This is a genomic window from Bacillus sp. NTK071 (assembly GCF_017303315.1).
Lineage (GTDB): Bacteria > Bacillota > Bacilli > Bacillales > Guptibacillaceae > Guptibacillus.
On the sequence record NZ_JAFKOI010000004.1, the window covers coordinates 57,672 to 173,014 of the forward strand.

A 115,343-nucleotide genomic window follows, 5' to 3' on the forward strand; every position below is an offset into this window, starting at 1 on the left:
CTGAAGTTCTCCTTTTTGGTTGGCCTCTATGAGATGATTCACCAAAGATGCCACCGTAAAGAACTTTACTTTACTGCCAAACCTATGTATGGCATTTAAGCTAATTAAAGTCGCCAAATATGTTTTTCCCGTGCCAACTCCTCCATATAAAATGAGGTTTTCTTTTTCGTGGATGAAGTCGCCATTCAACGCAGCTTCTCGGCTAATCCCTTGTGGGATTTGAATATGCTCCCACAAAAATCGTTGAGTACCCGTCTTAGGTAGTTGAGCCTGGCTAAGTAAAAGGTTGATTTTTCTTTCTTCCCGATTCTCTACTTCCTTTTTGAATAACTCCAGAAGGAATTCTTCATTCGTTTCGGCTTTGACCTCCTGATAATGCTCTCGAATCCAGCTTAACTTCAAACGTTTGGCCAACATTTCTATTTGGTGATTCATTTTATGCGATCTCCAGTCTCCATGAGGGAATCATAGTGAGACAAACCCCTCGTGGCTGCCGGCACAATAGGAACTTTCATCGTTGGCTTAATGGTTTGATAGCTGTTGTTTCCTTGGATGATCGAGTAAAAACAATGCTTAATGTGATCTGCCTTAGGATGACCATGTCCCATGGCCAATTCAAGTGCTTGATTCAATAATTCAAAGTCGTTATTCTTCAACAGTTTCCCGAGTAATTGTAAGGCTTCTTTCTGTTCATGCTCTGTGCAACGGTTTAAGTATTCCGTCCATACTGGTGGAAACTGCTCATACAAGCTTGAATATTTGATTGCTCTTGGACGTCTCGACAATAAATCTAAATAGGGCTGCCAAATCATCGACTTTCTCTTTATCCCATACAATCTGTTGTGCCTCACAATCACCTCGTTATGATCATTTAGAATGACTACAGAATTATAGGTGATATGGACATTTACTTTCTGCCTGGCAAAACGCGGTGATGTAGAATAAAGCTTATTGTCTACCGAGACCATCCCATACTTATCTGCGGTTAGTGTTTCATGCCTTACGCAATCGTAAGATTTAACAGGGGGTATCAACCACTCATCTTTATCTTCTGAGTGAAGCTGTGTTTGTAAAATACCCTTATCATAATGAATACGACTACGGTCTTCTTTGGCTAAAGTCCATAATGTCTCGTTGAAGTGATCAAGATCTAGTATGGTACATTCAGGCAACAGGAAATTATTTCGCACATATTTCACCATGGCTTCCACATGCCCTTTTTCATTTCCTTTCCCTGGATTACAGAACTCATATTTAAAGCCATAATGTAACACGAACCGTTCAAATGTATTGGTGAGCTCGCGCTCCCCCTTAGCTCCTATTTTCTTTACAGCTGGCGAAAGGTTATCAAACCTTATTGTATGTGGCACGCCTCCCATATAATGAAACATACGTTGAAGACCCTCCAGTAAACACTCTGTGTTTTCCGAAGGAAAAACCTGAAAATAAAACGTATTACTGTAGGGGAATGACATTACTAAATATGGAAGATCAATCACCTTCGATTGATAAATGAATGGTGCTTCTCCAAAATCTACTTGGGCAGTCCCTGGTATAGATTCAAGAGGGAGTGCTGCCTCTTCTACATACGCTTTCAATTCTTTCTTTTTCTTCTTAAGGTCTTCGTTGATCCATTTCTCAATAATAGGTTTAACTGGATCCATTACCGGTGATCGGCGCGTTTGCTTCTTTCTGGACTTGAATTCTTCCTGGTTGGCATACTTGCTAACCGTACGTGCATCAATCTTCATGCGTCGCCCTATATCCGCATAGGAATCGCCTTTTTGATTGGCTTCATATCTGATATAATTAATTTCAGTCACTGCTAACATCTCCTAATAGCCTCCTGTCGAACGTTGTTGGTCCAACGAGGAGTTTAAAGTTATTGGGAGTGATTGGCAAGTGGCTTTTTTTATGTTCAGCTCCTACATAAATTAGCTGCCAAACCTTACATTTTTAGAATGCCATAAACAGTTAGAATATCTTCCTTATGCTGTAGACAATGAAGCAGTGACAAACTACAAGCAACTCGCTAATAAAGGGATCTTTCAATGTCCTGATTGCAAAGCTAAATTAATTGTTAAATATGGAGAAGAACGTGGTTTGTATTTCTCACATTTGCATTCCGAAACTTGTAAGGAATCGAAACAATATAATAATGCTTTGACAAGATATCAAAAGCAAAACGAACGAGAAACTAAGAAACATCGGACTATAGTAGATATAATCTATGATGAGCTAAAAGCTCAGTCCAGAATAAATCATCATCTTTTCGTTGAATTTGGTCCTAGAGCCAAGCCAGACTCTAAGGTTATTCCAGATATACTGTTAAAAATAGAACATAAAGTGATTGCAATTTCAATTATTACTAACGTCAATCCAAACAAAGATGAGAGTTTAGCTCGTGAAATTATTAAGAGACACAATTACTTTGAGCAGAACAATATGTATCCTATTTGGTTTATTGAGCGAAAAGAACTCGCTATTGAGAAAGAGAAAACCAGTATTGTCCTTTGGGAAGCAGAGTACAAGATTGCAGCACACACAAGTGAAGACAGGGAATGGAATAGCTTAATTAGAAAACTTCACCCTACGATTAACTTTTTTAAATTATACAACTATCCTATAGAAAATCGATTAAATAAATTGGAGACTGGTAGTCTTTACTATATTTATGAAGAAAAAGAAAAGCTGATAGTAAATATTAAAAGGTTCCTAAAAGATCGTACATATAGACCTTATCGAGCATTTCTACTACACGAGGGATATAGTCTTCCACTCGCTGATGCACTTTCAATAAGCTCTGAAAATAAACTTCTCCTATCTAATCCTAATCAAGAAATATCTAACAGAAAAAAATTCTTAACTAACCATCTAGAGCTTCAAAAACTCGAAGAACAAAGATTAAAAAAAGTTCGTGAAAAAGAAGAAAAGAAAAAGGCATTACAATTAATAAAAAAGGAAAGCAATAATCATCTTGATCTAACTAGCTCTTCTACGATGAAGTCTTCTTCTAGAAACAAATCAATATCCACCAAAAAAAAATCGACTTTGACAGATAAATTACTATATGAACTATTGCGTGTGAGAATAAAATTAAATTTACATGAAAGAAACCTTTTACAAGATTATTTGGAGTCAACTAATATTGAACCTATTGAGATATGGGAATTAGTAGAAATTCACAAATGCAAGTCATATAATCATTTAGAAAAGTTATTAAATAGTAAGTAAATTGTTGAATAGAAATAATAATTTAACTAAGAGGGATTTCATGTGCTACTAATCCTTCTTATTATTGATAGATTCCTATTCTTAATGAATAAAAACGAAGTAGATGAGGTATTCTATTATAAGTTAGTACAATTAGTACGCGGAGGTGATGACCTAATGAAAGAAGTTATGCAAAGTTGGCACAAATGAGCAATGAAGACGCGAAACGTTATTGGAAAGAAGGATTAGGTCAAGAGATGGCCTACTATGACGCAAATATTAAGAAAGACATAGAAATAGAAATAAAGGAAAAACAGCTTAAGAAATTATTACGTACTGGTAAGTTTTCAAAAGCTAAATTAAGAGAAGTTATTGACCTCGAACCAGCAATATTTACTATTTTATATAATCGAAACAAGCTTGATTGATCTACTATACTTGATCTAAATGCTGAGTACTAACTTAACGTATCTCCTTCCCCACTAACCAATCACAAGCCTGCCCAGCAACAAAACTCTCAAACTCATCACTCACATTACCGGCACAATCATTAAATATTTCAGTTATGTCCTTCCAATAAAGCACTCCTAGTCCTTTAAAATTTTGGAGACCACCCTTCCGATATTGAAAATGCTCTACAAATTGTTTCCTACCCTGGACAATCTCTTCGTAGTATTGGTTAACTGTCCTCACCCCTATAGGGGAATACTGCTCATCAAGCACCAGCAGTGAAAAATAAAAGTCCTTTTTCCCGGCATAGTTCGATCCCACGTCAATGTTTCGCAATACCTGATTCCGTTCTTTATTGTGAGTTGTACCAGCTGAGATATCTGATTTATATTTCGCTTCAATAACTAGAATCATCGGGGACGGTTCTAGTGATTCATCATCTAATTAATAAAAGACCAGGCGAGCTAATTACTGATGTATATAGCCGACTGGTCTTTCTTATGCTCATATAGATGGACTGAAAGAATCATGAGAACCGTCCCCACGATTCCCCCTTTTCATATACGAGATTACCATTTTCAATGCTTGCTTCACCAGATGCTAACATCGCGTCTTGTGAAGGAGATCCGACATACTTAGACTTAACTTCAGTTGTAACTGAAGTGGGCATTTCTGTGCCGCGAAAACTGATGACGATTTCGTTTGAATGAAGTTTTTGTAATACATAACCTTGTAGTCCTGTTTCCTCATCGATTATAGTATCAATAGGATACCATGTTACTCTTTCTCCATTAATGTTTATTGGAATACTCTTTAGATCATCTTTGTATGTAAGTCTAGATATTTCGACAGCTTCGTAATCAACTAAATTTTTCATATTAATAAACTCCTTAATGAATTGATAAAGAGGTGATTTTATTGAAGAAAATAAATGGTATTATTTTGCTTTCAATTATACTATTAGGAGGATGTAATGTGAACTCATCCAATCAAACTTATGATAATAACACAATTGAAAAAGCAAGAGAAAGTGTTGAAAGCTATTTTAGAAATAATTATGATAACGTAGAAAAAATAAAGTTTAGTGAAGACACTGATGATCCAATGGGTGGTTTAATGATAAACGGCACTATTAATGACGCTGATTTTTCAGCAAGTGTAAACCCTGAAGATTTCACTGTGAATAGTGTAGGTGAAACAGAAGGATTTCCTGAAGTGAAAAAAGAATGCCAAGAAAAAGTTTGTGATTATTAACAGAAGCTAATAAAATACCTTTTAATTAGAAATGTCCAATTTGCAATTGCAACGGGAATCATCGGGGACGGTTCTAGTGATTCATCATCTAATTAATAAAAGACCAGGCGAGCTAAATACTGATGTATATAGCCGACTGGTCTTTCTTAGCTCATATAGATGGACTGAAAGAATCATGAGAACCGTCCCCACGATTCGTTAAAAAACATGAGACAGAGGAATCTTCCCCTAAACATCTTTCTCACTAAAATAATTCACCTGAGGCCTTGCCCCTCTCTGACCCCCAACCTCTCGTCCTTTTTCTTTCACTGCATCTTTCGCTCGTCGAACGGCATGGCCATACTTACGCTCCCAGCTTTTAGTCGCAGCGGCGAACGCAATAAGAGTTACGACTGCGAGCGCTCCTGTCGCTGGTAAGAAGGAAGGCGAGATCATACCATCCGCATACGCGACGCCTAGTGGTGAGAAGACGAGATATGTTTCGCAGATGCTTGCGATAAGTAGAATACCTGCAGGAACGCTGTACTTCCACGGCGTCATGTTAACCTTAGACGCTTTCGGGAAGATATACGCGTTTTCTTGCGGTTTCCAATACGCAATACCAAACATGATCGCGACTTCAGCTACGAATAGAATGCCGTAGATATGGATGAAGTGGATGTTAAGCGGAAGACCGAATAGTTGCTCCGTTCCCCATACCATCATATAGTAGGCAACAACATGGAAGATGATGGCTGCTTTTGCGGCTAATGCCGGTACCTTTTTCGATAGAATACCGATAAGTACGACGGCAACGATCGGGATGTTAAAGAAGCCTGTGAATTTACGAATCAAATCCCATAGTCCGTTCGGTGCATACATGAGCATCAGTGACACGAAGAATGTGACAAGCGCGATGATCGAACCGAACCATTTACTTGCGGTGATGAGCTGTTCATCTGTCGCATTTTTCTTCATTGCCGGTTTGTAGATATCGAGTGCAAACATCGTCGATGCACTGTTTAGTAGCGAGTTGTACGAACTGAGAACCGCACCAAGTAAGACAGCGAGGAAGAAGCCTGATAAGTAGGATGGTAGCACGTTCATCACTAGAGTAGGATACGCCAGGTCGACGGATTTTAGATCCCCACCATATAGGTGAAACGCGATAACGCCAGGCACCATCATGAAGATCGGAATCAGAAGCTTAAAGAATCCTGAGAAAATAACGCCTTTCTGACCTTCTTTTAAGCTTTGTGCCCCTAGCGTGCGTTGAATAACGTACTGATTCGTTGCCCAGTAGAACATATTTGCGATAATAAGTCCTGTGAAGATGGTACCGAATGGAACGGAATCTTCTGGACCACCGATTGCATTAAGCTTCTCAGGGTTTGTGGTGGTGATTGTTTTGACACCATCAAGAAAAGCACCGTTTCCGAGTGCGATCAGTCCGAGGATCGGAACAAGCGCCCCTACGATAAGTAACCCAACGCCGTTGATTGTATCCGAAACGGCAACCGCTTTTAGGCCACCGAAGATCGCATACACAGCGCCGATAATGCCTATCCCCCAGATCACGACCCAGATCGACTGCGTATATGTAATGTTTAATATATTCGGTACATCAAAGAGCTTAAGGACAGCGAGTGCCCCTGAATAAAGCATAGAAGGAATCGTTACCAGTACGTACCCAACCATAAACAAAACGACGGTATAGCGTCTGACCCCTTCATCAAACCGTTTACTTAGAAATTCAGGAAGTGTGGTAATCGACATGTTTAAGTACTTAGGCAGCAAATAAAGTCCCATCAGAACGACGGCTACTCCTGCTGTTACTTCCCATGCCATGTTAGAAAGGTTCGTTCGAAACGCCTGACCGTTCAACCCGACCAGCTGCTCAGCCGACAGGTTCGTTAACAAAAGTGAGCCAGCAATAAAGCCACCGCTTAGACCCCTTCCTGCTAGAAAATACCCATCCGAACCACTAGTGGTACCTCTTGTCTTTCGATAAGCTATGTATCCAACAAGCACCATGAATGCTATACACGTTAGCAAAGTAAACCAAAGTGATTGCATCTTCTCTCCTCCTCTATCCTACGAAAAAATGTTTCTCGTTTTAATGTAATAGGAGAAATAACCTTTTTTACTTTGAAATAAACATTATTTTCAAATAGAGATAAGAAAGAGGAAGAAGTTAGTACAAAAGACACGTACCTTGGAAGTCATTTGACCTTCAAACCGATTTGGAGGAATACGCCAAAGGAATTGTATCTGTAACGATTAAATTCAATGGCAATACCAAGAAAAAGGGACAGATGAAAAAAGCAAAGACCATTTTAATAATCGAATGATTAATCCAATCTGTCGTCACCCCTCTGAATGCCTATAGGATGATATTGTAATATAAGAAATTGTATGTACGGTTGGCCACAATGAAAAGAGAATGGTAGCATACTGCTTTCTCCACTATGACCAGTAAAAAGATTCAAACAGCCATCAAGAATCATACCCACCTCGAACGGTTTAGTAGTTTCGTCATTGACAGCCCTTGGATCTTTTATAATTCTATTAAAGAAGCCTCAACGTTTAACCGTCATAAAGACCCCTCTCCTAAAACCCACCCAAATACCTCGCATACCTCATATTCTGAAACCGACAGTTATAAAATGCTTTGCGATCTTCCGCCATTAGAGCGATATACGGATCAGGGTTTTGGTGATTGATTTCGATGATAGAGATGTTGCACTGATCGTCGAGGCCAATGTCGACACCGATGTTGCCTAGATGATAGCCTTCCCCTTCAATTGTTTGAATCGCTGCTAAGACAACGCGTTCCATCTCTTCTTCTACACTCTGAACCTCTTTGTCTGTTAACTTCCATACGTTCTTTAACGTTTTCGCTGCTTGTTCAGAATAACCGCCAGCGGTGATGTTGCTTACGATTTGACCTCGTGCTCCGTAGCGTGAGTAGATTCCTAAGTTTTGCCACTGTCCTTTTTGATTCTTTGCGGCCATAACACGAAAGTCGATGACGCTTTGTTCGTGGGTTTTAAGTGGAATCGTTTGTTGGATAAGGAATGCATCCTGTACAAGGTGCTCTTCGAAGAAGCGAGAGCTATCTACTTCGTTCGTGAGAACTTCCTCATGGCTTTTGTGATTCACATCGTATTTGACGACGATATGCGGTCCACCTTTTACAACATTGTAGATTCGTTTTCCTAACCGTCCATTTAATGGTTTGATATAGACGCTTCCATGCTTGTGAAGCATTTCACGGATATTATGAACATCCTTGTAGAGCGCTGTTTCTGGGAGGTAATCCTTAAACTGTGGGAGAAGCATTTGGTACATCTCCCATTTTGAGAAATGGGGATAGTTGAAGACTTTTCCACCTAGCACTAATTCGAAATGCCTCATGTGTTCATGGAAGGCTTTCCATGATGACGTTAAGCTTGGTTCTGCAATGGACATGACAACGCTTGGAAAAGGGAAGGTTTTCCATTGCCATGTCTTTTTCTTTGGATGATACAGAAATCCCTGAATCGTACCTTTCTCTTTATTAATCCCTTCGATTGAAAAGACCGCTATTGCTCCACCAATATAGCGATATCCTTTCACAAAGCTGTTATACGTTGGTAGCATTTCTGCTACTTTACTGTTCGTTAATTCGCTAAGAATTCCAATAAAAGGTCCAATCGTGATCTTATTATCTTGAACGACTAGTTCATAGGTACATGATAATAGGATGCCAAGTTGTTTCATAACGTTGCTTGATAGATAGACTTCATTCTCTTTGACAAGATCAGAATAATACAAAGTTACGTCCAAAGACTTAATTCCAAATTGGATGCGACGGGTCTCTTTTGAACGCCCTGACCGACCAAGCATCGTTGCCTTCGATACAATCAACGTATTATCTTTTTTCAGGTATGGTTTAATAACATACATTCTACTCCCCCGCTCCAATGTGCCATATACAGACCGTATCTGTTTAGCTACTGAGGTAGTATATGCTTTTGGTAGTAAATAGGAATGTGCTGCCTATCGATTGGAAGGAAAAGATGATGGATTAGCCCTTACAGAATTCTAGTAGTCCGAATACGATACATAGAAGTCAATTAAGAGAGTAGGTTAATGATGAAGAACCTTCCATTACATCAGATTATTCCTCTACTAGAAGGAAGAGTTATTTCTGGAAGTACAACGAAAACAATTAAAAACGCTGCGAAATATGGCGAGCATCTCATTACGGATCATTCGCTGGTATTTATCCTTAAAAGAAAAGACTCCTTACCTTTACCATCAGGTGTGAACAATATAACCGTTGTCACCTCAAATCCAAAGGCACTCAAGAATGTGAGAAAAGATGTTACCGTACTTTATGTGGCTAACGTGAAAAAGGCGTATTATCGATTTGTCTCCTATTATCGAAGCTTATTTCAGATTCCAGTCATCGGCGTCACTGGTACTTGTGGAAAAACAACTACAAAAGAAATGATTACATGGATTCTAAAGGAAAGACACAGCGTTGTGAGTACTAAATTAAGTCATAATGGCTTAGCAAGGAACCTTGATTATTTACTCGAGATTGATGACACAACCGACAGAGCTGTTTTTGAAATGGGTGTCTCAGGTCCGAACCAATTACTCTATTCAGCTCATTATTTTCGCCCCCAAATCGGAATCATTACCGCAATTGGGACAGATCATATCGAAGGATTTAGAAGTCAGGATGCTTATATTAAAGAAAAAGCATATATGTTGGAAGCCGTCGGAGAGAACGGAACGATTATTATAAATCGAGATGATGAAACGATTCGAAGCCTTGATCTACGTTCGTTCAGCGGTAAGGTGATTTATTATGGCAAGGATTCGACTGCGCATTACGGTGCACATTCCATCACCTTTAACCTTGAAAAACAAGGGATGGATTTCAAGTTCGTTTGTCGAGATGGAGAATACGCTTGTTTTGTACCAGGCTTTGGGACGCACAATGTTTCGAATGCACTAGCTGCCATTATTGCTGCGTCTCTTGCGGGTGTAAGGATACAAGATGCGATCCGTCGTCTTAAGTCATTTCATCATATCAAAAGTCATTTGCAATTCCATGAAGGGAAGAAAGGTAGCTTACTAATTGATGACACTTGGAACACAAACCCCACTTCGATCGAAGCGGCGTTAGAAGTTCTCGTTGAAACAGCACAAGGAAGAAAGACGGTTGCGGTGATAGGCGAAATCGAAGAGCTTGGGTCTTACGCGGAACAAGAGCATCGCAAAGTTGGCTCGCTTGTCGCCAAGAAGAAAGTGGATCTTCTCATCGCTGTTGGAAAGAACGCCCTACCGATTTGTAGTGAAGCGGCCAAGCTAGGGATGAATCCTCAAGCAATTCACTTAATCACCACCCAATCGGAGTTACTCGCGCTATTGAATCAAGTCGCATCGCCTAACACATCCATTCTATTAAAAACATCGATGCGAAGATCGTTTCAGAACACGTTACAAGCATTAGTAGCAAAATCAAAAAAAGACTGATCAGCTTTTGATCAGCCTTTTTTTCTTATGAGTTACTTGCACGATCAGTTAAATACTTGCCGTATTCAATCGGTGTACGAAAGACAGATTCCCACGGTTGATGGATCAATTGTCCATCTATAAACAAGCCGCTCACATAATCTGATATAAAATTACACTCGATAAAGTAGGGCTTTCCCTGTTTGGTTAGACCAATATCGAATCCTAGATCAGCGAGTAGTGGAAAGTGGTGATCGAGGGCTTTCGCTGTTTGAATGGAAAACTGAGAGAGATGATTCACAAGGGTTTGATATGGAATGGTAGGGTGGGAGTGCCTTGCCACTTCTTCAAACGTATACGTTGTGCCACCCTGCGCTCCATTCGTAAGAAAATCTTTTCCTTGAGCCACTTTACACATGATCCCAGATACCTGGAATTCCCCTCTCCCATTCTTTTGCACAGCTACCCTTAAATCAAATGGATTGCCTTTGTAGTCTGCCAGTGGAATCATCTCTTGAATCATATACGTATGTGAACGAAGGCGCTTGATTAATAGAGAAGGTATCACTTGCTTGAAAACCACTTGTTTCACTTCTTGATCGCCATCTGTTTTATAAGAAAGGCACCATCCACTTTTCACACGCTCTAGCTTCATCGCCCCCATACCAAATTCTCCGTAGCTTTTCTTCAGAATAAGTTGCTTATGAGTAGAAGCCAGCTTATTTAAGTTCTCGACAGTAAACAACTCAGTTTGAGGCAAATGATTTTTAATCCCAGGATGCTTAAGAAGGATTTGGTGGACTTTGTATTTCTCCACATCATAGTTCGGCACATTATAAACGATGTGTCCCTTTCTCATTAATGATTTAATATGCGAACGATAAACAGGCAGAACATCGAGAACCCTTGTATAAATCACTTTTGGCGCAGGAACTTCTTTTAGAACAAACGCCTGATGTTCGAACACGTATGCTTGTAAGGTAGACACTCCAGGTTGAACATCAAAGAAACGGAAGTAACACGGAATGAGACCAAGTTCTCTCGCTGCCTTTTCCCAAATCATAACCATCCCTAACGTGCCACCCTGTAATCCAGGCATCGCTTCATAAGTCGTTTTGGGAAGAATAATACCTATATAGTGATCGCTCACAACTATCTGCCCCTTTCCCTTTACTTTATTACGGATAGGGGCAGAGGTGTGCCTGATCGAAGCGTCATACCTTGTCATTCTACCTTATTTTTTCTAAAATCATGCTCCTTTGCGTTTGATGTAGGCCACCAACCCTAACTACTCGTCAAAATGAATCTCCAAAACCTCTCTCGCCTTACCATCTAACGTAAATCTCATTACGTGTGGAGCATCGCCATACGGTTTTTTCATAGTCACTTCCCACATGTTCTCATTCTGCTAATAATCGATATTAGGCGTTTCCTTCAATGCACGATCGTACTCTTCATCCGTTACCATCTCCTTCTTACCATCCTTGATTAGGACGTACCCTCCGTTTTCTTCATAACCAATGTTGTCTCCTGTATGGTCCTTGAACCACTGTTCAATCTCTGGAGAATCCTTAAGCGCTACATCCAGAATGGTTGATTCGGTAACATTATTGTTAAAAACATCGAATAGAAAATGCTCGTATACGCTACACTTCGGACTACAAACATCAACAACAATCGCCTCTACTGGAAGTTCGCTTTTCTCAAGCTTGTGTTTCCCTGCGGTATCAATCCGATAATTCATCCCATTTGAGATCCCGAAGCCTGATCGTCTTCCATCTGAACGTAATGTATATGACTCGACACCTTTGTGCTCAAGCATTGGTTTCTTAATGAGATCAATCTGGGCAAGAAAGAATACTGCTTCCGTGTAAGGTGGTTCAACGCTTTGGTAATACTGCACTCTTTCTTCCTTACGTCTATTCACGATAAGTTTTTCATCATCTTCTGAAAGCCTGATACGGTAATGGATCTCCTCGGAAAAAGCATTCTCCACCACATCCATTTGTAAATCTGTCATCTTTCCTTTATCATTCATTATCATTTTAAAGTGTGTGATCTTCCCACCTTGTTCTATGTCGTTCAACTCGTTATGTACATTCTCCCATTCTTCGACCAAACTTCCACTATAGAAATTCGTATTCTTTAACTCAATTTCTCTTGGCCATTCAAAAATGGTTGATTGAATGAAAGGAATGAGTAGGGATAAAAGATAAATGACCACTCCGAGGTACGCCGCTCGTTTCTTCACCTTCGAATTAATCTTGATGTTTCTGAAAAACAATAAGAAAACCAAGAAACCAAGTGGTAGCTTCCAGTCACCCAATTCAAAGGTGAATCCACCTAGAATAGCGTAGCCGATAAGTTTCAATAGTAAGTATGGTTCTGATTCCTCTGACTTAAGGTATAGCGTGATAATCGTAACTGTTATTAAAGTATAAAAACCTAGTCCTAAAAGATTGTTCATGTTGTCTCCTTGCTAATTGAATTTTTTCATGAATACTCTTTACCGTTACATTAAAATAGAAAAAAGAACTTTCGTTGGAGAAAGTTCTTTTTCAAAATGTTGGTGTACGCTTTACGGCAAAATAAAAAGGATGTCCCTCTGAAACGAGACTCTCCTACTCATTATCGAACCTTAATGCTATCATGAAGCATTTCATAAATCATTTTCACCTTCAGCAACTTCATTTGATTTTCCTCAAACCGCTGCACTAGCGCCTTATTCGCCTGACCATCAAAGTTATGCTCAATCTGATTAACGATTGCTTTGTGTCGCTCACTAAGAGAGCCTACTGCATAGCAATGTTCAAGATGAGAGGTTAAGAGATTAGCCTCAGATTCTAAGTCGTTCTTGATCTGAGATCTTAGATCATCCTTTTGGCGCTGTCTTTCCCAGTAATCGTTCCACCAGTCAAAATCAAAGTCCATTTCGTCACCTGCTTTATATTATGATTCGTACCGTAGCCACTGTGCTAGTAATTGATCAGCTCGCATCAAGTCATCGCTCATTCGCTTCATATTGTAAGCAATATCCGCTGTATCCTGATGCGTATCACCAAGAGATGCCATTAAGCTATCGAACATCTGGATATCAAATAGCATGGGTACACCGTCTAACGGAGATTTTGTAAACTCATGAAAATACCCTTCCACATCAGCTGTATTTAATTTATCGAACCGACCACTGCCGACAGCATTGATGTATTTGCGTTTGATATCTCGCATCGAATTCATATACATATCCAGGAAATCTAAGAGCGCCTGTTTCGTTGCTTCAAGTTGCTCCTCGCTTTGCTTCATTTCTTGCACATACATTTCCATTAAGCTTTCTTGAATTTGGATGTGGAAGTCAGAGACACCGCTGTTTTTAAGAGCGAGTGGAGATAGGGTGAGCTTTCCTTGAATGTTTTCGTCGAAGAGAGATTGTGGAAGGAAATATCCTTCCTCGTCATACATACTACCAGAACGATAGTTTTTAATACCGTGAGTTTCAAGCCAAGGCATACTACTCTCAGCAGGATCACCCATATAATAAACCGATCCCACAGACTTATCGTAAAATGTTCCAACCGCGTCATCAGGGTACGTATAGCTGATCACATTATCTTTGAATTCACCATTAATGGCTCTTTGCTGTTGTTCAGGTTAATAGCGAATAGATGTCCGCCGCTGCAAAAGTAACCGCATTTGAATCATTGGTTACTGCAAAATATTGCGCTAACCCTCCACCTAGAGAATGACCAACAAAATTAATGTTTTTCGCTCCGAATTTTTTTACATAGTGATCGACTTTCTCTTTCGCTTCTGTGAACTGATTTTGATGAACATATGTAATTGTACCCGCTTTTGAATCCAATTCAGCACTACCACTTGTTAGACTCGCATCCTGAGAAGGGGTTCCTAAATAGGCTGTTGTCCCATATTTCTTTTTGGTATAATTAGAATCGCCAAGGACGATTCCTTCTAGGTCTTCTGTGACATCTTTATCCGATTCAACTATGTCAGTATTATTCACTGTATTTTTCTCATATACGAGATTTCCATTTTTGATGCTCGCAGTTCCTGAAGCTAACATTGCGTCTTGAGAAGGTGAGCCGACGTATTTGGTCTTAACTTCGGTTGTTACTGGAGTTGGCATTTCTGTGCCGCGAAAGCTGATGACGAGTTCGTCGGAAATAGGGTTTTGTAGTACATAGCCAAAGAGACCAGTTTCTTCGTTTTGAATTTTATCTATGACATGCCATGATTCTATTCGATTTGCATTGATGTTAACTTCTACTACTTCTAAATCATTTGAATATGTATCTTCAGAAATACGCATAGCCGCTTTATCAATTATAGTAGTACCCATAACTAACCCCCTTAAATTCCTAGACTGAGGTGAATTTCATTGAGAATACTCGTAATAATATCCATCGGAATTATTATACTATTAGGAGGATGTAATGTGAACGGTAATAATGACACCACTTACGATAAAGCTACCACAGAAGAAGCTATTACAACTGCTAAAAGTTACATGATAAACAACTTCTCAGTTGAAAATGTTGCCCTAGGAGAACCATACCAAACAGAAATGGGCGGAATGGCAATTGATGGTACCGTTAATAATGATGAGAAGTTTACGATTAATATCAATGAAGATTTTACAGTTGATGGGTTAGCAATAAGAAGCAAAAACTTTCCCCCTAGAAAAAAAGGCTGTGAAGAAAAAGTTTGTGAGTATTAATGTGAAAACCCATCGGAATTTACAATGTTCATAACATACTAAAGGTCATGCATTCTGATAGTTAGTGTTCACAATCATGGGGGACGGTTCTGCTGATTCATATTCTATTTAATAAAAGACCAGGCGAGCTAAATACTGATGTATATAGCCGACTGGTCTTTCTTATGCTCATAATGGTGGATTGAAAGAATCATGAGAACCGTCTCTATGATTCTCATAATAATTCTCTCCCTTTTTAAAATCGAAAGTAAGGAGGTAATACTATCTACAAATTCCTATTTTTACCCATAATATTGATTATACTATTAGGAGGATGCAGTGTGAACTCACAAAGTGAAAACTTTGATGATGAAAAAAAGGAAAAAGCTAAAGAAGCAGTTAAGAGTTTCGTAGTTAGCAATTATAAGGATATTGACACTGTTGAAATAACCAAACTTCACCAAAGTGAAATGGGCGGACTAAATATTGAGGGTACTGTTAATCACGGGAGAGCTCAATTTAAAGCTGGAGTTAGAAATGATTTTTCTATCGGTAATTTAAGTGTAGGAGATGAATTTCCTGATATAAAAGAAGAGTGTAAAGAACGATTATGTGCATATTAATATGTATTGATCAAAAAAATGAGTGTCAAAAGAAAGTTTGCTAGAAACGTGTTGAGAAAGGAAAGAATTCTATTGAGAAGATGGTTAATCTCTTTGGCTTTATTACTTATCCTACTTGTTGGGTGTGGCGTAAACTCACCAGGTGAGAACGATGATGAAACGATCTCGAAAGCAAAAGATACGGCTGAAAGCTACCTGATTCATAATTACTCTGATATTCATCAGATCGAGTTTGATGAAGACTCAAGCAACCCCATGGGTGGTGTGATGGTTTCTGGGATCGTAAACGGAAATGAGAAGGCAAACTTTTCGATTGACATAGAAGTGGAAAACAATTTCTATGTAGGAAGCATTGGAAAAGGCGAAGAATTTCCTGAACGAAAAAAAGAGTGCATTGAAAAAACATGTGACTATTAAATTACGAATCATCGGAATCATCGGGGACGGTTCGAGACCAGTGAAAGAGTAGTCACTTTCTTAAAATGAGCTTTTTAAGGGGTACTAAAATGCCTCGCCGTATATTAAACGAGCCTTAAAAGCTATTCTAGAGACTCGTTTTTCTCCATTGTTTTTCATTGTAAAAAAAGTTGGACTTTACACCAGTCTCGGACGGTTCTGGTGATTCATTTTCTATTTAATAAAAGAAAAGACCAGGCGAGCTAAATACTGATGTATATAGCCGACTGGTCTTTTTCATACTCATTTGGATGGGTTGAAAGAATATTGAAAGAATCATGAGAACCGTCTCTATGATTCTCCTAAAATTATCAGTGAAAAGAGCCTAAAAAGTAATTGATGAAAATAAAGACGATTGAAATGAATCCAAGTGAGGTCAATGTCACCAATACGATCTTTCTTTTTTCCTTATAGGATAGATGAACAATAACGAAATAGATTGGAGTGACGACTAGAATAAAAAGAATTCCTCCAACTATATCTTTTGTTACATAAACCACTGGGTCTTCATTAATGATGGCATAAATAATAAAGTGCAAAAGCCATGATCCTAGCATTGTATAACCTAATATATGCATGATTTTTTTAGAGTCGATACGCTTGCATCCTTTTTAATTCAAATTATGTAAAAAAACTATATTAACTATCCTATTAGTGAAATACTCTTTGTGGTCTCCTCTCAAACATTAACATAATTAACCAGCTTGAACTCGCTGAATTCATAGGAGAATTGGCATAAATCTATCGCTCGACCCCTATCTTATACGCACTATTTTCACGCAATCAACCATCTCTCTATTTCCAAACTCACACAAAACAAGCTTAATCCTCACTCAATTCGGGTAACAATAGCAATAGTAATTAATTGAGGAGGTTACATTATGGATGCTCATGAACGAGTTCAAGAATGGATTCACTCAACATTTGATACCAAAGACGTTACAGTTCAACATGATGATTCGTTACCTTATGGGCAGCGTGTGTTGTCGGAACGTGATGATGATTATGCGATCGTCTTCTTTGATGAATCGTCCGATCAGGTTTTATGTTCTTTCAAAGAGTTAAATCATCTTTTTTTCCGCGTAGACCCTATCGTTGAATTTGCGGAAAGGCACTGCCAATGAAGTGTTCCAAGAGAGACAGAACAATCATATAGCTATCCTTTTCTGATCTACTACTCTATTTATCAAAGACTGATTGATAGTAATTCAATTAAGATGGAAAAGGATAGCTTACTTGTTTCTTTCCATCATGAAGGCGAATCGGCCTTTTACCGTTTGTGTATACATACTACTATCCCTTACCGTTAACAAACCACATATGTATCACTTCTCCAGATTGGGACCGTAATTGCTCAGGTCGCAATCTTACACGCACTTTCCTCCGAATCAATTAAAGTAAATCCATCATGTTGTGTGCTCCAAAACTCACTTCCGTATTCTTCCATCCAATAACTAACTTCAGTGGTAAATAAGCCATCTCTTCTTTTGATGATCTGCGCTTTATATTTCTTGCTTGGTGAGAATATTTCATTGATTACTTCTGCCATTGTTTCATCAACCTCTCCTTTATTAAGCCGCATTCCAATGCAACATAGATCCTTTTTTATGTAACTTACCGTTTCAGAACAACGCCTTATCTTCCTTCTAATGACATCCAGCTTTTCCAGTTCTATACTAACCTTAAGAAAGCCACACAGTAAAGGAGGAAGATAAGTGAAAGTCTCACTCGACGTCGACTTTTACCTGTACTTCAAAAATGAATCGAAAAAAATGAACGAAGACCTACAGCATATTAAATAAGACGCTACTATATGAACAAAGGGGTCTGGCACGTGCCAGACCCCTTTGTTGATTTGCACTATACAAATTGAATGATCATCACTTATCTTTGTTTACATTCTTTCTAAGTAAATAAAGCCACATAGCACAATAGAAAATGATCGCTAATAGTAGAAAAACTGGTACGGATAAAACATCTCGAATAACCATAAAGTATCTAACCCCTTTATTATTTTAGACTGTCTAATGGGAAGGGAAAAAAGATGTAAAACAAGATAGCTATTAGAATAGAGATGATGATTGCTCTTACTGGATTTCTATAATGAATATAAATCACAATAAACAAGAGAAGATTTAACGGAATGTTAAGCCAACCGTTCCATCCATTATCATATACGTACAAACCCTTATAGGCGAAAAGGGTAATTAGAGCTGTATAAAATCCTGCCCATATCCCTATGTAACTCAACTGCTTTATTCTAGTTTCTGGGAAACGCTGCAAATAGATGATAAGACCTACTGGGCAGATAAAAAAAGTAAATGCCATATTAATAATAGAATGGTTCAACCATTCTGCCGTAACCCCTCTAAATGCCCATAAGGTATGGTTATAGTAGAGGAAATTATATGTAAGATTCCCACCTATGAAAAAGAGAATAGTGGAATACTGTTTCTTCCATTGTGACCAGTCTATAAATTTATAAGCAAAAAAGATCCAAACAACGATCACGAATAATAAATACATAGTTGCTCCACCTCAATTGGATTAAGTACTAGCATTATAGACGCCTCTTGAATTTTCTATACTCTATGAAAGTCTATTTGCTCGTCGTTTACCCGTGTTATGAGCTCTTCTGAAAGAAGTAAGAGGAATAATAGATATCTGACATGAGAGATCGGTACAATATCTATGTTTAATTGATTCATTTCTCATTTCGAATCTACCCTTAAACCATATGGAGGAAAGATATGTTTACAATTAAGCCGTTAGAATGGGGTGTGTATTAGCAGAAGAAATGAATGAAGACTTTTACCTTCGTGAACCACGTTACATTCAGTTGGAAGTTACTTTGTAATTTAAGAAAGAGGATCAGGTACGTTCCTGGCCCTCTTTTTCGATATGCTAATTTAATAATACCCCTTCCATTGATACAAACAATATTAATAGGAAAGCACCTACTAATAACAACCCCTTCGTTTTTCGTTCTTTTTGAAATTCTTCTATTCCCATGACCAGCATCAGTATACTTAAGAAAAACATCATAAGAGGCAAAAGATCACCATGTTTTGTAATTAGTACATAAACACTTATTGAAAAAGTTATAATCGATAAAACCATGCGTAATACCTTCAATGAAACCCTTCCTTTCTTCAAACATTTAAATACCAATTCTTTCAAAGCTCTCGCGCCCATAGGGTTGCTCGCCTGGCCTTATGTTACTTAATGAGTTGCAGGACTGAATCACGAGAACCGCTCCCAACGACTCAAAAAAAGTGCCTGTCCCTAACATGCTACTAATGTAGCATGTTTATGGCCAGGCACTGATTGAGTTTATTCACAAAATGTATCTTTTACTGTTTTTAATTGATGATAGTAGTGAGATTAAATTTCCATCTCCCAACGCTCTTGTTGCGTTTTCTTCAACTGCTCTTCTGTTTCCTTCGGATGAACCGTACGGAATTTATGATGATCCGCAGGAATAATTTCAATCATTTTGTTAATCATATCCTCTGGATCAAACAAATCATTTAACCCTGCATCCTGCTTCTCCATTTCTTCTTTTGGTGTAAAGTTCTTCTCTTCATCGAACCATTTCCACTTTTCTTCTGCACTTCGTTTATTGAAGCCAGTATCATATGCACCAGGGTTAATGGTCGCCACTTGCACACCAAATTCCTTCAGCTCTCCTTGCATTGTCTGCGCAATGCCTTCAAGCGCATGTTTCGTCGCCGTGTACGGTCCAACGAACGGCGTTGCTGAAATACCTGCCATCGAGCTCATAAAGACAATCTTCCCACTACGTTTCTCCACAAATTTCTGCGCAGCGATCTGGGCTGTTTCAAGTGTTGCAAACACATTCACTTCGAATAAAGCGCGAATGCGGTCCATCGGCACTTCACTAAGTGGTCCACCTTCATTAAGAGCAGCATTTGCTACAAAAATATCAAAATCATATTTTCTAATCTGCTCTCGGTCTCGCTCATTCGTAATATCGAGCTTGAAAACTTCTATGTCCAAGTCCTGCTCACGAGCTTCTCTCAGCAAATCAGTTTTTTGTGACGTTAATTCGGTCGTCGCAATAATCTTATGTCCTTTTTTCGCAAGACCAAGAGAAGCACCTCTCGCAAGTCCGCTTCCTGCACCTGTAATAAAAATCGTTTTACCCATTTGAATTTCCTCCAATCGATTCAATAGCTATGTAAGTTTCTTCCCAAGAGAATCGAATCTAAAACACAGAATGGAATTTATAGATTCTTACAAAAAATAATCAGAGGATAGAACCTGTTAGCTACAATTCAACTCATGATAACGTGTGTTTATAGTCGCTGCTTTTATTCGATGCTTTTTCATTTCGTTGACCATTTTTTCCGTATTCCGCTCTATTTTAATCGATCAACTCAAGATCTTAGGGGGGTGAACCTCCCATTACAGAGGTTTACCACTATTTATTGGCCAAGTTAGAGATATATTGGCCAAATCACGTTTTTATTGGCTAAATTCGGATTATATTGGACAAATTCTCATTTTATTAGCTAACAAGAATAATTCTTATATCCGTAAAAGCCTCTTAAAAAGAAAAGAGAACTTTCGCTTGAGAAAGTTCTCTCTTTTTGCTTTTATTTTACAATCAATACTGGACAATTGGCTCGTTTCGCAACCTTGTGACTGACACTACCCAGCACAAACTCCTGCAATCCATTCAGTCCACGGCTTCCGATGATGACGATGTCAAACTGGTTATCATTTGCATACTTCACAATAACTGGTCCTGGTTCTCCACGTAACACTTTTAGTTCATAAGTAACACCTGCATCTTTTGCAATTCGCTCAACTTCACTCACCTGGTCTTTACGCGAATCATTTACATCGACTGCATGCCAATGAGTGAGAACATCACTTTTCGCTCGATCGACATCTACAACATACACAACCTCGAGCTTAGAACCTTCTGAACATTTCGCGATATTAACAGCATTTTCTGCTGCTCGCTTCGAATGTTGTGAGCCATCGGTAGCTAGTAAGATCTTTTGATACATAGTGGTTGCCCCCCTATCAATGTGATCCAAGCTTATTCGCTAACTTCCCTACTAATTCGGTACTATCCTCGTTTAACCCTGTTACGTTCACTTTTTTCCATTTGATTTAAACTTAGAAACGATTTTGTCCACCGCTGCAACGGCAGAATCGTCCCATATATGTGATAATACGGTGCCTGTCACCACCCGGTTTAGCTCGAACTATGTCGAAAGGAATTCGTCTTAGAATAGACAAAGAAGGACTTCACATAGTGAAGTCCTTCCTTTCGATCAGCAATGCCTGGCAACGTTTGCTGGATGAATCAGAAACGTCTTTCCCTTAAATCTCAAACCAACCGTTTGTAATCGTCTGTCTATACCAATAATAACTGTCCTTAGGTGTCCGCTCGAACGTGCGGTAGTTAACATGAATAATCCCGAAGCGCTTTTCGTATCCAAATGCCCACTCGAAATTATCGAGTAGCGACCATACGATGTAGCCTTTAATTGGTACACCCGATTGGATGGCACGGTGTAATGCTGTTAGATGCTGCTTCAAGTAGTCAACGCGTTCCTTGTCATGAACTCTTCCGTCTTCTACTTCATGGTTGTAGCAAGCACCGTTCTCTGTAATATAGATTGGCACATCGCCATATGTTTGGTGAAGATCCGTCAGCACATTGTAGAAGCCGTCGGAATAGATAGGCCAGCCGATATCTGTCTTACGATAATCAAGTGGAATCTCTTCTACTTCAAAAAGCCCTTCGCCTTTCTTGTAACGCCCAAGGCTTCCTGTGTAATAATTGATTCCCATGAAATCAATCGGCTGTGAAATCAGTTCAAAATCGCCATCTTCTAGTTTCAGCTTCGCGTTATGATCTTCGAAAATCGAGATTAATTTCTCAGGATATGATCCTTTGAAGACAGGATCCATGAACCATTCTTTCTGCCACATCATCCCTCGCTTACATGCGTCGATATCTTCTTGCTTATTACTGAACGGCTCTAACCAACCTGTATTAGGGGCGTAACCGATTTCACCCTCAGGTAGAAGCTCTCTGAACGATTGCACCGCTCTTCCGTGAGCAACCATAAGATGATGCGCAACGTCAACACCAGCTTGTAAGTCTGTTTTGCCTGGCGCATGAACGCCTAAGTAGTTTGATAGAAAGGAAGCACACCACGGTTCATTAATGGTAATCCATTTCGAAACTTTGTCACCGAATTCCTTAAACATCGCAACTGAATATTCGTTAAACGCATCAATCGTTTCACGGTTCTCCCAGCCGCCTTTATCTTGAAGAACCTGAGGAAGATCCCAGTGGTAAAGGGTGATCATCGGTTCAATGCCATTCTCGATCAGCTCATCAATTAGATTCTGGTAGTACGCTACACCCTTTGGATTAAGCTCGCCTCTTCCTTCAGGCATAACACGAGGCCATGAAATAGAGAAACGATAAAGGTCAACACCAAGCTTCTTTAGATGCTGAACATCTTCTTTATAGAGGTGATAGCTATTGCAAGCCTCATCGCCATGGTCGCCGTTATTCACATTACCTGGAGCATGAGAGAACGTATCCCAAATGGATGGCGATCTGCCATCTTCGTTCGCAGCTCCTTCAATTTGATAAGAAGCAGTTGCCGCTCCCCATTTAAGTGTTTCTGGAAATTGAATAGTTGTCATGTTTGTAACCTCCTGTAGTAGAAAGCAGGAGCCCTCTTACCTTTCTATACTAGATGAGCGAATGACGAGTTCAGGGTCTACCTTCACTGGGTGGATCTCAACGTTTCCTCGTATTAAATCATCCAGCATATAGGCAGCGAGCTTTCCTAGCTTTTGCTTATCCTGTTTCACAGTCGTAAGAGGTGGATCACTGTAGCGACAAGATTCGATATCATCACAACCGATTAGCTGAATATCTTCTGGAACCTTCACACCATGTTCCTTCATCGCTTTCAACGCACCGAGCGCCATCATATCAGAAGCGGCGAACACAGCTTCCGGCCATTCATCTCCCTGAAGAATTTTCTTCATTGCATGGTAACCGCTTTCTTCAAAGAAATCACCATAGTGAACCCACTCTTCATTCAAAGGAAGACCGAACTGCTTCATCGCTTCGATGAACCCTTCGTTTCGGATGCTAGAAACAAGCGAATCTTGTTTTCCACCAATGTACGCGACCTTTTTTACTTTATTTAAGTAGAAATTCTCAACGACCTTCATGCCAATCTTGGCATTGTCTGTCATAATATAACTAGAATTTGGTCCTTCTAGTTTTAAATCAATTCCAATACACGGAATATGACTTTCTGCAATTTCGCAAACAGCTTCTTCAATTTCATCACCGGCAATGATCAAGCAACCATCCACATGGAAATGCTTGGATCGTTCCAAATATTTGCTTTCCCCTTGATAGAACTTCTCGTTTGAGAAGAGTAGGAGATCGTAACCGAGCGCTCCTACTGCTTTTTTAAACGAGTTCACCACTTCATTAAAGAAGGGGTGCTTGAAATCGACGTTGATTTTACCTGCATAAATCAGTCCGATTAAGTTCGATTTCTTAGTAGCCAGTGATTTAGCTGAAAAAGTTGGCTGGTATTTCGTATCTTCAATGATTTTATATACTTTCTGACGAGTGGCCTCGCTGATCCCACCGTAATTATTCATGATTTTTGATACAGTAGCTGGAGATACGCCTGCCATTCTAGCGATATCTCTAATCGTTAAATTCATAGCTTTCATCTCCTTAGCAATATCGCTAACGTTTATCTTTTATTGTATCAAAATACAGTGGGAGCCACGCGATTATTTAACTGAACCTTCCGTAATACTTGAAATAAACCACTTGTTGAAAATAAGGAAAATAACAATCAATGGAACCGTTGCCCAGAATACGCCTGATAGAAGCATACCGAAATCGACTCGGAACGCATTGTTGAGAGAAGCCAGTGCAACCTGTAGCGTGTATGAAGAAGGATCACGCAGAACAGTGAACTGCCATAGGAATTCTCCCCACACTAGTGTGAAGACGATAATACCTAGCGTTGCAAAAGCAGGCTTAATAATTGGAAGGACAATACTCCAATAGATTCTGAAGTTCGAACAGCCATCAAGCTTCGCTGCTTCAATTAACTCATCTGGAACAGATTCACTGATATATTGACGCATCAAGAAGATCCCAAGCGGATTGAGTAGGAATAAGATTCCCGCTCCCATTAACGTATCAAGCCAGCCCAGTTGGGAAACGAGATAGTACTGTGGAATCAATCCCAGTTGAGGCGGAATAACCATTGTTAATAGAATCAAGATGAATAGAAAGTTTTTACCAGGGAATGTGAATTTGGCAAATGCAAATCCAGCTAGCGAACTGATAACGAGAACAGCCGCGGTTACAACTGTACAAAGTAGAATCGTGTTCCACATCGCCTGGAAGAACGGAATCGTATCGAGCACTTTCTGGAAGTTCTCTACGAGCTTTCCACCCGGTAACAATGTCGGCGGAATCGAGTTATAAGCAGCACTCGGCTGTGTAGCCATCACAAACATCCAGTAAAATGGAAAAAGAGAAAAGAGGGAAGTGAAAATTAAGATTAGATAGATCGGCAACGTGCCAGCTTTGGATTGATTCTTACGTTTTTGTTTCATGCCTTACGCTCCTCTCTTTTTCTTACTGCCAAGTCCTGATGTTAACCAAGTATTAATTGCAGCAGCACCAATAATGATAATAAGTAGCAATACTGCTGTAGCAGATGCTGTTCCGAATGAACCAAGATTAAATGCATCACGGTACAGATACATAACAACCGTCATCGCTTCATCACGGCTAAATGCAGATGAACCTAAGAATACTGTTGGTTCCGCAAATAGTTGAAGTGCTCCGACTGTTGACATGAACACTGTTAGTAGGATGAATGGTTTTAACAAAGGAATTGTAATGTAGATGAACTGCTCCACTTTGCTAGCTCCATCAATCGTAGCTGCTTCATATAAGTCTTTCGAAATACTTTGTAAACCAGCAAGATAGATAATCGTGTTATAGCCTACCCAGCGCCAGAATACCATGAGAGCAATGGCAATTTTCGCTCCCCATTCAGACGTTTTCCAGCTCACCGGATCTACTCCGAACAAGCCAATCACGTAGTTCGCCAGTGCTGTTTCATTACTACTAAAGAAAACACCGAATACAAGGGCAACTGCAACCATAGACGTAATGTACGGCATGAAGATTGTTACCCTGAAGAAATTTGTGAACCGGATAACGGCCAGGTTAAGGAAATATGCAAGAACAATACCTACAATTAACTGTGGGGCCGTCCCCATTAAGCCGATGATGACCGTGTTGTATAAGGACTTCCAGAATAATGGATCCTGTAGAACGACAGCAAAGTTGCTAAGACCAATAAACTCCATTTCGCCAAGACCGTTCCACTCTTGAAAAGCAAGAACGATACTGAACGCGGCTGGGTATAAGCCAATGATCCCAAACACAATAAAGAATGGTGCAACATATAGATAGCCTGAAATCATATCTTTCGTCTTTTCAGACATTTTACTAGCTTTGGTTGTTGAACGAGCTTTCGATTGCTTCTGCACATCCTCCAAAGAATTAACCTCCCCAAAAGTTAAAGGCCGGAAGAGTTATCCCCCGCCAGCCTTTAATCAGCTTCATGATTATCGTTTGACTAACCCTTCAATACGCTTAACAGCTTCTTTCCATTCTTTCTCAGGATCTCCGCCTTCTTGTACGTTTCGTAGTGCTGTTAACACTTCATTATTAACCGTTACGTACTTCGGTCCTTTATAGACAGCAGGAATTTCTTTCGCAGCTTCTGCGAATGTAGCAGCTGTATTTTGACCGCCGAAGTACTCATCCGAATTATTGACGAATTCATCCATTTCATATACGGATGGAGCAGATGGGAAAAGACCACTTTCTTCAAATGACTTCAACTGATTCTCAGGAGAAACAAGCCATTTCGCAAACTCATAGGCTTCTTCGCTATGCTCTGTTTCTGCTGGAATCGCGACGTAAGATCCACCCCAGTTACCAGCGAACTCACTAGGTAGTGTCGCTACGCGCCAGTTTCCTTTCCCTTCTGGAGCATTCTCCGTCATATATCCTTTTAACCATGCTGGAGCCATTTCGACAGCGAAATCACCTTTGTTAAGAGCTGATGCCCATTCAGGCGTCCACATTTCATAATTTCCTACATACCCTTGCTCATAGAGTGATACCGCATAGTCGTAAGCTTTTTTAACTTCATTACCTTCTTCACCAATGATCAATTCATTGTCTTTATTGAAGTAACTTTCCTGCAATGCATCCATGTTCGCACGGTATGCCATTTCCATGCTATCGACCATAGGCTTGCCTGTCTCATCAAGTACTTTCTTCGCAGCCTCTTCTAATTGTTTCGGTGATGAAACGGTTTCATTTACCTTCTCAGGTTCTGTCGGTAAATTCGCTTCTTCAAAAACGTCAACGTTGTAATACATGGCTTTCGGACCGATATCCGTTGGAAGACCGAATAAGAATTCGCCGTCTGTGCTTTCAGCCATATTCCATTTCCAGTCAAGGTAATCACCTTGAACTTCTTCTGCTCCAAGGTCATATAAGTTCAAAAAGCGTTCTTGTGCTTCACGGTAACGATCAAGCTGATCAACTTCGATCATTGCTAGATCTGGAGCTCCAGTACCTGCAGAAATGGATGTGAATAAACTGTTGTGGTGATCTCCTAACTCAGAAGTCTTCACGTTAATTTCTACATCTGGATTTTTTTTCTCGTACTCTTCGGCTAGTGACTCATAGTTCGTAGCTCCAAACGTCCAAAAATTCAATGTTACCTTGCCATCGTCTGATGACTCATCTCCGCCTCCGCCACAAGCGGCAAGCAACAACGCTGAACTAAGTGACAGTGCAGCAAGTAAATTCTTTTTGATCTTCATCTAAAATCCCCTCCAATAATGTAATAGACACCATATACTAACCCGCCTATTTGAGTAAAGAAACCGGTTTCGTAAATCAGCAAAAAAATAGCCGAATTGGTTCGTTAGATATGATTTAATCACAAGATGTATCCGATTTCAATAGGGAATATGTAAATTTTCTTAAATTTCAACAAATGTTTAGTAAACCGGTTTCGTTGATGAAACCTTCTTTCCGAATGAGGGATGAACGATATTTAAATAGGAGAAACCTTATAAGATAAGCTTACTCCCCAATAGTTAACAACGTATTAAACGGTTGTTCTCTCCCCTTATAGTCGTTACCACGATGTGAAAAATAGTTTCAGAAAAATAACGCAACAGTTTGAGGTTTTTTCTTGTTTCGTTAGTTTTCTCTTTCGCGCTCCTAACTCTTTCCAATAATCCATATAAGAAGCTTCGAGTTCTCTTCTTATGTCGATAAGTTGTCCAAAGTGTTCTTGTTGATTCATGTGATCGCACCCTCCCTTTTAGTTCGTAGTATTGATGATTGAAAGAGGATCTATGCGATTAGTATCTGATATTGTCCAGAGTTGAGGTTCAACTCGTCCATTTCCAAAATGGCCCTTATCCATATTTCTTTTCTTCTTAAGGGTGATAGAACATAGAGTCACAGCGAGTGCCTGTCACTACCCGCTTTTGCTCGAATCATGTCGAACTCCCTTTATCTACTTACCTTAGCTAATCCTAAGGCAAAATGCTCCCAGAGTATTTTTTCGACAGCTTCTCCTTTTGTTTGGTCACATTCAACGATGAGTATAACTTAGGATTGTTTCCCTTTTAATCTAAGCTTTTTCTTATTGGTCTTTAAGATCATAAACAATCGAATTATAAACCCGATAATAAATCCACCAACAGCACCGATTAACCCCCAATAGATCGGTCCCCAGTTTAGTTTAAAACCAATGCTAGCAGTAATTACTGCAAATACTGTTGCTAATGACATAGCGATATCAATGAGAGAGATTCCGTCTGACCGATGCATTGTATCGAAGATCTTCCTAGTTTCTTCTCGATTATCAAGTGGCACTGCGTATATTTGTTCGCTGTGAATGCCGATTTTCTCTAAATTTGAAATGGCGATTTCTAAGAAGACATGATTCTCAAAAGTTGAAAAGATCTGCATACTCATATCATCTTTTTTCCTTTCAGTATGCGAAATGTTCTTGCTTGATAATGGTTCTTAAGAAAACGTCTTTGTTCTTTTTCATAGAGCTTATTGTTCTCTACTGTATTCATATAGGCGTCGAAGATAGCGAAACCATACAAAGAAGGAAACATGAGGAACCATTCAGGTTCAAGAACGTTAGTCGCTTTTTGAATATCTCCTAAGAAAAGCAGGGATACGCCTTCTAACATGTGAGAGTAATAAAAGAAAACCACACTCCAAATGATAACAACAAAGGCAGAAACGATCCTATGAATGTATAATTGCCCCAACCCCGGCATAAACAACGACCATAAAGCAGCTAATAAAGGATTTCTTTTATCCAAATAATTGATTTCTAAAGCACCTATACTGAACGAGTTAATTGCATGATCCTCTCGTTCGCATAGAATATATACGTTATTCAAATCAACCGTTGTACGGTAACTATCCCATATGGCGAAAATATAGACTGGTATATAAATTAAGAAGCCAACGAGTATCTAATACTTCTTTGGCCATTGAAATGTTTCCCTGAAAAGAATAAATCATTGCTTGATTGACATGCGCTCTTAAATTTATGACAACTTCCCATCCAAGAAGAAGGAATCCTCTAAGGTACTTAGATAACAGCAAATGACCGAATCCAGGGAAGGCTGCCGACCACCATGCGATTACGTATGGATTTCTCAAATGAATTTGGGTCGTTCCAAGAATACTAACATAAGCCTTATACCTTCTTGCAGTGTTATCGTTCTTATAGTTATCCAATAAAAGTCCATCCTCATGCATTCAATGATACTTCTATTTTTTCCATCCATATGCACATTTATTAAAAATCTTTGAAATGATACATTAGTGCCTGTCACCACCCGCTTTAGCTCGAATGTTGTCGAACGACAGTGCCCCCGATTCTCTCAAAAAAAGAAGCATTTCAATTCGTAATGAATTAAAATGCCACTCACTCTAAGTAAGCTTTCTATCAGAAATATTTTTCCATTCGAATGTCAGACCACATTCGGTCTTGCCAGTATGTAAAGTTTTCTACCCTCGCAATTTCCTTGTACCCTAATTTCTGATAGAGCGCCTGCGCCGTTGTATTAAATTCAAAAACGCCCAGTTCAATGCGATGAAAGCCCTCTTGCTTGATTTGCTTTTCTAAGAATTCAATCGCTAGGCGCCCTATTCCTTTACCCCTGGCCGCTGGTTCTCCAATTGTAATTCCAATCCAGGCGGTTCCAGGCTCTTCCTTGAAGAGATGTGGCGGATCAATCATGTAATTCATTTCTCCGATCAACTCATGATCCATATAAATTTGGAATAGCTCCTGATATTTAAGACGTTCCTGAATTCCGTCTAGCGTAATCGTCTCATCTCGTTCTAATTCCTCTTTATTTTTGTTAGGGCGAATCAATGGAATCAACGCTGTATCGTTTTCCCATCGATTCAACACGTCTACAAAAAGAGAAGTTGGTTCGGTTAACTTGATGAACTCAATATTCACGACGTCCTCCTTTCAAAATAAGCCTTTTACTTTCCACGATAGTTGGTTATTGATCTAAATTAACAACCACCGCCACCATCGCCGCCTCCCCCAGAGAAACCTCCAGAGCTATCGCAACCACTAGCACTCTCACTACTTCCTATGTGGTAGGTTGAATGATCCGAGCCTCCTGAAGAACGACGTTTAGATGGTCCTGAAAAGCTAGTTACGATAAAGATGAACACTAGAATAACGATAAACAATCCTATCATCTTCATTCCCCCTTTCTTACTTTTACGTTTAATCAGCTCCTAAAGTTTCATAAAAATGGGATATTGAGGTACAATTCTCGTTTTATTCAATAAGATTTCATTCTCTTCCATCATACAGTTGAACGATACCTTTGCCCTATTCCTTCGAAAATGGACAAGTACCTATTCTTATCCTATTCATTATCATAGGATAATAGAGATGCTATATAGAAAAGAGGAGAACACATGACAAGTCCTGTATCAGGATATATTACTGATAATCGAAACTTAGTAGAGGGTAAGGGCACGCCAAATTTTTTCTATGACATTGAAGACAACCCTATATTTGAAAAAGATCCTGAAAACCTCATCTATCTCTTATCATCCCAACAAATGCCTGCCATGATCGGTGGATCTCTTGGAGATTTGAGGATGTCGAAAGGATCCGTTCGCGAACCTCATTGGCATCCAAATGCTTGGGAATTAGTCTACCTCGCGACGGGCTCTGCGACAGTAGGGATTCTAAATCCGAACAACAATAAATTACTGAAATACAAACTCAGAAAAGCGGGAGAAACCGTCTTTATTCCGATGGGCTATTGGCATTGGATTACAGCAGATTCCGATGATACCCAATTGCTCCTATTCTTCAATAACGATCGATTTCAAACACAAAATGGTTCACCCATGCTTACTCAAACCCCTCTAGAGGTATACGAACGAGCTTATAACATTGATCCAAAAGTAATGAGAAAAGCTTTAGAACCCATTGAAGGAGAGGGCTCAGTCGTGATCGGCCCACCACCTTCTCTTTCAAGGAAAAGAAGAAAGAGACGTTAAAGGGATCTAAACCGACGTCATTTTTGAATAACAAGGCCTTAGGTAAAGAGGTGAATGAACGATACCTGTTCTACCTAAGGTTATTTCTTGTCAAAATTAAACTACATAACAAGTTAATCCTTGCGACGATTAACCAATAAATGTTCAACTTGATCTTCCTTCTCTGAAACTGTCGCTCTAAATTAGAAAAGGAAAACAATAAGTGATTTAACTTTTCATAGCGATTGTTTGCTTCATAAGTGTGACCTGACACCATCTTCTATTATTATTCTCTGTTCACTCACATACCCCATATGGTATAATAACCTAAGTCACCTTAAAACAAAAAAATAAAGTAAATCATACGTACAAAACAGATTTTAGTTAGGATGAGGTGTTACATTTATGGATATAGCCTTTTTATTAACAGTGTTTATCATTGGGTTGGCTGGGTCTTTTATGTCTGGGTTAGTGGGCATAGGTGGCGCAATTATCAACTATCCTATGTTGTTATATATTCCACCATTACTCGGTTTTGATGGATTTAGTGCCCATACTGCAGCTGGAGTTGTGGCTGCGCAGGTGTTAGTAGCATCTTTTGGAGGAGTATACGGGTACCGCAAAGGAAATTACCTTTATAAACCCCTTATTTTATATATGGGGATCGCTGTTTTGATGGGTAGTTTAATCGGTAGTTTTGGTTCACAGTTTTTCTCAGAACAAGTCATTAACTTTGTTTACGGTGTACTGGCTTTAATAGCCGTAGTGATGATGTTCTTACCATCTAACAACAGAAATGCGGAGGAAGAGGAGATCACTTTTAACAAATGGATCGCATCGATTTCTGCATTTATTGTTGGACTTGGTGCTGGTATTGTTGGTGCAGGGGGAGCGTTTCTACTAGTTCCAATTATGCTCGTTGTTCTCCGTATACCAACAAGGGTAACGATAGCTTCTTCTTTAGCCATCACGTTTATCTCCTCAATTGGAGCTGTGACAGGTAAATTATTCTCTGGAGATATCCCGTTCCTTCCAGCAGTTGTGATAGCAGTCGCAAGCATTATTACATCACAGCTGGGAGCAAAAGCTGGGAAGACTATGAACACAAAAATATTGCAAATGATATTAGCCTTATTGATCGGATTAACAGCCATTAAAGTTTGGATAGATATTTTATTCTAACGGCTGATATCATTAAAGAAGGCTTCGAGTATGCTTAGAAATAGAGGTCCAAACCACAGCTGGTTTGGACCTCTTTTATGCTTCTTTTCCCAACCAACATACCCTGATCTGTTTGTTATCTCCTAATAACTCCTCTATAATGATGGACAGACTAATATCGAACGCATCAGAAAGGAGACCAGGATGTATTATCATACGAAAAGGACGACCTGGAGAACATATCTCTTTCTAGTACTAAGCCTTCTAACAACACTTGCAATGTTTCTGATAGACCCAATCTCCAGCAATGCTGGCGAATCTGTTGGCATCTTCATAATGATCTTTATAATCGGTGGATGTGTGCTTTCAACCCTATTAGCTTTCGTCGTATTTAGAACGAGTGAAGAAAAAAAGGGATTAGCAACCATCGCCCTCCTCCTCACGTTATTTAATGTATCGATCGTTATATACTTTCTATGGGTTGGAATACGATTGGCGTAGGACGGTGCCTGTCACCACCCGCTTTTGCTCGAATCATGTCGAATAAAGAAAAGGGGGTCAGGCAACTTGCCAGACCCCCTTTCTACACTCTATCTCACTTTATTCTTACTTTCCTTAAGAAGTTTGGACTCACCTGTGCGTTCCCATTCCTCCACTGTTTCATAAGCTTCTTCTGGAGAGTAGCCTTTCCCTACAAGAACTCCCATTAGAATAAATTCCTGAAGAATGTGTGTAGCATTTATTCCTTTTTTAACATCCTCTAATCCTTCATTCACCAAATATTCTGTGTACCTGACCCACTCATCCGGAGTCTTGCCAAACGCAACTGTATTTCCATTGCCCGGACTGCCATGCCCTTCTTCCTCAGATGCATCCGCTTTGGTTCTATGAACTGTACCAAATGGATGGTTTGGCGGTCCATAAATGGAGTAAAGCTTGAGCGGAACATTTCCTGTATTGATAACATTATGCCAAGTACCAGCAGGTATCAATATCGCAAAATCATCATAAACATTTGCTTCAAAGCTTAAATCATTCTTGTTCTCTCCCATTCGAACAAGCCCCTGGCCCTGTTCAACACGCAAAAATTGATCCACGTTAGGATGCATTTCTAATCCAATATCATCGCCAACATTAATGCTCATTAAAGTAACTTGTAAATGATCCCCAGTCCATATCGCTGTGCGGTACGTATCGTTTTGTATGGTTGCTTCATTAATGTCAAAGACAAAGGGTTTACGTCCGTAATCTTTAATCGGAACCCTTCCAATACCATTAGGGGGGCCATAAGGATGGTATCGGCTTGCCTTCTCTATCTCTTGAGGAGGCCAGTAGGCAGCATCTCCTCCAGTGTGATAAAGCGAGTTATTATCATGGAAAGGACGTTGATATGGATTTTCATACCTATTAGGTCCATAGGACATCTCTCTCAATCCCTTCAAAGTTTCTAAAGGTATGTTATTCACTCAACTACGGGAATGTACCTAGATGAAGGTGACTTATTTATCTTAATAAACCAGAATCTTCTCCAGATAAGGATAAAATCCCCATTTGTATGAACGATACCTTCATATGTACATGACAGTTACTCTGCAAAAGGATCTGAAAAAAGTTAGCTAAGAATCACAAGTGAGGCAGCTTAAAGGGTATGGATATTCTGATACATAGTTATCTAAAACTTTTAGTATAACGTTATTCCAAGAACTTGTTGATTGGGAAACCATTAGGTGTAATCCCATTTTAAACCTTAATAATCCCTATCTATTTCCCAATATTATAAACTTCTGGTTCGTGTTACCATAATATTAGTAATAGTCGAACTTTTCAGACATACACATTCGGGCCCGGGACCTGAGCATCACGAGTACATAGTTTGATTGTTATCCTGTATAAAATCATGATTGGAGGAAAAGAAATGAAAGCTACATTAAGAAAATTAAGTATTATTTTCAGCATGGTTCTTGTTCTATCCTTATTGGTTGGTTTCTCTTCACCTTCTGCATCTGCTAAACCTGTGGACAAAGGACCAAAGAACTTCCTCGTTGGTTTTAAAACAAATATTAATCAAGCTCAAATTAACAACGTACAGAAACTAGGTGGACAAGTTAAGCATCAGTTTAAATTTATGGATACGATGCTTATTTCATTGCCTGAACCAGCGGCTAAAGCTCTTAAGAAGAACCCTAATGTGTCATATGTAGAAGAAGATCAAGTGGCACATGCAATTGGACAAACAACACCATGGGGTATCCCTCATATTAAAGCAGATCAAGTTCATGCGACTGGAAACACTGGCTCCGGTGCTAAAGTTGCTGTCCTAGATACAGGAATCGACGCTAGCCACGAGGACCTTAACGTGAGCGGCGGTGCAAGCTTCGTTTCTGGTGAACCTGATCCTTTCACAGATGGCCATAGCCATGGTACCCACGTCTCAGGTACTGTTGCTGGACTAAATAATAGTGTTGGTGTTCTAGGTGTTGCGCAATCTGCTAGTCTTTATGCTGTAAAAGTACTAGATAGCTCTGGGAGCGGAACTTATAGCGGTATCATTCAAGGTATTGAGTGGGCAGTAGACAACAATATGGATATCATTAACATGAGTTTGGGCGGTAGCTCTGGTTCAACTGCACTGAAAGATGCGGTTGACAATGCCTACAATTCAGGAGTGTTAGTCGTTGCCGCAGCTGGAAACGAAGGAACATTCTTTGGATTCAACACAATCGGCTACCCTGCAAAATATGCTTCTGCAATGGCAGTCGGTGCAGTAGATTCCAACAATAAACGCGCATCATTCTCAAGTGTAGGTTCTGAGCTTGAAGTAATGGCACCAGGTGTTGACATCTTGAGCTCTGTTCCTGGTAATAGCTATGCTAGCTACAACGGAACATCTATGGCTTCTCCTCACGTAGCTGGAGCAGCAGCGCTTATCTTGGCAGGCAACCCTTCATTATCAAATGAACAGGTGCGTCAAAAGCTTAATGATACAGCCATACCACTTGGAGATGCTTTCTATTACGGTAACGGTTTAGTCGATGTGTACGCAGCGACAAGATAATAGAATAGTAGAAAAGCATGGTTCGGTATCTAATATCGATCCATGCTTTTTTGCTTATCACGACTACATTCAATATTCAAATCAGTACCTTTTCCGCAATTCGAACTGATTATTTTCATTAAAACTCTTTTCAACTATAGCTCCGCTTTCATAGAATAGAATGAGGTATTTACATATTCGATATACCGTTAATGAAAATGCTAAATAGTAAACTGATTGTTGTTAAGCCAACAACTGGGATAGAAAAACCTTTGTTGTTTCTAAATTCATATATAGCTATAAACAAACCTGCTACACTTAACACTATCCATACAGGCATAAATATGGCATCTGCCATATTCGTTGGAAATAAAGCATAACCACCTAATAAGAAAAATACCCAATGCAAAATTAAGAGCGCAACAATTACATAAGAAATTTTTCGAGGTGGTTTCCCTTTCTCATTTTTTCTAAAAGCTGAAATTGGAGTGACGATCAACGTAAAAACTGCAATTGTTCCTAAAACCACTAAAAACACTATTGAAAACCCAATAATAACCACCCCCCTCATCCTGCCATTTCCTTTAATACCAATTATTCCAAAAATATATTTATAACTCAATCCTTACTAATGAAAATTGCCTTTGGGTTTATTTATTGTTTCTTATCAAACCTATTAACCACTACCCCCGATAGACCAGATAGCAGAACTACTAGTAAACCTGTTGTGTCACTCAGGTTTCCCGAAAACCTCAGAATACTTAAAGTTAGTAATGAAAGTGGTAGAACAATCAGAAAGAAAACCTTTGACTTCAAACTCATATAGTACCTCCTCGCTCTTTGCTAAAAGCTCTTTTCGTAAATATTGTTGTTATAAGAGGAGTGGTGATTTCCGCTCCATGATGCTCGCTTTCCTCAGGGCGGGCGCTGAGCATCCTCGGATATCCGCATAAGTACAAGAATATTAGTCTCCCAATGCATTTAATAGTTATATAATTACAATTTTAATGCAACGACTTCGCTTATTAATTACCAAAAATAGAGTTTTTATTGGTATTGGGGGGACATAACCGTGGGTAATTACTACTATAAGAAAAAAAAGAGTAAAGTAAAATGTGATAAATGCTATCTTTTTGATTGCACAATATGTGAAAAAGTTCAGCATAAATGTTATGACAATGGCAAACGATGTGTCAAATGTTGTAATGAAGAGAAAAAACAAATCATTACTGAAGAAGTATGTGGAAATATATCTACCGATTGCACGCAAGGTCAAACAACTCTATGGCAAACACCTTTATGTTCAGCATTTGGAACGGTAAGTGTTTTTTCAAGTGGAGAATGTGAAACGATGGATGTATTTATTAACGATGAACTTTCATTCTCTGTTAAAAAAGGGCAAACTCAATCAATAACTGTACCTAAATTGAAGAAAGTAGCAGTCATGTGCCAAAAAAACAATTATTCCTGCACAGGAAAATTTTGTATAAACTTACATTATGAAAAACCTGTTAAAAATTGCTGTAAGTATGACTATTAAAGCCATAAGACAAAAGTTTTGAAATAGACTATGAATTATTTTTCTAATAATCTATCAAAACCCTATACAAGAGTTGAATCATTCGCATTATATAGAGAGAAGGGGAGTAAACAATAAAGGAGAAGTCAATTATGTGTGAATCAAAAGGTAATAATGCATGTTGTCCAGACGGACAAATATTTCAGGAAAACTTCTGCGGGAATCTTGGACCGGGCTTCGATGCGACGGTATGGGAGGCACCACCAGGATTGAACGATTACATCCAAGGAACATTTGAAGTGTTTAATGCAGGTACTGAAGATATTCTGGCAACGGTTACGTCACCTAATGGGAATGTTGGTCCGTTTGCAATTCCACCCAACACTTCTGTTTCACGATCAGCAGTCAATCCAACTTCATTTATCATAACCGTTCCTGATAACAACAAACTTGGAAGCAAGTACTGTATTACTTTATACAAAAGAATTTTCTAGTTCAACCTAGGAGATTAATTGATCTCGATTATTATGAATGAGAACTGCTTCTTACCTACTTCTCTTTCACTTTAAGAAAACTCCTAACTCAACTATTGAGTTAGGAGTTTCACTATCTTTTCATTCATTCATTCATTTCTACCACCTAGCCGTCAACATCTTCCTTCTCGTATAGAATTCAACTCCATCCGATCCATTCGCATGTAAATCGCCATAGAACGAATTCTTCCACCCTGAGAACGGGAAGAATGCCATTGGTGCTGGCACCCCAATATTCACGCCAAGCATGCCAACTTCAATGTTCTCTCTAAAGTAACGGACGTTACTGCCACTTTGTGTAAACAGGCATGCGCCGTTTCCAAAGTCTGATTCATTTGTTAGCTCGATCGCTTCTTCTAGACTCTTCACTCGCACAATGGATAGTACCGGAGCAAAGATCTCGTCTTTCCAGATTTGCATTGAGGAATTCACATGATCAAAAATCGTGGGTCCTATGAAATAGCCTTCGTCGTTGTAGGCTTCGTCATTACGTCCATCACGGACGAGCGTTGCGCCTTCTTCCTGTCCTTTACGAATATAGCTCTCCGTTCTTTCTTTGTGCTCTTTACGAATAACAGGTCCTAAGAACACATCTTCATCAAGACCATTTCCGATTTTGATTTCATCTGCTTTTTCGTTAAGCTTTTGAAGTAGTGGTTCAACGACATCGTCTACTGCTACTACAACAGAACAAGCCATGCAACGTTCGCCTGCAGATCCGTAGGAAGCTGCGATGATTTCTTTAACAGCTGCGTCAAGATCAGCATCCGCCATTACGATCGAATGGTTTTTCGCTCCGGCTAGTGCCTGAACCCGTTTGCCATTTGCTGCGCCAGTTTTATAAACATATTCCGCTACTGGTTGTGAGCCGACAAACGAGATTGCAGGAACGTCTTTATGTTCCAATAAACCGTTTACGACATCATGTGCACCGTGAACAATATTGAGTACGCCGTCCGGTAGTCCAGCTTCTTTAAATAGCTCTGCTAAGCGGTTTGCGAGTAAAGGCGTGCGCTCAGAAGGCTTAAGAACGAACGTGTTACCCATTGCAATCGCAAGTGGGAACATCCAACAAGGCACCATCATTGGGAAGTTAAATGGCGTGATGCCACCGATAACGCCGACAGGATAGCGATACATGCCTGACTCTAGATTCGTTGCGATATCCGGAAGCTGTTTACCCATCATTAACGAAGGTGCACCTGCTGCGAACTCAACGCATTCGATTCCGCGCTGCACTTCTCCCTGCGCTTCTTTAAAACTTTTACCGTTCTCCTGCGTTAGCAGTTTCGCAAGCTCATCCCAATTGTCGACGAGAAGCTGCTGGTATTTAAAAAGAATACGAGCGCGTTTTGGAACGGGTGTTTTACTCCATGTTTTGAAGGTAGACTTCGCTACTTTCACCGCTTCATCGAGATCTTCTCTCGTTGAAATAGGAACCTGTGCAAGCTCCTCCCCTGTTGCGGGGTTCGGTACAGATTGAAACTGATCCGTTTTGGCGTCTACCCATTTGCCATTAATGTAGTTTTGTAGAACGTTCGTTGCTGTGGTTGTCATGTTAACATTCCCCTTCCTGTTGCGCATATGATCGAACTTTTTCTTCACTCGTAAACTTGTAGTCATAACAAATCTGATACAGTTCTTCTAATTCGGCTTGTGTTGGTAATCGCGGATTATGTGCTGGGCTCCCGCTGTCTAGTGCATCGGCTGCCATTTTACTAATGGCATTAATGTAAGCATTCTCATCAATACCCCAAGTTTTCAAGTTCGGAATCTCTAGTGAAGCGCAAAGATCCTTAACGGAAGCTACTGCCACATCTGCTGCTTCTTCATTTGATAGGGAAGCACCTTTTTCAGCCTGAAACAGTCGTCCTACATCAGCGAGGCGCTCCGTACAAGATTCCTTGCTGTATTCAAGAACAGCCGGAAGCAGCATTGCGTTTGAAAAACCATGGGGCACATGAAAGATCGCACCAATCGGACGTGACATGCCGTGCACAAGACAAACGGAAGCATTTGTAAATGACATACCCGCCTGAAGCGCTCCCAAACTCATCGCTTCTCTTGCATCAAGATTCTCCCCATCCATGTAAACGCTCTTAATATTGTCGATAATAAGCTTCATGGCAGACATCGCCATTGTATCTGTCATTGGATGAGCCCGTTTTGACAGATACGCTTCAACCGCGTGACTGAGGGCATCAATTCCTGTTGCAGCGGTCACTTGCTTCGGAGATGAGATTGATAGTAACGGATCAACAATCGCAACAGCTGGCATGAAGGCAGGCTGCTTGATCATCATTTTCACATCAGTCGTTGTATTCGTTATGACCGTTACATCCGTTGCTTCTGATCCGGTTCCTGCTGTTGTTGGAACAGCGAGATGAGGAATTGGAGCCTTCTCAGCAATCGTTCTATTTGCCCGGTAGTCACCTATGTATCCTCCGTTCGTCGCAAGAATCGCTATGGCTTTCGCTGTATCGATACAGCTGCCACCACCTAGTGAAATCACAATCTCACAATTCGTGTTTTGAAAAAGCACAAGCCCCTCGGACACATAATCATCTGTTGGCTCAGACTCAACACCGGTGTAAATCTCACTTTCGACACCCGCTTGCTCCAGATATTCCTGACACTCATTCACATAACCGAGACTCGTCATCACCTGATCACTAACAATAAGAGCTTTCTTACCGCGAAGAGCTGCTTCTTCCCCAATTTGTTTAAACGACTCTCTTCCATAAAGGATCGTTTGAGGGGTACAAAAAACCGCAAAATGGTCCAATTGATCACTCCTTTTTTTAATGCCGTGCATGGGTAAGCAGTGTAAAAAGTAAGTGTGCGAGTCTTGGAGTCTATAAAATTGAAGGCAAAGCTACACCATTATCTTCCTTCTTGATTAGGGTACCTCTTTCCTACCAGGATGGATGATATGTAGTAAAACTTTTCCCACATTCATTCACTTGTCGTTAACCTTGTTAGCATCGAGGTGAAGGAGATAAAGGAAAATCCCTACAATGAAAAACAATACACTCAGTGTAATGAGTACGTATCCCCCACTCGTAAACAGTTCGTTAATGGCATTTGGTCCCCATCTATTACGTCCAATTCCAATAATGGCCGCTGTGATATATTGAGCAGATAGTAAGATTGAAGAGATAAGCAAGCTAACCGATCCTATAATAACTTTCGAATAATCCATAGCTACCTCCTTTCTTCTTTCATCATAGCCTATTGTAGTTCATTTGGAAATTTATGTTAATAGGATGTGTGTGGCTGTTTGATTTTTTGCGAAATTGTTTTTGAACCTTTCTCTTCGCTTACCCTTTTCGATTCTATAAATTTTATCCCCCATAACACCTAGATTCTCTATTCGATTTTAGATAAACTCAAAACTGTGCGAACGCTTTACATAACTAGGAATTAGGAAAGGTTGGGTTTATGAGAAAAAGATTAATCTTAGTTTGGTTTTGCTTCTTATTGTGCTTAACCGCATTCGAACCTGCTCATGCCGTTCATGAGCATGAAATCTTCAATAGAGATTCGAAATCAATTAATAAAGACACCAATACAGCTCTTCCATCAAAAGCAGAGTCTAATAGCATGCCTTGGAATTTAAGTGAAACCCCATCCAAATTTGTCTCCACACTCTTACACCCATTGGAAAATGGAAAGTATAGAGTAACTGTTACCAATGAATGGAAACGCATGCCGGAAGTGAGAGAGCAAGACCTACTCATGTTCTACATCCAGAGCACGGGCGACAATTATGAACTAGATCATGAAACACTAGAAGGGCAGCAATACGTTCTCGTAGAGAACATAAATACCGGTGAAATGAAGACATTCGCATATGAGTATACAAATACACCTACTGCAGATTCTGAACATTTTTCAGCTTCTACATTTGGAGTCGTCATGTACCAGAACCTGAAGAACGATTGGGGCGAGTATAAAGTTCGGAGTATTTTTCAACGTCTTAGCGGAATTATTGAAGAAAAGCCGAGTATAAACACAAACTCGTTAGAAGTGGTTGGTGGGTTTAACCATCAGATTTATGAGAAAGACTGGAATTTTCATAAAGCCATTGAAAATGCCTATGAGCCATCAGCAGAACATTCACAGCTATATGATGGTTTTCTTCGAACAGAAACACAGCTCATCATGCGTTAACATGTACATATTGAATAGATGCAACTCTTATTAATAGAAAGCCACTTCTTAATCCTTCCCGGATCAAGAGGTGGCTTTGCAAAATATCTCTAAGGATAAATAATAGTGTAAGTGTTTTTGACGACGCCACTAGAATACTGTTTCATATCCTCTAACTTCAATTTAAGAGAGGGATGTATGCTGCCGAATAAAGAAATTCCTTCACCAACCATAATAGGATTAATCTTGAGTACTAATTGATCAATAAGTTGATGGTTAATCAATGACCCAGCCAATTCTCCGCCTCCACACAGCCAAATTTTAAGGTCATCTTGCTTCTTGAGATCCTTAATAAACCCAATCGCATCATATTTAATCAATTCGACCTCGTCATTTGACTGAAACTCCATGGAACTTGAAAAGATATAATGTTTTAAGCCTTTATAACCAGGTTCACCAGGTCGAGCACCGAATTGAAAGCCAAACTCATAGGTTTTTCCCCCCATCAACACTGCATCGTATTGCTGAATATCAGATAAAAAGTCAGGAACATGATCCCCTTCAAATAGAAAGAGAGATTTATCAATTTCCCCATCGATCATACCTTGATCCGCAATAAAATGATCTAGTGAAACGGCAACATGGTACACTAATTCAGCCATTAACTCATCCCTCCAATGAATTATTGTTAACGCTACCAATTATAGGAATTCATTTACTTTATCGTACCGACTCCCAATGACTCCTCAACAAATTGAATTACTTGCTTATGAACACGTCCCCAATTAAAATCATCATTTCTAACAACTAATTTCGAAATCAGGAGTCGATCTATGATGTTTAACTCTAGTTCAGTTCGAACTCTTAAAAACGCAACAAGGCCGTTAAACCCTGTCAACTCATGCCTCCGCCCATATCCCTGCTGAGTAAAATACTGAGTTACGCCCTCTCTCCACTCTGATGAGCGCTCATCGAATGCTCTCTCTAAAATAGAGCTAATATCACCAGGATGATAATAGAGAAGTGATGGATTCAATGGCTTAATAATTTGTCCCAACTTTAATACATAATCTGTGATTAAATCTTGCGAAGCATCATATCGCCCAAGCATAGCTGAAAGAGGGTTTTGCAGGAAACAGCATTCAAGAATTGTTACCGTCTCTTCTTGCTGTTGAGTCTCCACAAACTCACTCCACCTATTCAATTGGACTTCACAATGACGCTCTAAAGGTAGTATTCCATCATAAATATCGTACTGCATCACATCAGACAATAAAGCTTCTGGGAATTCCTTTACCTGAATACACTTTCCATATTCCATAAAATTGTAATTCCCTTTGCTTTGCGTCATTGACTGAATCAACCCGATCGAATCTGAATGGTTCTCAACTAACTCGTTATACTCATTATGACTAAAGCATGCTATTTTATCGTAATCTGCCGGGTTGTCTAAATCTCCTTCAAGGAATAAGCGTGTGTCGATTCCCGCTTCTGTTAAATGGTCATAAATCAATTTAGCTGTAGTGCTCTTGCCAGAACCCCACATACCCTCAACAATGATCAACTTTGTTTTTGTCATGCTAACCACTCTTCCCCATGTTCCCGAATAAACCTTATTTCCTTTCGATAATGTTCATAATGCCCTTCGTCGATCATTTTCTGAAAAGCACGATCGCCTTCTTTTGCTTTTCTTCTCATGTATTTACATAACCCTTCTAATCGAAGCAATACCATCTCTAAATAATCTTCTTCCATTCCCTCAATATCGTACGATTCAAAGAACAAGTTCACTCTTTGTTTGATACGATGGGCATCACGTGATGAATCATAATGAACTGCCTCACCAGTTTCAGTATGATAATGCCTACTTAGTGGCACACACGTGTAAAGCGTATATACGATGTCCCAAAGTCTCGGCCCAGGACCAGCAACATCAAAATCAATAATACCGACCGGTTTTTGATCATTAAAAATGATGTTGTATACCGCAAAATCATTATGGCACAGCACCTCATATGGTTTGGGGGTATTATCCATTGGTTGAAAGTTTTCAATTGGAAAATCGCTCACGGAATCATGATAAAGACGCAGCATTTTCGCAATGTCTTTTAAGGCATCATTAGACCACATGTATTCTTTTAAAGGATAATTGCCAGCTTCTCCTTCAATGTACGATAAGACCTCTCTACCTTTTTCATCTATACCTAAAAACTTAGGTGCATGATCGTACCCTTTATACTCCAAATGCTTTAATAGCTTGTGGATTTCGGCACTCTCTGGCTTTCGTTCTCGCCGAACGGTATCTCCTGAACGACAGACATTTGAGACATTCCCGCCCGTAAGCATTTCTTCGTTTTCGTAGTTTGACATCTAAAAAGCCCCCTTCATTAGTCAAAAAGCAGTTTTGGGGATACTAAGATGTGTCTTTTAGAGATGTAATATTTCCTTAAAACACAAAAAAAGCAGATACAAAGGTATCCACTTGTGTTCTTAAGAATTAACACACCAAGCGCCCCTTGTTAATGATTGATAAATAGATATACTTCACCCGTTATCAGTACAGGTTCGTATTCTATTTCTTTAGTTAATCATTACAAGGTAGTCCACATGTTGAGTTAAATTCTCCTTCCATTTACATCTCTACTAAAAAGTTTACAGTAAATTTTTTCAATAATCAATCAGAATAATTATAAAGGCCAGTTATTATTCGCTAAAGAAAGCTAATTAAAAGGAGAATTAATAGATCAATATTGAGTAAACTACTCATGTGGAATGGGTTTAAAACTTAACGACAAAGACTACTAGGAGAGTATACATATGTTACCAGTAAAAGAATCGGATTTACATGCACTTAGCTTTGACAAGTCAGGGATGTTCAATGAGCTCAATGTTGAAATGGAGGTCTTATTCATTGATTTTGCGGTAGACGGCGAACTAACTTGTGAACAAAGAGATATTATAAGTAGCTTTTCATTTAATACGGTTGTTGGAAGCAAGGACTATTCTTCGTATATCAACAAAATGCATCTAGAGCTAAATCAATTAAATTCTGGTACGAAGATGGTTAACATTACGAATGAGGAAGAACTAGAAAAGGCATTAGTAAGTTGTGTTGAATTTAATCATATGAATAGTGATGAAAGAAGAGAAATGTTGGAGTTATTTATTAAAAGTGTAGATGTGTTTATAGAGGAACTGAAAGAACATGAACAAAAGTTAAAAGATAAAAGAAACTAAAAAATGGTTCGGCTAACTCAATCTTTAATTTCCAAAAAAAGGAACAAATCTTTTTACAGATAAGTTCCCTTTTCCTCCACAATGAGCGTTATTCACTCTTCTCCATAACTGCAAAGTAGTTCTCTTCATTATCTGCAAAGTTAAAGACTCTACCGGAAGGCATATTTACAATTTCTCCGACTTTGATATTTTGATTTGATAGATGTTTATATAATTCATCGAGATCTTCTGTGAAAAACATTAAAGAAGGTGTACCAAGATTTAATCCAGGCGACATTTTTGCAACAACTTCCTTATTATGAATAATGATACTCGTTTCCGAATCCTTTGTTGGGGAGATCTCAATCCATTTCATACCTTGACCATTATTTTCTTCAGAAATTACACTAAACCCTACATTTTTCGTCCAAAAATCTACTGCCTCATCTTGATTGTTTACATACAACATTATTTGACCGACTTTATTAATCAATTATTTCCCTCCTACATGTTTTGATTTTCTTAATGTTACTTCTACAATTGCGATCAGTAATCCTTTTTAATCTAGTTAAACACCACTTCTCAATATGTCATTTAAGTTGCAAATCCTTTACGTTTCATCAAAGCTCGCTTCACTTTACAGGTATAGGGGTATTCATTTTAATTAAGAATAGGATTCAGGGGGGGTAAACCACCTGAGATCAGTTAATAGAGACGAAGCGTTTATTTAGAAAAACAACATGAGAGGCGATAGAAGAATGACACGTATACTAATGGGACTACTAGCGATCTTAATCATTAGTTTAATAAGTTTTGGCGGAGCTCATAAGTGGGCTTCATCTAATAAGGATAGTTCAAACATAAGTAAGTGGGTTGGTACATGGACGGCAAGCATGCAGGCGCCTGCTAAAGAGGGAAATTCTCACGAAGGATTTGAGGATCAAACCATTCGCTTAATTATCCGTCCACATATCGACGGGGATGAAATGCGCATTCGTTTATCAAATGAATTTGGCTCATTGCCATTATCGTTGAAAGAAGTACGAGTAGCTGTTTCAAAAGAAGATGCGAGCGTTGATGGTAAGACGGATCAGGTGATTACGTTCGATGGTAAGGAGTCAGTCACGATCCCTGCAGGAGAAAAACAGTATAGTGATTCCATTAAATTTACTGTGGATGCTGATCAAAACTTGACTGTTAGCTTATACGTTGATAAAGAAACAGGTCCAACAACATGGCATCAGCGTTCAACACAAACGGTTTATATGTCCAAAAAAGGAAATCATGCAGCAGATGCTGAGGGTTCGTCATACACCTCAAAAGAGGAGGCGTGGTTCTGGCTCGACAGAATGGAGGTCGTTCCTGATGATTCCGTTGATGGAGCCGTTGTAGTGATAGGAAGTTCGATTGCGAATGGGAATAATTCGACGATGAGTGCCAATCATCGATGGCCAGATTATCTTGCCAATCGCATGCATGAAAAGGATTCTAAAGTGAAACTGTCTGTTTTGAATGCTGGTGTTTCTGCCAATCATTTAATCAATAGTGAAACAGGAAAAGGTGAGAATGCGCTCGCAAGATTGAAGCGCGATGCGTTAAGTCAGAAAGGTGTAAAAGCTGTCATCCTCCATGAAGGCATTAACGATATTAGGCACTATCCTGAATACGATTCAGAACAGATCATTGATCGAATGAAGCAAATTATTAAAGCAACCCATAAAGAAGGCCTTACAATCTACGGAGGCACATTAACACCATTCAAGGAGTCAGGCATGTATACGGAAGAAGGCGAGAAAACACGTCAGGAAGTTAATGAATGGATTAGAACGAGCGGAGCCTTCGATGCTGTTATCGATTTTGACAAAGCGCTTAGAGATCCAGATGACCCTGAGAAATTTCTTTCAAAATATGATTCAGGTGACCACTTACATCCGAATGATGATGGGTACAAAAAGATGGCTGAGACGGTGGATTTATCTGTTTTTGAATAAAATTCTAATAAAATGCTGAAGATTCTTACTGGATCGTCAGCATTTTATTATTTATGTATTTAACATCGTGACTACGCTATATAAATAAATTGCTGACATAACACATTGCTAGAATCGTAACCATCAAAAACGTAACTCTTACTTTCATAAGAAACCTCTTTTTCAATTCAACCTACTTGAAGGATTCTACAATAGAACAGGAGAATCTACTAACTTAGATGAAGTCATAGATAAAACCCAATGTGGTTAGTAGAAATACGACACTCAAACCAAACTTTATGTACCCACTATACTTTGGTTTGTCACTTTTCTTTTCCATAAACTCTACATACGTTATGAGCAACATCAGTCCAACCCAGGTCAAGATGAATCCTGTCATATCGTTAGCCATTTGAAACCTTATTGATACTAATGCTAATAGAAAATAACCTAAATACCCACAAACATAATGGATGTAGTGCTTCATATGTTTTACCAATCCTCCTAGAACAAAAGCTTAAAGTCCATTAAACAACTTTAGTTAGATGACACCTCGGTTAACAACTACACTTCTAAACCTTACCATATTTTTACTAGTTATCCTGACGATAGTATTTAAAAATCCCCTCTATAACTTAACAAACTCCTAAGAATACGTCGGTGTTTTCATTTTTTAATTAAGTAGTTCATCTCAATGTGAAATTATTCTGCAAGCAGTCTATCCAAAAAAAGAAGCAAATTCCATGTTGGAAAATGCCCATTCTCTGATTTGCACATGAGTAATTGTGCTAATCATCATCTCCGCTGCCACCATTTTCATCCTGTCCATCTACTTCGTCACCCCAGCGCTCTTCCGGCTCTTCCTCACGATTTCGCCGTTCCTTTTCTTCTTCATCAAATTCTCCTGTTTCATATCGCTCATCGTATCCGTCATCGTCATAAAAATCATCATCCAACTTAGATGACTTCACGCTTGTTGAAGCATGGGTTGCAGTAGCTCCACCCGAAACGGCTTTTAACTTAGATCGACGTGATAGACTCCTGAACACAAAAAATCCACCAATCATGAAGATGAATGCAAATTCAACTGGAGTAAACAACAGTAACGCTAGCAGGATAATACCATACAGAATCCAATAAATTGTCCCCAGCCCCCTCGAAGAACAGTAGTTTGATGCAATAGCTGATGCAACAAGTGCTTGGCATACCTGGACCCATACACATTAAGAAGGACATGTTTTACAAATTTATCTTATTCCTCTGAACGTGAATCCATGCCTACTGGTGTTCGGTTTTGTATTAGATGCTGTTGATATACTATCTATAAAAGCTTCTTGATGTTGATGATTTCTATCTTTACTATCCATTAATCTTAACAATATCACCTATCATTTGGATGTCTTCACCTTCTACAATGATTCCATCCCCATCATTTCCAGCATAAACAGTTGTTCCAGTCGTTTTTGCGTAATGATAGACATCCCTCTTGAAAACATCACCCCACCGATTATAATGAGGCAGAAATTCAAAGTCCACTAAATTTAGTGTGTCTACTTCATCATCAGATTCTCCTGTAAACAACTCAAATAGTTTAGAAGACTTTCCTAGTTGAACTGCTCCACCACTAACGCCTACAATTATTCCTCCATGATTAAAATAATCACATAGCACTTTTTCCATATTACGATGCTTAATCGCCTTCTTAAATTGAATTGGATTCCCTGCAGAAAGATGAATCATATCACATTCAAGCAATTCCAATATTTTCGAAGGATTGAATTCACTATATAGGTCAAAAAACATCATGTTTTGTATCCCGTATTCACGATAATAGTTTGCTTTGATGTTGTAATACGCCTTTTCTTTGTCCTCCGTGGAAGGAACGTAACCTATCTTAATCCTATTCGTTTCATTATTCGCAAAGAGTATATGATCCATTCTTTTATTACCAGGAGACTCAACTATTTGGTCACTATAAAAGAATAACTTCCCCATCCCGAGCACCTCACTTGTTTCAACTCGTTTTTTTAGAATATCTTCAAAGTAAATATTACCACGATTTTCCTAATAATATTGACAATTTAGGAAATGAAAAAAGCAGTTCAATTAAGGGTACACTTTGAATTCTTGTACTCCAAAATTGAACTACTTCATTTTAAAGAAAACTATTCAGCAATCACACCACACGCAATGCGATCCCCCGCATCACCAGACGGTTGTGAGCTGTTATCATCTTCGCCAGCATGGATGACAAGGGCTGTTCCAGATTCTTTTAGCAACGAGTTGTCTTTCCCTTTTTCAAGCGTTACTTTCTCATTCATGATTTCCTTTTGAACCGTTCCGTCTGCGCTCACTTCAAGGTTCTCCATGTCACCTGCATGTGGACCATCCTCTGACATCGTTCCGTGACTCGCATCGGAAGGGTTAAAGTGTCCCCCTGCTGACTTGAAGTCAGGCGCTTCACATGATCCGGTTTCGTGAATATGAAACCCGTGCGTTCCTTCTGGTAGATTAGTAACGTCAAGTTGAATCATTGTGCCACTATCCTGTTGCATCAGTTCAGCCGTTCCAACCTCTTCTCCATCCTGGTTCATCATATTAACTGTAATTGTTTCAGACGTTTCCTCACCTTGTTGCTTTTCCTCACCGTTATTCGTTGTACCGTTATTCTCTGATCCTGATGAGCCTTCCTCATTTGAAGTAGTGCCGCAAGCCGTAAGTACAAGAAAAACCGATAAAAATGCAAAAAGAATCGTCCATCGTTTCATATTCGTAACCCCTTCCTACATGTATTCATATACAAGTTAACACAGGAGTTCATTGTTTAAACTTAAATAATGGATATTCTATCCATCTACCTATGATCCCCTTTTCGAATCGAGGCTTTAGTCGTATGGAAATAGAGGACAATTTGAAACGATCTAGTGAAAAAGAAGGAACGAATGATTATAAAAGATTCATCCAATAATTCATGACTTCTCTTCCCGGTATATCAAATCGTTCCTTTCCATTCAGAAAAAACTCATCTCCACAATCATCAGCTGTGATTTGAATCATCTCGTAACTCACTTCTTGTCCATTTTCATTGGTGAAATTTCCTGTCCGTTCAGGATGAATACACTTTTGTTTGATTGGCGTTCGTTCTCCTTGGTCATTCATATAGGAATAAGAATTGTTAACAAGACCTTACACCCTCTCCTTCGTGGAGGTTAGGGTAATTCCGTAATCATACAACTCCATTCCTTCAAGCGCTGGGAATTGTTTCTTCACGACTGGAATAATCGTTTGATCATCCTTCTTTGTTAATGACGGTTTACCAGGAAGATTATAAAACGTAATAATTGTACCTTCATAGCCTTCAGGGATTAAGTATGTATTATTCATTTCTACTTCGTTCCTGCTCTCCACTTGCATGAGTTGCCATGCACCAACAGCAACTAAGATAACTAAGGAGCATTGAATGAGGAACAGTTTAAGATGCCATTCATGGTTCTTACGATGTAGCCATTCATCAACTATAAAAAAGAGGATGGCTGCACAGAGTGCGAAAAATCCAAGCCAACCAATCACTAGACTTGTGAGCGCACCAAACGCGATATGAATAAAGCCAGCCGTGAGAAACCTCACCCTCATTACCTTCTGAGATACATAATCGGATAGAATGGACACGAGAAGTCCGTAAGTGAAATTGCCTAACCCTCCATACACGATCACAGTTGGGATCGCTACAACTGTATCCGTTACATCTTCGCTACTGATACCAGCCCATATACCGTATAGCGTACCAAGTAGTAGTGTCGATAATAAGGCAGCTAGCAATTTCTTTCTAGTAGATATCTTCATAGATCTCCCTCATTTTAAGAAACCATATGTTTGTGATTGTTTTCACATATAGTTTATCACAATGAACACTTCATCGTAAGCATCTCCATTAAGGTGCTTCCTGTGATTTATGCTAACCGTTTGTGCTAAACTAACTTAAATTGAATGCAACATATAAATAGAAAGCCATTAATACCTATAAAGGTTTTTCTAATTAAACTGTTAAACGAAATAAAGGTGCTGTTTTTATGACAAAAGTAATATTAATTCTAGTCGCATTTGGAACGGGATTCCTATTTGATCTAATAAACATCCCTGCTGGCTGGTTGTTAGGGGCTATGCTTGTCGGTGTTTTCTATCGCCTAGTAATTAATGATATCGCGTACCCTAACCTCTTATTCGACCTTTCTCTTGCCGTAATTGGCGTAAGCATAGGCATTAGTATTAAAATTTCGATGTTTAAAGAGGTCGTGAACTATTTGCTTCCACTTGCTGTATCCATGATCATCCTTTTAGTCGCGAGCTGGATCCTCGGTAAAATTCTTTATCGCTATTCGAATCTAGATGGCAAAACGGCTTTATTCTGCTGTCTACCTGCAGGCGCTTCTGTCATGATGGCGTTAAGTAAGGAGTATAAAGCGAATCTCGGAATTGTCGCAGCCTTTCAAACAGTGCGCATCATGATGCTCGTCGCAACCATTCCAATCGTTGCTGGGCTAATGTCCTCCTTTCTTTCCACAAAGGAAGTAGAATCAAGCTCGTTAGGAAAAGCGGCAGACAATGCTTTGCCTATGTGGCTCGCGGTGATCAGTTATTTGTTCCTAATTGTTCTCACACTCATTGTAGCTAAGAAGTGGCGCATTCCAATTGCTCCATTTCTCTATGCAATCTTGCTTTCGTTTCTCTTTCATGTATTCGTCCAGCCTCTTCCTCCCATGCCGAATCTTGGAGTTGGATTAGGAATGGCGATGCTTGGTGTGATTATCGGAGTGCGTTTTGATCGCAAGTCATTAGCTGATATTAAGCAAATTGGATGGACAAGCGTTGCTATTCTGCTTGCGTTTTTCTTCTTAACGTTTGTTGTAACATTTGTGTTCTACCTGATGACACCCCTAGATTTCACCACAAGTCTACTTGCCATTGTACCTGCAGGAGCACCGCAGATGGCCTCTGTTGCCGCCTCGCTTCAGCTTGACGCAAGTGTTGTTGCTGCGATGCAAGTGATTCGCTTGCTCGTTCTTATTCTAATTATCCCAGCTCTTGTTCCTTTTCTCGTATCGAAGGATGACAATGAAGCAACTGAAAATCAATCATAAGAAAAAGCATGCGCTCACTGGTAAGATAACTGTGAGGTGCATGCTTTTTTTCCAATCCTAACAAGGTTCCTTCAGTTGCTCGCATAATGAACCGTGCTCAAAGTAGTCATGAATAACATCAAGTTCAGAATACGGTACGCGTTCATCTCCAATAATCTGATAGCCACCAAATCCAATTCCAGTTAAAAGTACAACGTCTCCAGGCTCAGCTAGATCGAAGGCGTGGTGAATGGCTTCTTCTCGATGCAATTTGGAATGTATATGAGGAGAGGATGGCTTTTTGAATCCCTTGAGAACATCATTTACAACTTCCTGCCGATTCGTAAATCCAGGCTGATCCACACTAACGACGATTTCATCCGCCATCCCATCAGCAACCTCCGCCATTAACGGTCGTTTATCCGGGTTCCTCAGCCCAACACCTGTAATCATCACAATCAATCTCCGGTGCGGAACGTCACGAACAGCATCAAGAACATGGGATAAAGCATCAGGTGTATGAGCATAGTCCATTACAATTTGAAATGGCGCTTCATGATCCACAATCTCAAATCGTCCCTCTGGGCTTTTAATTGTCCAAACAACGGCTAAGATGTCGGAAAGCGCATAGCCCATTTGATAACATGTTGCGATCGCAGCAAGAAGGTTGGAAACATTATATTCACCAACGATTGGGGCATTAACGCGGAACTCCTGTTCAAACGCATTGAGAGTAAAAGATGTACCGTTGATTGACGTTTGAATGTGGTCGGCTCTGAGATCAGCACTGTTCGATAATCCATACGTTACTACTGAACCAGTGCATCTTTCAATGATGTCACCTGACATGATTGGATCATCTAAATTAACCACTGCGCATCTCGATTGATCAAATAGTTTCAACTTCGCTTCTTTATACGCTTCCATTGTGCCATGGAATTCTAAATGTTCTGGAGTAAGGTTCGTGTGGACAGCAACATCAAAGTTAATACTTGCTAATCGTTTCTGTTCAATTGCAATGGACGTTGATTCAATAACAGCTGCCTTCATTTGGCTTTCTCGAAAGTATTCAAGAACGCGGTGAATATCCGGGGCTTCGGGTGTCGTAGGTACCGTTTGCTTGAAGGTCGTTTTCTTCTTGTCATCCCAAATGCCAGCCGTTCCAATACAGCCTGTTCGTAACGAAAGACTATTCAAGAGCGAATACGTAAAGGACGACACGGTCGTTTTGCCATTTGTGCCTGTTACACCAATCGTATACAAATCATCGGCGGGCGAACCGTACACAATAGAAGCTAACTCGGCTAATGCCAGTCTGCTATCATCCACACGAATAAAACTAACGGAGGGATAGGCCTTAGCGTAGGTCTCAAGTTCATTGCGTTTCGTACCAACGATTGTACATGCACCTTTCTCTATTGCAGTCTCTATATAAAGGTGTCCATCCTGTTTCTCACCAATGATTGCGACAAAAGCTGCATTCTTTTCTGCATCACGCGAATCGTAAACGACCGAGGAAATCACCTGTTGGGAAGGGCCGAAGAAAGTTCCACTTACAAGATTCTCAAGAAGATATGTTTGACTGTTCATTTAACCATCCTTTTTAACTAAATAACGCTTTATCAAAATAAAGCACTTTCTCTTCTCTCTAAATTCCCATGGGGTCAAAGGGATAAACATTTAGAGAGCATTGGATAGGTTATGGACTGTTTTTTTTTGAATAAGACTTAGAGAGGTTCACTAAACATGCCTCATTCGCTAGATACTCCTACGAAAACCTTGGGCCCTTACGTTTCAAATACATCAAGTAATTCTACCGTATACTCATTTCGATCAGAAGCAAAAAGATCACGCTTTTGAAAGGAATCAAGTATCTCTCCTTTTTTCATAACCATAATAGCATCACTCATAAAACTTACTGCAGAAAGATCATGAGAAATAAATAAATAGGATAACCCATGATACTCTTGTAGATCTTTTAAAAGATTTAATAGTGACGCTTGTACAGAAACATCCAAGCTAGCAGTTGGTTCATCCAAGAGAAGCAAAGATGGGTTTGTATTGATTGCCCGGGCTATATTAACTCGTTGGTTCATCCCCCCGCTTAATTCATGTGGATAAGTATCGAGAACTTTTATAGGAAGTTTAACCATTTCTAGTAATTCCAAAGCGCGCTGCCTTCTTCTTCTCGACTTCTGGAACGATCGACCTATACCATGAATTACATCATACGGCTCCATGAGAGAGTCTATTATTTTCAATCTAGGATTCAGCGCTGCTGCTGGATGTTGAAAGACAGCCTGCATCTTTTGACGTGCGTTTTGTAATGATTTCCCTCTCAGATGATGAAGAGGATCCGAGTTGAATAGCACCTCCCCACTGTCAACGCGATCCACTTGCAGTAAACAACGGACTAGCGTACTTTTACCACTGCCACTCTCCCCAACTAGGCCCAGACACTCTCCTTTTCTAATAGAGAATGAAACGTTTTTTAAAGCATGCTGATTAGATACATACCTTTTGGATAATTGATTTGCAATAAGAATTTCGTGTTCCTCATTCCTCATGATGATCCTCCATACCTACACACAAACGAGCACGAGTATCGAGAAGCTTCGGAATTGCTTTTAAAAGCATTTTTGTATAAGGATGTTGAGGATCTTCAAGCACCTCGTTTTTCTTACCTGTTTCTACTATACGTCCTTTTTCCATTACGCCAATCTTTGTGGCATATTTCTTCACAAGTCTTAAATCATGAGTAATGAAGAGAACCGCACAATTTGCTTCAGATGTTAGCTTGAGTATGAGCTGCAATATGTGATGTGCCGTTATACTATCTAAAGCAGTTGTTGGTTCATCCGCGATTAATAAGGAGGGATTGAGCATCATCGCAGAAGCGATTGCTGCTCTCTGAAGTTGCCCTCCACTTAATTGACATGGATAGCTACTATAAATCATTTCTTCTAGTTTCACACTTTGCAAAGCATCGAGTGCTTTGCGCTTCCTTTCAGTTCGTAACAACTGTGTATGCGTCCGAAGAACTTCATCCATTTGCTTTCCTATTCTAAGAAACGGCGTAAAAGCACCAGTATAGTCCTGAAAGATATAGGCAATGTCGTTCCCAAGGAGAAGAGATTTCTCGCGTTTCTTCATATAAAGAAGATCATGTTTTTTGAAATAGATTTCTCCATAATCAACTTGCAGATTACCTGGCAGCAAACCACCGATCGCTGAAGCCGTTATACTTTTGCCACTTCCGCTCTCGCCTACGAGTGCATACCAATCCCCTCGGAATAATTGCAACGATACATTTTGTACAATTCGTTCATCTTCTGTTTTGATTGTAAGGTTGTTCATTCGGAGCATTAGGAACCTCCTATTTTTACATCGTAAGAATCTCTCAACCGATCCCCTAGAAGATTGGAAATCAATACAACGAATACGATTGCTAATCCTGGAACGACCATAAGATGTGGGGCGGTATGGAAGTAAGCTCTTCCATCGTTCAGCATCGCCCCCCATTCAGGTGATGGAGGCTGAGCTCCTAGTCCTATGTAAGAGAGAGAGGCAATCATTAGAATTACTTTTCCAATATCAAGTGTACCAAGCACCATCACGTGACCGATAACATATGGCAACAAGTGCTTCGTCATGATTCTAAATTTGGATACCCCATTCAACTCCGCAACGATTATGTACGTTTTTTCTTTCTCATTTATTACTGTACTGCGGACTAGTCTTGCATAACTTGTCCACTTTACTGTTGCAATTGCAATAATCAAATTCATTAGTCCAGGACCAAGAAGCCCGCTTAATACAATCGCTACAATAAAATCCGGGAAGGCCATAAAAGCATCTGTCATCCGCATAAAAAAACGATCAATGATTCCGCCTGCAAATCCAGATAAAAGACCAATTGGAATGCCAATGAGAAGCACGATTAACATGATAAGAAAACTCACACCAACCGTCGTTTGCGCACCTTCTAGTAATCTTGATAATAAGTCTCGGCCAAGATGATCAGTGCCCAAAAGATGGGAACCGTTCATAGGCAGCAACCGATTCACTGGATCCACTTGAATGGAATCATATGGAGCTAAAAATGGTGCTAGCAATAGAAGAGTGACAAAAAGACAGATTGAAACAACCGTTTCCCTTCTCCTTCTTCTGTCATCCTTTTTCCCTAATGCCTTCATCTACGCCTCACCTCTTTCAAGCGAATTTCTGGATTAATCAAATGATAGGAAGCATCTACACCTAGATTAATGAGCATAATGAGAATCCCCATTAAAAAGATATATCCTTGAATTATCGGGTAATCGCGATTTAAAATGGCATCTACTACAAGCTTGCCCACACCTGGATAAGCAAAAAGCACTTCAATAATAACCGTCCCGCCAAGAAGGCTGCCCAGACTAACGCCAAAAATCGTAATAACCGGCAGCAAACTATGCCTAAATGCATGGTGAATAAACACACGCTTAGACGGTAGCCCCCTTGCTTTTGCTGAGCGTATAAAATCCTGTCCGAAGCTATCAAGTAAACTCGAACGAAGGATCCTCACATAGACGGCGGCCATTGCAAGCCCTAGTGTTAATGAAGGAAGGAGCATATGTTTCCAGGTCCCCATTCCCATTGAAGGCAGTATTCCAAATTCAACTGCGAATAGTTGAATAAAAAGTAATCCAAGCCAAAAGCTTGGAACGGAAGCACCAATTAGCGCAAACACGCGACTAAACTGATCAATCCATTTGTTACGATAGATTGCAGCAAAACTCCCAAGAGGAACTGCAATTACTAACATGAAGAACAGTGACAGAAAGGTTAGATTGAGAGTCGCTGGTAATCTTGAAAGTAGTTCTTCCATAACAGGTTGTTGTGTTGTATAGGAATGACCGAAATCCAGTTGAAAGAACCTCCCCATCCATGTAAGATATTGCAGATAGATCGGCTTATGAAATCCCAGTTCTTCCCGCATCTGTTCGATTTGCTCTTCAGTAACAGCTAGTTCATCCGCTTTCAACATTTGCATGACTGGATCGCCTGGAGCGAGCTTAATAAATGTGAAACTGAGAAATGAAAGAATGAGCAAGAACAGAACAAGTTCAAGTAATCGTCTCACTACCATCATCATTCTGCTTGTACATCTAACTCTTTCGTTAAAACATAGAATTCACTTTTACTCGTGACCCAATTTTTCACATCGTCTTTATATGCAGTTACAAGACTTGGATGCACGATAAAGGAATGAAGCGTCCTTTCGTTAATGATGTCACTCGATGTTTTTGCGAGTTCTTCTCTTTTTTCTTTGTCGACGGTAAGATTTAATTGCTCTATTACTCCGGTTAACTCCTTATCATCGATCCTTCCTGCCTCATGCAACCACCCGCCTGGTCTGTATGCTGAATTCAAGAAATAGCTTGCGTCTCCCCTTGGAACAGTTAATAAACTATAAGTTGCAAGATCCCAGTCATCTTTTTGAGCCATCTCTTCATCTATATTTTCAACCTGCTGAATCTTAATACCTATCCCAAGTTGTTTTGCATTTGATTGAAGAATTTGAGCCATTAAAGGTAACTCAGGACGATAGGAATAGGTTAATAGGTTAAATGAAAGCGCGTGGCCATCTTTCTTGGCCTTCCCATCTTTCATTTCTACACCAGCAGCCTTTAGATAGCTTTTCGCTTTCTCTAGATCGTATTCTTTCTTTTCATTTGATGCAAAGGGCAATTCTGAGGAAAATGGACCGCCTGCGGTCGTTGCATATCCATTAAGTGTACTGCTAACGACTAACTCTCGATCAATCATACTATCAAATGCTTTTCTTAAATTCTGATCCTTAAATGGACTGTCAAAATTATAAAGTACCATTTGTGACCGAATTCCTGGAACAACATCAATCTTGAGGGAGTAGTCCTTTTCTAGCTGTTCAATACTTTCAATGGCAGGCCGATACACAATATCTGCATCACCCGATTGTAGCGCAAGTGTACGAGCATTCGCATCTTCATTAAATGTGAAGACGGCACGATCAAGCTTTGGTTTACCACCCCAATAACGGTTATTTCGTTCTAACTCTACTTTACTTCCGGGGGCAAACGTCACTACTTTAAACGCCCCTGTCCCAACAGGATTTTGAGCAATCTTCTCTTCTTCCGTGTCGATAATCGCTGTGTTCGGATGGACAAGTTCAGACGGAAGCTCTGGCAATGCTTCTTCTAAATGCAATGTAACGGTCTGCCCTTTTGCATCGATTGACTTCAGCTTCAATGTTGATTTCATCGCTTCACTCACTTCAATGTTTCGCTCTAACGATTTTTTCACAGCTAATGCGTCTAGCTTTTTCCCATTTTGAAACATAACATCTTCTCGTATGTTAAATGTCCAAGTTTTGCCGTTATCCCGGCTTCCCCACTTTTCTGCTAGCCATGGTTCGAGTTCAAGATTTTCATTTATCTTAACAAGGGTCTCAGCTACACCTGCTCTAACTGGCGTATAGTTTAAATGGGGATCAAGTGTCTCACTCGGGAAATTAGATAGAAACGTTAGCTCCTTTATACTGTCTTCTGTGCTTGATTCTGAAGTTTTGGTTTCTGATGATGAACAGGCTGTAAAAAGGCTGACTAACAATCCTATCAAGACGAATAAAATAATTTTTCTCGGTACCATTTAGAATTTCTCCTTTTTAAATGAAATTTCAATTCATGAAAGCTATCTTTTTATGACAGGGATCAAGTTTCTCCCTTTGCTTCTCGCTTCACCTCTAGTTTGCGATAAGTAAATACATGCTGTGATAATCAGAAAACCACCAGATATGGTGAAAAGATCTGGTACTTCTGTCCAGAATAGAAATCCCCATAGCGCATTAAACACAATCCCAATGTAGCGAGCGATCTCAACCACGACTACACTTTCATGTGAGAACGCTTGTGTGAGGAAAAGTTGTCCAAGTAAGGAAACCACTCCAATAACGATCAGCAGCAACAAATCTGTGAAAGAAGGCAGCACAAAGTCTTTCCACATTAAAGGTATGGCGACTAACGTGGCAGTCGCTAAAAAGTAGAAAACAATCTCAAAGGAATGGTGTTTTCTGCTAAGAAAACGAATACTCACTGCAGCACCTCCTGCAAAAAGTGCACTTAATACACCTACTAGCGCATAGAGAGAATAAGATGTGTACGTACCTGGTTTCGTTAGAAGGACCATCCCTAGAATAACTAGCGGCAAAATGGCCAACGTTTTTCTTGGAATTCTTTCTTTTAAGAAAAGGAACGAAAACAGTACGGCAAAGAATGGAGATAAGTGAGCAAGTATACTCGCATCAGCAAGCGTAATTCTCGAGATCGTATAGAAATAAGCTAATAAATATAAAGCACCAAACACACCACGCAACATCAGCATTGGTATGCCACTTGTTGAAAAACGAACACGACTTTTCATCATGAATAAATAGATTAGAACTGTTCCGATTACACTTCTAAAAAATACGATTTCAGCTGGAGGAACTGTATCGCTAACTGCTTTTACGAAAGCGTTCATAATACTGAAAGTTACTGAAGATAAAATGGCAAGGAACACACCTCTTTTCATGCAAATGTATTCCTTTCTCCCATGGTATGTAGCTCAAGGTCTCTGACTACTCCTCCTTTAAGTACTTGCCAGTTCTTCACTTTTCGCTCAAACAATTTGATTAACATAAGTGTCTGCGGCATGCTAATACCACTTTCTTTCCCGACTTGATAAATCATTAGTAAATTCTTGTAATCTTCTAATGGAATTCTTGGTATAATCCAGTCTCCATTTACCATTTGAGTAACCTGCTTATATGGAACCTTTGAGAAATCAAAATAAGCTCCGCTCTCATCAGGTTCAGAGAATGGGTCAATGAGTATGGAAGAGTAGCGAATATAGAGAAGGTACTCCTGCTTCACTGTGTCCAATACTGGAAAATCATCAATGTCAGAGCGTGAAAGCGATACTTCGTGTACTGGATAATTATCATCATTAAGAAATTGCAATAAGTTAATAGGTTCTCCACCTAACTCCTTAACAAGTGCTGATATTTCCTTCCACAGCTTAACCATGATTCGAACCGTTTCCTGTGTAATTGGTCCTTCTGGATAGAGCTTGTACAACGATTTCACTGAAGGTTCCTCAGCCAGAATCTCATTCATAGAAAATTCATTAATGAAAAAGGGAGGATGCACGTAGGTAGTTATGTTTCGGCATTCAGCATTGATTGAGTTCTCCATTACAACAGTACGAATGCCAGCATCCTCTAGTAGCCCTTTAACAGAATCGATCTCGCCTCCGTTGTTACTTGTAGCTAGATAGACCCTCTTCTTGACTGCTTTCGTGTAGGCGAAGAGTACATCATCAACCAATTTAAACTTTGTTGCCGCATAATAAGTAGACAGACTGATGACTTCAATCTCTCTATTCACTTCATCTACCAAATTTTTAACTTCCCGATTCGATCCAAAGCCTGCTGACAACAGTATGATCGTTGTTACCTTCTTAAGATTATCAAGTTTCAGTTGATGTATAACTTCCTTGTAGCTATAACTAGGTACGGACAGAATAATGGTGTCAAACTGATTATTAACATCTGAATAACCATTATAAAAATGGGAAATCTGCACTTGTCCCGAAAGAAAAGGCCGGTTCTCGGCTATTGATTTGATGACCCTTCCTTTCTGTTCAAGGTGGTTTTGAACACTCCTCGAATAAGAATCATTACGATTTAAAATCGATACTTTACTTCTCCAGCCATTCGCAACTAGAACTGCTGTTTGAATTGCTGCAGGTCCTGCACCGATGATTAGTGTATGTTCTTTGTTCACATTTTCACCGCCTTTATGCTAATACTCTGCTCTGTTTTTCTAGAACAATCGTTTCATAAATAGTCTCATTACCTTCTAGCTTCATCTGTGTTTGTTGCCAGTTACCAGTTATGTTCTCCACCAATGGATAATTAAATAGCGATTTCAAACCGTTTCCGAACCGAACGATCACCTTCGTTTTTTTTGTCACTTTCTCCTTTAATTCCTCTATAACCTCAAGCTTGTTCTTAACAAGAGAAGCAATAAAAACATGTGTGATATTCTCAAATTCGCTAAAGTCCTGTATTTCACTTTGCAAAAAGCTAACCTTGGCTTCTAGACCGAATGTGTGTGCAAGCTTTCTAGATAGAATCACTGCCTCCCCATCAAAATCCAGACAAATGACGTTTGCTCCCGTTTCTTGTGCAATCGTGAATGCAGTAGTTGGAAACGCTCCAGAACCTATAAAAAGCACAGACGAATGTTTATGTATACCGAAATAGTTATATTCATACCTAGCGGATTGAGCTAATGATGCAAGATAAGATCCCACTGTCAGAACATTTTGATCCGCTTTTTTAGACTGGTATTTCTCCATATCACAAAGAGCGCTCACCGACGTTTCACGTAACCGCTCCGACAGATCCTGAATTTCTTGTATACTCCCCCACTCATTCCATTTCAAGTCATTCTCTTCACTCTTAATAAACACACATAAATCATCCAATTTCCGTTTCAATAGTTCATAACATTCATCACATTCCTTTGAATAACGTGCAAGCTCAGCAATTTCAAACTCAATTACTTTCAGTGAGCAGAGCAATTCGTATTTCGTTTTCACCGTTTATCACCTCTTTGCATTTGTTTTTAAATCGAAATGGTTACGATTTAATAAATTTTAGTATAGGTAAGCACTTAATAAATGTAAATCGTTTTCAAGTAGATTGTTCTAAAATATGCTAATAGTCACAGCTAGGATTTTGTCTTAAAATCACTCTTAGAAATTCACTAAAATTCTTGAGTGAACGCTCTCTGTATCTGCTTTTTCATTTGTTAAACGACAAATAGATATAAGTAATTCTATATGTAGACCACTACTTAATACCCACTCAAATTAAAGTCCTTTACCGAATCTATCATCACCCTACTGACTCAGGTACAATGTCACAGACATCTAAACAACTAGACTCCATCTTTTGACACTTTCTTCTTAAATTTCCTCACCTTACCATTAAGTTGTAAATAAAAAAAAGGAGGGAAACAAATGAAGAATGTAAAAGCTAGTCTTTGCCTTGTTTTTTTGATTGGATCGATTCTGAGCTTCATCCCTGCAAAAAGTGCCTCTGCAGCTCCCCTTTTTCAAATGCCCTTTCCCTGTAATCAAACTTGGACAGGTCAAACAAGGACAAATCATAGTCCAGCAAACTCGGTGGATTTAAATCGCACAAATGATTTTGGAGACACTGTCGTTGCCTCTGCTGCAGGAACTGCCGTCACTGTTAGAAATCTAGGTAATACAAGCTATGGAAAGTATGTTGTCATCGATCATGGTGGTGGTTGGAAAACGTATTATGCTCATTTAAGCGCTTTTAGTGTCAATCAGGGTGAAAGTGTTAAGAAAGGTGAGAAAATAGGTGAAGTTGGAAGTACGGGTAATTCTACTGGCTCACATCTTCATTATGAACAGCGTTACAATGGGAATGATGTTCAGATTAAGTGGAATGGTTCAACGATCCATTATTGGGGTTCTAAGAGCTATTCGAGTAACAATTGTTCCTCTAAAAGCGGTGCTCCAGGTACGGTCAATACAAATGGTGCTGATTTAAATGTGCGTTCTGGCCCTGGAACAGGATACAGTGTCGCTGGTCAAGTTGCTGATGGTGAAAGTGTAACGATCTCCTGTCAAACACATGGTCAAACGATTACTGGTACATATGGTACAACGGACATTTGGGATAAAATTGGTCCTGGCCAGTATGTTTCTGATGCCTATATTTATACCGGTTCCGATGGACTGGTAGCGCCACTCTGTTCGAATTAAAATTTTCTTCAAAAAAAACGGATTCACTCTTTTCCAGAGTGAATCCGTTTTTATTTATAATCATAATTTATTTGAAATCGCGGATATAATCTCGTTTTTCGCGGATATATATGAAAAATCGCGGATATAATTTGATTTTCGCGGATATATTCAAAAAATCGCGGATAAACGCTATGTTCATGTTCCCACACCGTTTAATGATTGAAAACTTGTGGAAACTAATGCTTAGAAGTTATGTGTAGACTAGCTTTCATAACCTATCATCATAGAAAGGAACTGCTCATGTCACTTTTATCAAGAGAATTCTATCAGAAACCTACGTTAGATCTAGCAAAAGCTTTGCTTGGATGTGAATTAGTTAAAGAAACGGAAGATGGCCTAGCCTCCGGGTATATTGTTGAAACGGAAGCCTATTTAGGAGCTGAAGACCGAGCAGCTCATAGCTTTAACAATAAACGAACGAAGCGCACGGAAATCATGTTTGGTCCTGCTGGAAATGCTTATACGTATGTCATGCATACGCATTGTTTATTTAATGTCGTGAGTGGTGAGATCGGAAATCCGGAAGCGGTTTTGATCCGTGCTGTTGAACCTGTTCGTGGTTTGGATTTGATGGAAAAGCGAAGAGCTGGTCGAAAGCAGAAGGAATGGACCAATGGCCCTGGTAAATTATCGAAAGCTCTTGGGATTGATCCGAATGATTACGGTCATGCCTTAATGCGAGCTCCGCTAACAATTCAGAGCGGCTATAGCCCTGAACAAATCTCTGCAGGGAAGAGAATCGGCATTGATAATTCCGGTGAAGCTCGCGACTATCCATATCGATTCTGGATCACGGGGAATAAGTATGTGTCGAGGTAGTTCTAGTATATTATAAGAGCTATTTGCACCATAGAAAGAGAGGGACAGACTCGCGTCTGTCCCTCTCTTATTCTTATTTCTTCAACAACCCATTTTCCACAAGCCAATCATGAGCAACAATCGATACTGGGTTTCCCTCAATATCTACTTTATAATTCAACTTACGCATAATGTCACTATTAAGTTTCTCAGCAAGTGGCGCTGTTATTTCTTTAACTTCAGGGTACTTCTCATAAACATCCTCATTAATCGTGACTGCAGCACGGTAAGGAGGGAAAAAGTTCTTATCATCTTCTAACGTAACCAAATCATATTCCACAATAGTTGGATCGGTTTCAAACGCAACGGATATGTCAACTTGTCCATTATCTAGCGCTCTTTGCGTTAATCCAATATCCATTTGTTTGATTTGACCTGTTTGAAAGTCAAATCCGTATGTTTTCTCTACCCCAGGTATCCCATCAGGACGATTGGCAAATTCAGCGTCAGACGCAATTGTTAGCTCTCCAGGGTTTTCATTAATGTAAGTAGCTAAATCACTGATCGATTGAATCCCTAATTCTTTCGCTTGTTCCTTTTTCATTGCAAGAGCATAGGTGTTATTCACATTGGACATATTCATCCAATGGATATCATTCTTTCCATCAATTTCTTTCACCTTCTCGAACGCTTTTACAGGATCAGCAATGGTGTCTTGGCCCATGTATGTAATGAGAGCTGTTCCAGTGTATTCCCACATCACATCAACCTGCTTGTTCTCAAGCGCTTTACGGACAACGGTACTGCTAAGATTATTCATTTGTTTCACATCAAAGCCCTCTTCTTCTAAAAGAAAGGAGGTCATTTCAGAAAGCAAGTATTGTTCCGTATAATTCTTGCCTCCAACAGATATCTGCTTCCCCCCAATTCCCACAGTTGAGCAAGATGTTAACATGGAGAGTATCGCAACAATCATGAATCCACTAAGTAATTTTCTTCTCACGTAAACACCTCCTGACGTTCCATTACAATTCTTGTGGCGGCTTTGACCCTTCAGGCACAATAAGACGCTCAAGTAGTCGAAGCAAATAATCTACCAAAATGGCTAACAGCGTGACAGGGATCGCCCCTGATATTAAATATCCATTATCAAACAATTGGATCCCAGTAAAGATCCACACACCTAAACCACCTCCACCAACAACATAAGCAAGAGCAGCGGTTCCTATATTCAAGACGATTGCAGTGCGTACCCCTGCAAGAATCGAATAGGCAGCGTTAGGTAATTCAATTCTGAAGAGAATTTGAATCGGCTTCATTCCCATTCCTCTAGCAGCATCGATTAGGTTCTCATCTATGGAATCAATTCCTGCTACTGTGTTTCGATACATTGGCAGGAGTGAATAGATAAAGAGTGCAAAAACAGCTGTTTTAAATCCGATACCGAGAATACTGATCATCAAAGCAAGTACAGCAAGACTTGGAATGGTTTGTCCAAGGTTGACGGTATTCGATACGACCCACTCTGCTCTTCGAAAGCTTTTACGTGTTACTAGAATCCCACCTGGAATCGCAATAAGTAATGCTAATAAGGATGAAACAAGCACGAGCTGTAAATGCTGCTTAACCAACAGCAGAAATGTGGTTGATTCACTAAAAATATAATCGAAATAATGATTACTAATCGCCCAGAAAAAGAACAAAGCGACCAGTCCATAAACCGAATAACGAACAATAAGACTAACAACCTTCTTCTTATTCATGACATCATCCCTTCTGTACCAGGGCAGGTTTTGCCTTGATTTCAAAATGGAGGTACTTTTGGACAAGATCAATAGTAATGGCGCCTAGCTTCTTACCGTCATCGTCACTTACGATCACCTGATCAGCTTCCTGATTTAAAAGCATAGATAACGTATTACGAAGATCATGATGAACATTAATGGTCTTCGTGTCCGAAATCCCTTCATCAAAATCTACAAGGCCAATGATTTCTCGCAGGTTCTGAATCGTATGTAAACTTAAGCTTTTAATGGCACGATCTTTCCCAAAGAACTCTCGAACAAATTCATTCTTAGGACGCACAAGCATTTCGGAAGGAGTATCATATTGCATCAGTTCTCCTCCACGTAAGAGAACAATTTTATCAGCCATTTTAATCGCTTCGTCAATGTCGTGACTTACAAACAGAATTGTTTTCTTTACTTCTTTTTGAATTTGAAGAAATTCATCTTGAATCTTTTCGCGGATAATAGGGTCTAGCGCTCCAAAAGGTTCATCCATTAGCATAACTGGTGGATCTGCCGCTAATGCGCGAATGACACCGATTCGCTGTTGTTGACCACCGGATAATTCATGCGGGTAGCGCTTCCCAAACTTGTCTCCACTTAAACCAATCATTTCCATCAATTTATTAAATCTAGCCTTTTTCTCTTTTTTGCTCCATCCTAATAAATCAGGAACAATCATGACATTCTCTTCAATTGTCATGTTTGGGAATAGTCCATTGCTTTGGATGACATAGCCAATTTTTCGCCGTAGTGCTATTTGATCCAAAGCCATTGAATCTTCACCATCAATCATAATTTTCCCATCAGAAATCGTTTCAAGACGGTTTACCATTCTAAGCAATGTTGTTTTCCCACAGCCAGATGGCCCTAACAACACAACGATTTCGCCTTTTTCAACGGTAAAATCTACACCATTTACGGCAGTAACACCGCCTTCATATGTTTTCGTCGTTTGATCGAATGTAATCATTCCTTCACCTCACTCGTTAATTGGCAATGCTTTTTGGTGTGTACCTTTTTTGAATCCATAGCAAGAAGCCGTCTGCAATCATTGCTAGAATCGCAACAGCAACAGATCCAGTAATAATTAAATAATTATCTCCTCTTGAGATGCCTTGCGTGATTAAGACACCTAGACCACCTGCGCCAATATAGGCAGCGATGACACCAATGCCGATATTAATGACAACAGCTGTTCGAATTCCAGCCATAATCACTGGAAACGCATTTGGAATCTCTACGCGAAAGAGACGTTGGTGGGGCTTCATTCCTAGTCCCATTGCGGCATCTCTCATCTCCGGATTAACGTTACGAATCGCAGTATATGTATTTCGTATGATGGGGAGCTGTGCATACAGAACTAACGCTACGAAAGCCGGCACAAAACCAATTCCAAGGTTGACCATCGAAAATACCGGAATCATGACGCCAAATAAAGCGATACTTGGTATCGTTAACATAACTGACGCAATTTGAAGGACCGTCTCGGCAAGATAATTATTTGTTGTTAAGTAAATACCAAGGGGAACCCCTATTAAGAGAGCAACAAGAATCGCTAACCCTACCAGAATTGCGTGCTCAATCGTCAAATCGAAAATGCGTGACGAATTGATTTCAAGAAATTTCATCCATTTATCCAATTTGACACCTCCTTTTCTAATCATTTCCTAAAGCGCATGAACTTATATGGTAACATAGTCTTCCTTTCTTTTCTGAGAATGCATGACTATGTAGTAATACCCTATAACGAAAGTCCTAATCCATATTTCCAAAACATGGTTCAAAAAGGTTAGAGAGAATAAAGATAGCCGGTAATTGTCGGAGGGTAAACATTAATCGTTTTTTGGAAGAACATTACTGGTCATAATTATTGAAATATCTTAACAAGTAAATAGATACAAAAAGGCTTTCAAAAGCAACCATCTTTTAGAAAGGCTCTTTTCGTAGACTTTGTTGCTATATGAGTGGGTTAATTTCCGCTCCAGGATGCTCGCTTTCCGCGGGGCGGGCGGTGAGCCTCCTCGTCGCATACGCTCCTGCGGGGTCTCACCTGTCCCGCTAGTCCCGCAGGAGTCGAGCATCCTTCCGCTCCAATCACTAAGTGTGATTTTTCAATAATTGTTTCAAAAGCAACAATCTTTTAGAAAAGAGCCTTTAGAAAAGAGCCTACAAAAAAGAGGCTAACCTTTTTGGTCAGCCTCTTTCATTGTTTAATTTGCTCCTTTGATGCTGTTCTTTAATCCCTTCATACATCCGTTGTGTTCACTTTCATGGTAAATAGCAAATAGTAGCACTTCACCGATCGTCGTTAATTCATATGGACCTACCTTGAATGGTTTTGTTATCTCATCTTCTAAACGACCCTGAAACGTTTCTTTCAACCGCTCTAATTGTGCAGACAAGTTAGACTTTAGCTCATCAAGCTTTGGTGGCTCTGCTGTCCAGTCTTTCGGACTTGTTCCTGGTGCGAACAGTTCGCTATACCCTTCTGGTAAGTGAGCTTCTTCGCTTGTTTGAACAAAAAGAAGCTGCTCTAATGTGACATACACATGACCAAGTTGCCAGCGTAACGAGTTAGAAAAACCTCCAGGAATAAGATCAGCATGCTCTTCTGTTATCTTCTCTGCACCCATTAAAAGAAATTTTCGTGTCATTTCGAATTGTTTCAAAACCTTGTCTTCCATTGGTACAAACACCTCTTCCAGTTTTAATCATCAACCTTTAGTAACTTTTCTAACACCAAATTCTATTAAGGAAATTGATGTAACTCAACTGAATTGTATCATAAGTTCTGATATACTCAGGCAGAATTCGCATGTTGGGTTTATTACCTTTCCTAGCTATGTATCCTCTCTTAAGTGGTTTATTCTTATCTTGGCCGGCTAACATTTCCATGTAAAAGAGTAATTCCATCATTCCTCATCTTTCTAAGTGATTAATCAATAGGATAAAAAAAGGAATAGATAAAGTAGCATTGCGCTACATCTATCTACCCCGTTTTATTGTATCCGCTTTAAGACTGTGGAACCGATTGATCTTTCTGTTTATTTCCGTTCGTCTGTAACACTTTCAACCCGCTACCGATATCTGATGCTAGGATGTAATTTCGGTCAACGAAGACCCCCCAGATATCAGACTGCTCAGGTGTATATCGCGCGATTTCCGTTGGGTCAGAAGGATTTGTAATGTCTACTGCTACAACTCCTCCAGCATAGTGAGAAAGGTAAAGTGTATTTCCTCGTACTTTAGGATCATGAACTGTTTTTGCAAATGTTATATTGTTTTCTTCAGGAATATCATACGTTAATTCTGTTTTGAATTCGCTCAAGAGCTTCGGATTGGTTTTATCTTTAATATCAAAAATTCGCGTATACCCATAGGCTTCCTCATATCCTTCTTTAACAGGATTATAGACTTCACGCGTTTCAATTAGAATCGTACCACCTTTTGCAAGTGTTGCAGAGTGTGCCGAGCCCTGCTGATCAGAAGCAAAGTCTGTTCTTCCAAGATACTCAGGATTCTCAGGGTTGGAAATATCGAACATAACGGTTCCAAGATCCCACATGGAAACATAGGCGTACTTTCCAGTTTCATCAACCATTGTACTATGATTGAAAAGTGGGCGTGTCTTCCCATCCGGTGATTTCCAGCCATAACCGTTGAAATCATCTGCTACTTCAGGAAGCGTTCTTGGATCAAACTGCCAGAGCGTTTCGGGGTTCGTTGGATCTGTCACATCGACAATTTGAAAGTCTTTTTCTTCCCCATGACTGTAGTAATCAGCATAAGGGTTGGCAGCTACAACCACCGCTCGATTTCCCTGTGTAGTTAAATATAATTCGTGTGTGCCTCTCGTTTTCTTCGTTACTTCCCAGAAACCAAGTTTCTTAGGATTTTCAGGGTTTGTAACATCATAAAGAAGAAAGCCACCCTTTGAATCTGGATTATTTTTATCTAGCTGCTGCACAGAAACAACTGCTAAATCACCTTTAAATTCTGGCGTGCTGATTGATTTTACGATTACTTTTTCTTGCCAAGTTCCTGGAATATCATCATTGGCAAACACAGCAATCTCTTCAGGGTTTGCAGGATCCTTCATATCGAATACACGAACTCCGCCATTTCCATTGTTCTGGACATGTGTCCCTACGTAGGCGTATCCTTTGTGAGCATATACATCAGCAAACGAATTTTGCTTACCGTCCTCGCGAACGATGTCCATCTCTGGCGCTGCCACTTCTTTTAAGAATTTAAGGTTTTTACTTCCTTCCATAACTGGTGCAGCAACATCCTCATAATTCGCACGCTCGCCTTTCTCAATATTTACATCACCAATTTCATCATGTGCGAGTGCCTGACTAGGGAGAACAATCGAAAAAGCTAGAACACCGGTCAACGCCACATTTACTATGTACCTACTTTTCAATACATCAACCTCCATTGTCGAAATAGTTTAATAATTTAAATACTAGCATGATTATTTTTAATTAAAATGTGTATAATGGAAAATACTTCCTAAGGACTACCTGTATTATCGGAAACAGGACTAAAGATGTGGTGTGTTCTGATTTAAATTTGTGAGAAAACTACTAAAAAGTATAACTCAAATGAACTTCTCCTCTGCCATCTAACTCAATCTGCTTTATATTATCTATTTCAATGATAAGAGGATACGGAACTGAATACTGATTGGAGAAGATCCAGCGTCTGTTTGGAGGTCCTAATAGGATAAATGAACCGCCCTCCGCTTCTCCCAAGAAATTAAGTGAATCATTCTGAAGTGGTTCGTCATCTCTTACAGGAATACCAAACGCCAATAATTTTTCCCCTACTGAATCTATCTTTGTCGTAGTAAGATTAATCTCGCTTATAGTCAGGATTTCCTCAACTGAAAATCCTAGAGTTTCACTACAAGGGGCCGTCAATTTTCTAGAGATCAATTCTACAATGTTACCCGCTAGATCCATAAAATAAAAAGACTGCGCATTTATATGCTTAAAGAAAATCTCATCTTTATTTTCTTCTTTTGTTAATGTCACTTTTTCTTGTGCCCAGGCCATTGCTTCTTTAAATTTATTAGCAGGAATCGTTAAAGCAAAATGGTAGAATGGATTCGTTGAATTATCGACTTGTTTGAATTCCAATACACTTTCTCCAACCATAATCTCAAACCCACTCTTATCATTTTCAACTAATTTAAAGCCAAACGTTTCAACATAGAATTCTCTCAGTTCTGTTATGACATGACTATATAGTGTGACTTTATTAATAAACAAGACAATTCCTCCTTAATCCTCTCATGACTCGAATTCCTTAAACACAAAGAGACTATGTATCGATCATAAAGGAAAACTTCGTGTATCAAATCAGTTAAACTACTGACCTTCTCTACAACTTTTGGAGGAGGTAGTAGTTAAAGAAATGAAGATACACTTTTCCTCCAAAAATCATGATTTACTGGTAAACGATTTAATCAACCACACTTCAATAATATCTTTTAACGGTACATACCAATTCGGTTGTCCATAAAAATAGGCAGAGAAAAAACCGCCATTTTGAAAAAGGCGGCTACTGCTTCTATGAATGTTTTTACTAGGTACCTTATTATCTGTGATAGGTTCCGTGGCCGTGGTGAAATCCGTAACCGGGATAGTACCCTGTGTGACTGTGATGATACCCATAGCCCGGGTAATAACTACCTTGACCGTGATGAAAACCATAGCCTGGATAGTAACTAGTGTGACCATGGTGAAAACCATATCCTGGATAATAGCCACCATGACCGTGATGATAACCATATCCAAACTGTCTTTGCAAACCAATCTCCCCCTCTAATCCATTCACCATAGTGTATGTGGCTGCATTTAGAGGGGTATAGGCGCTTGGACTTATTGGATTCTTGCACCTATAACTAGTTTATAAAGCTTCATTCACTATTTCTTCATAGACCTCATGCCAATCATGGTAGTAGTTCGTTATTTCAAAAGGATGAATGAAAATTCTCTCTTCTGACTCATACTGGCCTTTAAAGTCATGTACCCTCTCAATGTTCATGCTATAAAATACTTGATACCCAATCTTCGGATATGGGCTCGTTTCATTCCATTTAGGATTGTCTTTTTGATTAACGATAATGTGCCCTAAAAGTTCGCAACTTCCTGTGACATATCCCTCTTCCATTGCTTCTCGTTTAAAGCATTCCTCAGGAGTTTCACCGTTTTCAATATGGCCTCCAGGAAAGTCCCATCCCCGATGATTTAAATTCACTAAAAGCAATTTCCCCTCCAAGAAACAAAAACCATGAACGCTAGTAATTGCCCTTCTTGGAGGAAGTTGCTTATCACTGCACCATGTTAACTTCACTTTTTCTTCGCCCCAGTTTACATAGGTTGTCGTCAACTATTTCCCTCCCATCAAATCACAGATGTAATAGTTAATTAATCTGATGCAATAGTATGTAGTGCGTCTTTTCTTATCAATGCTTAACCTCCTTTAGCTTAGAAAATAGTCTCTTACCTCTGCCCAATTGTTTACTCTCACGTACCCGGTTTCGTTACAATTATGAGCAGCAGTGAACAAAATCCCTTGTCCTAAAAAACGTTCAAAATGTCTCGGCGAGTCATCTATTAAGTAGTCCGCTTGAATGATGCTTTTATCGCCGCAGAAAACAAAATTCAAGTCAGATAAAAATGGAAAGTGTTCCTTTAGCCACTGATATTTAGCAGTGAAAGACGTTGGGTGCTCCATTGCGGCAGTAGTTATGAAAACCTCGTAACTCTCGCTAAGTTCACGAATGACTTCCTGGCTTCCTTCCATAACTTCTAAATCACAAAAGAATTCTGGATCATCAACATAATCGAGAATCTCTTTAGTAAAATCAGGGCGTATTTTCCACAATCTCGTTCCATGCAAGTCTTCTTCTTTTACCGCATCTTCAAAATGAGTGTTGTATAACGTGAGATGTTTTGATACAAAATCCGCCATAACTTCATCCATATCGATTGCTATCCTTTTCAACGAGCATCATCCTTTCAACTCTAACCTTACTATTCATTGACCTTACTCTTTTTCTCCACTTCCATCAGCCATTCCTGAAATTCAGCTTCACTTCTCTCGTCTGTTAAAGATACAGCTTTCTCGGCATACTTTTCAGATCGCTCATAATCTTCCATATAAAAAGCATATTCAGAAGCCTCTTTCCATTCAAATGGAGAAGCTCTTACATACTTCCTTTGTTTCAAAAAGAGTGAGATGGCCTCACCCCACTTATGTTCCTTTTCATACATTCTTTGTAACACGCTATATACTGACGGAGCGTCGTAATAATATGGACCTTGCTCATCATCATAGTTCAGTAACTCTTGTTTTACCTTGCTATCTTTTCCTCCACTTGCTATATCTGCTTCCATGTTTTCAATAAATTCCATATTTCGCTCTAGATACTTATGATAGCTTGAAAGCTTTTGACTCGTGACTGCTGTAAAGCTTTTGCTGAAAGAATCCTTTTCCTTTGTTTCCGTTATAAGTTTTGCAATCACTTGGTCCCCATGATTAGCAAGGAGTTTCTCAACCGTAAATTGCGCCATAATATACCGCTCGGTAGTTCCAGCGCTTTGATCTTTCATATCCATTTCAGAAAAAGGGACAACTTCCCACATAGTGATTGCTTCATAAAAAGGGAGGGGAGCAAAACGGTGTGCAAAAGCCTCAGCTACACCTTCATGAAACCAGTCAGGAAGATCAGTTGCTTTCAAATTCTGTTGCTCTATGTATGAATTTAAATAAAAATGAGCGTATTCATGTGCGAATGCATGTACTCTTTCTTCTACTGGTAAACTCCCATTAATCGCTATAATATTAGTGTTTGGAAAAAAGAGTCCGTTTGCATTTCTTAAGATAGGGTCAGGGAATTGCCCTTGTTTAATGATGAATACTTCTGGTTCAGTAGTCGATAATTCACCGAGCCAATCCTTCCCTAATTGATCAAAATCTGCAATTTGGTCTCCTAATGAAACCGCAACATCTTCTTGAGATTCATCAAACTTCAACTCTACTGTACCTATTGTTAAAGAAGAATAGTCAAAATGAAAAACGTGTAGCATCATTTTAGAAGATAACTGTGATATAGGTTTCAATTGCAACAGGCTAGAGACAAGGATAAACACACCAAAGAAAACAATTATTTTTAAAATAATTGTCTGCTTTTCACCTCTCACTTCTCTACTCCTCATTGTCTAAATCATGATCCAGAAAAGATTTCTTATCCACTTTCATACCGTATTTCTCTTCAAGGTATTGACCCACTATCGAACTATTAATCCCTCTTCTTACTGCTGTTTCAATAACAACGTAAAGAATGAAAATCCCGATGACGTATAGAAGAATTGGTAAGACCAAACTATTCATTGGATGACCTCTTTCTTTATTGAATTCCATAATACTCATTCAATTCCAATTATTTCAAAACAGGACCAGTAACTCAATGATTTATTTCATAAAAAATTTCACTACTACACTAACCCTAGTTATATTAATAACCATTCATTAATCAAAAAAAGTTGATGAAAAGGGTTGCAATTAACTGATTATTTTCGTATTCTATAATTAATCAAAATAATTTGATGAATAGGAGGTTTTCAACATGACTTTACCTGTTGTTGACCAACAACTTGAGCAGACATTTAAAACGTATGAAAGAAAGTTTAAAGCACTCTCAGATCATAAACGCTTGCGCATTATGTATGAAATTACTCAAGCTAACGAACTATGTGTTTGTGACCTAACTAATAAATTGAACTTACCTCAATCAAAGCTCTCCTACCATCTAAAGATTTTAATGGATGCAAATTTAATTACAAAGGAAACTCGAGGAACATGGAGTTATTACAAACTAAACACGAAAGAAGTGAATCACATCTTGTCAGAACAGCTATGTTGTATGTTTCGTACAGATAAAAGTTGCTAATTTTTATCTTATAAATCAAAAAAAATTGATATAAGGGGTGTTCTTCATGCAAAGAATTCACATTGGTCTTAATGTAACAGACTTAACATCTTCCATTGATTTTTATTCTAAAGTTTTTAATGGTGCACCTGTTAAAGTTAAAGAAGACTACGCGAAGTTCTTACCTAATAAATTGGCTTTAAACTTCACTTTGAACCTCAGCAATCATGTAATAGGTAATCAAGTTGGACACTTCGGGATCCAGGTTGACTCTCTTGAGGATGTATTAACTCATAAAGACAGACTTGAAGAACTTGGTTTCTTTGCTCGAGAAGAAATGAATACAAATTGTTGCTATGCGCTTCAAGATAAATTTTGGGTTACAGATCCCGATGGAAACGAGTGGGAATTCTTCTATACTAAACAGGATAGTGAGGGCATTAAAGAAAGCGAGACTTGTTGCTCAGCAGAGGAAGGAGTGAATGAAGATGAATCAATCACTATTTGAGGCTATAATATCTGAACATAAGCGCCATATAAATTATGTGAATGAACACGCTTGGAAATATGAAACTAACTATGTTTCTTTCAAAACTCAGATGAACTCTTTAAAAACAGCTATCCTCTCCACAATCACACCTTCTAAGTCACATGCTTGTTGTGCTCCATGTTGTTAAAAAAGCGACCTTACCGGCCGCTTTTTTTGCTTTTTTAGGAACCAAAAACGCTTTAGCTTCCTACTGCTTTATTGCTCTTTTTATAGTTTCTCTTTTCCATTTTCGCATTCTTTACATGGAAAAAGCTCACGAAGCTTTGCATCTCTTAGCCAAATTCCTCCCCAGGCTAAGATGGCTAAGTAAACTGGAAATAGTGTATGTGTAAACAGGGGATTATCTAAACGAATATGCGTTGAGATTGCACCACCAAAATAGCCTGTTAATAAGACAGCCCCTAGAATAGACGATCGAGGAAGAGCATAAAGAACAGCAGATACGAAGCCAAGGATACCTATCACCAATAGATGATGTTCAGAATAACCGAGCGCTATTGTACCTTCTACAACCGAAGTCGGCTTAAAAAATTTTGACATGCTATCAAGAATCATAAACAGAATAACAATACCGCTCATCAGTTTGGCGACCCAAATCCTACCTCTAGACATGGTGTTTTCCATCTGTGTCCCCCTCTTTCAGATTAACGTATCACCTTACTTCCATTGTTATATATACTTTTATAGCAATGTGTTTATGTCTTGCAGAAGATATTTCACTCTTAAAGGAAAAGGGTACTATGGCATAGAAATCCATTTGTATAGATGGAGGAGGTCGGTTTTAATGGAGAAGCGGCATGAAATTCTTTTCAATCAATTAGAAGACTTCAGAGGTTACCTGTTGAAAGTCGCAAATGTGAGTGAGGATGAAGGAGAGACTGTTCCAAAAGGTTTTAAGAATAACATCCGGTGGAACCTCGGTCATGTATATGTGGAACTATATATGTGGATTGAGACGCTAACGAAGGAAAAAGCATCGATACCTGAGCATTTCAATAAATGGTTCGGTTGGGGAAGTTCTCCAGAAGACTTTACAGAAGAAACGCCCTCGCTTGAAGAATTAAAGGTGCTATTAAAAAAACAATATTCTACTATCAAGGAAACTTATGGTGATCGATTAGAAGAGGTGTTTCAACCTACAGAAATCCGGGAGATGACTACAATTGAGCAAGTACTACTCTGGACAACTTTCCATGAGGGAATGCACCTTCAAGCAATCTTGGATATTAGAAAATGTATAACAGCTTGAATGGCACTATTAGTAAACCCTCCCAAAAATAGAAATCACTTGTTTAGCATTTGGGGCAATATTCTAGTAGAATATGAAGAATAATAAAAAGAAAGGGTGATGACTTGCAGAGTAAAATGAATCAATTATTTGTTGATCAGAAGAGTGTTCATGTGTTGTATGCCTATAGTGACATGCAGAAGTACATGGAACAGGTATTGAGTTATATACAAGAAGGCGTGCTTGCTGGAGATTATGTCATTCTAATTGAAAACGAACCGCTTTACCGTATGATTTATAAAGAATTAAATGAACGGTTATCGGAAGAACAAATGAAGTTTGTTCACCGCGTAAATAGCTTTGATTTCTATTTTTCAAGTGGCAGTTATCATCCACCAGCGATTGAGGCTTACTTTAATAAAGTAGTACAGCCATATGTGGAAAAAAAGATCTCTTTTCGATCTTGGGCACATGTTGAATGGGCTAGTATGGAGGAGCCACTTCATCTAATAGAAGATTTCGAGAAAATTGTAGACGGAGCCGTCAATCAATACTCGTTCCCATTAATTTGTGCGTACGATGGAGAAAGAATGCCAGACTATCTGATTAAAATTTTGATGGAAACACACCCATATGTGCTTATGGAAGAAGATTTCATGGTTTCCGAACAATATCAGTCAAGTTGATCACTATTAAAGACATGCTTATGCAAGAATCATAAGCATGTCTTTCTATGTTAAAGCTCTCTTAACTCTAAATTCCTTCATCAACTAGACCGTTTCCTATGAAGTCGGTATTAGTAACCAGATCATATCTTGCAAGGTTTCATTATAAGATCCAATCATTCCCAGAATGTTTGTCGAAAACATAAGCAGCCACAAACCTTGAAAAGCTAACGTTGCTTTAGAAAGCTTTAATATGTATTCCTTTGACATAATGCCCACACTTCACCTCTTATTCGCTCTACGTTCGATAGCAAAATAGAACGCAGCAATCATGAATAGAGTAGTTGAAAGAAAAAGCACAATCCCATTCCACTCTCCATTAAATATGGTCACGTTCACTAGAGTAGTTGTATGCATGACGAATAGTAAGATAAATAAAATTGTATAGGTTTTCAAATAGGTCACCCCCACTTCTCCAAAGTATTTAAGAATAATTTAATTAGCTTTATTACATATACGTATGAAAAAAGATGAAGGTTCCAACTAGATCTTTTTTTCTGTCTAATTCCAATATATTCAATCTTTTAGAAGTTTTTTTTCGGAGAGATTGTTGTTATAAAGCAGTTGATATCCGCATATCAGCTAAGCGTAACCAACGAGCATTACTTTTTTACATAAGGCTATGTTAGCTCATATTGTTGATTTCTCTATTTTTGACTCATTCGAGTGAAACCTTAGTTTCACTCGAATGAGCCAAAAATCAACACTGCTCACTAACTTATCCTTACATAATAATAGGAACTTACCTTAAGCAAGGTAAGTTCCCGATTTCATTTACAACTTTCTATCTCATTTTAGTCAACGGCACTCCGAATACGATACACAGAAATATAATAAACAAAAATGAAAGTGCCCAAGTTAACAAGGGTTTCCGATGATGTAAACCAACCATAGAAAAGGTGACAAAGTTAAACAGAATTGACCACTTTAACGACCATTCATTGTCATAATGAATATAATCAACGATTAGAACGCCCCATTCTAAACCTGTAAAAATGAGGACCCATAACAATAGCCTTATTATTTTTCCCACTACCGTTTTGGGAAAGTTGGACAAATACAATAGAACAACCGCAGGGAACTGTGTGAAAATAATCCACATATCAACAAGAGTATGATTGGGGAAGACACCACTCATATCATCCCATTCCCACGTAGGGTATTCATATGTAATCACATTAAAAAGAACCGCATTTACGATCATGTATAGCATTGTAGGATAATACTTCTCCCAGTTTCTCCAATCCCCATAACGCCAGGCAGTTAGAAGAAATAATATCGTAACAATAATTGAAATCATAAATAATCGCCTCTTACATTAATAGTTCCTACTAGTATGTTCTAAAAACAGGTATTCAGTATTGTTAATAAGAGAATGATTTCAGTTCAGTAAGAAAGCTTGAGCTGTTCCGTAAAAATTTATACACATAGTACATCGTTAAGTAATAAAATATTCTCTTAATGCCTGCTGTAATGTACCTAATGTTCTAATATTTTTATCTAACTTAATGCCAAGCTCCGTTACTTTCATTACAACTAACTTCCTTAATCCTGTTATAACAGTGGTGCAACCCATCAGTGAGGCGCCATCGATGATTTGAATCAATCGGTAAACATCATCACGATTTATATCTGCAACTCCGGATAAGTCCATAATTAATGTTTGGATACGCATTTCGCTTATTACGGTTAATACCTTATCCTCAAGGATTTCGGTTCGTTCAGCATCAATTGCCCCGATTAAAGGAAGGATGCTTACCGAGTGGTTAATTGGAATAATGGGAACGGAAAGATTTTCAACTAGTTCTCTCTGAGCCTTTATGAGTGAATCTTTATATTTCGTATAACTTATAAAAAAGGAATTCAAAAAGTTGTCTACTCGGTTGTTAATTTGTTTTTCCATTTCAAAAAAATCAAAACTCTTATCATTACTTTCCAATTCCGTATATTTCTGAAAAAATACCCATAGTGTTCGACGTATAGCTTGTACCCACTCTAATTTAAAAGAGACAGCAAGAGAATGTGTTGCCCATGCAATTCCTTCTTGTTCTGCAAAAACGTGAAGATCCTGATCATTTTCTTCAATGATATAAACAACGAGTGTATGAGCATTAGTAACAAGATCAATATTGCCTACTCTTAGTATTTCATCAATTTTATCTTTAACGTTAACAGCTTCTTTTAGTAGTGTTTCTGTAAAAATCTTACTGTTTGCTTCGAAGAATTCTAAGAATTGAGAAGAATCTTTATATGTAGTCGTTTTCAATTGCCTCTCCCCCTACATTTATAAACTACTTTTATTATAAAGGAACTATCACTTTTATGCAGTACCACCTATTATTTTTCTGAATTTTTTATATTTCAACAATGACTCCTGAAGCTACGTGCTTCCACCCTAAGGTAAAGTTGCTTTTTGCTTTTCAACGGCGAAAAACAATTGGATGTTAGTTATGATGGAATAATGGGAACAGTAAAGGTGGATGTTATTTTGAAGATTAGAATCGAAAAGGAGTGGATAACATGAATAACAGTCAATTCGACAAAATCAAGAACGGAAAAGGTTTTATTGCAGCGCTAGACCAAAGCGGTGGTAGTACACCTAAAGCTCTAGCAGAGTATGGTGTGCCTGAAGACGCTTATTCGAATGAGGAAGAGATGTTTGATCGTGTACACCAAATGCGTACAAGAATTATTACATCCCCTGCATTTAACCCAGACCAAATTCTTGGCGCTATTCTATTTGAGCAAACAATGGATCGCGAAATTGAAGGGAAATATACGGGAGACTACCTTGCTGATAAAGGAATTGTTCCTTTCTTGAAGGTGGATAAAGGATTAGCTGATCAGGAAAACGGCGTACAGCTTATGAAACCAATCTCAGATCTAGATGAGACGCTTCGTCGTGCCAATGAACGAAAAATCTTTGGTACTAAGATGCGCTCTGTCATTCATGAGCCAAACACAAGCGGAATTAAAGCTGTAGTCGATCAGCAGTTCGAAGTTGGAAAACGCATTGTGAATTCAGATTTGATGCCAATCATCGAACCAGAAGTCAACATTAACAGCAAAAACAAAGAACAATCCGAAGAAATTCTGCGTGATGAAATCATTAAACATCTGAATGAGTTATCAGAAAATGAAAATGTCATGCTGAAGCTGTCAATTCCAACGAAAGCGAATGCTTATAAAGAATTGATTGAGCACCCACGCGTTTTACGCGTAGTTGCACTATCTGGCGGTTACTCTCGCGATGAAGCAAATGAGAAGTTAAAAGAAAATGATGGTCTCATTGCAAGCTTCTCAAGAGCACTAGCTGCAGACTTAAATGCTAAACAGTCCGATGAAGAGTTTAACGAAGCGCTTCAAAATGCTGTAGACAGCATTTATGATGCTTCTGTAAACAAAAAATAAATCAATGTAGGTAAACATGAGAAGGGATCTTATCCACCATTGGATAAGATCCCTTTGTTTATAAATTTCATTATTTTGCTTAGAATGGTCCTACTTATAAAGGGTTGAAATGAACTTATCTCCTTTTGTTAATCAGTAGTTCAAACCCATAAAGTATAAACGAGAAACTAAAATAGGTTAAAAAAACATGGATGCGTTTAAAATGAATTAATTTAAAAACGTTTGCCTTTTCTAATACATAACTGAATACAAACGCAAAGAAACCATCAATGACTAAATTCATTGCCACAAAACGTTTTAAATGACCAAAAGTAAAGTAAAAGACCCATAATGTTCCTATAAAAAATGGTCCCATGATAAAGGTAATATCGTTAAATATCTTTGTCTTCAAACCCCCATCTACCCTCCACCATTTATAAGGAACAGCTAAGGCACTCAACCCGCCAACAAGAATGGATGCCAAAATAGCCACTGGTAAGTACCTTATGAAAGAACGTTTGGGATAGAAAACAATGGAAATCCATGGAAGGATAAGTTGAGTGAATCGAAGAAAAGTAGCCATCAAGTGAACCCCTTTTCTCTTTACTCTTCCATGAACAATGCAATTTTATTTAGAAAAAAGGAAATTCATCCTATTGGTTCCATCTTGAATTAATTGATGTAGCGATATTCCATCAAGCTCTTTAATATAGTAAGTTCCTGTTGTAATTCCTCACCAATATTCGTTTCCTGAACTTTTTTCCTTTCTAGTTCTTTGTCCACCAACCTTTTTACCGATAGTACATCTGCCCCGTTTAATAGGACCTCTTCTTTCGAATTAAATTGCTTATGGGCGACAAGTTGCATACCGTAGGAATTAAACAATAGCGTGTAACCAGCTATACCGGTTGTTGATTGGTATGCTTTAGAAAAGCCTCCATCTATTACGATCATTTTCCCATTTGCTTTAATTGGATTTTCCCCATCAATTTCTTTAACAGGAGTATGCCCATTAATAATATGACCTTGATCTGGATTAAGATCAAAATCTGTTAAGATACTGCGACAAGTCTCTTCCTGTTCACGTAGATGATAGTAAGGATTCTTTTTCTCTTTATGGCTTTCTTTATCTTTAATGAAATATCTTTCAAAGGTTGTCATCTCTCTTTTGCCAAACAATGATGAATATTCACCTGTCCATAAGTACCAAACCATATCTGTTGAAAGATCATCAGTCTCTTCTGGATGTGCAAAAGCATGGCGTAAATAATTCTCAAACACATCAAGTAAATCACGACCTGCATAGGATTTATTTTCAATCGTCATTTTTTCCATTTTTCCTTTTTCGTCTAAAGGAATACACCCATGAATTAATAAGTTACCGTTGTATTTTAAATAAAGGCTGCCTTTTTTCATCAGAAAATTCATATGTCTGGCAAGCTTCTCTGAATGTTGAAGAGAAAATAACAGTTTGTCCATCACTTCCTTTTCTTCGTCTAATAGCTGATCTGGTTGTTCAGGATTAATTGTTGCAAAGCAAGTATTCTCAAGTGAATACGTCTGACCATGAATTGTTATTTCTTGGTTGTCGTAATCAATCTTCTCTAACAGAAGTCTTTCTGACATATTAAAATAAGACCGCCTCTTGATAATAGGACTTTCAAGTTTGAATTGAATCATTGCAATGGCTTGATGTATTTTGGTGCTTTGTAGGGTTTCATGACTGGATTGCTCGTCTGATTGTACCTTTGGTCTAAAGGCCGGGTTGTCATCATAGTATTTCTCCGCAAGATTAAGAAGGGGTCTAAGGTTAATCCCATACACATCTTCAATAATTTCTAGATTGTTGTACCTCGCGCATATACGGATAATATTAGCAAGACAAACCTTTGATCCAGCAAAAGCTCCTATCCATAGAACATCATGATTCCCCCACTGAATATCTACAGAGTGATAATGGATGAGTGTTTCCATAATTTTATCCGGTTCTGGACCTCGATCATAAATATCTCCAACGACATGAAGATGATCAACCACCAATCGTTGAGTTGTATAAGCAAGACCTGTAAGGAGCTTATCAGCTTGACCAAGGGCAATCATCTGCTGAAGGATTTTCTCATAATAAGCTTCTTTATTGTTTAGATCATTGGCCGTTTTATATAATAGCTCTTCGATAACATAGACAAACTGAGTAGGTAAGGCTTTACGTAATTTAGAACGTGTGTATTTAGAAGAGGCGTAAGAAATAAGTTTAAGCATCCGCTCAATGGTCTGGGTATACCATTGATAGAGATCTTTTTCATTGTTGAAACCATTTTTGATTAACTTAATTTTCTCTTCAGGATAATACACTAACGTTGCAAATTCATTCATTTCTTGATCAGTTAATAGATCGGCAAATAGATCCGTAATCTTTTCTTTTACTTTTCCGGAACCATTTCTTAATACATGTTGAAAAGCTTGATACTCTCCATGCAAATCACTTACGAAATGCTCGGTACCCTTTGGTAGATTTAGAATGGCTTTAAGGTTAATGATTTCAGTTACTACTTTATCTTCACTATTATATTTCTGGGCTAGTAAGTCTAAGTATTTGGTATTCAAAACGATGTAACCCCTTTCAGTATTCGATGCTATCTAAGAGAAAAAAGTCGTTTATTCCTTTTCATTACATATGATCGTAACACATTTCTAAAGTAAGAAGTGTCTCAAATACACAGTACAAACATGGTGCTGAGTGTTTTTAATAGCTCTTCATCATATATAAAAGCACTTACCTATTAAAAGGCAAGTGCTCTCGCATCTATTATATATACACATGTTCAGGATGTGGGTGGCTAAGGAAGTCATGGTGAGAAATCGTCCATCCATAAGCTCCTGCATATTCGAATATAAGAACATCACCAGGTCTAAGCTTCGTCATAAATTCCTTGCGTATTAGCACATCATTAGGCGTACACAATTCTCCTGCAACTGTAACTGCTGCATTAACGATTTCTGGCCGCTCAAACGGGTAACCCCAGTCTTCAATCGAATAAATTCGAAACGGCTGACTGATTTTCCATGCGGCTGGAAATCGGAGATGATGCGATCCACCACGGATTATCGCATAATGTTCATTGTGATTCGTTTTCACATCCAATACTTCCGCAACATAAGACCCACATTCTGCGGTCAAGTATCGGCCGATCTCAAGAAATAATGTAAGATTCTCATCTTTGTAGTTGATCTCACATGCTGCCAATCCATTAGCAAGCGTATCCCAGTCAAATGGTTCATCAGGGTTCCAGTAGTTGATCCCTACCCCACCACCAATGTCGATAATGGGCGTATTCAACTCGTACTCATCTCGCCAAGCTAGTGATTTTTCGATGCACATTTCTACAAATCGCACATGTGCTTGTGCATCTAAATTATTGGACATAGCGTGAAAATGAAAACCTTTTACATCAATATGCTCTAGCTCCATTGCTTTTTCAATGAGTTCTGGTAGATCCCGTTCATCTACGCCAAACTGACTGGGTACGCCAGACATTCTGATATTGCTTTCTGAAACATTCTCACTTAAATTAACTCTGAGAAGAACAGGTAGGATCAACTCGTTTTGTTCCGCGACATAATTCATTCGATTTAATTCATGGAAGCTCTCTACGTTTAGAAAGTCTACGTTGTGATCCAATGCTTTTTCCATTTCACTATCTTTTTTACCAGGTCCTCCGAACAACATCGGTTTATCTGAAACGTTGCTTACTTTACCGATTTCACCAATGGAAGCTACTTCAAAGCCATCAACTATCGGATCAAGCGTATTAAGCAGCTCCTTAGCTGGATTTGCTTTAACGGCATAGTAGAACCTACAAAAAGACGGCAAGCTATTTTTTATCGATTCTGCATGTTGCTTAAGTCGTTCAAGATCATAGACATAGGCACAGATTGGCTCTGAGTCCTGGCCACCCTTTCTTTGTTCAATGTATGTTTCGACAGCACTTTTCTTTTCAATTGTTTCCATCACGTTGCCTCCACCTTATGTATTCCATAGTTCCGGACGTCTCCAAACGAGAAGAAGTGTCGTGAAAAAGCAGCCGAAACCCATAACTAAACCCGCTATGAGTGTACCAAAATGACCAGCAATCACTCCAATAAGAAGGGCTCCTAGCGGAATATACGCGCGATCCATTAAGGCAATGCTTAACACTCTTCCACGTAAAGCCTGTGTAACTTGCATCTGAAGTGTGATTCTGCTTGTCGTCCGATACAATTGACTCGTAAAACCTACACTTAGCATTAGCATAAGTGATAATAAATAACTTCCATTAAATAGAATAAATAACCCGAGAAACAATCCGAACCCAAGGGCAGAGAGAATCAAGACTTTTCCTTGATAACGCGGTTGGTTCAAGGAAAGGACTAGCGTTGCGATGATTGCCCCAATGGAAGAAATGGATAGTAACAAACCAAAACCATCAGGTCCCATCCCCATCAACTCTTCAGCAAACAGCGGAAGCATTGTTGTATATGGAAAGCCAAAAATCATTGGTGCGATCGCGAACAATAAAATCGTAACAATTAGGCGGTTTTCCTTCATATAATGAAACGTTTCTTTCAAGTCCTCTTTGTTGGTTGCGTGATGTTTATCAAGTAAACATGCAGGAGAATTTGTTTGAATGAAAGCTAGAGAAAACAGCATGACGAGAGTCCCACATGCAACGAATAGAAAGAGTACCGGCGCACTCACGGTAAGCAAGAGCGAGCCTGCAAGCGCTGGTCCAAGCATACGTGCAAGGTTGATCACCAACGTTTGGAGTGAGATAGCGCTTCCGAGTCGGCTTTCATCAACCAGATCCGATAAGAACGCATTTCGAACCGGAACTTCAATTGTCATAAAGAGCGATCTTCCAACTACGGCTATATAAAGAAAGACAACAGAAACTTGAGCAAACACAAGATAAGAAAGTAAAGCAGTGGTAAGAATTATGCCAATATAACTCACCGCGAGAATGGTCTTGCGGTTATACCGATCGGCTAGCACTCCTGCCTGTATTCCAAATATGAGGATTGGAAGTAATCTGCATGCGTTTAGAATCGCAAGAGCGACTGGAGAACCTGTCCATTGATAGACTAGCCAGTTCAATAGCGTAAGGTCCATCCAATCTGTCGTACGAACGAAGAAACTTCCACCTAGAAAATACCGAAATGAACGAGATGTTAGAGCCGAATGATCACTGAATGCTAACCGTTTTATTCTACTCACTTTCCTCATCCATTTGATGAAGAGGATTCGCGACCTCTGTATAGCAATAGTCTTTTGCATTCGTTAATCGCATTTTGGTGAGTGATTTATGCATAACATTCGGCTTGAATAAGAATTCACGATCGTTTACTACGTTTTCTTCTACCCCTTTTTGAAGGGAAAGGGATTGTAATGTCTGGTCACAAACGTGCTTAACTCGCTTCCAAAACGTCTCCTCCTCAACTCCTGAGTATTGAACAAGCTGACGGACGATTTCACCAAGATGGTTTTGGAAAACCGTATAATACAGCTTATTGTGCATCTCGGATAGTTTGTCGGTTATGGAAACAGATCCACTGGTAAACGTTAGTGCAATTCCTTGCTGATCAAGACGCTCTTTATAAATTCGTGCACCACCCCAGTCTCGGAAAAAGAAGCGAGAAAGTCGTCCCTCTTTAAAAACTGGAATACTATTCTGAAGATGACCCTCAAGAGCGACTCCGTATTTTACCATCAATGTTAAATAGCCTGGAATGACAGTGGTGATGTAGTCTTCAAAGAAGGGGAAAACAGCGCTGTTCTTCGTTAAGTTGTTCGCTTTCGCATAGTGCGTAACAAGTTCTGCAAGAATCGTTTGGTCACTTAATGGAGATTGTGCATACAATGCAGGTCCTGCAACAGCTAATTCATCTTCTTTCAGCTCATCCTCAATCGTTTCACGCAACAACATCGTTAAATTTCTACTTTTTAATTTGTCCGTTGAGTTGAAAGCAACCCCTGCAATTTCGTTTAATGGTATAAAGTTTTTTAACAATGGTTCTTTTTCCATAATCTTTTGAATCATCGATGTAAACAATGTCGAATTCATAGCGGTTTGAGTCGAGATCGACCTTATCGTAGAAGTCATCTGACTGTTAACCGCAAGCTTTAATGATGGTGATGAACTGTTTTTCGGATAAACGGTTCGGAATGAAGAGGTCGCCTCCGCTTCTAGTTTGACACTTTCAATCATCATCATCATTCCTTCATTAAGCTCTCTCGCATAAACACTTGGAATCGAGTGTTCATACTGCCATTCATGAACTGGTATGATTTCGTACAAATCTGGTATTAATCCTTTTTGTGTTAACTCCGTAAGGCACTGCTTCAATTCATCTGGATAGTAGGGCTCAAGCAAGTGCTGTGTTTCTGTGTCTGTTGTTAAGACATGCTTACGATCCACTGCAACGAAACGAACGTTAAACGTTTGATGAAACTCAGGAGCATAACGGAAAATGTCTTCAGGATTTAATCCCATTTTGGTCTTGGCTCCAGGGTGCAAATGGTGTCCATCAAGCACAAGTTGTTCTAAGAATAAACTTTGAGAAAAGGTCGGATCTTCTTTCTTTTTCTTAAGAAGATAGTCCCCTGTTGAATTAGCAGCTAATCGACTTGCTTCTTTCTGAATTTCTTTTTTCCATAACTCTTCATACATATAAGCTAACTCCAGATTAGCCGTCCCATTGTTAAGCTCATTTATAAAATGATCTAGATTCACTTGATCGTCATGGCCGAACAACAGCTTAATTAAGTCCGATGCTAGCTTAATGACAGTCATTCCGTTCTCGTTCATGTATAAAATCTCATCCGTTGTTTCAATTCGTTGAAACGCATACTCATTCTGAATCGGAAAAACAATGAACGAATCAGTAGACTCAACCACTTTATAAGTAAGGTCCTCACGAATCGGATACTCCTGGATATGCTTTATAAATTTTTTCCACTGTTTAGTATCTTTCTCTCGATTCACGATATAAACTGAACCCATTTTCTTCAGATCAAACGCTTCAGCATAAAAGTTATTAATGTTTTCTCTAAGAATTGATGATGCTAATTTATGAAGAATCCCCTTTCGCCCTTTATCTAGGTTCGCCATATAACGATTTGCGTTAGAAGGCTGCTGTTTCATAACGAAACGCATACAGTTCACTTCTTCTTCTAACATGAAATCCTTATCGTTTCTATCATTCATCAGACTCTTAATGTATTGAATCGACATTTCGTTACACCTCGTTCGTTAAACTTAAAGGATTCGCAATATCCACATAAGCATTTTCTGTAAATTGATTCGTGAGTCTCATTTTAACTAACGCCTTCATGCTTGATTGCGGAGACATCATAAGTTCTTTATCCTTTAGATTGCACCTAGGGATCGAACTGTCACGGGTTAAAGAAGTATAAATTTCTTTAATCGTGCTTCGAACCGATTTCCAAAGTTGCGCTTCATTTACTTGTAACTTGCGCGATAATGCTACGATAATTTCACCCATATGATTATGAATGAGCGCATGGAAAAAGACATCAAGGAGCTCCTGACTACTTTCTGTCATTAAATTGGTGCTTCCATCAAGCTCCTCTAGGCCGATAAAATGACTTAATCGTTCATTCATGACCCGAATTCCACCGTTATCTCTCACAATCATGCGTTCAGGTAATCCATCTCGAAACACGCAAACACAATTCTGCAAGTGAACTTCCATGCTGATTCCGTACTTAGTGATTAACGTTAAAACGCCCGGGAAAAGAACACTTGCATATTTTTCAATATAGTCGACAGCTGCAGCCGAAATAGAAGCGAACTTATTATTTCTAGCATAATTTAGAATTAGCTCTTCCATTAAAAGTTGATTTGTCACAGGAGACTCGTTAATAAGGGCAGCCGCAGGCAGTGCGATTTCCTCATTTGTTAGAGACGCTTCTGGATTCTCCCTTATAATCGATGCTAAATTCTTCTGAAGGAAATAACGATCGTCTGCACCAACTGACGGGTCTGGTTCGAAATGAATTCCCGCTTCTTCACTCATAAAACGTAACGAACTTTTGATAAGTGAGTCATTTGCCGTAATCGTTTGGAGAACAGAAGATACCTTAGGTCCATTACGAGTTGAAGCTGCTGAAACAGTTCTGATTGCACTTGTCATTTGGACGTTCATAGCCGTTTTAATATGATGTTTTGTCTGATCTCCGAGCGGTGCCAAAGAACGAAAAGAAACAAGTGCTGCTGTCTCTATTGTGCTCCCTTCAAGAGGGACAATCCAATTATTGTCGAGAGCTTCTTTATAGTATGACTTGATTGTATTTTTAAATTGCCACGGATGAACAGGAATCAGCTCATAATCGTTTAAGTTCAGTTTCTTACTAGACATGACGAATTTAAATTGATTCGAAACTTCAGGGTACTCTTCCAATAGAATTCCGGTTGCTGATCGATTTTCTAAATTCGTCATCTGACAGAATTTCTTATGAACGGCTACAGGAATGACATTCGGCTCGCCTGTCCACTCAGGTGCAAATTGCGTTACATCTCTTGGAGACAACCCTAGTCGAGTTCTAGAGCACGGATGAATCGTATGTCCTTGAATGACCCACTGCTCAAAGAAAATGAGTGGACTAAACGATGCGTTTTGACGTTTCTTCTCAAGCACATAATTCATCGTATTATTCACTTCAAGCTGCTTCGCTTCTCTTTGAACATTCTTTTTTCTTTCTTCAGCTATTGTTAATGCAAGCGCATAGTTATGTGTGCTATTAGTCATTTCTTCAAAGAACTGGTCGATGTGATCGAAGGTCGTGGCGAAACCGTTGTCTGTTAGTAACGACAGGAATTGACTTGGGTTTGTTATCACCTTTTTATGACCTGACACATTCGCATAAAGGATATCACCGTCGATATCAATGTGACTTAAGGTATAAACCTTAGCGATAGGAACTTCAATTTGTTCATCTTCGTCGTTGAGCTTAATGATAGCGATTGAGGTTGAGTCTTTCTTGTTTAACCATTCAACTTTCATTAATTTTTCTCGTAGAATCGCTTGAACGAGTTGATGAAGAATGACTTTCTCAGCTACTCCTAGATTATTTTTATATGGCTTTATAAAATGAGGATAATCTTTTTGTAAGTAAGTAACGACTTCTGAACCGTAGTCGTATGTACTGTTCACTTCTTTGATGTTGTTCTTCAATCAGAACCCTCCTTTACATCCGCACAGTATTGAAAATGATTATCAATTACTTCTCACTCATACTAATTGAAAACGATTATCACTGTCAAACCTTATCGATAAAACGGGACCATCGCTATAGGTAACGTCCATATATTGGATAGTCCGTTCAACCAGGTGGGGAATTTTTCTCATTTCTTTAGTCTACTACATAGCGACAAAATGCACTCATTAAAAAGACTAACGAATATGCCTTCGTTAGTCTTTTAGCGGTTTAGCGGTGCCTGTCACCACCCGATTTAGCGTGAATATTGTCGAATGATAAATTAAGCAAAACGCGGGTGACAGGCACCACCCGGTTTTGCTCGAAGGGTGTCGACTGGGATAGAGTACAAAAAAAGAAGTGTAGTTGAGCCTCTCATTTTCTGGTTATTTAACTAACTTTAGTCGCTCTATTTCTCTTAAAATCTAACCCAACAGTACAGACGCCTACCATTAATTCTGTTGTCCGCTCAGAATGCTTTTCCCGTTTTTTGCACCACCTAAATACGCTCATTCCATTTCTATAATTTACCAAAAAATGAATGGATCACATTCTTCTTAATAGAATGTGATCCATTTTCTTCGTTAAGCAACATATCTAGGTAAATGTCTCTGATGGACAAGAGCCACTTTTGTGGCCTAGCATGGCATTCGCTCAGTCAAAGTTTGTCCATTGACGTAATATATCGTAACACTCCACAAATTGTGGTAAACAAATGTCTCAGACATGAATTAGCCTACATGTGAGGGTTAAGAAAGGAAGGAAAAATACAAGATGATCGAAATGATAACGATTGCTACGTTTATTGCAACTCTGTTTTTCATTTTCATTAGACCATGGGGAATAAACATTGCACTTCCTGCAACCATTGGCGCTGCCTTCATTATAGTAATTGGCGTTGTTTCCAACAGTGACCTACTTACCATTTCGTCAAAGGTTAGTGGAGCAGGTATTACAATTGTCGCAACGGTCGTTATGGCGATTGTGTTAGAAAGCTTTGGGTTCTTTCACTGGTGTGCTTCACAGTTAGTAGATCGCTCCAAAGGTTCAGGAATTCGACTCTTTTTCTATACGAACTTGCTTTGCTTTCTCATGACGCTTTTCTTTAATAACGATGGCAGTATTCTTATCACTACCCCAATTCTCATCTTACTGTTAAATCATCTATCGTTTTCCATGAAAGAAAAGATTCCTTATTTACTAAGTGGTGCGCTTGTCGCCACAGCATCAAGTGCGCCTATTGGGGTTAGTAACATTGTGAACCTCATCTCACTGGATATTATTGATATCTCCTTGTACCGACATACCGCTATGATGCTCGTTCCAGCTTCTATTGGCTTATTCTTCATGGTTCTCTTACTGTATCTCGTATTCAGAAAGCAGTTACCAGCTACTTTTGAAGCAAAAAAGTTTGAAATAAAAGATCAAATTCCTTCCAGGATTTTTGGAGGATATAATGCCGATCTTGATCCGAAGAAAGTAGCTCGCTTCATGAAAAAAGTTCTTCTATTTGTTTTTACTGTTCGGATCGGATTGTACGTTGCATCTTACGTAAACTTTCCAGTATCTATTGTTGCCGTAATTGGTTCACTCGCCCTACTAGGTTGGAGGTGGTACTACTTGCGCGTCAATCCACTCGATATGCTAAAGAAAACACCGTGGTCTATTTTCTTATTCGCATTTAGTATGTATGTTCTAGTCTTCGGGTTATCAAACATTGGATTAACCGACCTAGTTGTTCGATACTTAGAACCTTTCGCTGAGGCTTCTCTTTACCAAGCGAGTGTGATGAATGGACTAGCGGTAACCCTGTTCTCTAACTTATTTAACAACCACCCTGCCTTAATGATTGGTACCATATCTCTAACTGCAATGACGATTGATCATTCAGTAATGGAAAGCATGTACCTAGCTAGTATCGTAGGTAGTGATATAGGCTCTCTAATCCTTCCGATGGGAACATTAGCAACACTAATCTGGATGCACATTCTTAAGAAGAAAGGCATCGTGGTAACATGGTGGCAATATATCAAAGTTACTCTTATCGTCATTCCACCTACCATTATGGTTACTTGGACACTTTTATACTTCTGGTTAGAGTGGTTATTCTTCTAATAATGCATTATTAGAAGAAATTTTTTTAGAGTAATAAGCTCTAATACAAGCACCTATACACTTATGAAATTCAAACATACACTATCATATCTTTTACTAGAAAGTTGGTTTTAATTTAAGAAAGAAAGACAGATGGAAATGTGACTGCGACACTTTGTTATGTGATTGTCATAAGAAACATTCAAATCATTGTGATTGTCATAAGAAACATTCGAATCATTGTGATTGTCATAAATGTTGTTGTCAAGGGCCTCCATGACCTCCAGGACCTAGAGGCGACACTGGCGCTCAAGGACCTAAAGGCGACACCGGACCTCCAGGACCTAAAGGGGATACCGGCGCGACTGCCAATACAATTTATCTAGCAGCAGAAGTTGTTCCTAGTGGACATTTCTTAGGAATCGGTTCATCAGATAATCAATTCGCAAAAAGTAATGTGGTTGTTCCGGCAGATGCAACTATTACAGGATTAGTCGTTAGTATTCGAGATGAGATCTTAACCACACAGAATGTTACAGCTGAAATTTATAGGAGTACAAACTGTGGATTTGCATCTATTGCAACTGGAATTATTGCTACAGTAACTGGACCTAACAACCAAAATTCACCGAATTGCTGTGCAGTGGCTACCGCAAAATTTCCTGTCAAACAATGCGATTTGCTGTCTGTAAGAATCACCCATAGTGGCAACCAGTCATTACAGGACGGCGCTACAGCTGCTATTCTTTTTTCCACATAAACTTTATTGTTGAAGAGCAAATTCATAGAATATGAATTTGTTCTTTTTTATGATTTAACCCCATTTTTCTTCTATCGGATTCCATTTTATATCCAAATATCATTTTCAGCAGTTAAATCCCCCTTGCTATCTCCTGTGTTTACTACACCCTTAGGCTCCACTAATATTAAGTGGCATTCCTTCTCTGCAAATGGTTTATGCTCGACACCTTTTGGTACTACATACATTTCCCCTTTAGAAAGTTGAACTTCTCCATCTCGAAATGCAATGGTCATCTCACCTTCTATCACAATAAATACCTCATCGGTTTCTTGATGATTATGCCATACGAAATCACCTTTCACTTTAACCAGTTTAAATTGATAGTCATTCATTTCACTGACTACTTTTGGAGACCAGTGCTCACTAAATTTAGATAATTTCTCGCTGAAATTAATAGGGTCATACTTCATTTCGTTTTCTCCTCACTCAATCGTTTTACAAATAATCAAAGGAACCTTTCTCTATCTTCACCCTGTTACCAACTTCTTTGTTCACTTTCTTCTTGTCCACTTTCAAACCTTTTGCCGACTGAATCTCGCTAGTTTCAAGTGCTGCTTCAAACCCTTCAATGGTTAACTTGAATGCAAGGATCGCTATTGTAAAACAGACAATTGGCACTAATGGAATCCAATAATAATCTGTGAACAGAAAGCGAAAGTTACTACCGATTAATCCAGACCATTCACTTGAGAAGGATACAAAGACAGCTTTATCAAACATGTCTGTTGTTAGGATTGCACCGCCAAAGAGAATGTTCAATATACCCAAATGCGCTAGTAAGAGCAATACCTGTATTACTTCTCGAACAAATAGTAGAAATAACTGCGGTCGCAAATATGGCATAAGATGAACACGCAAAAGGTGGAACCTGCTTCCTCCTAACACCTTCACACTATCAATGAATTCCTTATTCTGAATAAGGCTTACTTCTTTTGAAACATTAATCAAGACAATCGGTACACCAATCAGAACAAGCACAACCATCTCAAATAGAACTCGTTCAGAAAATGTTGTGGTGAATCCATCTATGAAACCGTCTTTCATCAGTACCCAGCTTAAGCATAAATAAGCAAGAATCGATGCCGGGAAGTAATATAGTCCCTCAAAAATCGGCTTAACCTTTTGTAGTATTCGACGGCAATAGAGTTGCAGGAATATCCCTAATAGACTGGATAATAAGAAGCGCATTAAGGCGATAACTAATGCCAAGCCAATCGTATATTTTGCACCAATTAGGATAACAAAGAACAAATCTTGCGAGACCTGATCCGTTCCAAAAGGGGGATAGTCCAATGGTGAATAAGGTGGTCGAGCGATGATGTCTCCATTGACGTCTGTTTTGATTTCCGCTTTAGGGATGTCATTGTCATAAATGATACTGTATAACAAACTTGAAGTAATCAGTAACAGGATAAAACTACTACCAAGCATAAAGCGTTTATTTTTCAAGAGTAATGTCATCATCTAGTTTGGCACCTCCTCACCTGTGAAATGTGTGATGAGACGCCTTACAACTAATTCTAATATGTAAATGGGGATAAAGATCATGATGATGCTTAGCATCACAATTTGCGCGCTAACATTCGAAATGATAAACCAGGTGATTCCATATAGATTAAAAATCACCTCAAGCATAACGAGATTCGTCAGCATAAATAAAATAATCGACTTTGAATGATTTACGACGCTAACTAGAGAATTTCTAGTAATGTGTTTGAGCAAGATGATCCATCTTGCAATGCCTTTGCCTCTCGCAAGCTCCACATAGGGTCTCGTTAATTCATCTTCAAATATGAAAATCATGATCCGGTAGAGAAAAATAGATGGCAGAATAGAAAATGTCACAAGAGGTAGAAAGAGAGGGCGATCAAACCCGCCTACAACTTCAAACAGAAGAATACCAGTCTGTTTGTAGAGGGTAACAAAAGCCAGCTGGACAATCACAATAATAAAAATATCAGGAACGGCTTCTAGTAGTCCCAAGGTTTTCTTCAGGAGATCTCGTAACATTCTAGGTAGAAAAAAAGTTACCATCGTTAACATGAGCGCTGTGACGAAAGCGAGTATAAAGCCAAGTAGAAGAATCGAAATAGAATAGCCATAATACTCGAAAATAATCGGAAAAACAGAACGTTCTATCCCACTTCCTTCTGGTGTTTCATAGGTAATCGTTGATAGATTTACGATTGCTTTCACGTTCGCTATAAATTGATCAAATAATAAAGGCAAGCTGAAATGGATTCCGCTCTGAAACAAACCTGCAATACTCACAATTAGCACGATACTTAACAAAATGATAAAGAAACGTATAACACCCTTCATGACTGTGCACTCCTCACTTTCCCTTTACTAGTAAAGACGAGAGACAGCAAGAATAGTTTCCAAAAAAACATAAAAAAGCGACTCCTTACTAAAAGGTAGTCGCCTATCATCTATTTTCTACTTGTTAAGGTAAAGAATATAATCGAACCAATCAAGGAAGTGCCAAATAGAATCGTTCCCATCGGTACAGCGGTCGTTTCATTAATCCCGACAAGGGGTGAAACCATCGCACCAAATAGGAGGGGTAGCATTCCTAATACGGCACTCGCACTGCCAGCCCGATGTCCTTGTTTCTCCATTGCGAGTGTAAATGTGCTTGTAATCACCATTCCCATCGCGGTCATGTAGATAAAGATCGGCACAACAAGCGTTGCAAGAGGTCCCTCAATAATTGTCATAATAAGGAGGAAAAGGGTCGCACTAACTGCTGTAATGACAGCAGTTCTGAGCAAGCTACGTTCATGGAAGAAGGCACTCAGTCGTCCAATCATATAACTTCCTGAAATAATAGCGAGACCGTTTATCCCAAATAGGATACTGAAAACCTGTGGAGAAACGTTGTATATGCCCTGGTATACGAACGGCGTTCCTGACACATAAGCGAAGCTTCCGCCATGTACAAATCCAATCGTTAGAGCATAACCAATAAAGGAACGATCTTTAATAAGACTTCCGATCGTACGAATAGATTGGCTAATTGTACCTGGCATCCGTTTCTCAGGTGGTAGTGTTTCCGGTAATTTGAACTTAATAACTGCTACGATAACGAGTCCTAGAAAACCAAGAAAGTAGAAAATGGTATTCCACGTAGCGAAAGGTAATAACAGAATCGCTCCCCCTGTCATTGGAGCAATCATTGGTGCTGTCGCATTGATCACCATGAGCAATGCGAAGAATTTCGTAAGCTCTCTCCCACTGAACACGTCTCGTACAACCGCACGAGAGAGTACAACGCCTGCTGAAGCGGTAAATCCCTGAAGAAAGCGCGCAATAATAAGCGTGATGATGTTCGGCGCAATCGCACATAGAATCGATGACACGGCGAATAAGAAAATAAAAATTAATAATGGTTTTCTTCTACCTTGCCCATCACTATATGGTCCGACGACAAGTTGGCCGATCGCAAGTCCTACTAAACAAGTGGTTAAACTAAGTTGGACAAGCGATGCACTTGCCCCTAAGTCACTTGCAATCCCTGGGAAACTCGGCAAATACATATCTATATTAAGAGGACCTAATATCCCAAGCATACCGAGCAGGAAAGCGAGGCCCAGACGTTCTTTTCCTGTAGGATTTTGTATCATGATTAATAACACCTTTCTTTGTCTAAATAACTCAATCGATTTTAGCAAACAGATGGCAACAAAACAATTGATTTGAATTTGTTCAGAATACTACATAAAAAGAGAGCTGCCGGATAGCAGCTCTCTTTGATGGTTTGGACAATAAAAATAGATTTTGGACATAATATCTGAATTTCAGACAATATAATGAAAATCTGGCCGTTAAATGAAGATTTCAGCTAATATATCACCAATCCAGCTCTATTTAGCACATCTAGCTTACGTTAATTTCTTAAGTGACTCTTTATCGAACGCCAGCAGATCATTTTCTCTGCCGTCGTGTACTTTTTTCACCCATTCTGGGTCCATTAACAAGGAGCGTCCGATGGCGACAAGGTCAAACTCTTCGTTCTCGACTCTCTCGATAAGACCATCAAGACTCGTTGTTTCAGCACCTGCGAAGCTAGTGAATTCTCCATTAAGTCCAACGGATCCAACAGAAATAACAGGCTTGCCTGTTAGTTTCTTAGTCCAACCAGCTAAGTTCAAATCAGATCCTTCAAACTCAGGCTCCCAGAAACGTCGTGTTGAACAGTGGAAAATATCCACTCCTGCTTCAACTAGAGGTTGTAAGAAACGCTCTAACTCTTCAGGCGTTGTAGCAAGTTTTGCTTTAAAGTCATTCATTTTCCATTGAGAGAAACGGAAAATGATTGGGAAATCTGGTCCAACTTCACGTCGGCACGCTTCTATGATTTCAACAGCAAAGCGAGTACGACCAACAAGGTCACCACCATAGCGATCGGTACGCTTATTCGTTTGTTCCCAGAAGAATTGATCGATTAAATAACCATGTGCTCCATGAAGCTCAATTCCATCGAAACCAATTCGTTTTGCATCAGCTGCTGCTTGCGCATAGGCTTCTACCAGTTGTACAACTTCTTCTTCCGTCAATGGTTCAGTTACTTTCTCACCGTCTAAACTGAGTCCCGATGGACCAACAGGCAAAGCGTCTTCATTCGGAAGATCACCTTTGCTACGAGTCATTCCTACATGCCAGAGCTGTGGGACAATTTTCCCACCTACGCTGTGAACTTCCTTCACAACATTCGCCCAGCCATTTAATGCTGCTTCCCCATGAAAGACAGGGATGCTTGCACCTGAAACAGATGCCGGATGGTTAATTCCAGTTCCTTCCGTTACGATCAAGCCTACTTCATTTTCAGCTCTGCGGCGGTAGTAAGCTGCCACATCTTCTCCCGGTATATTATCTGGTGAAAAGCCACGCGTCATGGGCGCCATCACCGTACGATTTGATAGTGTTAAGTTATCACTAGTAAATGATTGAAATAATGGTTTTGTAGATGCCACGAGAAGTCCTCCTATTATTTTGATATAACACGTATTATTTCAGATTCAAGCTAGAAAGAAAAAGTATCTGCTTACACTGAAAAAAACGAGCCTTCTTTCTGTAGCAAATAGGAGGACTCGTTTAATTAAGCCAAAACATTATATTTGTTCAGGATATGCTGAGTACCGATTGATATCCGACGCTGTGATGAGATCTGTATCGGGAGGTTCGTATCCAAGCTGACGGGCTAGCCAAACAATTTGGCCTTTGTGATGAAATTCATGGGTCGACGTATGGGTGTAGAGCCATAGTACTGAGAACTCCTCCTCTTCATCCTGAACGCCACGACTAATTTTCTTTTCCTCTTGTCCCTCAAAGTGATCCAAGAACCGATAAACTAGCTGATCCACTTCGTCAAACAACTTCCGCATTTCATTCACGTCATTCACTTGTTCAGGACGTTCGAAAAAGTCAGGATCTTTCAAGCCAACTTTTCCTAGCCAGTAGTGATAGCATTCTGCGACGTGTTGGTGGAGAGAACGCATCGAATTGCCACCGAACGTATCCATTTCTTTCGTATAATCTTCTTGGTTAACCTTTTCACAGAAATGAAAGAGTAACTTCCTCGTGTGCATGACCCAGTCATACTGTTCTTTTAGTACATTCATTGTTTTTTCCTCCTGTGGGTTAATAAATCCTTTGTTATGTATTCCTTGTCATGTTCTTACTAAACCTTTTCTAGAGTTTTAACTCTTTTATTAACTCCTTTGTTGTAAGAATCGTCGCAAATTCGTCATGTAACGTTGCTAACGTTAATTCGTGTATTTGTTCAGGTGGATGATACGTTCCATTCTGATCAGTTAATCCGTACGTTGCCGTTGCATCTGAAATGAGAAAAGTATTAAACCCTAAATTACCACTCATTCGAGTTGTTGTAGATACGCAGTGAGCGGTAGTCAGCCCAGTTATCACAATATCGGTGATGTTATTATCCTGCAAGTACGCTTCTAGGTTCGTTCCGATAAAACCGCTATTTACTTTCTTAGTAAAAATTGCTTCATCCTGTTCAGGTTTAACGATGTCTTTGATTTTGAATCCCTTATTCTCAGGATGAAAAAGTGAATTAGGATCATCAGACTGGTGTTGGATATAAACAACGGGGTGTTCAGTTTCACGAAAGAGCGCTAGGATCCTGCTAATGTTGTCTTCTGCTTGAATGTTATTTCGTTTGCCCCACTTATTATTTTCAAATGCTTGTTGTACATCAACAATGACTAATGCTTTTGAGCGCATAAACCTTCCTCCTTCATACAAAAAACTGCCACACTAACTAATTCTAAAATCGATTATAAAATCCTGCAGGGCAAACTACTCGTTCCCATCGCTATAAACATTCATAGACTCGTTGAAATTTCCTACTAAAGAACAGGCGTGTTTATGGTATCTTAAGATAGATGTATCTTTCTCAGGAGGGAAAAGATGATTTATTTAAAGAAATGGATAACTGATTTCAGATCACCATCCTATGTGGCGGAGTTCGATGTCGAACAAGTTTCCGCTTTCTTAAAAGAACATGGTGGTCATCATTTATCACATTTAATGTTATTGAAAGACAAAGAAATTTACTGGGCACAGCAACGTAATGTGTTAATTGCTTACAAACAGATCGCATCTAAATTGGTCGTATTGGGAGATCCCATTGGCGATGAATCCTTACTATTTGAAGCGATGAAAGAATTCTGTACATATGCCGAGTGCAAGGGTCTTACACCCATCTTCTATCAGGTTAGTCGGAAGTACATGGCCTATTATCATGAGCTCGGTTATCGATTCTTGAAACTAGGGGAAGAAAGTGTGATGGACCTTGATGCCTTTTCGCTAGCAGGTAAAAAAGGAGCAAAACTGCGTACAAGATGTAACAAGTTTGCTCGTAACTCCTTTTCATTTAGCGTCGTGCATCCGCCATATACGAACGAACTTCTCTCAACCTTATCGAAGGTTTCTGACTCTTGGCTTGGCGATCAGAAGGAAAAGGGGTTTTCCGTCGTTTCGTTTAGTGAAGAATACGTATCAAGTTTTCCTATCGCCTTATTGTCTGATCCTAAAGGTGAGATCGTTGCGTTTGCTACTCTAGCAACGGATTATAAAAGTAGCGTGTGTATCGACTTAATGCGTAAACGCTGTGACAGTCCTCACGGTACGATGGATGTACTTTTCATCCACATCTTTAAATGGCTAAAAGAAAACGACTATCGTTCATGTAGCCTTGGAATGGCTCCATTATCTAATGTAGGAAATCATAAAGATGCATTCATGAGCGAGAAGCTAATGCGTCTCGCTTTCAACCACGCAAACTCTTTCTATAATTTCAAAGGTCTTAGAGAGTTCAAAAGTAAGTTTACAGACAAGTGGGAACCTAAATACTTGGTATATAAAAAGACTTGTTTTGTCACTCTTTTTCAATTAATGATTTTAATTAATCGGTCCCCAGTCTCTCAGCCTAAAACTGTTAATCCTATACGATTCTTGTATAAGAAAACTGGATGAAGAATCAGAATGAATAAAGAGGCTGGGACAAAACTAAAATACATGAAGGAAATCGCGAATTTTGAATGGTAAGAGTAAGACCTTAGCGTAGCCAACATACGTAGACTCCTGCGGGAACAGCACGAGTCCGAAGACCCCGCAGGAAAGCGTTTTTTGCTTTCTGAGGAGACTGAGGCCGTGCCCGCGGAAAGCGAAGTATGTTGGCGAAGCGGTTGTTTACTATCTGTAAATTACGAAAGACCCGATCTGATTCAAATGAATTGTTCGGGTCTTTCTCATAGTTATTTACTTATGTCCCAGCCTCTTTTTCTATCGTACACACAACTCTTCACGTTACTTTCTATCCTCATACCACTCTACTACAAGAGATTCGCCAATCATATAAAGCAGTAATCGTAACAATGCATAGCATGTCAGAAACCCAGCGACGATGCTAATAAGTAACATAGTCGCGAAACCTTTCACACTTCCTACACCAAATAAGAAAAGACCCGCTGCCGTCATTAACGTTGTGAGTTGAGCATCACCTATCGTGACAAATGTTCGATTAGAAGCATTCATTACAGTCTGTAAGAACGACTTTCCTGGTTGGACTTCTTCTTTTAGGCGTTCGAATTTAATGATTGTTGCATCCACCGCTATACCAAGTCCTAATATAAAAGCCGCTAATCCTGTTAAGGTTAGTACCCCTTCAAAGAAAACAAATAGTCCTATAGTAAGATAGAGATAACTGATCATACATAAGATCGAAACGAGTCCGAGTAAACGATATCGCCACACCATGAACGAAAAAACAAGTATGATTGCGACAATTCCAGAAATCAACGTTTGATTTAAGGATTTCTCACCAAGTTTGGCACTTACAGATTGAGAGGATAATTCTTTAAGTGGAGCAGGAAGTTTACCAGTGGTTATAGCTTTTGCTATCATTTCTGATTCTTGCTTTGTAAGTTGGCTACCCAATGCCATGCCAGATCTTGACCACGCTTGATTCATTTTCCCTTCAAAAATAATCTTTGAATTTCCCCTTGAATTCTCTTCTTTATAGGAGTCACCATTCATGTAATCAAGCCATAGCACCAGTCTCTTTCCTTCATATTTATTTGTCACTCTCTCCATATCCACGGATTCAGTAAAATCAATTGATACGATAGGCGGGCTATTCTCAGAAGTCTTTTCTATTTCTACAGAAGAAAAGTCTCTAGAGGAAAATACAAGTTGATCATTCGTATCTCGGAACGTAATATTTCCCCCAATTGAAATAAACTCTCTAGCCTCTTCTTGGTCTTTCACTCCAGGCACCTGCACGCGAATACGATTGTTATCTTCAATTGTAATAACCGGTTCACTTATTCCTAGCAAGTTGATACGATCACTAATTAAGGAAGCCATTTGGGTAAGAAGCTCCTGTTCAGGAATCTCATTGCCTTCATATGGTTCCTTTACTTCATAAAGAATTTCAAATCCCCCTTGTAAATCCAATCCCATCTTTATTTCTTCTACGATGTTTTTTGACGTAGTGAAAAAAAGGAGAAATAGTAAAGAAATCGTAACCGTTGTTGAAACCACCCAGCTTACTTTCATATGTAAAAACACCCTTATTTTATAGATATTTCCATTGTGTCAAAGTGCAAAGTCAATTACTAGACATTTGGTTAGCGTTATTAAAATTAAAATCAACTTTACAATTATTATTGTAAAAAAATGTTCATGTAACACTCTATTTATATTTGCTCGTTATGATGAAACCAGATCAAAGGGAAATACTAATGGAATGGTAACCCTTTTTTCCTAACAGTCGTGATTAAAACTCAACTACAAGAAAATCACTTTGGAAGGAGCGGTTAGTACCGCCATGAAAAACCAAACACTACTCACAAATAGTTGGTTCATCTTATTGAGCAGCATTGGAGGCTATCTTCTCTCATTAACTGGAATGGCAATTGGTTGGATGATTGGAACGCTTATCGTCGCAGGATTTGTATCTTTTTGGAAACCTTCATGGATCGTTGGGCAAACTCAAAGTAGCATTCGTCCATATTGGCGACACATCGGACAGGCTATTCTAGGGATTGAACTAGGGCAACAAATTAGTCTATCTGTGGTTCATCATTTCGAAAGAAACTGGATGTTAATTACACTAATGCTTCTATTGACGATTATTTTTGCACTGCTAGCAGGCTATCTTCTGTGGCGTTATACAAATGCGGATATGTTAACAAGTCTTCTTGGTACAACACCAGGGGGGATCTCTGCTATGCCTAGTATCGCTGAAGAAGTAGGAGCCAACACGATGACAGTCAGTATTGTTCAAATGATTCGCATCTTTCTAGTAGTTGGGACAGTTCCATTAATAGCTAGTTATTCGCAATCTGGAGGTACTGGCGTTATAGAAACCACAGCTGTTCAGGGTGAGATGGCATATATTGCAAACGGGTTTAGCCTCACTTCTTTCCTATGGACTGCTTTACTCGTCATAGGCTCCTTTGGAGGGTATCGTATTGGGAAGTTATTAAAGTTACCTGCACCATGGTTAGTTGGTGGAATGCTTGGTGTTGGTGTTGTACACATGATCGGCTCTTCCTATCTTGGAGAGAACCTCACAGGGTGGTGGCCACACTGGTTAATCATACTTGCACAGATTCTGATTGGAGCAAGCATTGGCTCACGCCTACATAAAGATATGTTTGTTGGCGCAAGACAAATTGTCATCGTTGGCCTCCTCACTTCGATTGGCCTTGTTGCAGTTATGACACTATGTGCCTTTGGTGTTTCTGAAGCAACAGGTATTCCGTTTGTTACCTCTGTGCTAGCATTTGCACCTGGTGGTGTCGCAGAAATGGCAACCGCATCTGTTGCGTTTCATGCAAACCCTGCTTTTGTTGTAGCTGTTCAAACGCTACGGTTAGTTACAATTTTCTTAGTACTCCCTCCTTTTTTCCGTCTATTGAACCGTCAGACAAACCATGTTGTTACAAAGTCCAGTTAAAGTTGATCACCAATTGGATTGACTGATTAGTAGTCTGCTGTCTTTCATTAAGATAGCAGGCTACTTTTATCGTTGGTGAAAATCCAACTTCAAAATCTGATTCGCTCCCCCCTCTTTTCAACTAGAAAGCATTCGCTTCTCTTTCACACTTTTCTTCTTTATCTACAGATTAACCCGAGTAGGTGATACTGTACTTTTTCAGTATCGTAATAAACCTTTCTAACAATTAGTCTGTTCTTGTCCCTTGTGCTCTTAACCCCTGAAGGCACTAGATTCGATAGGAAACATTGGACAGAGAACGACTACCTTTACAGCGCTGACAAGAATACATCAGCACTGTAAAAGCAGCCGTCCACTAATACTGAAGTATACTGAGACCGTCTTAGGTTTCCACCGTATCACCCGATTTGAACGCTTGAATTCCTTCAACAGCACACTTTCTACACATCAAACCAGTCCAATGTGCGTGGTCTTTGCGCTGCTACCCGTACCGTAGTACGCCTGGTTACCATACCGAACCGTTAGGGCCGTTCTCGCCATAGCTTCTCACCACATAAACCGGGAAATGTGTACTCTTGAGAACGCTGAATTTTCTGCATCGGCTTCAGCTCACCTGACAAGTTTAGTTTAAGAACGTGTGGTAGGCATTCCACGTTCTGAACAACGGCACACTTTAAGAAACCTCACAATCGCCTCTTTTAAAAAGAAGATTGGAAGCCGTTGTTCACTATGAAATTAGGGATATGTATAAAAAAAGAGCGAGGTCCACCGTTTGTGCTGAACCTCAGCTACAGTGTTTTGGGATTACATCACTTTCTTATTCAAACGTTGTGCAGTCAGATGATCTGGTAACTGAAGAATCGTTTCATTCAGCGTATCGAGCTTTTCTTCAATGCGGTCCAGCAGGTAAAGCGTTACTACAATCGGAAAACCAACATCGCTGATGAGTGACATCCAGGATTCCATCTTCTTTCCCCCCCTCGTCTGTTTTCGTCATCAAGAAAGAGGAAGGACCAAGCCCCTCCTCATTTTCATTTAGCTGATCACGATATCATTCTCGTTACGTTCTACTAGTCGCGCGCCTTTCTTAGCTGTTACATCGCCACCGCTAGTTGTGAAGCAGTTTTGAGCGATGATCGCGTCCATTGCCGCAGCAATTGCAGCTGGATTAACCGGCTCTACTGGATCGCTTAGTGTGATCGAGAATGGTTTGTTGTCTCGTGTATTGAATTGAAGTTCAAGTGTTTTTGCCATTGTGATTACCCTCCTTTCTTAGTTATTCAGTTGTTGATTAAGCCTGTAGATCAGATGAATCATTACGCTCAACCGCAAATAGGTTGTGCTGCTGTAGTGGCGCTAGCGCAAGTGCTACTGCAAAAAGCGCATCAGGTGTTGCGGAAGGCTTCACGTTGTTGAAGTTCTTGCTTCGGAAAATCGATTTGCCGTTCTCGTCAACTCCAGTTTCAAGTACCATTCGAAGCTGCGTGTTCATGAGAGATGCTGTTGCCATGTTGATCACCTCCTTTCACCCTATATATCGTTTTGAAAATGGAAAAAGGGACATGTTTGTTAAAAAAATTTTATTCAATAAAAAAAGCGCCCCATCTTGGTATAGATGGGACACCTTTTTGTACTTAGAATTCACAGGATGGCATTCCAGGTACGTTGCCACTGCTTGGGGATAACCTTTTCTTACGACATTGTTCTTCAAGCATCACGCTCAACCGCGCTTGTATTTTATTTGTTTCTGGTGTTTGGTAAGCTGGGTCGGCTAAATTTCGTTCTTCTAAAGGATCAGAGGACAAATTATACAATTCGAATTCATCAGGTAGCGGTGTTGTTTTAGTCGTTGTCACGCAGTGCGAATACTGGACATCTGAATTCGGAGGCACTGGAGTATCCTCGTGAAGAACCACATCCTGAACTCCTGGATTACTCCAGAACTGAGGATTATCGTAGTACCTTGAGAACTTCCAAAGCTCATGTTTCTTTTCTTCACCAGTTGGAAGTGTGGTGATTACTGCTTCAATGTGATTTGGTTGGACGACGGATTCGTAAGGTTGCCCAGTGACGGAGACCTGGTTTAACCCTCTAGTTACATCATCATCTGTCATAAAATAAAGCGGCTCATTAGCACGATCAAACCTTCTTTTCCCTTTCAGTAGCGGAGTAAGATCTCGCCCAACTAGAGGGTGGACTTCTGTGTGATCAACGCTTAATGTTTCTTGCGCTTTTTTTGGATTAATTCCGGCGAGCCCTAACATCGTAGGAAGGACATCAACATGACTCGTTAACATCGTTGTGCTCTGTCTTCCTGAGAAAAGCTTTGGGCTGTGGATAATCATCGGAACATGAATCGACTCCTCATATGTGTTGTACCATTTTTGATACAGCTGTCCGTGAGCGCCTAATAGCTCTCCATGATCTGAAAGGAAAATCACAACGGTGTTTTCATAAAAGGTGGATTTTTGCAGTGCTGTAAACACCTTATGCATTTCATCATCTGCTTGCTTTTGTAGCGAATAATACAATTGACGATAGAAAAGGTCATCTTTCAGTGGCTGCAGTGCTTTCGGGTAAGTTGTGCGATAGCTTCTTTGTGCAGTCGGCTTCGTTCGTAGCGACTCTCCAGCAGTAGGAGCTTGCGGAATATTTGGAACAGATGGGTCGACTTTGAAATCATATAAGCCACTTTGGGCTGCAAATACGCCGTATAGCGCAATGTCGTGGGGGTTAATGAACGAACTCATAATCATCCATGGAGATTCGTCAGACTCTTCTTTTTCGAGAGATTGAATTAACTCCACTACTTCAGCCGCATAAATAACGTCTCGACCGCTGATTCCAACTGCAGCAGATGAAGCTGAATTTCGGGGATTTGTGCCATGTGGCTCAGGCCCAACCCATCCGTCGAAACCAAATTCATCTAGTCGACTAGCATTAAGATACTGTTCAACATTTTCCTCATCAGGTACTCCTGTAGACGTATAACTTGCTAACGCGTTGTTCGTTCCAGGAATGAGAATGTCTTCTTCAGATGCGTGCCACTTCCCTTTCCAGTACGTGCGGTATCCAGCCGTGCGTAAGTAATCCCCCATCGTAGGAACTGTATTTCGATCAAGCCAGAAGATGTCAGGATCAAATGGTGTTTTCGCTGCACCACTTGTTTGCGTAACACCATGAAGCGATGGGTACTGTCCTGTGTAAAGCGTTGTTCTACTCGGTGAACAGGCTGTACTACCAGCATAATGTTTCTTAAATTCAAAGCCATTATCTTTTAATAATTCCTGTGTGATTAAATTCTTCCTCCTCCACTCCCTCAATTCTTTATTATCATAAACGGATGGATATCGTTCTTGATCGACCATAAGAATAAGAAAATTTGGCTTTGGATCTTTCGCCATTGTCGGATTACCCCCTTATGTGACAGCCCTGATTCATTGAAGGATGACGCGGTCTTTCGTTCATAAAAGTACCCTACCACACTCTTTAACATCAGGCCGTAAAGCAAGTTCACTCTCTACGCATGCTTTCATTCTCCTACACCATATGCTCCAGCCTAAAGCACGGTTCATGACAAAGAAAAAGCGGGTGGTGACAGGCACCACCCGCTTTATGCTGGAATTTGTCGAATGAGGTTATTCGGTAAGCTCATCCATTCTTTGTTACCTCTACCTTTTAAACATTGGCAGACCCCAACGTCATGCCTCCATCCACGATTACTTCTGTTCCAGTGCAATAAGAGCTTTCATCTGAAACAAGGAATGCGACCGCTCTTGCAATTTCAACAGGTTGGCCGATACGGCCAAGTGGAATGGAACTATAGAATTCAGGAACCCCTTCGCCCTGTGTTGCCATCTTGGTTTCGACTCCACCGGGGTGAATCATGTTAACCCTAATTCCTTTTGGACCTAATTCAATTGCCGCAGCTTTAGACATAGCAACAACTGCCGCTTTAGTTGCAGCATATGCACTTGAATGACCGATCGGGGCAAATGCAGAAATGGATACATTGTTTACAATAGACCCTTTCTGCTGCTTTTCCATTAAAGGAAGAACGGCCTGCATCCCGAGAAAAACGCCAAGCTGATTCACGTTAATTAGCTCTTGATACTCTTCAATTGTTAACTCCGTAAATGCTTTCCGTTTTAAGATTCCAGCATTGTTAATAAGCCCGTCAATTTTCCCGAATTGATCTTCTATCTCTTTCATCACTGCCTCCCAGTGTGACTCCTTTGTCACATCAAGTTCCACAGGATAAGCTTGATCTCCAATCGATTCAGCTACTTCTTTAGCACTTTCATAACGGCGAGCACCTATCACCATTAATGCACCTAATGACGCAAGATACTCAGCAATCGCTTTTCCCTGACCACGGTTACCACCGGTGACTAGAATGACCTGATTTTTTAAATTCGACATACAATCTCTCCCTCATCACTTATCGTAAAATTACTCTATCATAACGCGAAGATAAACCAAATTGATCGAAATAAATTAGGTGATAAATCATTCCTCCAAAACTAAACCAATTCAACGAATTTTTCCATACCTATTTATATCCAAACCAAATGAAACATGGAGCAAAACTAATTGGAAGATGGGTGAATGAAAAGCAGGATGAAATTACAGCGATATGGGAATACGAAAGTTTCGATCACTACGAGAAGATTGGAAAGCAAATAAGAACGAGTAACTTGCATCAAAAAGCTCAAGCACGGAGAAAGGAACTAGGAAAGCTCTATCTTGAGAGCATACAGGATTTTCTAACCTCAACCGCTGAACCCTATTCGTATCATCCCCCCAAACACATTGTTTCAGCTACTTCCGTGATCCTGAATGAAGCAAACGAAATGTTATTAATTAAAGGGCCACGTAGAGGTTGGGAGATTCCCGGCGGTCAAGTGGAAGAAGGTGAATCTTTGATTGAGGCCGCTAAGAGAGAGGCGAAAGAAGAATCAGGAGCAGACATCGAAATCGTGAAGTTCTGTGGCGTATTCCAGGAGTCTCTTCTATCTTTAATAATTTGTTTCTAGCAAAAGCAAATGGCGGGAAGTTAACGATATCGCCTGAGTCCCTATTGATGTAGCGCTTGATATGGTCACTTGGAATAATTTTCGACAGAGAATTGAATTTTGTTTAGACGAAGAGAAACATCCATTTTTTGTTGCGTTTTAAAATGGCAATACCAACAGGGAAGAAGCAGCAATCTGCTTCTTCCCTGTTTCGTTTTCAAGATAGTGGGTATTCTTCAATTACGTTACCTTTTCGACTTTTTTCACTATTTTTCTACATAAAAAGGATGTGGTGGAAAATACTGATAGATAAAGGTTTGATAAGTCTAATAATGTGAGTTATCAGATTAAATCCCTACACTTTACACCATACTAACCGTAGTGATAGAGTAAGTAATTGTGTTTAAAAAGAGATTAAAGGAGTCGTATATGAAAAATAAAGAAACTGGTCGAATTGATTGGCCCGTCTTTGGAATAAGTGGTGGAGTTCTTGTCCTCTTCGTATTTCTTGCACTTTTCGATATTTCATTAGTTGAAAACATCGTAAGCTCAAGCTTTGCCTGGTCAGCGAAATATTTCGGGGCTTTCTGGCAGATCTTAATGCTAGCGACGTTCTTCGTAGGGATTGGCTTAGCCTTCTCGAAATATGGAAAAATCAAACTAGGAGGCATTGACAAGCCCGAGCTAAGCTTATACAAGTGGTTATCCATCATTATGGCGACACTTCTTGCAGGTGGCGGTGTGTTCTGGGCAGCGGCTGAGCCGATGTATCACTTCCTAACAGTTCCCCCTTCTCAAGATGGAAAAGGGATCGAAGCAGGTACACAAAGTGCAGTTGATACAGCACTTGCACAGAGTTTCATGCACTGGGGTTTCCTTGCGTGGGCAATTCTTGGAACGATTAGTGCTGTTGTTATGATGTACGGTCATTACCATAGAGGTATGCCGATGAAACCGCGTACGCTTCTCTATCCAATCTTCGGTGAAAAGCTGCGCCACAGCTGGTTCGGAACGCTCGTTGATGCATTTTCTGTTATTGCTGTTGCAGCTGGTACTATCGGACCGATTGGTTTCCTAGGTTTACAGGCAAGTTATGGTTTGCAGGCGATCTTCGGTATACCAAATCAGTTCAGTACACAGTTCTCAATCATTCTTGCGGTCGTTGTGGTTTCAACGATCTCAGCCGTAACTGGTCTATATAAAGGTATTCAGTACTTAAGTAGCTTTAATGTCCGTCTTGCAATTGGTTTAATGGTCTTTATTGTGATCTTCGGTCCTGGTGGCTTTATTTTAGACCACTTTATCTCAGGCTTTGGTGTTTACATTAATGAATTTGTAACAATGAGTACATTCCGCGCAGATACTGGCTGGCTTTCCTTCTGGACTGTCTTCTTCTGGGGCTGGTTCATTGGGTATGGTCCAATGATGGCCATTCTCGTAAGTCGTATTTCAAGAGGGCGCACGATTCGAGACATTATCATTGCTGTATCGATTTTTGCACCAGTGATTTCAACGTTCTGGTTTACTGTTCTTGGCGGGTCCGGCATCTACTTTGAACTGACAAACGCTGGATCAATTTCAGAAGCACTCAATGCAGCAGGTAACCCAGCAGCGATGTTCGCGATTACCGAACAGTTCCCGCTTGCTAGCATCATCTCACCGTTGTTCTTACTTCTAACGATTCTATTCGTTGTTACAACAAGTGATTCGATGTCCTACACCATTGCAATGGCCGTTACAGGTGAAGGCGATCCCCAAAGATGGCTTCGTGTTTTCTGGGCAATTCTAATGGGTACTGTTGCTGTGATCTTGTTGATTACTGGAGACAGTGGTATTACACAGCTACAGAACTTTATCGTTGTAACAGCTGTTCCGGTATCACTACTGCTCCTACCGATGATATGGCTAGCGCCTAAAGTCGCGAAGGAAATGGCAAAAGATCAGAATATCACGAAATAAGTTATTTCGAAGACGTACCCTTGGGGGTGCGTCTTTTTTTGTGTACGGTGGCTCGCGGGTCGCCGGTTCGCGGGTGCCTGTCACCACCCGGTTTTGGTCGAAAAAAGGCGAAATATCTTGAAGGGCATTTGGGTATCCTAACAATTGATGATTCATATTTAAGGAGGATGCAACGATGCTTGAAGGTAAATGCGCATTAATTACTGGCTCAGGTCAGGGAATTGGGTTAGAAATAGCTACAGAATTTGCAAAGGCTGGCGCGAAGGTGATGCTAAATGACATCAACGAAGATACGTTAAAGGAATCAGTTGAGAGCTTAACGTCACAAGGATTCACAGTTGAAGGTGTTGTCGCTAACGTTGCGAAAGAAGAAGATGTGAAGAATGCAATCGATGAAACGGTTAAGAAGTTTGGACGTATTGATATTCTCGTAAACAATGCCGGAATCCAACACGTTGCACCAATTGAAGAGTTTCCAAGTGAGAAGTATAGTTTAATCCTTGATATTATGCTAAAGGGTCCTTTCTATGCCATTAAGCATGTGTTTCCAATTATGAAAGAACAAGGTTATGGTCGCATCCTTAACATGGCTTCCATTAATGGATTAATTGGATTTGCAGGAAAAGCAGGCTACAACAGTGCAAAACACGGTATTATTGGCCTCACAAAGGTTGCAGCGCTTGAAGGAGCAGATCACGGCATTACAGTAAATGCAATTTGCCCCGGTTATGTAGATACCCCACTCGTTCAGAATCAGCTGGAAGATCTAGCTAAAACACGTAACATCGAGAAAGAGAAAGCATTAGAGCAAGTAATATATCCTCTTGTCCCTCAAAAGCGCTTAATCCAAGTTCAGGAAGTAGCAGATTACTCCATCTTCCTTGTTAGTGAAAAGGCAAAGAGCATTACAGGTCAGGCTGCAGTAATTGACGGTGGTTATACTGCTCAGTAAACAAAAAGACAAATAAAATCCCCGCTGATCTCATATCGAGAGCAGCGGGGATTTCTTTTCGTACATTTAATTAATTCCCATCATAGCTAGGAAAATAATTGCGATCGTAGCAATCATTGGAATGATGAGGCCGACTACAAAAACATCTTTGTAGGAATCCTTATGTGTTAGCCCTGTTACGGTGAAAAGTGTTAGCAACGCACCGTTATGTGGCAGAATTGATGCACCTGAAGCAACGGCCGTTATACGGTGGAATGCTTCAAGACTCATATTATTATTAATCGCAATGTTGTAATACTCTTTCCCAAGTGCTTCAAGCGCAATTCCCATACCACCTGATGCGGATCCTGTTATCATGGCGAGAAGTTGAACGGCGAAGGCTTCTGAGAAATAGGGACTAAGCGGGATTGCAAAGATGAGATCCTTAACCGCTTCAAATCCAGGTGATGCTGTAACGACTGAACCAAATCCTACAGCGGCACTAGTATTAATTGTTGCCATAACTGATCCAGAAGCACCGCCATTAATCGCTTTAATAAACTGCTTATAGTTCTTGAAGTTAAATAACATGATGAGCACGATACCGATTAGAAGCGCTATTAGAATGCTTAGGTTCTCAAAAGCATTAAGCGTTACAACAACCGCGATGAGTGGGATAACGGAAAGAATCCAGTTAGGGAGTTCCTCCTCATTAATGCTTTTCACTTCATTAGATCCCTTTGGTTCGGTAAATGCCTCATCATTTTTCGAGAGCTGATTTTCACGGAATTTAAGATAGAAATATCCTCCAACCGCCATAATTAATCCAGCCACAATTCCAAGAATTGGTGCTGCCATCGTGGACGTTTTAAACGTGTTGATTGGGATAATGTTCTGAATCTGCGGCGTCCCAGGTAGAGCCGTCATTGTAAAAGTAAAAGCCCCGAGTACAAATGTTGAAGGGATAAGCTTACGAGAAACGTTAGCCTGACGGAACATCGCAACTGCAAGAGGGTATACAGCGAACACCACAACGAATAGACTCACGCCCCCGTAAGTCAGAATGGCTGCCGAGAGAAGCATACCAAGAATTGCACGTTTCTCTCCTATTACACTAGAAATTTTGTAAGCAACGGATTGTGCTGCCCCTGTGTCCTCCATTAACTTTCCAAAAATCGCACCGAATAAGAATATCGGGAAATAGGCTTTCGCAAAGTCTACGAATCCTGCCATATACGTATCGGTATATGTAGGTAGAATATCCATACCGCTCAGCAATGCAACAATACCGGATACTAATGGAGCGATCCATATAATTGACCAGCCCATGTACGCAAGTAGCATCAAGAGAGCTAGTCCAATAATAATACTAATCATAGCTGATTTGCCTCCTCAAAAATCTTATGTCTGTTTTACTATGTCCAATCCAGGCAAATCTAAATCGACAAAACTCGATCCGCGGGTGCCTGTCACCGCCCGAAATGTGTTACTACTTGTCGAATTAATCTGAATTTACGAATTTATGTTCATACGTTTCCATAGGTACAAAATTATTCACGAATGAAAGAACCTGGCGTCTAGGACATCCAGGTTCTTTCGTTTATGCGTTAATAATAGTTCTCTCTCAGAGACTCCTCAAACACTTTCCAATGACCATTCATAACAGACGATTGATAATTCATTACGATATAATTCGTAACTTCCTCACCGTCTTTTGTTTGAACAAAATATGTATCAGATCCTCTATAGTCTATATCTATAATCTCTTCACCCTTGAAAGTATCATTCGAGCTTATAAATGCTTTCAGAGCCCACCTTTCGTTCATCTCATATAATAAATTATAAGGCCCAATCATCATAATCAACGCTACAAATAGTAAGCCAGCTCCTACCTTGAATTGTTTCATGGTCTCTTCCTTTCTCAAATTGCCCTCACCAAATATTACCATATAATAATCAATAGATGACACCAAAAAAAGTGAGGCCATTAGCCCCACTTCCTGACTTCTATGAACTTGTGACATTGCTTTCACCAATATGGACAAGCTGCTTTTTTACAAATTGAATGAGAATAAGAATAATAGCAAAAAGCGAAAGAAAGCAAAGGCTTGTGATGAGCGGAGCCACTTTGAACGCGTAAAGAAACATGTCGATCTCATAAATATCTTTAGAAGCTGAAATCGAACGTGGTGTGAAAATAAGATGACTTTTCCAGTCAGGATTGGCTGGTAATAGGCTAGCTTTCCAGGACATTTCCCAATACGAATAGCAATAGACAGTGAATAGAGACAACAGCATACTCAGTTTGAAGAAACCCCTTTTCTTCACTCTATCACCTCATTTTTTGTATCATACATATTCGAGAAAAGAGCTGGAATTCCTTTTTTGCAAACTGTTCTTGCATCAAGTTTAGTAAGTACCTTTATCATGGTGCTTTTGGTTAGCTTACAAAACAGTGTAAAGTCCTCAGGGTATATTTTCTCACTTTCTGTCATGAATCCTTTATAAATCGTTACTGCACCTTCACTCGCACTTAATATGGATGAGATAGTGTGGTAGTGAACAACAGGAAGGGAGAGATTTTTTTGAGAAAGATACTATCTACAGGTGTGATCGTTATTCTTTTTATGAGTTTATTTTTCGTAGCAGATGGGGATGTTTTAGCGAGTAAGAATTCGAAAAGTGTCCAAACCGTTGCACATCGAGGTGCTTCAGGTTATGCGCCAGAAAATACGATGGCTGCATTTGAAAAAGCTGTTAAAATGAAAGCCGATTATTTTGAACTCGATGTTCAACTTACAAAAGACGGAGAGCTTATTGTCATTCATGACACCTCCGTTGACCGCACAACCGATGGTTCAGGAAAAGTAAAAAATATGACGCTTGAAGAGCTAAAGCGTCTAGATGCTGGCAGCTGGTTTGGAGAAGAATTCGCTGGAGAAAAGCTTCCAACGCTTGGTGAAGTGCTTGATGCCTATCGGGGAAAATCAGGTATATTGATCGAACTTAAATCTCCGTCCCTTTACCCTGGAATCGAAGAAAAAGTTGCCGCTGAGCTTGCTAAGCGACATATGGATAAACCGAACAATAACAAAATCATTGTACAATCATTTGATCATGACTCTGTCGAAACGTTCCACTCTATTCTACCTTCAGTCCCTACCGGAGTACTCGTTAGCTATACCATGTCTGATGAAGGCTTATCTGAAGTTTCTGGTTATGCTGATTACGTTAATCCAGGTATGTGGCTCATCACCTCTGATTATGTAGAACGCATACACAAGAATGGAATGGAAGCTCAGACGTGGACAGTAAGAGATAGAGAATCCATAGAATCCCTGCTTGAAACTGGTGTAGACGGCATTATCACCGATTATCCAGATTACGTTAACCGCAGGTGACAGGCACTCCCCGAATCCACTCGAGTACACTCGAAGTGTGTCGATGAGTATATAAGCGTTTGATAGCAAAGCCTTGTGGGAAGCATTATTTTATATAGGAAAGATAATGAAAGGAGTTTTGATCATGAAAAAGAAAAATTCTATTCTATTAGTAACAGGTTTAACAGTAGGGACGTTACTAGCAGGGTGCGGTTCCGATGGTTCTGAAGAAAATAACGTCACTCAGACCGAAGAAAGTACAATGAATGAAAGCTCAGGAGATAACAGCATGTCAGATAATACATCTGGAGAAAATAATTCTAATGACGGTGCTGAAGGCTCAGACTCTAGTGAAGTGAATCTTGATGTCGGAATTGACACTGTTCTTACTGATCTTGATAGTTTGAATACAGCACTCGAGAATTCCTCAGAGGATAGTTCAAAGATTAATGAATTAGGAACTCAGCTTCAGTCTCATTGGGATTTATTTGATCAAAAACTAAAAGAGGAATACCCTAAGGATTATACTGCGATTAACGATACAATAACTCCACTTATTGAAGAGGCAGCAAAAGAAGAGGTGGATATTGAGAAGACAAGAATGTTACTAGATGAAGCGGTAGAGACAGTAACGAAATTCAAGGACGAGGTACCCGTTCAGTAAGCGAGTGCCTGTCACCACCCGATATATGTAATATTTTGTCATGCCACGGATAATATGAGGCGTTCCTTCTAAAGATAAGGAATGAGTTGTTTTACTCATTTTATTTTTAGAAGGAAGGCTTTTTTTATGAGAAATGAACATGTTGTTCAGCAGGCTATTCAGAAGACGCAGGAGCAGAAAGTGAAAGCTGGGTCTAATCATAAGCTTCACTGGTGGCAATTAACGCTTATTGGAATTGGTTCGATTATCGGTGCAGGTTTTTTCCTTGGAACAAGTCTTTCTATTGAACGTGCTGGTCCTTCCGTACTCATTAATTACTTAATTGCAGGGTTTATAGCATTCTTAGTGTTCAGCGCACTCGCAGAGATGTCTGTTCATGATACAGAGGAAGGCTCCTTTCGGAAATACGCACAAACAGCATTCGGTCATTCGATGGGGTTTATTAGTGGTTGGATGTACTGGGTTTCCGGTCTATTAATCATGGCAAGTGAAATCACAGCGCTTGGTCTTTTTACGCAATACTGGTTCCCTGCTGTACCGCTATGGTTATTAATGATTGTCTATACAGCACTAGGTCTTGGAATTAACCTATTAGGAGTGAACAATTTCAGCACAACGGAATCACTTTTCGCTGTAGTAAAACTAGCTACCCTTGTTGGTTTCATAGGATTTGGTACACTGTTTGTTTTCGACATTGTTTCTCCCGCTTCTTCGATTCAAACGGAGGCGGCGAAGTTTACCACTCTTTTTCCAAACGGCTTTATGGGAACATGGTCAGCAATGATATTTGTGCTGTTTTCATTCGGAGGCATTGCAGTTG

At 39.5% G+C, this 115,343-nt stretch carries 120 protein-coding genes and 5 pseudogenes (2 of these 125 cut by a window edge); 36 read left to right on the forward strand and 89 right to left on the reverse strand.

Annotated features, from left to right (window positions below; all coding sequences use genetic code 11):
- Together istB and istA are read right to left on the reverse strand one after the other, a co-directional pair.
- A protein-coding gene (istB, locus tag JI666_RS09255) for an IS21-like element helper ATPase IstB (protein ID WP_206891096.1) crosses the window boundary here: on the reverse strand, positions 1 to 435 show its 5' portion. 279 nt of this gene lie to the left of the window's left edge; only the first 435 of its 714 coding nucleotides appear in the window; the start codon lies at positions 433 to 435; the stop codon falls past the left edge of the window.
- Complete coding sequence (istA, locus tag JI666_RS09260; protein ID WP_206891097.1) at positions 432 to 1,832, reverse strand: IS21 family transposase; 1,401 nt, start codon at positions 1,830 to 1,832, stop codon at positions 432 to 434. Before istA ends, istB begins: the two co-directional genes overlap by 4 nt.
- A gap of 178 nt (positions 1,833 to 2,010) precedes the next feature.
- On the opposite strand from istA, the gene JI666_RS09265 reads away from it, so the two are divergent.
- A complete protein-coding gene (locus JI666_RS09265) occupies positions 2,011 to 3,234 on the forward strand; it encodes a competence protein CoiA family protein (RefSeq protein WP_206891098.1) in 1,224 nt (407 codons plus the stop codon).
- 176 nt (positions 3,235 to 3,410) lie between these two features.
- Positions 3,411 to 3,641, forward strand: a complete 231-nt coding sequence (locus JI666_RS09270; protein WP_206891099.1) for a hypothetical protein — start codon at positions 3,411 to 3,413, stop codon at positions 3,639 to 3,641.
- Positions 3,642 to 3,675: 34 nt separating this feature from the next.
- Here JI666_RS09270 and JI666_RS09275 read toward each other — a convergent pair whose 3' ends face one another.
- Positions 3,676 to 4,077: a hypothetical protein gene (locus JI666_RS09275; protein ID WP_206891100.1), complete on the reverse strand. Its 402-nt coding sequence runs from the start codon at positions 4,075 to 4,077 to the stop codon at positions 3,676 to 3,678.
- A gap of 112 nt (positions 4,078 to 4,189) precedes the next feature.
- On the reverse strand, positions 4,190 to 4,540 hold the full coding sequence (locus JI666_RS09280) for a hypothetical protein (protein ID WP_206891102.1): 351 nt from the start codon (positions 4,538 to 4,540) through the stop codon (positions 4,190 to 4,192).
- A 41-nt stretch (positions 4,541 to 4,581) separates the two neighbouring features.
- On the opposite strand from JI666_RS09280, the gene JI666_RS09285 reads away from it, so the two are divergent.
- Positions 4,582 to 4,917, forward strand: coding sequence for a DUF1433 domain-containing protein (locus JI666_RS09285; RefSeq protein WP_206891104.1), 336 nt, complete (start codon positions 4,582 to 4,584; stop codon positions 4,915 to 4,917).
- 228 nt (positions 4,918 to 5,145) lie between these two features.
- On the opposite strand, the gene JI666_RS09290 is transcribed toward JI666_RS09285, so the two are convergent.
- Both JI666_RS09290 and JI666_RS09295 read right to left on the reverse strand, forming a co-directional pair.
- Positions 5,146 to 6,972 carry a solute:sodium symporter family transporter gene (locus tag JI666_RS09290; protein ID WP_206891105.1) on the reverse strand — a complete coding sequence of 609 codons (1,827 nt, stop codon included), beginning with the start codon at positions 6,970 to 6,972 and terminating at the stop codon, positions 5,146 to 5,148.
- 534 nt (positions 6,973 to 7,506) lie between these two features.
- Positions 7,507 to 8,844 carry a YheC/YheD family endospore coat-associated protein gene (locus tag JI666_RS09295; RefSeq protein WP_206891107.1) on the reverse strand — a complete coding sequence of 446 codons (1,338 nt, stop codon included), beginning with the start codon at positions 8,842 to 8,844 and terminating at the stop codon, positions 7,507 to 7,509.
- 186 nt (positions 8,845 to 9,030) lie between these two features.
- On the opposite strand from JI666_RS09295, the gene JI666_RS09300 reads away from it, so the two are divergent.
- A complete protein-coding gene (locus JI666_RS09300) occupies positions 9,031 to 10,428 on the forward strand; it encodes a Mur ligase family protein (RefSeq protein WP_206891108.1) in 1,398 nt (465 codons plus the stop codon).
- Between the two features lie 25 nt (positions 10,429 to 10,453).
- Here JI666_RS09300 and JI666_RS09305 read toward each other — a convergent pair whose 3' ends face one another.
- The 5 genes from JI666_RS09305 to JI666_RS09325 form a co-directional block, all read right to left on the reverse strand.
- Complete coding sequence (locus JI666_RS09305; RefSeq protein WP_206891109.1) at positions 10,454 to 11,557, reverse strand: YheC/YheD family endospore coat-associated protein; 1,104 nt, start codon at positions 11,555 to 11,557, stop codon at positions 10,454 to 10,456.
- A gap of 258 nt (positions 11,558 to 11,815) precedes the next feature.
- Positions 11,816 to 12,874 carry a hypothetical protein gene (locus JI666_RS09310; protein ID WP_206891110.1) on the reverse strand — a complete coding sequence of 353 codons (1,059 nt, stop codon included), beginning with the start codon at positions 12,872 to 12,874 and terminating at the stop codon, positions 11,816 to 11,818.
- Positions 12,875 to 13,035: 161 nt separating this feature from the next.
- Positions 13,036 to 13,338 carry a hypothetical protein gene (locus tag JI666_RS09315; RefSeq protein ID WP_206891111.1) on the reverse strand — a complete coding sequence of 101 codons (303 nt, stop codon included), beginning with the start codon at positions 13,336 to 13,338 and terminating at the stop codon, positions 13,036 to 13,038.
- A gap of 18 nt (positions 13,339 to 13,356) precedes the next feature.
- Positions 13,357 to 14,010: a hypothetical protein gene (locus tag JI666_RS09320; protein ID WP_206891112.1), complete on the reverse strand. Its 654-nt coding sequence runs from the start codon at positions 14,008 to 14,010 to the stop codon at positions 13,357 to 13,359.
- A 40-nt stretch (positions 14,011 to 14,050) separates the two neighbouring features.
- Positions 14,051 to 14,761 carry a Tle-like phospholipase domain-containing protein gene (locus tag JI666_RS09325; protein ID WP_206891113.1) on the reverse strand — a complete coding sequence of 237 codons (711 nt, stop codon included), beginning with the start codon at positions 14,759 to 14,761 and terminating at the stop codon, positions 14,051 to 14,053.
- Positions 14,762 to 14,857: 96 nt separating this feature from the next.
- On the opposite strand from JI666_RS09325, the gene JI666_RS09330 reads away from it, so the two are divergent.
- From JI666_RS09330 to JI666_RS09340, 3 genes are all read left to right on the forward strand, one after another.
- Entirely contained in the window at positions 14,858 to 15,139 is a 282-nt protein-coding gene (locus JI666_RS09330) for a hypothetical protein (RefSeq protein WP_136946083.1), read from the forward strand.
- 320 nt (positions 15,140 to 15,459) lie between these two features.
- Complete coding sequence (locus tag JI666_RS09335) at positions 15,460 to 15,741, forward strand: DUF1433 domain-containing protein (RefSeq protein WP_169525195.1); 282 nt, start codon at positions 15,460 to 15,462, stop codon at positions 15,739 to 15,741.
- Between the two features lie 72 nt (positions 15,742 to 15,813).
- Positions 15,814 to 16,158: a DUF1433 domain-containing protein gene (locus JI666_RS09340; RefSeq protein WP_206891114.1), complete on the forward strand. Its 345-nt coding sequence runs from the start codon at positions 15,814 to 15,816 to the stop codon at positions 16,156 to 16,158.
- Positions 16,159 to 16,508: 350 nt separating this feature from the next.
- Here the strand turns inward: JI666_RS09340 and JI666_RS09345 are convergent, their stop codons facing one another.
- Positions 16,509 to 16,736, reverse strand: a complete 228-nt coding sequence (locus JI666_RS09345; RefSeq protein ID WP_206891115.1) for a hypothetical protein — start codon at positions 16,734 to 16,736, stop codon at positions 16,509 to 16,511.
- Between the two features lie 342 nt (positions 16,737 to 17,078).
- Here JI666_RS09345 and JI666_RS09350 point away from each other — a divergent pair, with 342 nt between their 5' ends.
- On the forward strand, positions 17,079 to 17,321 hold the full coding sequence (locus JI666_RS09350; RefSeq protein WP_206891117.1) for a hypothetical protein: 243 nt from the start codon (positions 17,079 to 17,081) through the stop codon (positions 17,319 to 17,321).
- Positions 17,322 to 17,551: 230 nt separating this feature from the next.
- On the opposite strand, the gene JI666_RS09355 is transcribed toward JI666_RS09350, so the two are convergent.
- The 15 genes and pseudogenes from JI666_RS09355 to JI666_RS09425 form a co-directional block, all read right to left on the reverse strand.
- On the reverse strand, positions 17,552 to 17,746 hold the full coding sequence (locus JI666_RS09355; protein WP_206891119.1) for a hypothetical protein: 195 nt from the start codon (positions 17,744 to 17,746) through the stop codon (positions 17,552 to 17,554).
- 461 nt (positions 17,747 to 18,207) lie between these two features.
- Complete coding sequence (locus JI666_RS09360) at positions 18,208 to 18,723, reverse strand: CBO0543 family protein (RefSeq protein WP_206891121.1); 516 nt, start codon at positions 18,721 to 18,723, stop codon at positions 18,208 to 18,210.
- A 378-nt stretch (positions 18,724 to 19,101) separates the two neighbouring features.
- A complete protein-coding gene (locus tag JI666_RS09365) occupies positions 19,102 to 19,332 on the reverse strand; it encodes a DUF3953 domain-containing protein (RefSeq protein ID WP_286170698.1) in 231 nt (76 codons plus the stop codon).
- Positions 19,333 to 19,581: 249 nt separating this feature from the next.
- Positions 19,582 to 20,367, reverse strand: coding sequence for an SDR family oxidoreductase (locus tag JI666_RS09370; RefSeq protein WP_206891125.1), 786 nt, complete (start codon positions 20,365 to 20,367; stop codon positions 19,582 to 19,584).
- Positions 20,368 to 20,816: 449 nt separating this feature from the next.
- Entirely contained in the window at positions 20,817 to 21,236 is a 420-nt protein-coding gene (locus JI666_RS09375; protein WP_206891126.1) for a universal stress protein, read from the reverse strand.
- Between the two features lie 319 nt (positions 21,237 to 21,555).
- Positions 21,556 to 22,899, reverse strand: coding sequence for a GH1 family beta-glucosidase (locus tag JI666_RS09380; RefSeq protein ID WP_206891128.1), 1,344 nt, complete (start codon positions 22,897 to 22,899; stop codon positions 21,556 to 21,558).
- A 36-nt stretch (positions 22,900 to 22,935) separates the two neighbouring features.
- Complete coding sequence (locus JI666_RS09385; RefSeq protein ID WP_206891130.1) at positions 22,936 to 23,958, reverse strand: LacI family DNA-binding transcriptional regulator; 1,023 nt, start codon at positions 23,956 to 23,958, stop codon at positions 22,936 to 22,938.
- Positions 23,959 to 24,021: 63 nt separating this feature from the next.
- Positions 24,022 to 24,861, reverse strand: a complete 840-nt coding sequence (locus JI666_RS09390; RefSeq protein WP_206891131.1) for a carbohydrate ABC transporter permease — start codon at positions 24,859 to 24,861, stop codon at positions 24,022 to 24,024.
- 3 nt (positions 24,862 to 24,864) lie between these two features.
- Positions 24,865 to 25,764 (reverse strand): carbohydrate ABC transporter permease, encoded by a 900-nt coding sequence (locus JI666_RS09395; RefSeq protein WP_414635137.1) that lies wholly within the window; start codon positions 25,762 to 25,764, stop codon positions 24,865 to 24,867.
- A gap of 123 nt (positions 25,765 to 25,887) precedes the next feature.
- Positions 25,888 to 27,162 carry an ABC transporter substrate-binding protein gene (locus JI666_RS09400; RefSeq protein ID WP_206891133.1) on the reverse strand — a complete coding sequence of 425 codons (1,275 nt, stop codon included), beginning with the start codon at positions 27,160 to 27,162 and terminating at the stop codon, positions 25,888 to 25,890.
- Between the two features lie 320 nt (positions 27,163 to 27,482).
- Positions 27,483 to 27,653: a hypothetical protein gene (locus tag JI666_RS09405; protein ID WP_206891134.1), complete on the reverse strand. Its 171-nt coding sequence runs from the start codon at positions 27,651 to 27,653 to the stop codon at positions 27,483 to 27,485.
- 212 nt (positions 27,654 to 27,865) lie between these two features.
- Positions 27,866 to 28,327: pseudogene (locus JI666_RS09410) on the reverse strand (hypothetical protein).
- A gap of 2 nt (positions 28,328 to 28,329) precedes the next feature.
- A pseudogene (locus JI666_RS09415) lies at positions 28,330 to 29,119 on the reverse strand (hypothetical protein).
- 211 nt (positions 29,120 to 29,330) lie between these two features.
- Complete coding sequence (locus JI666_RS09420) at positions 29,331 to 29,852, reverse strand: GNAT family N-acetyltransferase (protein ID WP_206891135.1); 522 nt, start codon at positions 29,850 to 29,852, stop codon at positions 29,331 to 29,333.
- 59 nt (positions 29,853 to 29,911) lie between these two features.
- Positions 29,912 to 30,103 (reverse strand): hypothetical protein, encoded by a 192-nt coding sequence (locus JI666_RS09425; protein ID WP_206891137.1) that lies wholly within the window; start codon positions 30,101 to 30,103, stop codon positions 29,912 to 29,914.
- Positions 30,104 to 30,328: 225 nt separating this feature from the next.
- On the opposite strand from JI666_RS09425, the gene JI666_RS09430 reads away from it, so the two are divergent.
- The 3 genes from JI666_RS09430 to JI666_RS09440 all read left to right on the forward strand — a co-directional run bounded on the left by JI666_RS09430 (position 30,329) and on the right by JI666_RS09440 (position 32,563).
- On the forward strand, positions 30,329 to 30,922 hold the full coding sequence (locus tag JI666_RS09430; RefSeq protein ID WP_206891138.1) for a cupin domain-containing protein: 594 nt from the start codon (positions 30,329 to 30,331) through the stop codon (positions 30,920 to 30,922).
- A gap of 384 nt (positions 30,923 to 31,306) precedes the next feature.
- Positions 31,307 to 32,083, forward strand: coding sequence for a sulfite exporter TauE/SafE family protein (locus JI666_RS09435; RefSeq protein WP_206891140.1), 777 nt, complete (start codon positions 31,307 to 31,309; stop codon positions 32,081 to 32,083).
- Between the two features lie 183 nt (positions 32,084 to 32,266).
- On the forward strand, positions 32,267 to 32,563 hold the full coding sequence (locus JI666_RS09440; RefSeq protein ID WP_206891142.1) for a hypothetical protein: 297 nt from the start codon (positions 32,267 to 32,269) through the stop codon (positions 32,561 to 32,563).
- Positions 32,564 to 32,652: 89 nt separating this feature from the next.
- Here JI666_RS09440 and JI666_RS09445 read toward each other — a convergent pair whose 3' ends face one another.
- Entirely contained in the window at positions 32,653 to 33,486 is an 834-nt protein-coding gene (locus JI666_RS09445; protein ID WP_206891144.1) for a cupin domain-containing protein, read from the reverse strand.
- 491 nt (positions 33,487 to 33,977) lie between these two features.
- Here JI666_RS09445 and JI666_RS09450 point away from each other — a divergent pair, with 491 nt between their 5' ends.
- Positions 33,978 to 35,117 (forward strand): S8 family peptidase, encoded by a 1,140-nt coding sequence (locus JI666_RS09450; protein WP_206891146.1) that lies wholly within the window; start codon positions 33,978 to 33,980, stop codon positions 35,115 to 35,117.
- A gap of 169 nt (positions 35,118 to 35,286) precedes the next feature.
- On the opposite strand, the gene JI666_RS09455 is transcribed toward JI666_RS09450, so the two are convergent.
- Together JI666_RS09455 and JI666_RS09460 are read right to left on the reverse strand one after the other, a co-directional pair.
- Positions 35,287 to 35,658 (reverse strand): hypothetical protein, encoded by a 372-nt coding sequence (locus JI666_RS09455; protein ID WP_206891148.1) that lies wholly within the window; start codon positions 35,656 to 35,658, stop codon positions 35,287 to 35,289.
- A gap of 92 nt (positions 35,659 to 35,750) precedes the next feature.
- Positions 35,751 to 35,918 carry a hypothetical protein gene (locus tag JI666_RS09460; protein ID WP_206891150.1) on the reverse strand — a complete coding sequence of 56 codons (168 nt, stop codon included), beginning with the start codon at positions 35,916 to 35,918 and terminating at the stop codon, positions 35,751 to 35,753.
- A gap of 250 nt (positions 35,919 to 36,168) precedes the next feature.
- Between JI666_RS09460 and JI666_RS21905 the strand changes: the two genes are divergently transcribed.
- Both JI666_RS21905 and JI666_RS09470 read left to right on the forward strand, forming a co-directional pair.
- The gene (locus JI666_RS21905; protein WP_206891152.1) at positions 36,169 to 36,636 is read left to right on the forward strand and encodes an S-Ena type endospore appendage; all 468 of its coding nucleotides are present in this window, start codon (positions 36,169 to 36,171) and stop codon (positions 36,634 to 36,636) included.
- Between the two features lie 131 nt (positions 36,637 to 36,767).
- Positions 36,768 to 37,109 (forward strand): S-Ena type endospore appendage, encoded by a 342-nt coding sequence (locus JI666_RS09470; RefSeq protein ID WP_206891154.1) that lies wholly within the window; start codon positions 36,768 to 36,770, stop codon positions 37,107 to 37,109.
- 138 nt (positions 37,110 to 37,247) lie between these two features.
- Here the strand turns inward: JI666_RS09470 and JI666_RS09475 are convergent, their stop codons facing one another.
- The 3 genes from JI666_RS09475 to JI666_RS09485 form a co-directional block, all read right to left on the reverse strand.
- Positions 37,248 to 38,705, reverse strand: coding sequence for a CoA-acylating methylmalonate-semialdehyde dehydrogenase (locus tag JI666_RS09475; protein WP_206891155.1), 1,458 nt, complete (start codon positions 38,703 to 38,705; stop codon positions 37,248 to 37,250).
- A 1-nt stretch (position 38,706) separates the two neighbouring features.
- Positions 38,707 to 39,933: an iron-containing alcohol dehydrogenase gene (locus JI666_RS09480; protein WP_286170703.1), complete on the reverse strand. Its 1,227-nt coding sequence runs from the start codon at positions 39,931 to 39,933 to the stop codon at positions 38,707 to 38,709.
- A gap of 174 nt (positions 39,934 to 40,107) precedes the next feature.
- Entirely contained in the window at positions 40,108 to 40,350 is a 243-nt protein-coding gene (locus tag JI666_RS09485) for a hypothetical protein (RefSeq protein WP_206891159.1), read from the reverse strand.
- Positions 40,351 to 40,589: 239 nt separating this feature from the next.
- Here JI666_RS09485 and JI666_RS09490 point away from each other — a divergent pair, with 239 nt between their 5' ends.
- Positions 40,590 to 41,321, forward strand: a complete 732-nt coding sequence (locus JI666_RS09490; protein ID WP_206891161.1) for a hypothetical protein — start codon at positions 40,590 to 40,592, stop codon at positions 41,319 to 41,321.
- A gap of 89 nt (positions 41,322 to 41,410) precedes the next feature.
- Here the strand turns inward: JI666_RS09490 and JI666_RS09495 are convergent, their stop codons facing one another.
- Genes JI666_RS09495 through JI666_RS09505 form a run of 3 tightly spaced genes read right to left on the reverse strand, consistent with a single transcriptional unit; the run spans position 41,411 to position 43,670 of the window.
- The gene (locus tag JI666_RS09495) at positions 41,411 to 41,962 is read right to left on the reverse strand and encodes a dihydrofolate reductase family protein (RefSeq protein ID WP_206891163.1); all 552 of its coding nucleotides are present in this window, start codon (positions 41,960 to 41,962) and stop codon (positions 41,411 to 41,413) included.
- Positions 41,963 to 42,015: 53 nt separating this feature from the next.
- Complete coding sequence (locus JI666_RS09500; RefSeq protein WP_206891166.1) at positions 42,016 to 42,879, reverse strand: P-loop NTPase family protein; 864 nt, start codon at positions 42,877 to 42,879, stop codon at positions 42,016 to 42,018.
- Positions 42,876 to 43,670 carry a phosphotransferase gene (locus JI666_RS09505; protein ID WP_206891175.1) on the reverse strand — a complete coding sequence of 265 codons (795 nt, stop codon included), beginning with the start codon at positions 43,668 to 43,670 and terminating at the stop codon, positions 42,876 to 42,878. The genes JI666_RS09500 and JI666_RS09505 overlap by 4 nt, the downstream gene beginning before the upstream one ends.
- A gap of 447 nt (positions 43,671 to 44,117) precedes the next feature.
- On the opposite strand from JI666_RS09505, the gene JI666_RS09510 reads away from it, so the two are divergent.
- The gene (locus JI666_RS09510) at positions 44,118 to 44,537 is read left to right on the forward strand and encodes a hypothetical protein (protein WP_206891176.1); all 420 of its coding nucleotides are present in this window, start codon (positions 44,118 to 44,120) and stop codon (positions 44,535 to 44,537) included.
- A gap of 88 nt (positions 44,538 to 44,625) precedes the next feature.
- Here JI666_RS09510 and JI666_RS09515 read toward each other — a convergent pair whose 3' ends face one another.
- The gene (locus tag JI666_RS09515) at positions 44,626 to 45,009 is read right to left on the reverse strand and encodes a VOC family protein (protein WP_206891177.1); all 384 of its coding nucleotides are present in this window, start codon (positions 45,007 to 45,009) and stop codon (positions 44,626 to 44,628) included.
- Between the two features lie 265 nt (positions 45,010 to 45,274).
- On the opposite strand from JI666_RS09515, the gene JI666_RS09520 reads away from it, so the two are divergent.
- A complete protein-coding gene (locus JI666_RS09520) occupies positions 45,275 to 46,507 on the forward strand; it encodes an SGNH/GDSL hydrolase family protein (RefSeq protein ID WP_206891178.1) in 1,233 nt (410 codons plus the stop codon).
- Positions 46,508 to 46,721: 214 nt separating this feature from the next.
- On the opposite strand, the gene JI666_RS09525 is transcribed toward JI666_RS09520, so the two are convergent.
- From JI666_RS09525 to JI666_RS09550, 5 genes and pseudogenes are all read right to left on the reverse strand, one after another.
- Complete coding sequence (locus JI666_RS09525) at positions 46,722 to 46,973, reverse strand: hypothetical protein (RefSeq protein WP_206891179.1); 252 nt, start codon at positions 46,971 to 46,973, stop codon at positions 46,722 to 46,724.
- Between the two features lie 301 nt (positions 46,974 to 47,274).
- Positions 47,275 to 47,535 carry a hypothetical protein gene (locus JI666_RS09530; protein ID WP_206891181.1) on the reverse strand — a complete coding sequence of 87 codons (261 nt, stop codon included), beginning with the start codon at positions 47,533 to 47,535 and terminating at the stop codon, positions 47,275 to 47,277.
- Positions 47,536 to 47,845: 310 nt separating this feature from the next.
- On the reverse strand, positions 47,846 to 48,481 hold the full coding sequence (locus JI666_RS09535) for a Type 1 glutamine amidotransferase-like domain-containing protein (RefSeq protein WP_206891188.1): 636 nt from the start codon (positions 48,479 to 48,481) through the stop codon (positions 47,846 to 47,848).
- Positions 48,482 to 48,651: 170 nt separating this feature from the next.
- The gene (locus JI666_RS09540) at positions 48,652 to 49,254 is read right to left on the reverse strand and encodes a superoxide dismutase family protein (RefSeq protein ID WP_206891190.1); all 603 of its coding nucleotides are present in this window, start codon (positions 49,252 to 49,254) and stop codon (positions 48,652 to 48,654) included.
- A gap of 178 nt (positions 49,255 to 49,432) precedes the next feature.
- Positions 49,433 to 50,329 (reverse strand): annotated as a pseudogene (locus JI666_RS09550) (DUF6843 domain-containing protein).
- Positions 50,330 to 50,556: 227 nt separating this feature from the next.
- Between JI666_RS09550 and JI666_RS09555 the strand changes: the two are divergent.
- Positions 50,557 to 51,624 (forward strand): AbrB family protein, encoded by a 1,068-nt coding sequence (locus JI666_RS09555; protein ID WP_206891193.1) that lies wholly within the window; start codon positions 50,557 to 50,559, stop codon positions 51,622 to 51,624.
- Between the two features lie 57 nt (positions 51,625 to 51,681).
- On the opposite strand, the gene JI666_RS09560 is transcribed toward JI666_RS09555, so the two are convergent.
- The 9 genes from JI666_RS09560 to JI666_RS09600 form a co-directional block, all read right to left on the reverse strand.
- Positions 51,682 to 53,193: a UDP-N-acetylmuramoyl-L-alanyl-D-glutamate--2,6-diaminopimelate ligase gene (locus JI666_RS09560; protein WP_206891194.1), complete on the reverse strand. Its 1,512-nt coding sequence runs from the start codon at positions 53,191 to 53,193 to the stop codon at positions 51,682 to 51,684.
- Between the two features lie 197 nt (positions 53,194 to 53,390).
- Positions 53,391 to 54,170: an ABC transporter ATP-binding protein gene (locus tag JI666_RS09565; RefSeq protein ID WP_206891195.1), complete on the reverse strand. Its 780-nt coding sequence runs from the start codon at positions 54,168 to 54,170 to the stop codon at positions 53,391 to 53,393.
- The gene (locus JI666_RS09570) at positions 54,160 to 54,969 is read right to left on the reverse strand and encodes an ABC transporter ATP-binding protein (protein ID WP_206891198.1); all 810 of its coding nucleotides are present in this window, start codon (positions 54,967 to 54,969) and stop codon (positions 54,160 to 54,162) included. The genes JI666_RS09565 and JI666_RS09570 overlap by 11 nt, the downstream gene beginning before the upstream one ends.
- Positions 54,969 to 55,799, reverse strand: a complete 831-nt coding sequence (gene nikC / locus JI666_RS09575; RefSeq protein WP_206891200.1) for a nickel transporter permease — start codon at positions 55,797 to 55,799, stop codon at positions 54,969 to 54,971. The genes JI666_RS09570 and nikC overlap by 1 nt, the downstream gene beginning before the upstream one ends.
- Positions 55,796 to 56,737 carry a nickel ABC transporter permease gene (nikB, locus tag JI666_RS09580; RefSeq protein ID WP_206891201.1) on the reverse strand — a complete coding sequence of 314 codons (942 nt, stop codon included), beginning with the start codon at positions 56,735 to 56,737 and terminating at the stop codon, positions 55,796 to 55,798. Before nikB ends, nikC begins: the two co-directional genes overlap by 4 nt.
- On the reverse strand, positions 56,734 to 58,272 hold the full coding sequence (gene nikA, locus JI666_RS09585) for a nickel ABC transporter substrate-binding protein (RefSeq protein ID WP_206891203.1): 1,539 nt from the start codon (positions 58,270 to 58,272) through the stop codon (positions 56,734 to 56,736). The genes nikB and nikA overlap by 4 nt, the downstream gene beginning before the upstream one ends.
- Positions 58,273 to 58,314: 42 nt before the next feature.
- Entirely contained in the window at positions 58,315 to 59,193 is an 879-nt protein-coding gene (locus JI666_RS09590; RefSeq protein ID WP_206891205.1) for a DMT family transporter, read from the reverse strand.
- Positions 59,190 to 60,446: an opine metallophore biosynthesis dehydrogenase gene (locus JI666_RS09595; RefSeq protein ID WP_206891209.1), complete on the reverse strand. Its 1,257-nt coding sequence runs from the start codon at positions 60,444 to 60,446 to the stop codon at positions 59,190 to 59,192. The genes JI666_RS09590 and JI666_RS09595 overlap by 4 nt, the downstream gene beginning before the upstream one ends.
- A gap of 13 nt (positions 60,447 to 60,459) precedes the next feature.
- Complete coding sequence (locus JI666_RS09600) at positions 60,460 to 61,266, reverse strand: nicotianamine synthase family protein (RefSeq protein WP_206891210.1); 807 nt, start codon at positions 61,264 to 61,266, stop codon at positions 60,460 to 60,462.
- 423 nt (positions 61,267 to 61,689) lie between these two features.
- Between JI666_RS09600 and JI666_RS09605 the strand changes: the two genes are divergently transcribed.
- Together JI666_RS09605 and JI666_RS09610 are read left to right on the forward strand one after the other, a co-directional pair.
- Complete coding sequence (locus JI666_RS09605; protein ID WP_206891216.1) at positions 61,690 to 62,466, forward strand: M23 family metallopeptidase; 777 nt, start codon at positions 61,690 to 61,692, stop codon at positions 62,464 to 62,466.
- A gap of 282 nt (positions 62,467 to 62,748) precedes the next feature.
- Positions 62,749 to 63,327, forward strand: coding sequence for a DNA-3-methyladenine glycosylase (locus JI666_RS09610; RefSeq protein ID WP_206891218.1), 579 nt, complete (start codon positions 62,749 to 62,751; stop codon positions 63,325 to 63,327).
- Between the two features lie 73 nt (positions 63,328 to 63,400).
- On the opposite strand, the gene JI666_RS09615 is transcribed toward JI666_RS09610, so the two are convergent.
- From JI666_RS09615 to JI666_RS09670, 12 genes are all read right to left on the reverse strand, one after another.
- Positions 63,401 to 64,309 (reverse strand): ABC transporter substrate-binding protein, encoded by a 909-nt coding sequence (locus tag JI666_RS09615; protein WP_349769317.1) that lies wholly within the window; start codon positions 64,307 to 64,309, stop codon positions 63,401 to 63,403.
- Between the two features lie 22 nt (positions 64,310 to 64,331).
- The gene (locus JI666_RS09620) at positions 64,332 to 65,069 is read right to left on the reverse strand and encodes an ABC transporter permease (RefSeq protein ID WP_206891220.1); all 738 of its coding nucleotides are present in this window, start codon (positions 65,067 to 65,069) and stop codon (positions 64,332 to 64,334) included.
- A gap of 4 nt (positions 65,070 to 65,073) precedes the next feature.
- Entirely contained in the window at positions 65,074 to 66,066 is a 993-nt protein-coding gene (locus tag JI666_RS09625; RefSeq protein WP_206891222.1) for an ABC transporter ATP-binding protein, read from the reverse strand.
- 16 nt (positions 66,067 to 66,082) lie between these two features.
- Positions 66,083 to 66,736 carry an ABC transporter permease gene (locus tag JI666_RS09630; RefSeq protein WP_286170705.1) on the reverse strand — a complete coding sequence of 218 codons (654 nt, stop codon included), beginning with the start codon at positions 66,734 to 66,736 and terminating at the stop codon, positions 66,083 to 66,085.
- 570 nt (positions 66,737 to 67,306) lie between these two features.
- A complete protein-coding gene (locus JI666_RS09635; RefSeq protein WP_206891225.1) occupies positions 67,307 to 67,780 on the reverse strand; it encodes a DinB family protein in 474 nt (157 codons plus the stop codon).
- A gap of 329 nt (positions 67,781 to 68,109) precedes the next feature.
- The gene (locus tag JI666_RS09640; protein WP_286170707.1) at positions 68,110 to 69,522 is read right to left on the reverse strand and encodes an LVIVD repeat-containing protein; all 1,413 of its coding nucleotides are present in this window, start codon (positions 69,520 to 69,522) and stop codon (positions 68,110 to 68,112) included.
- Positions 69,523 to 69,685: 163 nt separating this feature from the next.
- Entirely contained in the window at positions 69,686 to 70,372 is a 687-nt protein-coding gene (locus JI666_RS09645) for a toxoflavin lyase-like VOC family protein (RefSeq protein WP_206891230.1), read from the reverse strand.
- 328 nt (positions 70,373 to 70,700) lie between these two features.
- Entirely contained in the window at positions 70,701 to 70,913 is a 213-nt protein-coding gene (locus JI666_RS09650) for a hypothetical protein (RefSeq protein ID WP_286170709.1), read from the reverse strand.
- Positions 70,914 to 71,012: 99 nt separating this feature from the next.
- Complete coding sequence (locus JI666_RS09655; protein ID WP_206891233.1) at positions 71,013 to 71,495, reverse strand: NUDIX hydrolase; 483 nt, start codon at positions 71,493 to 71,495, stop codon at positions 71,013 to 71,015.
- Between the two features lie 93 nt (positions 71,496 to 71,588).
- Entirely contained in the window at positions 71,589 to 72,113 is a 525-nt protein-coding gene (locus JI666_RS09660; protein ID WP_206891235.1) for a 5' nucleotidase, NT5C type, read from the reverse strand.
- A 29-nt stretch (positions 72,114 to 72,142) separates the two neighbouring features.
- Positions 72,143 to 73,312 carry an ImmA/IrrE family metallo-endopeptidase gene (locus JI666_RS09665; RefSeq protein WP_206891236.1) on the reverse strand — a complete coding sequence of 390 codons (1,170 nt, stop codon included), beginning with the start codon at positions 73,310 to 73,312 and terminating at the stop codon, positions 72,143 to 72,145.
- A gap of 4 nt (positions 73,313 to 73,316) precedes the next feature.
- On the reverse strand, positions 73,317 to 73,502 hold the full coding sequence (locus JI666_RS09670; protein ID WP_206891238.1) for a hypothetical protein: 186 nt from the start codon (positions 73,500 to 73,502) through the stop codon (positions 73,317 to 73,319).
- 235 nt (positions 73,503 to 73,737) lie between these two features.
- Here JI666_RS09670 and JI666_RS09675 point away from each other — a divergent pair, with 235 nt between their 5' ends.
- A complete protein-coding gene (locus tag JI666_RS09675) occupies positions 73,738 to 74,061 on the forward strand; it encodes an ArsR/SmtB family transcription factor (protein WP_206891241.1) in 324 nt (107 codons plus the stop codon).
- A 46-nt stretch (positions 74,062 to 74,107) separates the two neighbouring features.
- On the forward strand, positions 74,108 to 74,548 hold the full coding sequence (locus JI666_RS09680; protein ID WP_206891243.1) for an ArsI/CadI family heavy metal resistance metalloenzyme: 441 nt from the start codon (positions 74,108 to 74,110) through the stop codon (positions 74,546 to 74,548).
- A gap of 249 nt (positions 74,549 to 74,797) precedes the next feature.
- On the opposite strand, the gene JI666_RS09685 is transcribed toward JI666_RS09680, so the two are convergent.
- Complete coding sequence (locus tag JI666_RS09685) at positions 74,798 to 75,214, reverse strand: DoxX family protein (RefSeq protein WP_206891245.1); 417 nt, start codon at positions 75,212 to 75,214, stop codon at positions 74,798 to 74,800.
- A gap of 160 nt (positions 75,215 to 75,374) precedes the next feature.
- On the opposite strand from JI666_RS09685, the gene JI666_RS09690 reads away from it, so the two are divergent.
- Together JI666_RS09690 and JI666_RS09695 are read left to right on the forward strand one after the other, a co-directional pair.
- Positions 75,375 to 75,839, forward strand: a complete 465-nt coding sequence (locus JI666_RS09690) for a DinB family protein (protein WP_206891247.1) — start codon at positions 75,375 to 75,377, stop codon at positions 75,837 to 75,839.
- Between the two features lie 104 nt (positions 75,840 to 75,943).
- Positions 75,944 to 76,504: an MEDS domain-containing protein gene (locus JI666_RS09695; protein ID WP_206891250.1), complete on the forward strand. Its 561-nt coding sequence runs from the start codon at positions 75,944 to 75,946 to the stop codon at positions 76,502 to 76,504.
- A gap of 261 nt (positions 76,505 to 76,765) precedes the next feature.
- Here JI666_RS09695 and JI666_RS09700 read toward each other — a convergent pair whose 3' ends face one another.
- From JI666_RS09700 to JI666_RS09710, 3 genes are all read right to left on the reverse strand, one after another.
- Entirely contained in the window at positions 76,766 to 76,939 is a 174-nt protein-coding gene (locus JI666_RS09700; protein ID WP_206891252.1) for a hypothetical protein, read from the reverse strand.
- 388 nt (positions 76,940 to 77,327) lie between these two features.
- Positions 77,328 to 77,843, reverse strand: a complete 516-nt coding sequence (locus tag JI666_RS09705; protein ID WP_206891260.1) for a CBO0543 family protein — start codon at positions 77,841 to 77,843, stop codon at positions 77,328 to 77,330.
- Between the two features lie 138 nt (positions 77,844 to 77,981).
- Entirely contained in the window at positions 77,982 to 78,809 is an 828-nt protein-coding gene (locus JI666_RS09710) for an STAS domain-containing protein (RefSeq protein ID WP_206891264.1), read from the reverse strand.
- A gap of 254 nt (positions 78,810 to 79,063) precedes the next feature.
- Here JI666_RS09710 and JI666_RS09715 point away from each other — a divergent pair, with 254 nt between their 5' ends.
- On the forward strand, positions 79,064 to 79,954 hold the full coding sequence (locus JI666_RS09715) for a fructose bisphosphate aldolase (protein ID WP_206891265.1): 891 nt from the start codon (positions 79,064 to 79,066) through the stop codon (positions 79,952 to 79,954).
- Positions 79,955 to 80,069: 115 nt separating this feature from the next.
- On the opposite strand, the gene JI666_RS09720 is transcribed toward JI666_RS09715, so the two are convergent.
- From JI666_RS09720 to JI666_RS09745, 6 genes are all read right to left on the reverse strand, one after another.
- A complete protein-coding gene (locus JI666_RS09720) occupies positions 80,070 to 80,516 on the reverse strand; it encodes a hypothetical protein (protein WP_206891267.1) in 447 nt (148 codons plus the stop codon).
- 89 nt (positions 80,517 to 80,605) lie between these two features.
- Entirely contained in the window at positions 80,606 to 82,537 is a 1,932-nt protein-coding gene (locus JI666_RS09725) for a fructose-1,6-bisphosphatase (protein ID WP_206891270.1), read from the reverse strand.
- A 202-nt stretch (positions 82,538 to 82,739) separates the two neighbouring features.
- Positions 82,740 to 83,942 carry a type III PLP-dependent enzyme gene (locus JI666_RS09730; protein ID WP_206891272.1) on the reverse strand — a complete coding sequence of 401 codons (1,203 nt, stop codon included), beginning with the start codon at positions 83,940 to 83,942 and terminating at the stop codon, positions 82,740 to 82,742.
- 15 nt (positions 83,943 to 83,957) lie between these two features.
- Positions 83,958 to 85,184, reverse strand: coding sequence for an MFS transporter (locus tag JI666_RS09735; protein ID WP_349769318.1), 1,227 nt, complete (start codon positions 85,182 to 85,184; stop codon positions 83,958 to 83,960).
- The gene (locus tag JI666_RS09740; RefSeq protein ID WP_286170710.1) at positions 85,177 to 87,201 is read right to left on the reverse strand and encodes an IucA/IucC family protein; all 2,025 of its coding nucleotides are present in this window, start codon (positions 87,199 to 87,201) and stop codon (positions 85,177 to 85,179) included. Before JI666_RS09740 ends, JI666_RS09735 begins: the two co-directional genes overlap by 8 nt.
- 4 nt (positions 87,202 to 87,205) lie before the next feature.
- Positions 87,206 to 89,164 carry an IucA/IucC family protein gene (locus tag JI666_RS09745; RefSeq protein WP_206891275.1) on the reverse strand — a complete coding sequence of 653 codons (1,959 nt, stop codon included), beginning with the start codon at positions 89,162 to 89,164 and terminating at the stop codon, positions 87,206 to 87,208.
- A gap of 796 nt (positions 89,165 to 89,960) precedes the next feature.
- Here JI666_RS09745 and JI666_RS09750 point away from each other — a divergent pair.
- Positions 89,961 to 91,301: an arsenic transporter gene (locus JI666_RS09750; RefSeq protein WP_206891277.1), complete on the forward strand. Its 1,341-nt coding sequence runs from the start codon at positions 89,961 to 89,963 to the stop codon at positions 91,299 to 91,301.
- A gap of 436 nt (positions 91,302 to 91,737) precedes the next feature.
- Positions 91,738 to 92,040 (forward strand): hypothetical protein, encoded by a 303-nt coding sequence (locus tag JI666_RS09755; RefSeq protein WP_206891279.1) that lies wholly within the window; start codon positions 91,738 to 91,740, stop codon positions 92,038 to 92,040.
- Between the two features lie 86 nt (positions 92,041 to 92,126).
- Here JI666_RS09755 and JI666_RS09760 read toward each other — a convergent pair whose 3' ends face one another.
- From JI666_RS09760 to JI666_RS09790, 7 genes are all read right to left on the reverse strand, one after another.
- Positions 92,127 to 92,492, reverse strand: a complete 366-nt coding sequence (locus tag JI666_RS09760; RefSeq protein ID WP_206891280.1) for a cupin domain-containing protein — start codon at positions 92,490 to 92,492, stop codon at positions 92,127 to 92,129.
- A 25-nt stretch (positions 92,493 to 92,517) separates the two neighbouring features.
- Complete coding sequence (locus JI666_RS09765; RefSeq protein WP_206891281.1) at positions 92,518 to 93,546, reverse strand: hypothetical protein; 1,029 nt, start codon at positions 93,544 to 93,546, stop codon at positions 92,518 to 92,520.
- Positions 93,547 to 94,404, reverse strand: a complete 858-nt coding sequence (locus JI666_RS09770) for an ABC transporter permease subunit (RefSeq protein WP_206891282.1) — start codon at positions 94,402 to 94,404, stop codon at positions 93,547 to 93,549.
- A gap of 110 nt (positions 94,405 to 94,514) precedes the next feature.
- A complete protein-coding gene (locus tag JI666_RS09775; RefSeq protein ID WP_206891283.1) occupies positions 94,515 to 95,708 on the reverse strand; it encodes a Bcr/CflA family efflux MFS transporter in 1,194 nt (397 codons plus the stop codon).
- A 258-nt stretch (positions 95,709 to 95,966) separates the two neighbouring features.
- Entirely contained in the window at positions 95,967 to 97,058 is a 1,092-nt protein-coding gene (locus tag JI666_RS09780) for an NADH:flavin oxidoreductase (protein WP_349769319.1), read from the reverse strand.
- Positions 97,059 to 97,196: 138 nt separating this feature from the next.
- Entirely contained in the window at positions 97,197 to 97,706 is a 510-nt protein-coding gene (locus JI666_RS09785; RefSeq protein WP_206891285.1) for a DinB family protein, read from the reverse strand.
- A 70-nt stretch (positions 97,707 to 97,776) separates the two neighbouring features.
- Positions 97,777 to 98,331, reverse strand: a complete 555-nt coding sequence (locus tag JI666_RS09790) for a cysteine hydrolase family protein (RefSeq protein WP_206891286.1) — start codon at positions 98,329 to 98,331, stop codon at positions 97,777 to 97,779.
- Positions 98,332 to 98,517: 186 nt separating this feature from the next.
- On the opposite strand from JI666_RS09790, the gene JI666_RS09795 reads away from it, so the two are divergent.
- The gene (locus tag JI666_RS09795) at positions 98,518 to 99,585 is read left to right on the forward strand and encodes a phosphatidylglycerol lysyltransferase domain-containing protein (protein WP_206891287.1); all 1,068 of its coding nucleotides are present in this window, start codon (positions 98,518 to 98,520) and stop codon (positions 99,583 to 99,585) included.
- A gap of 333 nt (positions 99,586 to 99,918) precedes the next feature.
- On the opposite strand, the gene secD is transcribed toward JI666_RS09795, so the two are convergent.
- Complete coding sequence (gene secD / locus JI666_RS09800; protein WP_206891288.1) at positions 99,919 to 101,169, reverse strand: protein translocase subunit SecD; 1,251 nt, start codon at positions 101,167 to 101,169, stop codon at positions 99,919 to 99,921.
- A gap of 271 nt (positions 101,170 to 101,440) precedes the next feature.
- Between secD and JI666_RS09805 the strand changes: the two genes are divergently transcribed.
- A complete protein-coding gene (locus JI666_RS09805) occupies positions 101,441 to 102,574 on the forward strand; it encodes an AbrB family protein (RefSeq protein WP_206891289.1) in 1,134 nt (377 codons plus the stop codon).
- Between the two features lie 804 nt (positions 102,575 to 103,378).
- Here JI666_RS09805 and JI666_RS09810 read toward each other — a convergent pair.
- From JI666_RS09810 to JI666_RS09830, 5 genes are all read right to left on the reverse strand, one after another.
- On the reverse strand, positions 103,379 to 103,540 hold the full coding sequence (locus JI666_RS09810; protein WP_206891290.1) for a YvrJ family protein: 162 nt from the start codon (positions 103,538 to 103,540) through the stop codon (positions 103,379 to 103,381).
- A 69-nt stretch (positions 103,541 to 103,609) separates the two neighbouring features.
- Positions 103,610 to 103,828 carry a DUF2922 domain-containing protein gene (locus JI666_RS09815; RefSeq protein ID WP_206891292.1) on the reverse strand — a complete coding sequence of 73 codons (219 nt, stop codon included), beginning with the start codon at positions 103,826 to 103,828 and terminating at the stop codon, positions 103,610 to 103,612.
- 37 nt (positions 103,829 to 103,865) lie between these two features.
- Positions 103,866 to 104,084: a DUF1659 domain-containing protein gene (locus JI666_RS09820; RefSeq protein WP_206891294.1), complete on the reverse strand. Its 219-nt coding sequence runs from the start codon at positions 104,082 to 104,084 to the stop codon at positions 103,866 to 103,868.
- Positions 104,085 to 104,208: 124 nt separating this feature from the next.
- Complete coding sequence (locus JI666_RS09825; protein WP_206891295.1) at positions 104,209 to 105,978, reverse strand: sulfatase-like hydrolase/transferase; 1,770 nt, start codon at positions 105,976 to 105,978, stop codon at positions 104,209 to 104,211.
- A gap of 274 nt (positions 105,979 to 106,252) precedes the next feature.
- Positions 106,253 to 106,996, reverse strand: coding sequence for an SDR family NAD(P)-dependent oxidoreductase (locus tag JI666_RS09830; RefSeq protein ID WP_206891296.1), 744 nt, complete (start codon positions 106,994 to 106,996; stop codon positions 106,253 to 106,255).
- A gap of 89 nt (positions 106,997 to 107,085) precedes the next feature.
- Between JI666_RS09830 and JI666_RS09835 the strand changes: the two are divergent.
- The 4 genes and pseudogenes from JI666_RS09835 to JI666_RS09850 all read left to right on the forward strand — a co-directional run.
- A pseudogene (locus JI666_RS09835) lies at positions 107,086 to 107,277 on the forward strand (NIPSNAP family protein); the annotation flags it as partial.
- A 150-nt stretch (positions 107,278 to 107,427) separates the two neighbouring features.
- Positions 107,428 to 107,752 (forward strand): annotated as a pseudogene (locus tag JI666_RS09840) (NUDIX hydrolase).
- A 266-nt stretch (positions 107,753 to 108,018) separates the two neighbouring features.
- Entirely contained in the window at positions 108,019 to 109,548 is a 1,530-nt protein-coding gene (locus tag JI666_RS09845; protein ID WP_206891297.1) for a BCCT family transporter, read from the forward strand.
- 175 nt (positions 109,549 to 109,723) lie between these two features.
- Complete coding sequence (locus tag JI666_RS09850) at positions 109,724 to 110,500, forward strand: 3-hydroxybutyrate dehydrogenase (RefSeq protein WP_206891298.1); 777 nt, start codon at positions 109,724 to 109,726, stop codon at positions 110,498 to 110,500.
- Between the two features lie 66 nt (positions 110,501 to 110,566).
- Here JI666_RS09850 and JI666_RS09855 read toward each other — a convergent pair whose 3' ends face one another.
- The 3 genes from JI666_RS09855 to JI666_RS09865 all read right to left on the reverse strand — a co-directional run bounded on the left by JI666_RS09855 (position 110,567) and on the right by JI666_RS09865 (position 112,807).
- Complete coding sequence (locus tag JI666_RS09855) at positions 110,567 to 111,856, reverse strand: GntP family permease (protein WP_206891299.1); 1,290 nt, start codon at positions 111,854 to 111,856, stop codon at positions 110,567 to 110,569.
- 230 nt (positions 111,857 to 112,086) lie between these two features.
- Positions 112,087 to 112,386 (reverse strand): hypothetical protein, encoded by a 300-nt coding sequence (locus JI666_RS09860; RefSeq protein WP_206891300.1) that lies wholly within the window; start codon positions 112,384 to 112,386, stop codon positions 112,087 to 112,089.
- 100 nt (positions 112,387 to 112,486) lie between these two features.
- Positions 112,487 to 112,807 (reverse strand): DUF4306 domain-containing protein, encoded by a 321-nt coding sequence (locus JI666_RS09865; protein WP_206891306.1) that lies wholly within the window; start codon positions 112,805 to 112,807, stop codon positions 112,487 to 112,489.
- Positions 112,808 to 113,064: 257 nt separating this feature from the next.
- On the opposite strand from JI666_RS09865, the gene JI666_RS09870 reads away from it, so the two are divergent.
- The 3 genes from JI666_RS09870 to JI666_RS09880 all read left to right on the forward strand — a co-directional run.
- A complete protein-coding gene (locus tag JI666_RS09870; RefSeq protein WP_286170711.1) occupies positions 113,065 to 113,880 on the forward strand; it encodes a glycerophosphodiester phosphodiesterase in 816 nt (271 codons plus the stop codon).
- A gap of 124 nt (positions 113,881 to 114,004) precedes the next feature.
- Positions 114,005 to 114,523 (forward strand): hypothetical protein, encoded by a 519-nt coding sequence (locus tag JI666_RS09875; protein WP_206891307.1) that lies wholly within the window; start codon positions 114,005 to 114,007, stop codon positions 114,521 to 114,523.
- A gap of 126 nt (positions 114,524 to 114,649) precedes the next feature.
- On the forward strand, positions 114,650 to 115,343 hold the 5' portion of the coding sequence (locus JI666_RS09880; protein WP_206891308.1) for an amino acid permease. The gene runs 701 nt beyond the window's last position; 694 of the gene's 1,395 nt are visible here — the first part of the coding sequence; the start codon lies at positions 114,650 to 114,652; its stop codon lies off the right edge, out of view.

What these genes read in the sequence shown, in the direction of transcription:
- istA (WP_206891097.1), bottom strand. Translation starts at nt 1,832, where the DNA reads ATGTTAGCAGTGACTGAAATTAATTATATCAGATATGAAGCCAATCAA.
- JI666_RS09275 (WP_206891100.1), bottom strand. Translation starts at nt 4,077, where the DNA reads ATGATTCTAGTTATTGAAGCGAAATATAAATCAGATATCTCAGCTGGT.
- JI666_RS09280 (WP_206891102.1), bottom strand. Translation starts at nt 4,540, where the DNA reads ATGAAAAATTTAGTTGATTACGAAGCTGTCGAAATATCTAGACTTACA.
- JI666_RS09290 (WP_206891105.1), bottom strand. Translation starts at nt 6,972, where the DNA reads ATGCAATCACTTTGGTTTACTTTGCTAACGTGTATAGCATTCATGGTG.
- JI666_RS09295 (WP_206891107.1), bottom strand. Translation starts at nt 8,844, where the DNA reads ATGTATGTTATTAAACCATACCTGAAAAAAGATAATACGTTGATTGTA.
- JI666_RS09300 (WP_206891108.1), top strand. Translation starts at nt 9,031, where the DNA reads ATGATGAAGAACCTTCCATTACATCAGATTATTCCTCTACTAGAAGGA.
- JI666_RS09310 (WP_206891110.1), bottom strand. Translation starts at nt 12,874, where the DNA reads ATGAACAATCTTTTAGGACTAGGTTTTTATACTTTAATAACAGTTACG.
- JI666_RS09315 (WP_206891111.1), bottom strand. Translation starts at nt 13,338, where the DNA reads ATGGACTTTGATTTTGACTGGTGGAACGATTACTGGGAAAGACAGCGC.
- JI666_RS09325 (WP_206891113.1), bottom strand. Translation starts at nt 14,761, where the DNA reads ATGGGTACTACTATAATTGATAAAGCGGCTATGCGTATTTCTGAAGAT.
- JI666_RS09350 (WP_206891117.1), top strand. Translation starts at nt 17,079, where the DNA reads ATGGATGCTCATGAACGAGTTCAAGAATGGATTCACTCAACATTTGAT.
- JI666_RS09355 (WP_206891119.1), bottom strand. Translation starts at nt 17,746, where the DNA reads ATGGCAGAAGTAATCAATGAAATATTCTCACCAAGCAAGAAATATAAA.
- JI666_RS09360 (WP_206891121.1), bottom strand. Translation starts at nt 18,723, where the DNA reads ATGTATTTATTATTCGTGATCGTTGTTTGGATCTTTTTTGCTTATAAA.
- JI666_RS09370 (WP_206891125.1), bottom strand. Translation starts at nt 20,367, where the DNA reads ATGGGTAAAACGATTTTTATTACAGGTGCAGGAAGCGGACTTGCGAGA.
- JI666_RS09375 (WP_206891126.1), bottom strand. Translation starts at nt 21,236, where the DNA reads ATGTATCAAAAGATCTTACTAGCTACCGATGGCTCACAACATTCGAAG.
- JI666_RS09380 (WP_206891128.1), bottom strand. Translation starts at nt 22,899, where the DNA reads ATGACAACTATTCAATTTCCAGAAACACTTAAATGGGGAGCGGCAACT.
- JI666_RS09385 (WP_206891130.1), bottom strand. Translation starts at nt 23,958, where the DNA reads ATGAAAGCTATGAATTTAACGATTAGAGATATCGCTAGAATGGCAGGC.
- JI666_RS09390 (WP_206891131.1), bottom strand. Translation starts at nt 24,861, where the DNA reads ATGAAACAAAAACGTAAGAATCAATCCAAAGCTGGCACGTTGCCGATC.
- JI666_RS09395 (WP_414635137.1), bottom strand. Translation starts at nt 25,764, where the DNA reads ATGTCTGAAAAGACGAAAGATATGATTTCAGGCTATCTATATGTTGCA.
- JI666_RS09400 (WP_206891133.1), bottom strand. Translation starts at nt 27,162, where the DNA reads ATGAAGATCAAAAAGAATTTACTTGCTGCACTGTCACTTAGTTCAGCG.
- JI666_RS09405 (WP_206891134.1), bottom strand. Translation starts at nt 27,653, where the DNA reads ATGAATCAACAAGAACACTTTGGACAACTTATCGACATAAGAAGAGAA.
- JI666_RS09425 (WP_206891137.1), bottom strand. Translation starts at nt 30,103, where the DNA reads ATGATAGGATTGTTTATCGTTATTCTAGTGTTCATCTTTATCGTAACT.
- JI666_RS09430 (WP_206891138.1), top strand. Translation starts at nt 30,329, where the DNA reads ATGACAAGTCCTGTATCAGGATATATTACTGATAATCGAAACTTAGTA.
- JI666_RS09435 (WP_206891140.1), top strand. Translation starts at nt 31,307, where the DNA reads ATGGATATAGCCTTTTTATTAACAGTGTTTATCATTGGGTTGGCTGGG.
- JI666_RS09440 (WP_206891142.1), top strand. Translation starts at nt 32,267, where the DNA reads ATGTATTATCATACGAAAAGGACGACCTGGAGAACATATCTCTTTCTA.
- JI666_RS09445 (WP_206891144.1), bottom strand. Translation starts at nt 33,486, where the DNA reads ATGTCCTATGGACCTAATAGGTATGAAAATCCATATCAACGTCCTTTC.
- JI666_RS09450 (WP_206891146.1), top strand. Translation starts at nt 33,978, where the DNA reads ATGAAAGCTACATTAAGAAAATTAAGTATTATTTTCAGCATGGTTCTT.
- JI666_RS09460 (WP_206891150.1), bottom strand. Translation starts at nt 35,918, where the DNA reads ATGAGTTTGAAGTCAAAGGTTTTCTTTCTGATTGTTCTACCACTTTCA.
- JI666_RS09470 (WP_206891154.1), top strand. Translation starts at nt 36,768, where the DNA reads ATGTGTGAATCAAAAGGTAATAATGCATGTTGTCCAGACGGACAAATA.
- JI666_RS09475 (WP_206891155.1), bottom strand. Translation starts at nt 38,705, where the DNA reads ATGACAACCACAGCAACGAACGTTCTACAAAACTACATTAATGGCAAA.
- JI666_RS09485 (WP_206891159.1), bottom strand. Translation starts at nt 40,350, where the DNA reads ATGGATTATTCGAAAGTTATTATAGGATCGGTTAGCTTGCTTATCTCT.
- JI666_RS09490 (WP_206891161.1), top strand. Translation starts at nt 40,590, where the DNA reads ATGAGAAAAAGATTAATCTTAGTTTGGTTTTGCTTCTTATTGTGCTTA.
- JI666_RS09495 (WP_206891163.1), bottom strand. Translation starts at nt 41,962, where the DNA reads ATGGCTGAATTAGTGTACCATGTTGCCGTTTCACTAGATCATTTTATT.
- JI666_RS09500 (WP_206891166.1), bottom strand. Translation starts at nt 42,879, where the DNA reads ATGACAAAAACAAAGTTGATCATTGTTGAGGGTATGTGGGGTTCTGGC.
- JI666_RS09505 (WP_206891175.1), bottom strand. Translation starts at nt 43,670, where the DNA reads ATGTCAAACTACGAAAACGAAGAAATGCTTACGGGCGGGAATGTCTCA.
- JI666_RS09510 (WP_206891176.1), top strand. Translation starts at nt 44,118, where the DNA reads ATGTTACCAGTAAAAGAATCGGATTTACATGCACTTAGCTTTGACAAG.
- JI666_RS09520 (WP_206891178.1), top strand. Translation starts at nt 45,275, where the DNA reads ATGACACGTATACTAATGGGACTACTAGCGATCTTAATCATTAGTTTA.
- JI666_RS09525 (WP_206891179.1), bottom strand. Translation starts at nt 46,973, where the DNA reads ATGAAGCACTACATCCATTATGTTTGTGGGTATTTAGGTTATTTTCTA.
- JI666_RS09535 (WP_206891188.1), bottom strand. Translation starts at nt 48,481, where the DNA reads ATGGGGAAGTTATTCTTTTATAGTGACCAAATAGTTGAGTCTCCTGGT.
- JI666_RS09540 (WP_206891190.1), bottom strand. Translation starts at nt 49,254, where the DNA reads ATGAAACGATGGACGATTCTTTTTGCATTTTTATCGGTTTTTCTTGTA.
- JI666_RS09555 (WP_206891193.1), top strand. Translation starts at nt 50,557, where the DNA reads ATGACAAAAGTAATATTAATTCTAGTCGCATTTGGAACGGGATTCCTA.
- JI666_RS09560 (WP_206891194.1), bottom strand. Translation starts at nt 53,193, where the DNA reads ATGAACAGTCAAACATATCTTCTTGAGAATCTTGTAAGTGGAACTTTC.
- JI666_RS09565 (WP_206891195.1), bottom strand. Translation starts at nt 54,170, where the DNA reads ATGAGGAATGAGGAACACGAAATTCTTATTGCAAATCAATTATCCAAA.
- JI666_RS09570 (WP_206891198.1), bottom strand. Translation starts at nt 54,969, where the DNA reads ATGCTCCGAATGAACAACCTTACAATCAAAACAGAAGATGAACGAATT.
- nikC (WP_206891200.1), bottom strand. Translation starts at nt 55,799, where the DNA reads ATGAAGGCATTAGGGAAAAAGGATGACAGAAGAAGGAGAAGGGAAACG.
- nikB (WP_206891201.1), bottom strand. Translation starts at nt 56,737, where the DNA reads ATGATGATGGTAGTGAGACGATTACTTGAACTTGTTCTGTTCTTGCTC.
- nikA (WP_206891203.1), bottom strand. Translation starts at nt 58,272, where the DNA reads ATGGTACCGAGAAAAATTATTTTATTCGTCTTGATAGGATTGTTAGTC.
- JI666_RS09590 (WP_206891205.1), bottom strand. Translation starts at nt 59,193, where the DNA reads ATGAAAAGAGGTGTGTTCCTTGCCATTTTATCTTCAGTAACTTTCAGT.
- JI666_RS09605 (WP_206891216.1), top strand. Translation starts at nt 61,690, where the DNA reads ATGAAGAATGTAAAAGCTAGTCTTTGCCTTGTTTTTTTGATTGGATCG.
- JI666_RS09610 (WP_206891218.1), top strand. Translation starts at nt 62,749, where the DNA reads ATGTCACTTTTATCAAGAGAATTCTATCAGAAACCTACGTTAGATCTA.
- JI666_RS09620 (WP_206891220.1), bottom strand. Translation starts at nt 65,069, where the DNA reads ATGAATAAGAAGAAGGTTGTTAGTCTTATTGTTCGTTATTCGGTTTAT.
- JI666_RS09625 (WP_206891222.1), bottom strand. Translation starts at nt 66,066, where the DNA reads ATGATTACATTCGATCAAACGACGAAAACATATGAAGGCGGTGTTACT.
- JI666_RS09635 (WP_206891225.1), bottom strand. Translation starts at nt 67,780, where the DNA reads ATGGAAGACAAGGTTTTGAAACAATTCGAAATGACACGAAAATTTCTT.
- JI666_RS09670 (WP_206891238.1), bottom strand. Translation starts at nt 73,502, where the DNA reads ATGAATAGTTTGGTCTTACCAATTCTTCTATACGTCATCGGGATTTTC.
- JI666_RS09675 (WP_206891241.1), top strand. Translation starts at nt 73,738, where the DNA reads ATGACTTTACCTGTTGTTGACCAACAACTTGAGCAGACATTTAAAACG.
- JI666_RS09680 (WP_206891243.1), top strand. Translation starts at nt 74,108, where the DNA reads ATGCAAAGAATTCACATTGGTCTTAATGTAACAGACTTAACATCTTCC.
- JI666_RS09685 (WP_206891245.1), bottom strand. Translation starts at nt 75,214, where the DNA reads ATGGAAAACACCATGTCTAGAGGTAGGATTTGGGTCGCCAAACTGATG.
- JI666_RS09690 (WP_206891247.1), top strand. Translation starts at nt 75,375, where the DNA reads ATGGAGAAGCGGCATGAAATTCTTTTCAATCAATTAGAAGACTTCAGA.
- JI666_RS09705 (WP_206891260.1), bottom strand. Translation starts at nt 77,843, where the DNA reads ATGATTTCAATTATTGTTACGATATTATTTCTTCTAACTGCCTGGCGT.
- JI666_RS09715 (WP_206891265.1), top strand. Translation starts at nt 79,064, where the DNA reads ATGAATAACAGTCAATTCGACAAAATCAAGAACGGAAAAGGTTTTATT.
- JI666_RS09720 (WP_206891267.1), bottom strand. Translation starts at nt 80,516, where the DNA reads ATGGCTACTTTTCTTCGATTCACTCAACTTATCCTTCCATGGATTTCC.
- JI666_RS09730 (WP_206891272.1), bottom strand. Translation starts at nt 83,942, where the DNA reads ATGGAAACAATTGAAAAGAAAAGTGCTGTCGAAACATACATTGAACAA.
- JI666_RS09740 (WP_286170710.1), bottom strand. Translation starts at nt 87,201, where the DNA reads ATGTCGATTCAATACATTAAGAGTCTGATGAATGATAGAAACGATAAG.
- JI666_RS09750 (WP_206891277.1), top strand. Translation starts at nt 89,961, where the DNA reads ATGATCGAAATGATAACGATTGCTACGTTTATTGCAACTCTGTTTTTC.
- JI666_RS09760 (WP_206891280.1), bottom strand. Translation starts at nt 92,492, where the DNA reads ATGAAGTATGACCCTATTAATTTCAGCGAGAAATTATCTAAATTTAGT.
- JI666_RS09765 (WP_206891281.1), bottom strand. Translation starts at nt 93,546, where the DNA reads ATGATGACATTACTCTTGAAAAATAAACGCTTTATGCTTGGTAGTAGT.
- JI666_RS09770 (WP_206891282.1), bottom strand. Translation starts at nt 94,404, where the DNA reads ATGAAGGGTGTTATACGTTTCTTTATCATTTTGTTAAGTATCGTGCTA.
- JI666_RS09775 (WP_206891283.1), bottom strand. Translation starts at nt 95,708, where the DNA reads ATGATACAAAATCCTACAGGAAAAGAACGTCTGGGCCTCGCTTTCCTG.
- JI666_RS09785 (WP_206891285.1), bottom strand. Translation starts at nt 97,706, where the DNA reads ATGAATGTACTAAAAGAACAGTATGACTGGGTCATGCACACGAGGAAG.
- JI666_RS09790 (WP_206891286.1), bottom strand. Translation starts at nt 98,331, where the DNA reads ATGCGCTCAAAAGCATTAGTCATTGTTGATGTACAACAAGCATTTGAA.
- JI666_RS09795 (WP_206891287.1), top strand. Translation starts at nt 98,518, where the DNA reads ATGATTTATTTAAAGAAATGGATAACTGATTTCAGATCACCATCCTAT.
- secD (WP_206891288.1), bottom strand. Translation starts at nt 101,169, where the DNA reads ATGAAAGTAAGCTGGGTGGTTTCAACAACGGTTACGATTTCTTTACTA.
- JI666_RS09805 (WP_206891289.1), top strand. Translation starts at nt 101,441, where the DNA reads ATGAAAAACCAAACACTACTCACAAATAGTTGGTTCATCTTATTGAGC.
- JI666_RS09810 (WP_206891290.1), bottom strand. Translation starts at nt 103,540, where the DNA reads ATGGAATCCTGGATGTCACTCATCAGCGATGTTGGTTTTCCGATTGTA.
- JI666_RS09815 (WP_206891292.1), bottom strand. Translation starts at nt 103,828, where the DNA reads ATGGCAAAAACACTTGAACTTCAATTCAATACACGAGACAACAAACCA.
- JI666_RS09820 (WP_206891294.1), bottom strand. Translation starts at nt 104,084, where the DNA reads ATGGCAACAGCATCTCTCATGAACACGCAGCTTCGAATGGTACTTGAA.
- JI666_RS09825 (WP_206891295.1), bottom strand. Translation starts at nt 105,978, where the DNA reads ATGGCGAAAGATCCAAAGCCAAATTTTCTTATTCTTATGGTCGATCAA.
- JI666_RS09830 (WP_206891296.1), bottom strand. Translation starts at nt 106,996, where the DNA reads ATGTCGAATTTAAAAAATCAGGTCATTCTAGTCACCGGTGGTAACCGT.
- JI666_RS09845 (WP_206891297.1), top strand. Translation starts at nt 108,019, where the DNA reads ATGAAAAATAAAGAAACTGGTCGAATTGATTGGCCCGTCTTTGGAATA.
- JI666_RS09850 (WP_206891298.1), top strand. Translation starts at nt 109,724, where the DNA reads ATGCTTGAAGGTAAATGCGCATTAATTACTGGCTCAGGTCAGGGAATT.
- JI666_RS09855 (WP_206891299.1), bottom strand. Translation starts at nt 111,856, where the DNA reads ATGATTAGTATTATTATTGGACTAGCTCTCTTGATGCTACTTGCGTAC.
- JI666_RS09860 (WP_206891300.1), bottom strand. Translation starts at nt 112,386, where the DNA reads ATGAAACAATTCAAGGTAGGAGCTGGCTTACTATTTGTAGCGTTGATT.
- JI666_RS09875 (WP_206891307.1), top strand. Translation starts at nt 114,005, where the DNA reads ATGAAAAAGAAAAATTCTATTCTATTAGTAACAGGTTTAACAGTAGGG.